The organism is Lysobacter sp. P5_B12, from assembly GCF_056400425.1.
Map to the genome: position 1 here is coordinate 1 of NZ_JBFULG010000005.1, position 114,157 is coordinate 114,157.

A 114,157-nucleotide genomic window follows, 5' to 3' on the forward strand; every position below is an offset into this window, starting at 1 on the left:
GTCGGTCGAACTCAGCAGCGGCCCGATGCGGATGAACTGACGCGCGTGCGCGTCAGACGGCCCTGCCCTCAAACAACCATCATCTCGAAATCGTCCTTCGTGACGCCGCAATCCGGGCACGTCCACGTATCGGGCACATCTTCCCAACGCGTGCCCGGCGCGATGCCTTCTTCGGGCAGCCCCTTCGCTTCGTCGTAGATGAAGCCGCAGACGACGCACATCCAGGTGCGGTAGGCGGTGGCGACGGCGTCGGTCATCGGAGTCCGTAGAATGCTGTTCTGTCGAAGCCGCCATTGTCCCACCGACGGGCCGGCTTCGGAAGCGCACGCCAGGGAAACCGCATGCAAGCCGGCCTGTATCTGATCACGCCCGACGAGGCGGACACCGAACGCCTCGTGGCGCGCGTGAAGCCGCTGCTGGCATTCGCCGAACTCCTCCAATACCGCAACAAGACGGCCGATCCGGCGTTGCGCGCCGCGCAGGCCGCCGCGCTCGCGCCGTTGTGCCGCGCCGCCGGCGTCCCGTTCATCGTGAACGACGATGCGCGCCTCGCAGCCGAGGTGAAGGCCAGCGGCGTGCACCTGGGCGAGCACGACGGCACCGTCGCTGCGGCACGCGCGATCGTCGGACAAAACGCGATCATCGGCGTCTCCTGCTACGACGACCTGCAACGCGCACGCGCGGCCGCCGACGCCGATGCCGACTACATCGCCTTCGGCGCCTTTTTCCCGTCGTCGACCAAACCCAACGCGCGTCGCGCGACGCCCGCGTTGCTCGCCTCGGCAGGTGCGCTCGGGCTGCCGATGGTGGCGATCGGCGGCATCACGCCCGACAATGCGCCTCCCCTGTTGGCCGCGGGCGCGGACCTGCTGGCGGTGGTCGGCGGCGTGTTCGATGCGCCCGATCCACTCGCCGCCGCGCGCGAATTCCGGTCGCTCTTCACCGCTTCGAGGCCCTGATGGACACCCGCCGATCGCAAGACCTTTTCGCCCGCGCGCAGCAACTGATGCCCGGCGGCGTGAATTCCCCCGTGCGCGCGTTCAAGTCCGTCGGTGGCGAACCGTTCTTCGTGCAGGGTGCGACAGGCGCGTGGCTGGTGGATGTCGACGGCAATCGCTACATCGACTACGTCGGTTCCTGGGGCCCGATGATCGTGGGCCACAACCATCCCGACGTCCTCGCCGCGGTGATCGAGTCGGCGCGCAACGGCCTGAGCTTCGGCACACCGAATCCGCTCGAAGTGACGATGGCCGAAACCATCGCGCGCCTGGTGCCGAGCTGCGAAATGGTGCGCATGGTGAACTCGGGCACCGAAGCGACGCTGTCCGCGATCCGCCTGGCACGCGGCGCCACGGGCCGCGCGCGCATCGTGAAATTCGAAGGCTGCTACCACGGCCACGGCGACAGTTTCCTCGTGAAAGCCGGCAGCGGCGCGCTCACCTTCGGCGTGCCGACATCGCCCGGCGTTCCGAAGGCGCTCGCCGACCTCACGCTCACGCTGCCGTACAACGATTTCGACGCAGCGACCGCGCTGTTCGACGAAACCGGCGACGACATCGCGGGCCTGATCATCGAACCGGTCGTCGGCAACGCCAATTGCCTTCCGCCGCGCGAAGGGTATCTGCAGCACCTGCGCGCCCTGTGCTCGCGCCATGGCGCGCTGCTGATCTTCGACGAAGTGATGACCGGTTTCCGCGTGGCGCTCGGCGGCGCACAACAACGTTACGGCGTGGCGCCCGACCTGAGCACATTCGGCAAGATCATCGGCGGCGGCATGCCTGTCGGCGCCTACGGTGGCCGCGCGGAATTGATGCGGCAAATCGCACCCGCCGGTCCGATCTACCAGGCGGGCACGCTGAGCGGCAATCCGGTCGCGATGGCCGCGGGCCTGAAGATGCTGGAACTGATCCAGGCACCGGGCTTCCACGCTGTGCTTGAAGCCAAGACCAACGCACTGTGCGACGGATTGGAAGACGCGGCGCGCGACGCCGGCGTGCCTTTCACCACGCAACGCGTCGGCGCGATGTTCGGCTTGTTCTTTACCAAAGAGAAAGTCGACACATACGCACAAGCCATCGCCTGCGATACCGCCGCATTCAATCGCTTCTTCCACGCAATGCTGGAGCGCGGCGTCTACCTGGCGCCCTCGGCATTCGAAGCGGGCTTCATGTCGAGCGCGCACGACGACGCCATCATCGACGTCACCATCAAAGCCGCGCGCGCGGCCTTCAAGACCTTGTGATCGCCGCCCCGCCGTCGCTGGTGCTGTTCGACCTCGACGGCGTGCTCGTGTCCTACTCGCACAAGATCCGCGTCGAAACACTTGGCGCCGCGATCCGCCGCGCGCCGGACGTCGTGTTCTCCGCGTTGTTCGACACCGGAATCGAACCGCAATACGACGCGGGCCTGATCGACGACGCAACTTATCTGGCCGCGTTGTCCGACGCTTTAGGCTGCACGGTCGCGCTGCCGCAGTGGATCGCGGCGCGCAGCGCGTCGATGCAATGCGAACGCGCGACCTGCACGCGCATCGCCGCGCTCGCCGGCCGCGCGGAGGTCGCCGTTCTCACGAACAACGGCCCGCTGGTGCTCGATTCGTTGCCGGGGCATTTGACCGACGTCATCCCGCGCGAACGCATCTTCTGCAGCAACGTCCTGGGCGTCGCGAAACCCGCGCCGATCGCTTTCCTGCGCGTCGTCGAAACACTCGGCCATGCGCCGAATGCGACCTTGTTCCTGGACGACAACTTCGCGAACGTCCAAGGCGCACGCAGCGCCGGCCTGCAATCCGAGCAGGTCCACGCACCCGGCGAAATCGCCGGCATCCTGCGCGATTACGGGCTGGACTGACTTACCAGGCGCCGGTGTTGGGCATTGACGCCCATGGTTCGGCCGGCGGCAGATGCCCGTCCTGCAATAGCTCGATGGAAACCTTGTCCGGCGATCTCACGAACGCCATGTGCCCATCGCGCGGCGGGCGGTGGATGGTGTAGCCCATCGCCTGCAGGCGTTTGCACGTCGCGTAGATGTCGGGCACGCGGAAGGCGAGATGTCCGAAATTGCGCGCGCTCCCGTAATCCTCGTCCGAGCCCCAGTTGTACGTGAGTTCGATTTCGGCGTTCGGGGTTTCATCGGCGGCCAGGAACACCAGCGTGTACTTGCCCGCTTCGTTCTCCATGCGGCGCGTTTCACGCAGGCCGAGGCCTTCGACGAAGAAGCGCAGCGTCGCGTCGAGGTCGTGGACGCGGATCATCGTGTGCAGGTATTTCACAGGAACAAATCCGGCAACGGGGTTTGTGAAGGATCGACGGCGTAACGCGAGAAGTCGGTGACGCCGGCTTCGCGCAGCACGTCTTCGTCGAGCAAGAAGCGGCCGTGGAAACCGCGCGCCTCGCGCACGAGCACCGCATGCGCCGCGTCGGCGACGATTTCCGGCGTGCGGCAACGCGCCACGTCGATGCCCGGGATCATGTTGAGCGCATCGGTGCCGATGATCGTCCGCGGCCACAGCGCGTTGACGGCGACGCCCTGCGGGCCGAACTCCGCGGCCAGCCCGATCGTCACGAAGCTCATGCCCATCTTCGCCAGCGTGTAACCGGTGTGYGGGCCCCACCATTTCGGATCCAGGCTCGGCGGTGGCGCGAGGGTGAGGATGTGCGGGTTGGCGGACTTCGCAAGGTGCGGCAGGCAAGCCTGCGCGCACAGGAAGGTGCCGCGCGCGTTGACTTGCTGCATCAGGTCGAAGCGCTTCATCGGCGTATCGAGCGTGCCGCGCAACCAGATCGCGCTCGCGTTGTTCACGAGGATGTCGATGCCGCCGAAGGCCTCCACCGTCGCGGCGACGGCCGCGTGCACCTGGTCTTCTTCGCGAATGTCGCAACGCAGGGCCAGGCCCTTGCCGCCCAGCGCGTCGATTTCCGCCGCGGCGGTGTGGATCGTGCCCGGCAACTTCGGATTGGGGACGGTGGACTTCGCGGCGATCGCGACGTTCGCCCCGTCGGCCGCCGCGCGGCGCGCGATGGCAAGCCCGATTCCGCGCGAAGCGCCGGTGATGAAGAGCGTCTTTCCTGCGAGCGTGCCCATGTCGTCACTGCTGCGTTCTGGAACCGTCATTGTGCTCCCTATAATCGGCCCATGCCCACCCACTGGCTCGACGCCACCATCGCCTGGATCACCGCGCACCCGCGCGCGGCAGGGCTGTTGATTTTCGCGATCGCCTTCTGCGACGCGCTGGCGGTCATCGGCATCGTGGTGCCGGCCTCGCCCTTGCTGTTCGCGGTGGGCACCATGGTCGGGCTGGGACATATCGACGGCATCTATGCGATCACGTGCGCCTCGGCCGGCGCATTCGCCGGCGATGCGCTGAGCTTCTGGATCGGGCATCGCTACGGCCCGCAGATGCGCGGGCTGTGGTTGTTCCGGCGCTATCCGCAATTGCTCGACCGCGGCGAGCGCGTGTTCCGCCGCCACGGCAGCAAGGGCATCGTGATCGCACGTTTCGTCGGCGCGGTGCGGCCCTTCGTGCCGGCGATCGCGGGCATGCTGCACATGCCCTTGCGCCGCTACGTGCCGATGAGCGTGCTCGCGGCGGTGTTGTGGGCGCTCGCGTATCTCGCGCCGGGCTGGATCTTCGGCAAGTCCTACGAAGCCGTGGCGGCGGTCGCCGACCGGCTCGCACTCGTGGTGCTCGCACTCATCGCCGCGCTGCTGCTCGTCTGGGCCGTCGTGTTGTACACGTGGCGCTGGTTTTCGCGCCACGCCGATCGCCTGCTCGCGCGCGCGTTGAAGTGGACGAGCGCGCATCCGCACCTGGGCCGTTATGCAGGCGCGTTGATCAACCCCAATCGGCCCGAATCGGCGTCGCTGCTGATCCTCGCCGTGTGGCTGTTCGCGATCGCCTGGGCGTGGGGCGCGTTGCTCACGCTGCTCTGGGCGCGCGGCGGGCCGCTGCTGCTCGACCACAGCGTGCGCGAGGCGATGGCCGCGCTGCGCAATCCGCTGGCCGACCGCATGATGGCCGCGCTCGACACGCTCGGCGATGCGATCGTGCTCGGGCCCGCCGCCATCGCGGCGTTGTTGTGGTTGCTGTTCCGCAGGCGCTGGATCGCGGCGGCGCACTGGGTGGCGGCGCTCGCATTCGGTTTCGCGCTCACCGCGGGCCTGGCGTGGCTGTTGCCGGCCGATGCGCAGGGCGCCGCGTTCGGCGTGCCTTCGGTCGAAGTCACGATGGCGACGATCACCTTCGGTTTCCTCGCCGTGCTGATCGCGCGCGAATTGCCGGGCCGCGATCGCCAGTGGCCTTACATGATCGGCGGTGCGATCACCACGCTGCTCGGCTTCGCCGAGTTGTACCTCGGTGCGCATTGGCTGAGCGACGTCATTGGCGGGATGTTGTTCGGCATCGTCTGGGTGTTGGTGCTGGGCATCGCCTATCGGCGCCACGTCGCGCGTTCGTTCTGGATGCGGCCGCTCGCTCTGGCCTTCTACGGCGTGTTCGCGATCGCGGCGCTGTGGCACGCGCCGCGTAGCATCGAGGCGACGCTCGCCGAACACGCGCCCGCGCCGCCACCGCGCACGCTCGCGCTCGAAACGTGGTGGACGTCGGCCTGGTCGCAGTTGCCTGCGCAGCGCACCGAAACCGATCCGCTGCGACGTTGGGCGCTGGATCTCCAGTACGCCGGTTCGGCGGGCGCCTTGCAGCGGCGTCTGGAATCGCGCGGCTGGCGCGTGCAACCGCAGGCGGGCTGGATCGCGACGCTCGGCCTGCTCGATGACGACAAGTCGCCCGCGCATCAACCGGTGCTGCCCGCGACGCTCGACGGACGCCCCGAAGCCTTGCTGCTGCGTCGCGCACTCGGCCCGAACGATGCGCTCGTGCTGCGCCTGTGGCTGGCGCCGGAACAACTGCAGGGCGCGACGCCGTTGTGGATCGGCGCGACGCAGCAACTGCATTATTCGCGGCCGCTCAAGTTCTTCGGGCTGTGGCGCCCCGTCGCCGATGGCGGCGCGTCGCACGCGCAGCTGGTGCAGGATCTTGCCGGTTTCCCGCAGCAATCCTCGCTTCACCCGGGAAGCGACCTGCCCGTGTTGCGCGTGCGCGAACGCTGATCAGCGGATCAACTGATCCAGCGCAACATCCAGTCCAGGCGCGCGTGCGGGTCGTCCATCTGCAACAACGCCTGGCGCTGCGATTCCTGCAACGGAAGCAATTCGGCGAGGCGCCAGCCGACCCACGAGGCTTCGTCCATGCGCGCCGGCGGCGGGTTGGCGTATTCGCCGCCGACCTGTTCGAGGATGCGTTCGAGGATCAGGCCCATCGTCGCGTGCTCGGGGTGCAGCTCGTCGTCGGGATCGAACTCGCACCACTCCACGTCGGCGAGCAGCAAACCGTTGTCGCGCACGTGCGTGGTGCCGACGCGGAACCGCCGCCCGCCACGAATGCGCAAATGCAGCAGGCCGTCGTCGCCCGTGCTGAAATCCTCGATGCGCGCCTGCGTGCCGAACTTCGCCGGCGTCGCCGGTGCGCCGACTTCATCGCCGATCAGGATCAGGCAGACGCCGAAGCCGCGCGATTCGCGCGTGCATTCGCGCACGAGATCCAGATAGCGACGTTCGAAGACGCGCAGCGAGAGCGACGCGCCCGGCAACAGCACGCTATGCAGCGGGAACAGTCCGAGCGTCGGCGAGTTGCGCACGACGCGCGTCTCAACTGCCCGCGAGCGCGGCGAGGAAACGCCGCGGCGCGCCGTCGAATCCCCCGTTCGACATGAACACCACGTGGTCGCCGGCGCGCACGTGCGTGCGCAATGCCGCGATCAGCGTGTCGACGTCGGGCGCCGTGACGCCCTCGCCCTTCAGGCCGGCGACCACCTTGCCGGCATCCCATTGCAGTTCCGGGCGATGCAGGAAAACCACGACATTCGCGCCGTCCAGCGACGGTGCGAGCGCATCGGCATGCGCACCCAGGCGCATCGAATTGCTGCGCGGCTCCATCGCCACCACGATGCGCGCGTCCCCGACGCGTGCCCGCAGGCCCGCGAGCGTGGTCGCGATCGCGGTCGGATGGTGCGCGAAATCGTCGTACACAGTGATATCGCGTGCATCGCCGATGACTTCCATCCGGCGCTTCACGCTGCGGAAGCGCGCGAGCGAAGCGAGGACCGTCGATACATCGATGCCGACCGCATTCACCGCCGCCAGTGCGGCCAGCGCGTTCATCACGTTGTGGCGGCCGAGCAAGGGCCATTGCACGTCGCCGATCTCGCGACCGTTGTGCACGACGGTGAAGTGGCTGCCGTCGTCGGCGCGCAACTTCGCGCTCCAGTCGAATGCATCGCCGTCCAGGCCGAAGGTTTCCACCGGCGTCCAGCAGCCCATTTCCAGCACTTGCGTGAGGTGCTTGTCTTCGCCGTTGACGATCAGGCGTCCGCGACGCGGCACCGTGCGCACGAGATGGTGGAACTGGCGCTGGATGGCCGCGACATCGGGAAAGATGTCCGCGTGGTCGAATTCGAGATTGTTGAGGATCGCGACCGTCGGCTTGTAGTGCACGAACTTCGAACGCTTGTCGAAAAACGCCGTGTCGTATTCGTCGGCTTCGACCACGAATTCGCGGCCCGTTCCCACGCGCGCGGACACCCCGAAATCCTCCGCCACGCCGCCAATCAGGAAGCCCGGTGCGCGGCCCGCGTTTTCGAGCAGCCAGGTGAGGATGGTGGTCGTGGTCGTCTTGCCGTGCGTGCCGGCCACGGCGAGCGTTTCGCGGCCGGGCAACACGCGTTCGCTCAACCACTGCGCGCCGGAGATGTAGCGGCGGCCTTCGTCGAGCACCTGCTCGACCGCGGGATTCCCGCGCGAAAGCGCATTGCCGACGATGATCTCGTCGCAATCGTCGGAAATGTGTTCGGGCGCATACCCCTGGCGCAACGCGATGCCGAGTTGCTCGAGCTGCGTGGACATCGGCGGATACACCGCCTGGTCGCTGCCTTCGACCTCATGGCCGAGCTCGCGCGCGAGCGCGGCCACGCCGCCCATGAACGTACCGGCGATGCCGAGGATATGTATTTTCAAGGGCAAGGAACTTCCAAAACGACTCCCGTGCGGGGCTCAGCCCACTTCCTTGACCGGCGCGATCGCCTCGAGGATGCGGGTGAACACCGCGTCCAGCGAACCCACGCCGTCGACGACGGTGAGCTGCCCGTGCTGGCGGTAGTAGTCGATCACCGGTGCGGTGGAGGCGGTGTAGACCTCCAGGCGCTTGCGCACCGCCTCGGGGCTGTCGTCGGCGCGGCCTTCGGCCTTCGCGCGGCCGGCGATGCGCTCGACCAGCATTTCGGTCGGGCATTCCAGCTGCACCGCGTAATCGAAGGGCGCCTTCAGGCGGCCGAGCAAGGCATCGAGCGCGTCGGCCTGCGCAAGGTTGCGCGGATAGCCGTCGAGGATGAAACCGTTGCGCGTGTCGGGCCGCGAGAAGCGGTCCTCGAGCATGCCGAGCAGGATCGCGTCGGAGACCAACTCGCCGCGCGCCATCACTTCCTTCGCTTCCAGGCCGAGCGGACTGCCGGCCGCCACTTCGGCGCGCAACAGGTCGCCGGTCGAAATATGCGGCACCTGCAGGTGCTCTTTCAGGCGGGTCGCCTGCGTGCCCTTGCCCGAACCGGGCGCGCCCAACAAGACCAATCGCATCCAGGACTCCCGAGAAAGCCATTCCATGTCGGCCGCGACGCGTTGACAGGGGGCGGCGCTACACTCGCCCGCCCACTCCCACGCATGCCGCCGTTTCGTCGGGCACTTTACCCCAACCCGACCCCGGCCCACGACCTCACATGGCCAACGGAACCCTGCTGTACGCCCAGTCGGGCGGCGTCACCGCCGTCATCAACGCCACCGCGTCGGCCGTCATCACGGCCGCCCGCGCCCGCAAGGTGAAGGTGCTGGCCGCGCGCAACGGCATCCTCGGCGCATTGCGCGAGGACCTGATCGACACCTCGAAGGAGCCGCTGTCGGCCATTCGCGCCCTCGCCCACACGCCCGGCGGCGCGTTCGGCTCCTGCCGCGTGAAGCTCAAATCGCTGGAAGCCGACCGTGCGCGCTATGCGCGCTTGCTGGAGGTCTTCAAGGCGCACGACGTGCGCTGGTTCCTCTACAACGGCGGCAACGATTCGGCGGACACCGCGCTGAAGGTCTCGCGGCTCGCCGAGGAATTCGGATATCCGCTGACCTGTATCGGCGTGCCCAAGACGATCGACAACGACCTGGCGGTCACCGATTGCTGCCCGGGCTTCGGTTCGGCCGCCAAGTACACGGCCGTTTCGATCCGCGAATGCGCGCTGGATGTCGCCGCCATGGCCGACACCTCCACGAAGGTCTTCGTGTACGAAGCGATGGGCCGCCACGCCGGCTGGCTCGCCGCCGCCGCGGGCCTGGCCGGCCAGGGGCCGAACGAAGCGCCGCACATCATCCTGTTCCCCGAGCGCCCGTTCGAGGAAGCCGCCTTCTTCGCGCAAGTGAAGAAGACCGTCGAACGCGTCGGCTACTGCGTCGTCGTGGCGAGCGAAGGCATCCGCACGGCCGACGGCACGTTCGTTGCCGACGCGGGCGGTGGCAAGGATGCGTTCGGCCATACGCAGTTGGGTGGCGTCGCCTCTCACCTGGCTGCGCGAGTGAAAGACACGCTCGGCTACAAGGTGCATTGGACGTTGCCGGATTACCTGCAGCGCTCTGCGCGCCATGTCGCGTCGAAGACCGACCTCGACCAGGCGCAGGCCGTCGGCAAGGCCGCCGTCGAATACGCGCTGAAAGGCATGAACGCGATGATGCCGGTGATCCAGCGCATGGCGCAGACGCCGTATCGCTGGAAGGTCGTGCCGGCGAAGCTGGAAGACATCGCCAACCACGAAAAGACGATGCCCGCCGATTTCCTGCGCAAGGATGGCTACGGCATCACGACAGCCGCGCGTCGTTACCTCGAACCGCTGATCCGCGGCGAAGCGCCGCCGCCGTATGGGCGCGATGGTTTGCCGAAGTACGTCGTGCTGAAGAACGTCGCGGTGAAGAAGCAGTTGCCGGCGTTCGAAGGCTGACTGGCGGCACAACGCGGGGCGTGCATCGGACCACGTTCGGTGCGGTCCCCGACGGCGTTCACACGGCACCATGAATGCGCGGGGTTAGGCTCGCCACTTCCCCCGTTGACCAGGAGTCGCCCCATGTCCCATCGCATCACCAAATGCGTCATCGCCCTCGTCTTTGCGATGGTCGCGCTGCCGGCCCTCGCGCAGAAGGTCAAGATCGAGAACCAGGGCCAGGCCGCGGTGGACGTCGCCGCGCACGAGCTCAACGAACAGGCCGTCGAGCAGGATGTCGGCAAGGCGCCGGCAGGCAAGGCGCAGGTGATCTTCTTCCGTTCGGCCAGTTCGCCCGGCGATCCGATCGGCGTGCGCGACGCCGCGGGCGGCGTGTCGCTGATCGACCTGGAACCGGGCATGTACTTCATTTCCACCCAGTCGCCGGGCACGCGTGCCTATGCGACCGCCGACACCGGCCCGTTCTCGATGGACCTGGATGCCGGGCGCACGTACTACGTGCAGGTGATCCGCAAGCGCGGCGGTGCGGCGCAGTTGATTCGATCGAGCGCGGAGAAGTTCATGCGCGCGGGGAATGCGAACAAGTCGAGCGACGTCGCGCACTGAGGCAACCCCTCCCCGGCCCTCCCCTGCCTTCGCAGGGGAGGGAGTTGAATCACTTGCTGCAAGCTTTTCCTTCGACCGCCATCGCCACCGCGAACATCGGCACCGACGGCGTCTTCGCGCGCGCCTTGTCCGTCGCGTCCTTCAGGTAGATCCGCGAGCGCCCCTGCGCATCGAGGTCCGGCGGCGCTGCGTCCGCCGGTTTGCGCCACACGCGCACGACCGCTTCCTGCGCCGGGCACGACGCGCTCGGCACGCGGATGACGTCGTTGAAGATCCATCCGTCCTTCGTCGAAGGCTTCACCTTCGCCGCATCCACCAGGCGCGCACGCGGCTGGCAGTTGGCGCTGGTGCGCGCGAGCGTGAACTTGTACGGGTCCGCCGCCTGGCCGGTGAACAGGCCTTCGATGCGTGCGCATGCTTCGGGAATCGTGCGCAGCGTGTGCGCCTTTCCATCCGCTTGCGGCGTGGAGGCCTCGCGTTTGATTTCGGGTTTCGGGTCCTGCCCCGCGGACGCCAGGCACGGCGCGAGGGCAAGCAACAACAGGCAGGCAGGGGCGAGGCGCATCGTGGCTCCGGGAGCGTGATTCCAAGGGCGGCAGGCTGGCATGCGCGGTCTGAACACCGGCTCACGGCAACGGGCCGCGAAGCTGTGCGATAGTCGGGCCGTTGCCGCCAATTTTTACGGTTTTTGCCGCGGCGCAACAATTCCAACGCGTTCATCCGTCATCCCATTGTCGCCCCGGGGAGGGTTCATGCTGGAGCAGTACGGTTTGATCCTGGCGCTGTCTTGCGCCGTCGTCGCCATCCTGTACGGACTGTGGTCCGCTTCATGGATCAACTCTCGCCCCGCCGGCAATGAGCGCATGCAGGAGATCGCCGGCGCGATCCAGGAAGGCGCACGCGCTTACCTCAATCGGCAGTACATGACGATCGCGATGGCGGGCGTCGTGCTCTTCGTCCTCATCGGTTTCTTCCTCGGCTGGCATACCGCGATCGGCTTCCTGATTGGCGCGGTGCTGTCGGGTGCGGCGGGCTACATCGGCATGAACGTGTCGGTGCGCGCCAACGTCCGCACCGCCGAAGCCGCACGCAGCGGCATCGGCCCGGCGATGGACGTCGCGTTCCGCGGCGGTGCGATCACCGGCATGCTCGTCGTCGGCCTCGGCCTGCTCGGCGTCGCTGGTTACTACATGATCCTGCTGCAGATGGGCCTGCCGGAAGAACGCGCGCTGCATGCGCTCGTCGGCCTGGCCTTCGGCGCTTCGCTGATCTCGATCTTCGCGCGCCTCGGCGGCGGCATCTTCACCAAGGGCGCGGATGTCGGCGCCGACCTGGTGGGCAAGGTCGAAGCGGGCATTCCCGAAGACGACCCGCGCAACCCGGCGGTCATCGCCGACAACGTCGGCGACAACGTCGGCGACTGCGCGGGCATGGCGGCCGACCTGTTCGAAACCTACGCGGTCACCATCATCGCGACGATGCTCCTCGGCGGCCTGATGGCCGCCGGCGCCGGCAAGCACGCGGTGCTGTATCCGCTGGTGCTCGGTGGCGTGTCGATCCTCGCGTCGATCATCGGCGCGTTCTTCGTCAAGGTGAAGGCCGGCGGTTCGATCATGGGCGCGCTGTATCGCGGCGTGATCGTCTCGGCCGTGCTCGCGGCCATCGCGTTCTACCCGATCACGCAGCGGCTGATGGTCGATTTCCCGCAGGGTTCGATGAACCTGTACTTCTGCGCGCTCATCGGCCTGGTACTCACCGGCGCGATCGTGTGGATCACCGAGTACTACACCGGCACGCAGTACAAGCCGGTGCGCCACGTCGCGCAAGCCTCGACCACCGGCCACGGCACCAACATCATCGCGGGCCTGGGCGTGTCGATGAAGTCGACCGCCATGCCGGTCATCGCGGTGTGCGCGGCGATCTGGCTGGCATTCCACTTCGGTGGCCTGTACGGCATCGCGATCGCCGCGACGTCGATGTTGTCGATGGCGGGCATGATCGTCGCGCTCGACGCCTACGGCCCGATCACCGACAACGCCGGCGGCATCGCCGAGATGGCCGAGCTTCCGCCGGAAGTGCGCGCGGTGACCGATCCGCTCGACGCGGTGGGCAACACGACCAAGGCCGTGACGAAGGGTTATGCGATCGGTTCGGCCGCGCTCGCCGCGCTCGTGCTGTTCGCCGACTACACGCACAACCTCAACATCGTCGGTGCCGCGAAGGCCGCGGCGGCGGGCGTGACGACGCCGTTCGAGGGCATCCGCTTCGACCTGTCCGACCACGAGGTGGTCATCGGCCTGCTGATCGGTGGCCTGATCCCCTACCTGTTCGGCGCGATGGCGATGGAAGCCGTCGGCCGTGCGGCCGGTGCAGTGGTGGAGGAAGTGCGCCGCCAGTTCCGCGACATCCCCGGTATCATGCAGGGCACGGGCAAGCCGCAGTACGACAAGGCGGTGGACATGCTGACGAAGTCGGCGATCAAGGAAATGATCGTGCCTTCGCTGCTGCCCGTCGCGGTGCCCGTCGTCGTGGGCCTGCTGCTCGGCCCGAAGGCGCTGGGCGGCGTGTTGATCGGCACGATCGTCACCGGCCTGTTCGTCGCCATCTCGATGACCACCGGCGGCGGCGCGTGGGACAACGCGAAGAAGTACATCGAGGACGGCCACTTCGGTGGCAAGGGCTCCGAGGCGCACAAGGCCGCGGTGACCGGCGACACCGTCGGCGATCCCTACAAGGACACCGCCGGCCCGGCCGTCAATCCGCTGATCAAGATCATCAACATCGTCGCGCTGCTGCTGGTGCCGTTGCTCCACTGACGGCAAGCACGCGTGCGACACGGAACGGCGGCCCCAGGGCCGCCGTTTTGTTTTGCGCGATCAGTTCTTCGCGGCCATCAGGTCGATCTTGTCGATCGTCGGCGGCTTTGCGAGCAGGCGATCGGCGTTGTCCATCAACGCCTTCGCGATCTGGCCCTGCAGGTGCGCTTCGCGCCCGTGTTCGTCTTCGAAGGTATCGAAGATGCCGAACGAAGTCGGCCCCGAGCGGAACGCATACCACGTGCGCGTTTCATGTTCGCCCTGCGCGATCGGCAACGCCCCCGCGAGCAAGGTCGCCACCTCGCGTTCCATGCCGGGCTTGGCCTCGAGCTTGGCGAGCAAACCGTACTTCAGCATGGTCGGAACTCCGGCGTTGGGAGTTCCGACGCTAGCAGGCGATGCGTTCGTTCCGTGTCGAACGTCAGATCACCGCACTCAGCAGCACGAGGAAACCGACGAGAGCCAGGCCCGCATGCAGGAGGACGACGCCCTTGGGCGGGATCGCCTTCTTCAGGTGCAGCGAGGCGAGGTAGAAGCCGCCAAGCGCGGCGACGACGAGCAGCCCCAGTGCGCCGACGATGCGCCCGCCCGCCGAGCCCTGCACGACCTGCAGGATCAACAGCACCAAGCCGGAGGCGCCGAGCAACGCATGCAAGACCGAGAGCGACCAGGGCGCCAGATGTCCGCGGAGGACGTTGGCGGCAAGAATGAGACCACCGAGCGCGCCGATGGCGAAGACGATGAGAGCGTAGGTCGTGAGCATTGGTATTCCCCTTGGTTGAAAAAAGTCAGTCGCGCAGGCGCGCGCCGATCCGTTCGAGTACGCCGTTGGTCATGCGGTCGCAACGCGCGCCGAGGAACGGGAACGCATCGGTCATCGTCGTGGCGAGCCGGTCGTGCAGCGCGGTGCGCAGCATCCTGCGCGCCCGGTGCAGGCGCGTCTTCACCGTTTCGGGCTTGAGGCCCAGGCTGGTCGCGGTGTCCTCGACGCTGCATTCCTCGATCTCGCGCATCACGAACACCAGGCGGAACGGCTCGGGCAACTCGTCCACCGCCTGTTCGAGCAGGCGGCGGATTTCGCTGCGCGCCGCGCTCGCCGCGGGGTCTTCGCTTCCGAAACGCGAGGGGAATGCGATCACGCGCCCTCCTTGCTGCAGTGCTTCGACGGTGTCGAACTCGACCGTGGGCTTGCGCGCGCGCAAGCGGCCGTTGGCTTCGTTGAGGACGATGCGGGTGAGCCAGGTGGCCAGGGACGACTCCCCGCGAAAGTTGCCCAGGTGTTCGAAAGCGGCGACATAGGCGGCCTGGACCACGTCCTCGGCTTCGGCGTCCTCGTGCACCACGCCGCGCGCGATCCGGAACAGCCGCCGGTTGCAGCGCTGCATGATCTCGCGGAACGCCTCGCGCCGGCCTGCGCGCGCCAACGCCACCAGGGTGGCGTCGTCGAGCTTGCCGAAATCGACCAGGGGGCCGTGATCCTGCGGAACCATGTGGTTTCTCCCGTCCTTTCCCATCCGATGCGCCGGAAGGCGGGAGGTTCCCGCCTATAATCCGCGCGGTTTTCCCCTCCCCCTTCCCCTCCCTTCCCCCCAGCCGGCCCCGCACGGGCCGCGCCAGCACGTCGGAGCAACATAGCAATGGGCCTGGACCTCGTCCCCACCGGCAAGAACCCGCCGGACGAAATCAACGTCATCATCGAGATCCCGAAGGACGCCGAACCGGTGAAGTACGAGGTCGACAAGGCCTCCGGCGCCATCTTCGTCGATCGCGTGCTGTCCACGCCGATGCGCTATCCCTGCAATTACGGCTACGTCCCCCACACCCTGTGCGGCGACGGCGACCCGGCCGACGTGCTGGTGTTGATGCCCCTGCAGCTGATCCCCGGTTCGGTCATCCGCGTGCGCCCGGTCGGCGTGCTGCGCATGCAGGACGAAGCCGGCAACGACGAGAAGATCCTCGCCGTCCCGGTCACCAAGGTGTATCCGGGTTACGCCCACATCGAAGGCCTGGACGACGTGCCGCAGCACTGGCGCGACCGCATCGCGTACTTCTTCGAGCACTACAAGGACCTGGAACAGGGCAAGTGGGTGAAGCTCGAGGGCTGGGGCGACACGGCCGAAGCCAAGCAGATCATCGTCGAGGCGATCGCGCGCTACAACGAAAGCGAAGAGAAGCCGAATTTTTAAGCGAAGACGAAGGGCGCCCCGGCGCCCTTCTTCATTTTTGCTGCTGGATGATCGTCAAACCGATCAGGCGCGAGACCACCGTCGCGATGTAACCCACGCCTGCGATCTGCTCGAGCATCGTCAACACGCGCGCCGGTGCCGTAACTGGAAGCACGTCGCCCAGGCCCGTCGCCGACAGATTGCTGATGCTGAAGAACAGCAACTCCAGCCACGTGCGTTCGCGATCGGGTTCGATGCCGGTGAAGCTGCCCGGATACCACGCCTGGCAGACGAAGTACGCGTAGGCGAATCCCCACGCGATCAAGGTGAAGGTCGCGCCCGCGGCGAACAATTCGTCCGAGGACACGCGCGTGTCGCGCATCATGTAGAGGATCAGGCCGCCCGCCGCGTAGAAATACAGCAGGGCTTCGAGCGACGCGGCCAGTGGCAGCAGGTGCATGTCGTCGAACCAGCAGATCCAGAGGGTCAGCAGCAACGAGGGCACCGCCAACAACCACGCCAGGATGTTGAGCGCGGGGCCCCGGCTCACGGTCCACACCGCGAGCGGGACGATGACCACCGCCACGCCCCCGAACAGCATGCGCCCCTCGTTGCTGTTGTCCATCAGGGGATACAGCAACAGGCTCAGCAACTGCGCCGCCAGCAGGAAGGCGGACGGGTGGCGGCGCGCGAGCATGCGCCAGAGCGAAAAGCGGAGGACCTCGTGCATCGGGCGATCTTAGCGGCTCGCGTGAACGCCGCGTATTGCCCGAAGGGTCATTCGGGCCGGTAGACCTGCGCGCCTTGCGCGAGGAATTCTCCCGCCTTCTCCGCCATGCCCGCCTCGATGGCCTGCGCTTCGTCCACGCCGTGTTCGGCGGCGTAGTCGCGCACGTCCTGCGTGATCTTCATCGAGCAGAAGTGCGGGCCGCACATCGAACAGAAATGCGCGAGCTTGTGCGCGTCCTTCGGCAGCGTTTCGTCGTGGAAGGCCTTCGCTTTTTCCGGATCCAATCCGAGATGGAACTGGTCTTCCCAGCGAAACTCGAAGCGCGCCTTCGACAACGCGTTGTCGCGCACCTGCGCACCCGGATGCCCCTTGGCGAGGTCGGCTGCATGCGCGGCGATCTTGTACGCCATGATGCCGTCGCGCACGTCGTCGCGATCGGGCAGTCCCAGGTGTTCCTTGGGCGTGACGTAGCAGAGCATCGCCGTGCCGAACCAACCGATCATCGCCGCGCCGATCGCGCTGGTGATGTGGTCGTAGCCCGGCGCGATGTCGGTCGTCAGCGGGCCGAGCGTATAGAACGGCGCTTCGCCGCATTCGGCGAGCTGCTTGTCCATGTTCTCCTTGATCAACTGCATCGGCACGTGGCCGGGGCCTTCGATCATGGTCTGCACGTCGTGCTTCCACGCGATCTTGGTCAGCTCGCCGAGCGCTTCGAGTTCGCCGAACTGCGCGGCGTCGTTCGCATCGGCGATGCAACCCGGGCGCAGGCCATCGCCCAACGAGAAGGCGACGTCGTAGGCCTTCATGATTTCGCAGATGTCTTCGAAGTGCGTGTAGAGGAAGTTCTCGCGATGGTGCGCAAGGCACCACTTGGCCATGATCGAACCACCGCGCGAGACGATGCCCGTCACGCGCTTGGCCGTCAGCGGCACGTGGCGCAGCAGCACGCCGGCGTGGATGGTGAAGTAATCCACGCCCTGTTCGGCCTGCTCGATGAGCGTGTCGCGGAACATTTCCCACGTGAGCTCTTCGGCGCGGCCGTCGACTTTCTCCAGCGCCTGGTAGATCGGCACCGTGCCGATCGGCACCGGCGAGTTGCGCACGATCCATTCGCGCGTCTCGTGGATGTGCTTGCCGGTGGACAGGTCCATCACCGTGTCGCCGCCCCAGCGGATCGCCCACACGAGCTTCTCGACTTCTTCGGCGATGCCCGAGGACACCGCGCTGTTGCCGATGTTGGCGTTGATCTTGGTGAGGAAGTTGCGGCCGATGATCATCGGCTCGCTTTCGGGGTGGTTGATGTTGTTGGGCAGGATCGCGCGGCCGCGCGCGATTTCATCGCGCACGAATTCCGGCGTGATGCGCGCCTGGATCGACGCGCCGAAGGCCTGGCCCTTGTGCTGCGCGAGCAGGCCGGCGTCGCGCATCATCTCCAGGCGCTGGTTTTCGCGGATGGCGACGAACTCCATTTCCGGCGTGACGATGCCGCGGCGCGCGTAATGCATCTGCGTGACGTTGGCGCCGGCGCGCGCGCGGCGCGGCAGGATGCGGCCCGGGAAGCGCACTGCCGACAGACGCGGATCGTGTTCGCGCGTGCGGCCGAATTCCGACGACAGCCCCGCGAGCGTTTCGGTGTCGTTGCGTCCTTCGATCCAGCGCGCGCGCAACGCGGGCAGGCCCGCGGACAAGTCGATGGCGGCTGCAGGGTCGGTGTACGGGCCCGAGGTGTCGTAGACGGTGATCGGCGGGTTGTCCTCGCCGCCGAACAGGGTCGGCGTGCGCTGCTGCGCGATCTCGCGCATCGGCACGCGCAGGTCGGCGCGCGAGCCCTCGACGAAGATCTTGCGTGAACCGGGGATCGGGCGAACGACTTCTTCGGACAACGCCTGGGCGTCGCGGATCAGATCGGAAGGCACAGCGTTCATGGGCATCGTCCAAGGGGGATTCACGGGACGAAGCGGGCGACGGACCCAGGGTCCGGCGAAGGCTCCCTACGGCGGTTTCAACCGCGTCAGGTTCGAAGGGTCTGTCTCAACCGGCATGCCGGTACCCCCGCTTCGGGGCGTATTGCACCACGACCCGCCCCGCGGGGCCACCTTCGCGTCGATAATGGCCGCTTCCCGTCTTCACACGCCGCCATGCGCGCCACTGCCACAGCTTCCGCTCCCGCCGGCGTCGGCAACATCGGCGTCGGGTTCGACCTGCTGGGCCACGCGATCGCGGGCCTGGCCGATCGCGCGACCGTGCGGCGGATCGAAGCGCGCGAAGTCCGCGTGGTCGCGGTGCGCGGCGCAGGCGATGTGTCGGCCATCCCGCTGGATACCGAGCGCAACACGGCCGGCCGCGGCGTGCGTGCGCTGCATGAAGGGCTGGCACTGCCATTCGGCTTCGAAATCGAACTCGACAAGGGCATTCCGATCGGCGCGGGCCTGGGGGGTTCGGCGGCCTCGTGCGTCGCGGCACTCATCGCCGCGAATGCCTTGCTCGACGAACCGCTGACACGCGAAGGCCTGTATCGCTTCGCGATGGAAGGCGAGTACGCCTCCAGCCGCAGCCACCAGGGCGACAACGTCGGACCGATGTTGATCGGCGGCATCGCGCTGGCGACCGCGACGCGCTTGCTGCCCTTGCATGCGCCGGATTGGTTGCATGCGGTGGTCGTGCATCCCGACCAGGTGTTGGAAACGAAGCGTTCGCGCGAAGTGCTCGTCGATCCCTTCCCGCTGTCGACCGTCGTGGCGCACGGCGCGCGCCTCGCGCAATTCCTCCTGGGGCTGGAACGCGGCGACGTCGATCTGATCCGCGATGGTTTGCAGGATGTGCTCGTCGAACCGCGACGCGCGCCGTTGGTGCCCGGCTTCGCGCAGGTGAAGGGCGCCGCGATGGCGCACGGCGCGCTGGGCTCGAGCCTCTCGGGTGCGGGGCCGAGCGTATTCGCGTGGTTCGCGTCCGAAGGCGAAGCACGCAGCGCGGCGCCGGCGATGCAGAAGGCATTCGCCGACGCCGGATTCGCGTCGCGCGCATATGTCTCTCCGGTTGCAGGACCTCGGGCCGAGGTCCTCTGACGCAACCGTTCGCGACGCGCTAGGAAACGGCCTCTTCGCGCTTCACCTTGAACCATGCCGCGTACAACGCCGGCAGGAACAACAGCGTCAACACCGTCGCCACGATCAAGCCGCCCATGATCGCCACCGCCATCGGCCCGAAGAACGCCGAACGCGTGAGCGGAATCATCGCGAGTACCGCGGCGAGCGCCGTGAGCACGATCGGGCGGAAGCGCCGCACCGTCGCTTCGATGATGGCGTGCCAGCGATCGTTGCCGTGTGCGATGTCCTGTTCGATCTGGTCGACGAGGATCACCGAGTTGCGCATGATCATCCCCGCCAGTGCGATCGTGCCGAGCATCGCCACGAAGCCGAAGGGCACGCGGAAGACCAGCAGGAACAAGGTCACGCCGATCAGGCCCAAGGGCGCCGTGAGCATCACCATCGCCGTGCGCGAGAAGCTGCGCAACTGCACCATCAGCAGGGTCACCACGACGAACAGGAACAAGGGCAGGCCCGCGTTGATCGAGTTCTGCCCGCGCGCCGAATCCTCCACGGTGCCGCCGGTTTCGAGCAGATAGCCTTCCGGCAGGTCCGCGCGGATGCCCTCCAGCGTCGGCAGGATCTGCGCGACCACCGTCGGCGGCGTCAGCGTGTTGCGGATGTCCGCGCGCACGGTGACTGTCGGCAGGCGATTGCGATGCCAGATGATGCCGTCCTCGAAGACGTACTTCAGCGTCGCGATCTGCGAGAGCGGCACGACCGTGCCGTTCTGCGTCGGCACCGCGAGGCTTCCGAGCAGATCCAGGCGCGTGCGCTCATCGTCGGCGCCGCGCAGCAACATCTCGATCAACTCGTTGCCTTCGCGATACGTGCTGACGTGCAGGCCCGACAAGGAACCGGACAGGAACTTCGACAACCCCGCCGTGCTCACGCCGAGCGCACGCGCGCGTTCMTGGTCGATCTCCAGTCGCACGACCTTGCTGGGTTCGTCCCAATCCAGGTTGACGTTGGCGACATTCGGATTGGCGCGCACCTTCGCTCCGACCTGTTTGGCGTAGGCGCGCACGCGATCGGTGTGTTCGCCCGAGACGCGGAATTGCAGCGGGTACCCGACCGGCGGGCCGTTCTCCAGCCGCGTCACGCGCAACTGCAAGGCCGGGAATTGCGGCGCGACCTCCTCGATCAACCATTTGCGGACGTCTTCGCGCGCCTTCGAATCATGCGTGCGCACGACGAACTGCGAGAAGTTCGCGGCGGGCAGTTGTTGATCGAGCGGAAGATAGAAGCGCGGCGAACCGGTGCCGACGTACGCGACGTAATTGTCGACGCCCTCGCGCTTGCGCAGCAGCGCTTCCAGGCGTTTGGCCTGCGATTCGGTCGCCTTCAGCGACGAGCCTTCGGCCAGTTCCATGTCGACCATCAATTCCGGCCGCGTGGAGTCGGGGAAGAATTGTTGCGGCACGAAGCGGAACAGCAGGATCGACGCGACGAACGCCGCCGCCGTCATCGCGATGACGGTCTTGCGATGTTCCAGGCACCAGCCGAGCAACCCGCGAAAGCGCTGGTAGAAGCGCGTGGCGTGCGGATCGTGCGCCTCCTGGTGCTTCTTGTGCAGGTCCGGCAGCAGGCGATCGCCAAGATAGGGAATGAACAACACCGCCGCGACCCAGGACACGACCAACGCGATGGTCACGACCTGGAACAGCGAGCGCGTGTACTCGCCCGTGCTCGAGGCCGCGGTCGCGATCGGCAGGAAGCCGGCCGCGGTCACCAGCGTGCCGGTGAGCATCGGGAAGGCCGTGGTGTCCCAGGCGTAGCTCGCCGCCTTCAGGCGCGAGAAGCCCTGCTCCATCTTGATGGCCATCATCTCCACCGCAATGATCGCGTCGTCCACGAGCAGGCCGAGGGCGAGCACCAACGCGCCGAGCGAAATCTTGTGCAGGCCGATGCCGAAGTAGTGCATGACCGCGAAGGTCATCGCGAGCACGAGCGGGATCGACACCGCCACGACGAGTCCCGTGCGGAAGCCCAACGAGAAGAAGCTCACGACCAGCACGATCGCGACGGCCTCGGCGAGCACCTTCACGAACTCGCCCACCGATTCACTCACCGCATGCGGCTGGTCGGACACCTTGCGCAGTTCCATGCCCGCCGGCAGCGAGCCCTGCAGGCGCGCGAACTCGCGCTCCAGGGTCTTGCCCAGGCGCAGGATGTCGCCGCCGTCCTTCATCGCGACCGCGATGCCGATGGCGTCCTGGCCCATGAAGCGCATGCGCGGCGAAGCCGGATCGGCGAAGCCCCGTTCGATCGTCGCGATGTCGCCGACGCGGAAGGTGCGATCGCCCACGTGCACCGGGAAATCGCGGATCTCGTCGACTGAACGCAACGCACCGGTCACGCGGATCTGGATGCGGTCGCTGCCGGTTTCGAAAAAGCCCGCGGGCACGACGGCATTTTGTTCGGACAGCGCCGTTTGCACCGCACTGAGCGGAATGCCGAGCGTGGCGAGCTTCGTATTCGACAACTCGATCCAGATCTTTTCGTCCTGCAGGCCGACCAGTTCGACCTTGCCGACGTCGGGGATGCGTTGCAGTTCGAGTTCGACGCGTTCGGCGTAATCCTTCATCACCGCGTAGTCGAAGCCTTCGCCGGTGAGCGCGTAGATGTTGCCGAAGGTGTCGCCGAATTCATCGTTGAAGAACGGACCGACCGTACCTTCGGGCAGCGTCGGCTTGATGTCGCCGACTTTCTTGCGCACCTGGTACCACAGCTCCGGCACGTCCTTCGACGGCAGCGCATCGCGCGCCATCATGATCACCTGCGACTCGCCGGGCCGCGAGTAAGCACGGATGAATTCGTACTTGCCCGTGGTCATCAGCGCTTTCTCGATGCGGTCGGTGACCTGCTGCGAGACTTCGTCGGCCGTCGCGCCCGGCCACACCGTGCGCACGACCATCGCCTTGAAGGTGAACGGCGGATCTTCCGATTGCCCCAGGCTGCGATAGCTCATGAAGCCGAGCACCGCGAGCACGAGCATCGCGTAGACGATGAGCGTGCGGTTGCGCAGCGCCCATTCGGAGGCGTTGAAGGACGGCATGTCAGCGCGCCTTCGGCAGCGGGCGGTTCTCGCGATCCACCGGCGCGACGACCTGGCCTTCGCGCAACAGGTGTCCGCCGGCGGCGACGACACGGTCGCCCGCGCGCACGCCCGTAAGCACCGGCACCGATTCCGCGCCGAAGGGCCCCACGCGCACGGGCACGCGCTTCAACGCATTCGTGCGCGGATCGACGACCCACACCGACATCTCGCCCTTGTCGCCGCGTTGGAGCGCGGACAGCGGCAGGCGCAGCGCGATCGTCGTCGCGGTGGGTTTCGCGGCGGCGATGTAGACGCGCGCGCTCTGTCCGAGTTCGACGGCCTTCGAAGCGTTCGGGTCGAGTGCGATGCGCGTGGCGTAGGTGCGCGCCTGGCGATCGGCGGCGGCGCTGATTTCGCGGATGCGGCCGGGCAGGCGTTCGCCGGGCTGGCTCCACAATTCCACGAGCACGGGTTGGCCGACGGCGAATTCGCGGATGCGCGATTCGGGCAGCGAGATCGCGACTTCGCGGCCGGTATCGCCGGCGAGCGTGTAGATCGCCTGGCCCGAAGTGACCGTTTGACCCGCTTCGGCTTCGCGCGTGGCGATCACACCGTCGCGCGGCGCGCGCAGTTGCGTGTACGCCGATTGGTTGCGCGCGACATCGCGCTGCGCTCGCGCCGCGCGTGCGTTGCCCGCGGCGGCGGCATAGGCCGCATTTTGTGCATCAAGCGTCGAGCGGCTCACGAGTTGTTCGTTCGCCAATCGTTCGTAACGTTGCTTGTCCGATGCAGCGCGCGCGAGTTCGCCTTCGGCCGCGGTCACCTGCGCTTGCGCGGCTTGCGCCTGTGCGCGCAGGTCTTTCGGATCGAGTTCGGCGAGCACGTCGCCGCGATGCACGCGATCGCCCGCATCGACCAGGCGACGCACGATCTGCCCACCCACGCGGAAGGAGAGCGGGCTTTCTTCGCGTGCACGCACTTCGCCTGCGAAGGCGAGCGGCTCCGCGTCCGGGCCCTGGCCCGGCGTGACGACGAGCACGGGCCGCGGCGCTTCGACCGCAGCCTCATCCTTGCCGCAGGCGCCTACTGCGACCGCGATGCATGCGGCCGTCACGATTGATCGAAAAAATAGGCGATCGGTGGGGGGATGCCGGTGCATCCTGCGCTGCATGGCCATGCGGATCTCGTCGGGGGCGCTTATTGAACTGGCCGGTAGACTATAAATAGCGAACCCAACAGTCCAGTATTTCGTTATAGTAACGAGCATGTCGCAGCGATCGAAAGCCAAATCCGCGGTTGCCGCAGGCCCCCTTCCGCCTGAGAAGCGGCAGGCCGGTCCCGGTCGCCCCAAGGACCTCGGCAAGCGGGCCGCGATCCTCGAAGCCGCCAAGCGGCTGTTCGTCGCGCAAGGCTTCGCCGGCGTGAGCATGGATCAGATCGCGGCCGACGCCGGCGTCTCCAAGCTCACCGTGTACAGCCATTTCGGCGACAAGGACGCGTTGTTCGCCGCCGCGGTGCAGGCGCATTTCGAGCAGCAGCTGCCCGAATCCCTCTTCGCCGCGGCCGATGCCGCGCCGCTGCACGAGGGCCTGATGCAGATCGCGCGCGCGTTCTTCGCGATGATCATGGATCCCGACGCGCTGGCCGGGCATCGGATCATGTGCACGCCGCAGGTGGTCGAGACCGGCATGACGCAGCAAGCGTGGGCCGTCGGCCCGCAGCGCGCGATCGACCGGGTGGCCGATGTCCTGCAGCACCACGTGGAAACCGGGGAACTGGAGATCGCCGATATCCCCCGCGCGGCCTCCCAGTTCCTGTGCCTGGCCAAGGGCGACCTGCACCAGAAGGTGATCTTCGGGTGCGGCCCCATGCCGGACGCGCGGGAGGCGACAGCCCAGCTGGAAGGCGCCGTGGACATGTTCCTGCGGGCCTACGCCACCCGGAAATGACGGTCGGGTGGGCCCCGCATGACCAAGGACCCGCTGACTTCCGGCACTGAGTTGGAGTGTGCTACCACAGCGATGCTGTGCCTGCCGGGCGTAAAATGCCCGGCTTTCTTTGCGAGACGAACGAGATGACGATGGACTACGCCAAGGCCCGCGAACTGATGGTCGAACAACAGGTTCGCCCGTGGGACGTGCTCGACCCGCGCGTGCTGGATGCGCTCGTGTCGATTCCGCGCGACGCGTTCGTCGACCAGGAGAACCGCGGCCTCTCCTACGCCGACGTGGCGCTCCCGCTGGGCCACGGCGAATTCATGATGAAGCCCGTCGTCGAGGGCCGCGTGCTGCAGTCCATCGCCGCGCAGGAAGGCGAGGACGTGCTCGAGATCGGCACCGGCAGCGGGTTCCTCACCGCGTGCCTGGGCCGCCTGGCGCGCGAGGTGCACAGCATCGAGCTGCACGCCGACCTCGCCGATGCCGCGCGCGCCCGCCTGGATGCACTGGGCCTGGGCGCGAACGTGCGCATCGACGCCGCAGATGCCTTCGCCTTCGATACCGAACGCCGCTTCGACGCCATCGTCGTGACCGGCGCCGTCGACACCCTGCCCGCCCGTTTCCTGCAATGGCTGCGCCCGGAGGGCCGCCTGTTCGCGGTCCGCGGCGCCTCGCCGGCGATGGAAGCGGTGGTGGTGCGCAACGGCGTCAACGGTCCGCGTATCGAATCGTTGTTCGAAACCGACCTGCCTTACCTCGTCGGCGCCGCACCCGCGCCGCGATTTGATTTCTGACGCCCGATTTCTGACCTCCCCCCATTTGTCATTTTTGATCCGGAAGGAACCCGCATGAGCCGTCGTCCCCTCGTCATGGCCCTCGCCTTCGCCTTGCTGCCCTGCGTCGTGCATGCCGAAGACCTGCTGCAGACCTACGAGCTGGCACGCGCCGGCGATCCGCAGTTCTCGGCCGCCGAGTCCAACCGCCTCGTGGTCAAGGAAGGCCGCGTGCAGGCGCGCGCGCTGCTGTTGCCGCAACTCAACGGCCAGGCCAGCTATTCCAAGTCGAACGAAGACGCCAGCGGCCAGCAGGTCTTCGCCGGCACGCCGCTGGGCACCAACGATTCCACCAGCGACACCACCACCCGCCGCTACGGCCTCACGCTGGACCAGATGGTCTTCGACGGCTCCCGTATCTCGCGCCTGCGCAGCGCCAATGCGCTGAGCGAAGCCAGCGACTTCAACCTGGAATCGGCGGGCGACCAGCTGATCACGCGCACGTCTGCTGCTTATTTCAACGTACTCGTGCAGCTCGAGAACCTCGCCGCCGCCGAGTCGTCGGAAACCGCGCTGAAGAAGCAATTCGACTTCGCGAGCAAGCGCCTGGAAGTCGGCCTTGCGCCGATCACCGACGTGCACGAAGCGCGTGCCCAGTACGACACCGCGCGCGCCAACACCATCACCGCGCAGAACCAGGTCGCCGATGCCTACCAGGCGCTGGCCGAAATCACCGGCCGCCCGGTGGCCAACCTCAAGGGCCTGCCGGAAGACTTCCAGCCGCAACTGCCCGAACACGCCGACGAAGACGCGTGGGTGAAGACCGCCTTCGAAAACAACCCGGCCCTGCGCGCGAAGGAACTGCAGGTGAAGTCGGCCGAGCAGGATGTCTCCACCGCGCGCGCCGGCCACCTGCCGACGCTGTACTTCGGCGGCGACTACGGCAACACGCACTCCGACGGCGACACGACCAACAACCTCACCGGCGCGGAAACCGCGTTCGACAACGAGAGCCGCGCGCGCTCCTTCGGCCTGACGCTCAACGTGCCGATCTTCGCCGGCGGCGCCACGCAGTCGGGCGTGCGCGAAGCGCTCGCCACGCGCGACATCCGCCAGGACGAACTGGAACAGGACAAGCGCTCGCTGGAGCGCGCCACGCGCAACGCCTACCAGGTGGTCGTCGCGGGCGTGAGCGAAGTCGAAGCGCGCCGCCTCGCGGTGGTCTCGGCGAAGGCCGCGTACGAAGCCTCGCAGGTCGGCCTGGAAGTCGGCACGCGCACCGTGCTCGACGTGCTGGTCAACCAGCGCAACCTGTTCCAGGCGCAGCAGGCCTTCGCGCTGGCGCGTTACAACTTCCTGCAGAGCGTGCTGAACCTCGAACAGGCCGCGGGCACGCTGGACGTCGAGGACGTGCAGCGCGTCAACCGCTTCCTGACGGTCAACGTCTCGGCCGCGGTGCAGCAGCCGACGCAGTAAGCGATTCGTTCGTTGCGATCCAACGAAGCCCGCCGCAAGGCGGGCTTCGTCGTTTCAGCGCGCGCCGCCCGGCAACACCGGCGCGATCATCGCCAGGCTGCGCGCGAGCGCGCCGCGCCCTTCGTGCACCAGGTGCAGGCCGGCGTCGACCATCTGCTTGCGCGCGGCTTCATCGGCGAGCAGCGCGTCGACATTTGCGAACACGCCTTCGACGTCCTGCGCGATGCGCACCGCGTGCGCTTGTTCGAGACGCCGCGCGATGTCGGTGAAGTTGTGCAGGTGCGGCCCGGTCACGATCGCCGTGCCGACCGCTGCCGGTTCCAGCAGATTGTGTCCACCGATCGGTTGCAGGCTGCCGCCCACGAACGCCACCTGCGCGCACGCATAGAACGCCATCAACTCGCCGAGCGTATCGACGACGAAGACATCGTCGGCCGCACCCGGCCATCGCGTGAGGCGGCGCGTGGCGACGTTCCACCCGGCCGCGTGCGCATGGTCGACCGCGGCACGGAAGCGCTCGGGATGCCGCGGCGCCCACAGCAGCAACAGGCCCGGATGTTTCTCGCGCAGGCGACGGTGCAGGTCGATGACATCGGCTTCCTCGCCCTCGTGCGTGCTCGCGGCGATCCACGCCAGGCGATGGCCCGCGTGCGCGTGGAATTGCGCGAGGAAATCGTCGAGCCCTTCGGGCGCCTGCGTGTCGAATTTCAGATTGCCCAGGTCGACGACCTGCTCCGGCTTCGCACCCAGTTCGACGAAGCGCTGCGCATCGTCCGCCGATTGCGCACCGACGCGACGCACCGTGCGCAACGCGCGGCCGACGATCGGCGCAAGCACGCGATAGCCCTTCAGCGAACGCGCCGACAGCCGCGCATTGAGGATGTAGGTCGGCACACCGTGGTCGCGGGCGCCGAACAACAGATTCGGCCACAGCTCGGTTTCGAGGATCAGCCCCGCGCGCGGGCGGAAATGTTCGAAGAATCGCCGCACGGCGCCCGGGATGTCGTAGGGCAGATAGACGTGCTGCACCGATTCGCCCCACAGCGCCCGCACGCGCGCCGACCCGGTCGGCGTGATGGTCGTGACGAGCAGCGGCAGGTGCGGATGCAGCTTGCGCAGGGCGTTGACGACGGGGGCAGCCGCGTTCACTTCCCCGACGGAGACGGCGTGGACCCAGAGCGTGTCGCGCGGAGCGTCGTCGTCCTGCAGGCCGCGGTAGGCCGCGTAGCGTTCGTTCCAGCGCCGGAAGTAGGCGCGTTGGCGGAAGCCGCGCCAGATCAAGTGGTAGGCGGTGACCGGCAACAGCACATACAGCGCGACCGAATACAGGCCGCGCAGCAAGCGCTCGATGGGGTCCTTCCGCATCGTCGCAGGATACGGGGGAGGTCTTGTCGGCGGAAGGGCAAGACACTGTTCGTGCACACCCGCCCTTAGAATCCCCCAATGACGCAAGACCCCAACACCGACCGCCCGCCCCTGGGCCCGAGGCACTGGCCGACCTGGATCGGCATTGGTTTGATGGCCGCGTTCGCGCGCCTGCCCTGGCCGCTGCAACGCGGGCTGGGCCGCGCGATCGGCGCCTTGCTGCGCGTGGCGATGCCCGCGCGACGTCGCATCGCCGAGCGCAATCTCGAATTGTGTTTCCCCGAACAGAGTGCCGCCGCGCGCGATGTGTTGCTGCGCGATCACTTCGCTTCCCTCGGCATCGGCCTGTTCGAATTCGCACGCGCCTGGTGGGGATCGGTCGATCCGATGCGCAAAGGCCTGGTCGTCGAAGGCCTCGAACATGTGCAGGCCGCGCGCGCCGGTGGACGCGGCGTCATCGTCGTCTCCGGTCACTTCACCACGCTGGAAATCTGCGGCCGCCTGATGTGCGACCACGTACCGCTCGCCGGCATGTACCGCCCGCACGCGGAGCCGGCGATGGAATGGGCCGTGAAGCACGGCCGGCTGCGCTACGCAGCGGCGATGTTCACCAAACTCGAGCTGCGCCCCGCGGTGAAGCACCTCAAGCAGGGCGGCTTCCTCTGGTACGCGCCCGACCAGGATCCGAGCCGCGGCGACACCGTCTTCGTCCCCTTCTTCGACCAGCCCGCGAACAGCCTCTCGTCGACGCACCAACTCGCGCGCCTGTCGGGCGCGGCCGTGGTCGCGTTCCAACACATGCGCCGCGCCGATGGTGGCTACACGCTGCGCATCGTGCCGGGGCTCGAGGGCATTCCGTCGAAAGACGCGACGGCCGATACCGCGCAGGTCATGGCCGCGATCGAAGCGATGGCGCGCGCGGCGCCCGACCAATATCTGTGGATCCATCGCCGCTTCAAGCGGCAACCCGACGGCACTTCGCCCTACGCCTGATCCTTGCGGCGCTGCGTTTCCAGCACCTTGGCGTACTTCAGGAAGGTGTAGAACCCCTGCGTGCGCGCGGCGAGATAACCGGCCCAACCGTCGAGGAAATAGCGCTTGCCGATGTAGAGCTTGAGGAAGGCGATCGTGGGCTGGAACAGGATGCGCGCACCGAGCCCGCGGATGCCGCGGCGATGTTTGTGCACGACCATGCCGCTGGAATAGCGGTTCACCTTGTCGACGCGATCGGCCAGGCGCGGCTCGCCGTAATGGCGGAAGGGCGCGCGCAGATCGCGGCGCACGCCGTCGACGACGGGCGCGGCATGCACGGGCACATCGTTCATGCGACCGCGCGATTTGCGGAACAGGCGCAGCTGCCAGTTCGCACGCGTTCCCAGGTGCGCCCATTTCCAGAACAACCATTCCTGCCGCGGCAGGCGGTAACCGTCGGCGCGCGGCGCATGCAGTTCGCGTTCGATCTTCTCCTGCCCTGCCTCAGTAAGGTGTTCGTCGGCGTCGAGCAGCAGGATCCAGTCGTGCCGCGCCATGTCGATCGCGCGCTGTTTCTGCGGGCCGTAGCCTGCGAAGGGATGTTCGGCGATGCGCGCGCCGTGGCGTTTCGCGATTTCGACCGTCGCATCCGTCGAACCCGAATCCAGCACGATGCGCTCGTCGCAGAAGGCGAGGCTGTCCAGGCACGCATCGAGCGTGGCGGCGTTGTTGAACGTGGTGACCACGCCGGAGATCGGCGCGCGCATGCTCACGCGCGGGGTTCCACAGGCTCGGCGTCGCGCGCAAGCAGGCTGCCGGCGTAGAGCGCGGCGAGCATCAATACGAGCCCGCCCCAGAACGTCGAATACGAGGCCAGGTGCGTGTTGAACGGGAACAGCGTGACCACCAGCGCGAGCATCGCCGGCCGCGCGTGTTCCCGCGCGATCGGATCGGCGTAACGCCACGCACGCCAGCCGAGCGCGAGGCCCGCGAGCCACATCAACAGGCCGAAGGTGCCGGTTTCGCTGGCCACTTCGAGGATCCACTGATGCGCGTGCAAAGCCGGGCCTTCGCCCCAGGCTGCGAGACTGCCCTTGCCCGGATCGCATTCTGCGAAGGCATCGCGGAACCCGCGCGCGCCCACGCCGTTGAACCAGTGCGTGCGATACATGCACGTCGCCGCCGACCAGATGCGCGTGCGGCCGGACAGCGCGGTGTCGACGTTGGCTTCGTTCGTCGAGGCCAGTTGCGTGGTGCGCTCGATGCGTTGCGCGACCTGCGGCACGAAGGTGCCGAGCACGACGAGCGTGATCGCACCGACGGCGAACACCATCAGCAGGCGCTTGAACCCCAGCACGCGCCAGCCCGACCACAGCAGCACCAGCGCATAGACGATCCACGCCGCGCGCGCACCGGCGAGCAGCACCACCGTGCCGATACCGAGCGCTGCCACGCACCAGCCCGTGACGCCAAAGCGCTTGGCCGCGTAATACAGGCCGAAGGGCGAGAGGCTCGCGAGCATCGGACCGAACTTCAGGTTGCACGGCCCGAGTATGCCGCTGAGGCGGTCGAGCGTCTGCTCGGCCTCGACGCTGCACATGCCATGTCCGCTCATCGCGTGCTTGATCGAATCGATCGCGAAGAACAAGGGGCTCGTGCCGAGGACGGCCTGCAGCAGCGCGTCGATCGTCCAGATGCCGACGATGATCGCCAGCCCGCCGAAGGTGATGCGCCGGCCGCGTGCGTCGGCCACCGCGGCCGCGACGAGCCACAGGAACGGAAGGTAGCGCAGGTCGACGGCCGCCTCGCGGAACGCGCGCGCCGGGTCCACCGCATCGAAGGCCGACACCGCTTCGGGCAGCCAGTACGCGAAGAACAACACGCTGGTGAGCGCCCATGCAGGCGCGCTCAGCAGCTGCGCACCGCCGCGGAAGCGGACGAGGAGCAGCTTGAAGATCGCCGCGAGCGCGCCGAGGACGAGCACGCCTTCGGCATAGCCGGGCGCGGGCCACAACGCGACGAAGGCCAGCACCCAGGCCGGAGCCCAGCGCCAGCCCACGGGCGTTTGCGCAATGTCAGTGCCGTTCGAGTTCCGCATAGACCGCGAGCGTCGCCTCCTGCATCGCACGCAAGGTATGGGGCATCGTAACCGGACGCGGCGGCGATGCGTCGAGCAGCGCGTTCGCCGTGCGCTCGAGCAGCGTCCCGTCGAAGGGCGGCACGGCCCCGCGGGGATCGAAGCGGTGCAGCAACTCGCCGACGCCGCCGTGGTCCCAGCCGACCACGCTGCGCCCGGTCACGATGGCTTCGAGCACGGTGCGGCCGAAGGCCTCGGGCCTGCGCGAGAGTTGCAGCACCAGGTCGCTCGCCGCGTAGGCATCGGCGATCGCATTGGTCGGCGGGGTGAAGGCGACGAAGTCGGTGATGCCCAGTTGCGCGGCCAGTGCGTGCAATTCGCCGAGATAACGGGCGCGGTCGTCCTCGCGGCTGCCGGGCGACCACAGGCGCGCATCGCGCCCGCCCGCACGCAGCGCCGCCAGCAACGTCAATGCATCCGAATGGCCCTTCAGGCGCGTGCCGCGGCCTGGCAACAACAACAACGGACCATCGCCTCCGAGTGCGGGATGCAAGGTGGCCGCGCGACGGCGCGCATCGCGATCGGGCCAGGGACGATGTGGGAATGCCTGCACATCGACGCCGCGCAGGATCACGCGCAGCTTGTCCGGATTCGTGCGCGGGTAATGCAGCATCACGAAATCGCGCACCGTCTGCGACACGCAGATCACGCGTTCGCCGCTGGTCATGATCGCGCTGTAGCGCGACGGCGAATTCAGTCCGTGCACGCTGGTCACCCAACGCGGCGCGTCGGCGCCCATGCCGCGGATCGCGCGCCAGCCGATCCATGCGGGCAGACGCGAGCGCGCATGCACCAGGTCGACGCGTTCGCGTTCGAACAAGCGCCGCAAGGCCGGCACGTGGCGCAAGGTGAGCGGCGACTTGCGGCCGATGTCGAGGGTGACGTGTTCGGCGCCGACCGCGGTCAGCCGCGGCACCAGGCGCCCACCGGCGGACACGACGATCGCGCGATGGCCCGCGCGCACCAGGGCGTCGGCGATTTCCAGGGTGGAACGTTCGACGCCGCCCGCATCGAGTGCGGGCAGCAATTGGACGATCGTCCGGCGTGTGCCAGGCATCGCCCAGCGATCTTCAGTCGACCAGCACGAAGTGCGCGCCGCAGTACGGGCACTGGCTTTCCCCGCCCTCCGCCTCGATGGGCAGGTAGACGCGCGGGTGCGAATTCCACAACGCCATCTCGGGCAGCGGGCAGCTCAGCGGCAGGTCGGCGCGACGCACGTCGTAGCGCATCTTCGCGTTGGCCGGGGCACCGGCGACGGACGGATGGGAGTGCGGATGTTCGGCCATGGCGCGGGGACTTCGGCTGGAAATGGTGCGGGCCGAAAGTCTAGCAGCCGGCCCGTTAGCTTATGCGGGCAGGTCGAAGAACAGCACGTCGGCCGGATCGCTGCCGCGGCCTTCCAGCCGATGCGTGCCGCTTTCCTGCGCGAAGCCCAGCGCATCGCCGGCCGTGAGCTTGCGACCGTTCCAGGCGACATCGCCGGTGGCGACGTGCAGCCAGTACTTGCGCGCCGGATCGAGGACGACGTCGACCGATTGCCCCACCGACAGGCGCACCGCGCGCAGCCACGCTTGCTGGCGAATCGGCAACCCGCCTTCGGCGCCCTCGGGCGCGGCCAGCGTCTGCCAGCGCCCTTCGCGCGCGGCCGCATCGAATGCACGCTGCTCGTAGGCCGGTTGCGCATTGAGCCGATCGGGCTGGACCCAGATCTGCAGGAAATGCACCGGCGCATCCTTCGCGCCATTGAACTCGCTGTGCTCCACCCCGTGCCCGGCGCTCATCCATTGCACTTCGCCGGGGCGCAGCACGCCTTCGCCGCCGGCGTTGTCCTGGTGCGCGAGCGCACCGGACAGCACGACGCTCAGGATTTCCATGTTCGCGTGCCGGTGCGGCGGAAACCCGCCGCCCGGCGCCACGATGTCTTCGTTGATCACGCGCAGCGGCCCGAACCCCATCCACTGCGGGTCGTGATAGTGGCCGAACGAGAAGGTATGGCGGCTGTGCAACCAGCCGGCCGACACTTCGCCGCGCGCCGCCGCGGGCCGCTCGATGATCATTTTTTCGCATCCTCGGGCTGGGGCACGGTGGCCTCGGTGGTGATGCGCAGTTGGATCTCGTCGCTGACGTTGGGGATGAACTTGGCCACGCCGAATTCGCTGCGCTTGATCGTGGTGGTCGCGCCGAACCCGACCTTCGCCTCGCCGTTGCGGCCCTGGCCGGTCTTGTTGAGCGTGACGTCGAGCACGACCGGCTTGGTGACGTCGCGGATGGTCAGATCGCCGGTCACCTTGAGCTTGTCGCCCGCGCCCTTCTCGACCTTGGTGCTCTTGAACGTGGCGGTGGGCCACTTCGCGGCGTCGAAGAAATCGGCGCTCTGGATGTGCTTGGTCAGGTCGGGCACCAGCGCATCCAGGCCCGACAGCGGCAGCGTGACATTCACGCTGGAGGCTTCGACCTTGTCCGCGTCGTACACCAGCGTGCCGTCGACGTTGCCGAAATTCGCGATCGGGTTGGAGTAACCGAAGTGGTTCCAGCTCGCGATGACCTGCGTGTGGTTCGGATCGAGCTTGTAGGTGGCGGGCGCAGCCTGCGCCAGGCCGGCAGCCAACAACAGTGAGGCGAAAAGCAACTTGCAGCGCATCGTGCGATTCCTTTGCATGGGGGTGGAATGACAGGTACGGATCGAAGGGCTCAATCGATGCGGCAGGCTTCGTCGAAATTCAGGCGCGGCGAGCGCGGGAAGATCGACGCCGGGTCGCCCTTGCCGAGGTTGACGAGGAAGTTCGAGCGCCACGTGGTGCCCGGGAAGAACGCCGCATCGACCTTCGCGTTGTCGAAGCCCGACATCGGCCCGCAATCCAGGCCGATCGCACGCGCGGCGAGCAACAGGTACGCACCCTGCAGGCTGCCGTTGCGCAAGGCGATGGTGCGCAGGTCGGCCTCGGGCTTCGTGTCGAACCAGCCGCGCGCATCCGTATGCGGGAACAACACCGGGACCTTTTCGAAGAACGCCATGTCGTAGGCGACGATCGCCGTGCACGGCGCGGCCATCGTCTTCTTGTAATTGCCTTCGTCGAGCGCGGGGCCGAGCTTGGCCTTCGCTTCGGGCGAACGCACGAACACGTAGCGGGCCGGGCAACTGTTGGAGGTGGTCGGGCCCCACTTCAGCAGGTCGTAGAGCCGGTGCAGCGTCGCGTCGTCCACCTCACCGGTGAACCGGTTGTAGGTGCGGGCCTGCCGGAACAACTGGTCGAGCGAGGCGTCGGGCAGCGTCGGCTTGAAGGCGTTCTGATCTTGCATCGCGGGTGCGGTCCGTGCCATGGCGCGCAGTTCGCGCCGAGACACGCAGTGTAGAGTGTCGCGCGTCAAGCGGCCCAGACACGGCCGCAACGCACCCATCCGACCGATGGAACACGCCTCGATGCCGCAATCCCCAGTCGCTTGCTGGACGCTCACCGACGGCCGCGCGGGCAACGTGCGGCAGGCGCGTGCGCTGGCGGCCGCGATGGGCTTCGCCGATGCGCGGGACGTCGCGCTGCGGCCGCGCGCACCGTGGCGCTGGGGCGCGCCCCGTGCCCTGCCCGGCAGCGACCACGCGTTCACGGGCTTCGCCCCGCTGCTCGATGCGCCGCCGGCGATCGCGATCGGCTGCGGCCGCCAGGCGGCGCTCGCCACGCGCCGCTTGCGCGAACGCGGCGCGCGCACCGTGCAGATCCTCGACCCGCGCCTGCCGCCGGCCTTGTGGGACCTGGTGGTGGCGCCCGAACACGATGCGCTGGCGGGCGACAACGTCGTCACGCTGGTCGGCAGCCTGCACCCCGTCGACGATCTGTGGCTCGCGCAGGCGCGCAGCGACTATTCGATCCTCGCGCCGCTCGCTTCGCCGCGCACGGCCTTGTTGCTCGGCGGGCCGAGCGATCACGCCACGTACGACGCCGACGCGCTGTCGCGCGATCTGCAACGCCTGGCAGTGCGCATGCGCGTGGAAGGCGGCAGCCTGCTGGCGACCACGTCGCGCCGAACGCCGCCGGAGTGGGCAGCGGCGCTGCGCGCGCAGTGCGGCGACATTCCCGGCCTGCGCTGGTTCGCACCTTCGACCGCGGGCGGCGACGACAGCGACAACCCCTATCCCGGTTTGCTCGCGTGGGCCGACCGCATCGTGTGCACGGGCGATTCGGTGAACATGCTCAGCGAAGCCTGCGCGACGCGCGCGCCGGTGTTCGTCCTCGGCGGCGATGCGGTGCGCGGGCGCATCCAGGCGTTCCATGCATCGCTCGATCGCCTGGGTCGCGTGCGGCCCTTCGACGACACGCTCGCGCCCTACGAAGTCGAACCCTTGCGCGAAACCGCACGCGTGGCCGCGGAAGTGCGCACCCGCCTGGGCCTATAGCGGCAATCCGCAACGCGCGGTCGCCTCGCCGATCACCACGCGCGCCTGCGCGATCGCATCGGTCTCCGCCATGATCCGCGGCCGCCGATCCAGCGTGCAGCGCAAGCCCGCTTCCAGCAACGCCGCGTGCGCCGCGATCAACGCATCGCAACGCGCGCCCTCCATCCATGCGTCCTCGCAGGCAACGCGCAACAGACCGGGCGTATCGCGTGGCACCAGCCACCGCGCATCGTCGTCCGCGCGATCCAGCACGCGCCATTGCAACAGGAATTCCAGGTCGACCAAGCCGCCCTGCCCTTGCTTGAGGTCGAACCGCGCCGCATCGCTGCGATCGAGTTCGGCGCGCATGCGTTGGCGCATCTGCACGACTTCGTCGCGCAAGGTCGCCGAATCGCGCGCACGCGCCAGGGTCTGCGCACGCACCTGTTCGAAATCGGAGAGCAACGATGCATCGCCCGCGACACCGCGCGCACGCACGAGGGCCTGGTGCTCCCACGTCCATGCGCGCTCGCGCTGGTATTCGGCGTAGCTGGCCAGGCTCGAAACCAGCAATCCCTTCGCACCATCGGGCCGCAAACGCACGTCCACCTCGTAGAGCCGACCCGCGCCCGTGACCGTGCCCAGCAGCGCCACCAGCTTCTGCGCGAGCCGCGCGAACCAACGCGACGCATCCAGCGCACGCGCGCCATCGGAGTGCGCGTCGGACGGCGCGTCGTAGAGGAATACGAGATCGAGGTCGGAACCGAAGCCCAGCTCCTCTCCGCCGAGGCTGCCATAACCGACCACGGCAAAACGTGCACCGGGGACGCGACCATGCGCCTGTTCGACTTCGCGCCTGGCCAGTTCCAACACGACGACGACCACGGCATCGGCGAGCCAGGCGAGTTGGCGTGCGCTGTCCTGCGCGGACTGGCGCGCGTCGAGCGTCGCCATCGCGATGCGGAAACTCAGCGCCTGGCGGACCTCGTTCAGCGCCATCAGTGCCGCTTCGGTGTCCTCCTCGCGCAGCGCCTGGTTGCAGGCGTCGGCGAGTGCGTCGCGATCCGGCAGGGTTTCCGCGCTGCGACGATCCAGGAGTTCGTCGAGCAACAGCGGATGCGCGGCGATGCGTTCGGCCAGCAACGCACTGCCGGAAACGACATCGACGAGCCGCGCGAGCGCCGCCGGTTGTTCGTCGAGCAAGGCCAGGTAACTCGCGCGGCGCAGCAAGGTGTGCAGCAACGGCAGCACGCGACGCAAGGCCGCATCGGGTTGCGAGGAGCGAGCAGCCGATGCAAGCAGCGCAGGCAACACGCGATCCAGCCGCGCGCGCGTCGCATCGGACAAGGTGCGGACGCCCGGGGCGCGCGCGAAGTCGCGCAGGCTTCCGTCGAGTGTTTCGGTATCGCGGAAGCCGGCGTCGATGAGCGCCTGCGCGTCGCCGGCGTCGGGTAACGCGCGCCAGTAAGTCGCCAGTTCGCTCGGCGCCACCGCGCGACCACGCGGCGCGAGCAGGGCTTCGAATTCGTTGGCCACGCGGGCGCGGTGCACATCGAGCGCGGTGCGCAACGCCGCCCAATCCTCGAAATCCAATCCGCGCGCGATGCGGTGTCGGTCGAGTTCGTTCGACGGCAACGCGTGCGTCTGCGCATCGCGCAACATCTGCAGGCGGTTTTCCAACCGGCGGTGGAAACGATACGCAGCGGCCAGCGCGCGGCCCGTTTCGGGTGCGACTTGTCCAGCCTGCACGAGGGCCTCGAGCGCCGGCAACAATCGGCGCTCGCGCAAGACCGGCTCGCGCCCGCCGCGGATCAGTTGCAGCGCCTGCACCAGGAATTCGATTTCGCGAATGCCGCCGGGGCCGCGCTTGATATCGTCCGCCAGTTCCTTGCGCGCGACTTCCGCGGCGATCGCCGCCTTCATTTCGCGCAGGCCGTCGAGCGCGCCGTAATCCAGGTAACGCCGGTAGACGAAGGGACGCAGCGTTTCCAGGAAGCGCAGGCCCGCGCCGATGTCGCCCGCCACCGGCCGCGCCTTCTGCCAGGCATAGCGTTCCCAGTCGCGGCCTTCGCGCTGGAAGTACTGCTCCATCGCCGCGAAGGGCAAAGCCACGCGCCCGGCGTTGCCGAAGGGACGCAGGCGCAGGTCGACGCGATGCGAAAACCCGTCGGCGGTGGTTTCGTCGAGCAACTTGGCGAGCTGTTGTCCCAAGCGCGCGAAGTGATCCTCCGCCGCGAGGGCGCGCACCCCGGCGCTCTGTCCGTCCTTTTCGTAGGCATAGACCAGATCGACGTCGGAGGAGAAGTTCAGTTCGCCGCCGCCAAGTTTCCCGAGCCCGAAGACGACGAGCCGTTGCACGCTGCCGTCGGCCGCACGCACGTGCCCGAAGCGTTCGGCGAATTCGCCTTCCAGCGCCTCGAGCGCGGATTGCAGGCAGGTTTCGGCCAGGCGGGTGGTGCCGGCGAGCGTCGCATCGACGTCATCCAGGCCCGCGACATCCCGCCAGATCAGCCGCGTGGACTCGGCGGTGCGATGGCGGCGCAGCATCGCAGGCCATTCGCTGCGCGCCTCGCGTGCGAGCACGAGCGGCGGCGTGGGCGCGTTCGATGCGAATGCATCGACGAGCGCGGGCTGCTTCAGCAGGGTTTCGATCGCGAAATCGCTCGCGCGCGCGAGTGCGAACAGGTTCGCTTCGATCTCGGGTGCCCAGGGCGTGGGCACGGTGGCGCGCAGGCGTTCGAGTTGGCGCGCGGCGTATGCGTCGGCGGGGTCCGTCATCGCTCCATGATCGCATCGCAAAAGAAAAAGCCCGCCCCGGACGAACCGGTTGCGGGCCTGCTCCCTCCCCCACGTCGGGATGCGTGCCGAGAGTGAAGGAATCGTTAGATGGTTTGCACGCTGCACTGCAAAAAAGGACTCGCGGGTACAGAAAATCCTAGGCCACGACCTGTGCCAGCACTGCTTCTGCGGCGATTTGCCCGGATTCGCAACCGCCCTCCATGAAGCCCTGGGTCTCGAGCGCGCAGTGCTCGCCGGCGAAGAACAGCGGGCCGACGGGCTCGCCCATCACGCCGCGCAGGGTCGACCAGTCGTTGGGGCGGAAGCAGGCGTAACTGCCCAGCGTCCAGGGATGGGTGGGCCAATGGAAACGCGCCTCGCGCGGATGCGTGCGGGCGGCGGCGAGCCCGGGCCACACGCGATCGAGCGCGGCCGTCGCCGCATCCGCCTGCGCGCGCGGGGTGCCCTGGCCCAATTCCACGCCATGCCGGCCACCGGTGAAGTTGGTCAGCACCCCCGCCGGGCCGATCTGCTTGCGCGTGGTGTCCCACGTGGTCTGGTAGGACAGGTCCGACATCGATGCGCCGTTTGCACCCTGCGTCCGCCAGGGCCGACGGTCGTAGCCGATCATCAACTTGGCGTTCGTGCCGTAGGCCAGGCGATCGATCGCGTTCCGCTTGCGTTGGGGCAGCGGGTAATCGATCCGCACGTTGCGCAGCAGCGTGAACGGCAGGGCGAGGATCGCCTGGCCCGCGTGCACGTCGATGCTCGCCCCATCGCGGCGGAAGGTCAGGCGCACGCCATCGCCGTCCTTGCGCACGGCCTCGAGCACGTGCCCGGTTTCGATCGACTCGCCCATGCGCGCGGCAAGGATGCGCGGGATCTGGTCGTTGCCGCCGCGCACGTGGAAGCGTTCGTCGCTTTCCCCGAAGACCTTGAACGCGTTGGCGTCTTCGGTGCCGATGAAGGTCAGGAAATTCAGCGCGCTTTGCTGGTCGATCTCCAGCCCCATCTCCGTGGTGTAGGCGACGTCGATCAACTTGCGCAGCCAGCCGGACACGCCGTGTTTGTCGAGCCATTGCGCGATCGACAGCGCGTCGAGCGCGCGGAATGCGGGATTGGTATCGCGGTAATCCAGCGCACCCTCGCCGAGGGCGGCGACGTCGGCGTCGATCGCAGGCACGAGCGGGACGAAGGCGCGCACGATCTCCGCCTCGTCGATGCGGCGCCCGTCGAACCACCAGGTATCGGCGTCCGTTTCCTCCTTCAGCAGATCGTCGAGCTCGAGCCCCATTTGTTGCGCGAGCTTGCGAATGCGCACATGACCGGTGTCGATCAGTTCGCCGCCCAGCTCGATGACCTGCCCGTTCGGGAAATGGTTGCGCAGGCTGAGCATGCGGCCGCCGACGCGCGATTGCGCTTCATAGATGCGCGAGGACACGCCGGCCTCGCGCAGGCGCCACGCGGCACTCAGGCCCGCGATGCCCGCGCCGACGATGACGACGTCGGCCGCGCGCGGCTTGTGCGCGACCGGCGCGCACGCGGTGAGCGCGAGCCCCGCGGCCGCGCCCTGCAGCAGGCGGCGACGCGTCGCATCCACGCGCATTTCGTTTCCGCGCCCGTGGAATTCATCGAGCGGCATGTCCACGGTCGCGGCGTTGCGCGCGATCCGCGCGGCGCGTTGCAGCAGGGCGAACAACGGCGTGCGTGCCATGGCGAACCTTGTGTGTGCGTCGATGCTGGAAAACGGGAGGGGCGCGTCCGGGGGGCCACTACCAGCGATGCACGCAGCCGAGCACCCAGCCCGCGCGATCGCGCGGATCGAAGGGGGCGGCATACGCCCCGGCATCGTTGCCGTCGACATGCTGCCAGGTCAATTGCACATCGCACACGCGCGTCGTGAGCGCGAACCCGGTTCGGACATCGACGTGCGTGCGGTCCTCGTGCGCCGGGTCCGGTGCGTAGGCGGCGTGTTGCGCGCGGTAGCCCGCGCTCGAGTACGACGGCGGCACATACGCCGGCTCGTTCGCATCGCCACTGGAATCGCCACTGCGCGACACGCCGGCGTGCCAAAGCCACCGCACGCGTTCGCCCAAGGGCAGGCTGCCGTCGACTTCGAAATACCAGTTGGACACCTGCCCGAAGTAGTCGGGCGCGTAATGCAGGCGCAGGGCGGCGTGGCGCAAGGCGAGCCCGACATGCGCTTCGGCGTAGTCGGCTTGCGAATCCGCGGTGAAGTGCGTGTAGCGCAGGCCCACGTCCCAACTGCGGCCTTGCGCGTCGCGCCGCGCGTAGCCCACGTAGGGAATGGCCTGCACGCCCGAATCGCCGGCGTATTGCGTGCTCGATGCGAACACGCCTGCGTAGGCGCCGCTCGCCCAGTCGTATGACAAGCTCGCCTGCAACGCGGGATCGCCGTCGCTCAGGGAATAACCGCGATAGCGATAGTCGGAGACCACGCCGACACTGCCCGACATCTGCGCCTGCGCCGACCACGCGCAGCACAGCGCCCATGCGGCGAACACGCATCGCAGTCGTCGGGTCTTCCGTTCCCTCGCCTCGCGCACCACCATCCCTCAGTGGCGCGGCGTCTCCTGTGCGTCGGCGAGCCTGCAGCCGCAGGCACATCCGGGGCCCGCGCGCGCGAAGGCGGCACAGGCGTCGATCGGCAGGGGTCGCGCCGCCGCCGAGCCTAGCGCAGGTACGCCCGCAAGAGCGTCACGCACGCGATTGCCGCGCAGATTGGGCGCGGCATCGCGCAACAGGGCGATCAGCCCGCTCACCTGCGCGGCGGCGAACGACGTGCCGTTGACCAGGCCCCATCCGCCATCGACGGTCGTGGTGGGCAAGGCGTCGGCGGGGGCGAGGAATGCGCGGAGCGGCAGCGCACGCGATGGATCACCGGCCACGGCGATCACGCCCGGCTGCGACGCAGGGAATCCCCCGTCCGGCGCATGCGGATCGACGGCGGCGACGACCGATGCGCCGCGTGTCAGCGCGACAGCGAGCAAACGCCCCAGCAACACGTCCCGCGGACCGCCGAGGCTGAGGTTGATGACCTGCGCGCGCTGGTCGATCGCGAACTGCAACGCCTTGGCGAGGGTGAAACTGCTGCAGCGCGCGCGCGGGTTTCCATCGGACTGCGAGCAGGCGCGCAGCGCGAGCAGGCGCGCCTGCGGTGCGACGCCGGCGATGCCGAGCGCGTTGTCCGCGCGAGCGGCGATGAGGCCTGCGACTTCGGTGCCGTGCGTTTCGGGCACCACGCGCGCGGTGTCGTCGTCGACGAAATCCCGCGACGCGGCGACCTGGCCGCGCAAGTCGGCGTGCATCGCCGCGACGCCGCTGTCGATCACGGCGACGGTGACGCCGCGGCCGGTCGCGTGCCGGTGCACTTCATCGAGGTTCCAGAGTTTCTGCGCAGGCTGCGCCGGCGAGAGGGGATCGTCGCTCAAGACTTCGAACTGTTGCATCGCCTGCACCGATTCGACGCGCGGATCGCGTGCCAGCGCTTCGACCGCCGCAACGACGGCGCTTTCATCGCGCGCCTGCAGCACGTAGCAATCCACGCCGAGCGCGGGCATCGCCCAATCGTTGCGCACCGTCAGTCCGTTCGCGTCGGCGAGCTTGCGCGCGATGCGCGCGCGCGCCGCACGTCCGGGCGCATTGCGATAGTCGCCGACGTAGCCGGCTTCGGGCGTGTCGTGCACGGCCGGTGCGCGCAGCATGACGAGCAATTCGCGCGCCTGGTCTTGCGGCGTGTCCTTCGGCATCGCGAACGCGCCACCGGAGAAGACAGCGAGCAGCAGGAGGAGCAACCCGCGCACGCGCGTCACTCCGGCGGCGCGAGGCGTTCGGCCATCGCCACGCCCGGCGATGCGCGCAATGCGTTGCGCACGAGTTCGGCCTGGCCCGGCGGCACGGCCACGAGGAAGGCGCCCGCCGCGTTCGGCCCATCGACGATGCGCGCGCGGCTCGCGCCGAGCAACTCCCGCAGCTGCGCATCGGTGGTACGCGGGTCGAACACGACGAGCAGGGTGTCGCGCGAAGCGTGCGGTGCGGGCGTTGCGGAGAGTGTCGTGTAGGTTTGCGGCGCCGGTTGCGGATCGCCGAGCAGGAACATCGCCAGCACCGCGATGAAGGCGAACTGCGCCGCGATCCCCACGCGCAACCACGCGGGCGTGCCGGACCAACCGGCGCGCACGCGGCGCCAATCGAATCGCGCACCCGGCGTGCGACGCGCGGCGTGCAGGCGTTGGTGCATGCGCGCCCAACCGCGATCGGTTTCGCGCGGATCCATCGCCGGCGGCGGGAGGTCGATCACGCCGCGCAGGCCGGACAGTTCGGCGCGACAGGCCGCGCATTCGAGCAGGTGCGCGCGCACGCGCGCTTCCTCGTCCGCATCGAGCGTCGCATTGGCGTACCACGGCAGCAGGCGCTCGACGTCGCGATGCGCGTGGCCTTCGAAGGGGAGCACGTGTCCGCTCACAGCGCTTGCACTCCTTCGTCGCCGAGCAAGGTCTTCATGTGGCGGCGCGCATAGAACATGCGCGTCTTCACCGTCGCTACCGGGCAACCGACGACGTCGGCGATCTCCTTGCAACTGTAGCCGTGGAAGTAGGTCATCTCGATCACGGCGCGGTGTTCGGGGGAGAGTTGGGCCATGACCGCGTCCAGGCGTTCGCGCAGTTGCGCGTGGGCGAGTTCGCGATCGGGCTCGCCTTCGCGCGGCGCGGCCGCCTCGTCGATCGGATCGGGCATCGACCAGTCCAGGCGGCGCAGCGCCTTCAGGGCCTGCCGATACGCGATGGCGAACAGCCAGGTCGACACGCGTGAAGTCGCATCGAAGGTATGCGCCTTGCGCCAAGCGACCATCATCGTGTCGTCCAACACTTCGTCCACCATCGTCGACTGACGCAACATGCCGCGCAGGAAACGGCGGAGCCTGGGGTGGTAGGCGCGGTAAAGCGCTTCGAACGCGCGCATGTCCTCCATCGCCACGAGGCCGACCAGGTCGGCTTCGTCCATCGCGATGGATCTGTCGGTCCCGTTCGGCATCCCGCCGTCGGGCCCTTGGTTGGGGTGCGCCATCCGACCCTCCTGTCGCCCGTCAGTACCGTGCCGGGGGCGGCCGGTTCAAACGATACGCCCGAACGTGAGGGCAAAAGAAAAGGCCCGCTTGCGCGGGCCTTTCCGGGGTACATCGGTAGAGCGGGATTCCCGACTTCGTCAGAAATCCATACCGCCCATTCCGCCCATGCCGCCGCCCGGCATGGCCGGTTCGTCCTTCTTCGGCTGCTCGGCCACCATCGCTTCGGTGGTGATCATCAGGCCGGCGATGGACGCTGCGTTCTGCAGCGCGGTGCGGGTGACCTTGGTCGGGTCCAGGATGCCCATCGCGACCATGTCGCCGAACTCGCCGGTCTGCGCGTTGTAACCGAAGTTACCCGAGCCTTCCTTGACCTTGTTCAGCACGACCGACGGCTCTTCGCCGGCGTTGGTGACGATTTCGCGCAGCGGCGCTTCCATCGCGCGCAGCGCGATCTGGACGCCGTGGTTCTGGTCTTCGTTGGCGCCGGTGATCTTGCCCACCGAAGCCAGCGCGCGGATCAGCGCAACGCCGCCGCCCGGGACCACGCCTTCTTCCACCGCCGCACGCGTGGCGTGCAGGGCGTCTTCGACGCGCGCCTTCTTTTCCTTCATCTCGATCTCGGTCGAGGCACCGACCTTGATCACCGCAACGCCGCCGGCGAGCTTGGCGACGCGCTCCTGCAGCTTCTCGCGGTCGTAGTCCGACGAGGTCTCTTCGATCTGCGCCTTGATCTGCTTGATGCGCGCTTCGATGGCCGTGCTGTCGCCGGCGCCGTCGATGATCGTCGAGTTTTCCTTGGTGACCTGGATCTTCTTGGCGCGGCCCAGATCCTTGATCGTCGCCTTCTCGAGCGAGAGGCCGACTTCCTCGGAGATCACGGTGCCGCCGGTGAGGACGGCCATGTCTTCCAGCATCGCCTTGCGACGATCGCCGAAGCCCGGGGCCTTGACGGCGCAGACCTTCACGATGCCGCGGATGGTGTTGACCACCAGCGTTGCCAGCGCTTCGCCTTCGACTTCCTCGGCGACGATGAGCAGCGGCTTGCCGGCCTTCGCCACGCCTTCCAGCACGGGCAGCAGGTCGCGCACGTTGGAGATCTTCTTGTCGTGCAGCAGGATGAAGGGATCATCCAGCTCGGCCGACATCGACTGCTGGTTGTTGATGAAGTACGGCGAGAGGTAGCCGCGGTCGAACTGCATGCCTTCGACGACGTCGAGCTCGTTTTCCAGGCCCGAACCTTCTTCGACCGTGATGACGCCTTCCTTGCCGACCTTCTTCATCGCTTCGGCGATGATGTTGCCGATCGACTCGTCCGAGTTGGCCGAGATCGTGCCGACCTGCGCGATCGCCTTGTCGTCGGCGGTCGGCTTGCTGATGTTCTTCAGCTCGGCGACGGCCGCGGTCACGGCCTTGTCGATGCCGCGCTTGAGGTCCATCGGGTTCATGCCGGCGGCGACCGCCTTCATGCCTTCACGGATCAGCGCCTGCGCGAGCACGGTCGCGGTGGTGGTGCCGTCGCCGGCGTTGTCGGACGTCCTGGACGCGACTTCCTTCACCATCTGCGCGCCCATGTTCTCGAACTTGTCGGACAGCTCGATCTCCTTGGCGACGGACACGCCGTCCTTGGTGATCGTGGGGGCGCCGAAGCTCTTCTCGAGCACGACGTTGCGGCCCTTCGGGCCCAGGGTGGCCTTGACGGCATTGGCGAGCACGTTGACGCCGCGCACCATCTTGGCGCGCGCGTCCTCACCGAAACGAATTTCCTTGGCAGCCATTGCGGATTACCTCAGTAGAAAGTTGCTTGTGTACGTTTGGATGCGAAGGGCGAGACTCAGCCGAGGACGGCGAGGATGTCGTCTTCCTTCACCACGAGGTATTCGGTGCCATCGAGCTTCACTTCGGTGCCGCTGTACTTGCCGAAGAGCACCTTGTCGCCGGCCTTGACCTTCGGGCTGCGCACCGAACCGTTGTCCAGGACCTTGCCTTCGCCGACGGCGACGACTTCGCCCTTGATCGGCTTCTCGGTGGCCGAATCCGGGATCACGATCCCGCCGGCCGACAGCTTTTCTTCTTCCATGCGCTTGATGACCACGCGGTCGTACAGCGGCTTGATGTTCATTGACAACCCTCGCAAGTGCTTGATGCGGTTGGTGAAAGGCCGCAAATTCTAGCAGTCGCTGGAAACGAGTGCCAAGAATTCGCGCAAATGAAGCCCGCGGTGCGGGTCGGCGACTCTAATCGGGGTGCGGCCCCGGGCTTTCAAGGGCGCGTGCGTATTCGAATGAAGGAACCCCTCCCCCGCTTGGCGCAGGGGGGAAGGGCGGAGGAGGGGTTCCGCGGAGACGTGGCCCGGAAAAAAGGGCGCGCACGTGGCCGTGCGCGCCCTGGGGTCGGGAGTTGCCGAGTCCGTGGCGGGCGATCCCTCGCCGTCCTCCACCCCCAGTCCGTTGCCTGATCGAAAAGTTCCTTTCGACGGAGTGGAGAATTGCGGACTTCGTCGCCGTTGTGAAGGGTGGTGGCGGCCGTGAAACGGTGCTTGTTGGTAGCTAAAACCAGTATTTACAGCCTGTGTTCCAGTGCCCGGCTCACTCCCGCTACCAAAAGTAGACAGGTTGCTGCCATTATCATTCACGGGGTGAACAGCGGTAACATTGTCGCTTCATACCGGCAGTTGCCGTGTGTAACGTGCGGACACGCCTTCACTTGGCACGGATTTTTCTACGTAGCCCATCATGACTTCCCAGCAACGCATCCGGCTAGCGCGCCGCCACGCCGCCATGTCGCAAACCCAACTCGCGCAGGCGGTGGGCGTGCAACGTAGCGCCGTGAGTCACTGGGAAGCGCCGCAAGGCAAGAATCCGAGCGTCAAGCACCTGCGCGAAATCGCGATGGTGACCGGCGTGCAGTTCGAATGGCTGGCCACGGGCCGCGGCCAGATGGCGCCCTCGCGCGAAACGGTGCTCGACTCGGTGGCGGCGGTCGATGCCCTGCTCGTCGACGACTCGCTCGAACAACGCCTGCTCGTGGCCTTCCGCGAAGCCCCGGTGCGCGCGCGCCTGGCGCTGGTCGAACTGATGGAAGAACTCGCCAGCCAGCGCACGGGCCGCCCGCGTGCGAAATCGCTGATGACCAGCGACGCGTATTACGACAGCCTGGACTGACGTCGGCACTTAGCCCGGCCGCGGGACGCGAGTACGCTATGGCGCCCCCGTTTCGGCGCCCGTCGTGAACGCTCTGCTCTGCATCACCACCTGTCCGGATCTCGACACTGCGCAACGCATCGCCGATGCGTTGGTCGAAGAGCGCTTGGCCGCGTGCGTGAATCTCCTGCCGGGCATGCAATCCACGTATCGCTGGCAGGGCAAGGTCGAACACGCCGCCGAAGTGCTGCTCCTGGCCAAGACCACGCGCGTGCGCATGCCCGCGCTGCAGGAACGCATCGTTGCGCTGCACCCCTACGAACTCCCGGAAGTGCTGGCGGTCGAAGCCGGCGGCCTGCCCGCGTACCTGCAATGGATCGCGCGCGAAACCGATCCTTCCGTCCCAGCCTGACGACCACACTTCATGACGATGTTCTTCCGACGCGCCGCGACGGCTTTGCTTGCCCTGCTCATGGGAACGGTGTCGCTGGCGGCGAATGCCGTCGATGAGAGAGACCTGCTGCCGGTCGACCAGGCCTTCGCGTTCGACGCCAAGGCGGCCTCGCGCGATTCCATCGCACTGACCTGGAAGATCGCGCCGGGTTACTACCTCTATCGCCATCGCACGTCGGTGGAATCGGCCGACTTCGCAGGCGCGTCGTTGCAGATGCCGCCCGGCAAGCACAAGCACGACGAATTCTTCGGCGATGTCGAAACCTATCGCACCTTGCTGGAGGCGAAGGTCGTCGGCACGCCGTCCGCCGATGCGCGATCGGTGACGTTGAAGGTGAAGTACCAGGGTTGCGCCGATGCCGGCGTGTGTTATCCGCCGCAGATGCGCACCGTGCAGGTGGCGCTGCCTTCGCAAGCCGGCAGCCTGCTCGATGCGCCCGCGACCGGTGGATTGCTGCCGTTGCGCGGCGACAAGGGCGAACCGTTGCCGGAACAACAGGCTTTCCAGATCGAGGCGATCGCTAATGGCGGCAACGCACTGCTCGTGCGCTTCGCGCCGGCGCCGGGCTATTACCTGTATCGCGACAAGACGCAACTGAAGTTCGACGGCGACGGCATCACGCTGCGCGCGCCGCAATGGCCGCCGGGCAAACAACATCGCGATGAGCACTTCGGCGAAGTCGTGGTGTTCTTCGATCCGGTCGACGTCAACGTCCCGGTGCAGCGCGCGCATGCACGCGCGGTCGATGGCACTTTGCAGGTCACCTTCCAGGGCTGCCAGGACGGCGGCATCTGTTATCCGGTGATGACGCGCAGCCTGCCGGTGTCCCTGCCGGCCGGCGATGTTTCGAAGGCGACGGTCGACGACAGCGGTTCGCTCGCCGAAGACCAGCGTCTCGCGCAAAGTCTCGGCGGACAGCATCGCGCGTGGGCGCTGGTGTTGTTCTTCGCCTACGGGCTCGGCCTGGCGTTCACGCCCTGCGTGTTGCCGATGGTGCCGATTCTTTCGGGCCTCATCGCCGGTCGCGGCGAACGCGTCGGTGCATGGCGCGGGTTCTCGCTCTCGACGGTCTACGTGCTCGCCAGCGCGGTGGTGTTCACCATCGCGGGCATCCTCGCCGGCTTGCTGGGCGCCGCGGCCAACCTGCAGGCGGCGATGCAGAACGCGTGGGTGCTCGGCGCGTTCGCGTTGTTGTTCGTCGTGCTGTCGCTGTCGATGTTCGGCCTGTACGAATTGCAATTGCCGGCGGGGTTGCGATCTCGCCTGGGCGCGGCGAGCGATCGCCAGCGCGGTGGCTCGTGGATCGGCGTTGCCGCGATGGGCGCGTTGTCGGCGCTGATCGTCGGGCCTTGCGTCGCGCCGCCGCTGATGGGCGCGGTGCTCTACATCGCGCAGGCGCGGGATCCGGTGTTCGGTGGCGCGGCGTTGTTCCTGCTCGCGCTCGGCATGGGCGCGCCGTTGGTCGCCTTCGGCATCGCCGCGGGGCGCGGGATGCCGACCAGCGGCCCGTGGATGATCGCGGTGCAGCGCGTGTTCGGCTTCGTGTTCCTCGGCTTGGCGATCTGGATGTTGTCGCGCGTGCTGCCGGCGGCGTGGACGCTTGGCTTGTGGGGCCTGCTCGCGCTCGGCGCGGCGACGTGGGCGTTCACCCTCGGCAGCAAGCCGGGTTCGAAGATGGCCGCGCGTTTCGCAGGGCTCGTGCTCGCGGTCGTGGGTGCGGCGCAGTTGCTCGGCGCTTTCGCCGGTTCGCACGATCCCTTGCGCCCGCTCGCCGGGTTGCATGCCGTGCAGGAAGAAGCGATCGCGTTCAAGCGCATCAAGTCGGTCGAAGACCTCGATCGCGAAATCGCCGCCGCGCGCGACGCAGGCAAGCCGGTGATGCTCGACTTCTATGCCGACTGGTGCGTGAGCTGCAAGGAGATGGAGAAGTACGTCTTCACCCAGCCGCAGGTGCACCAGGCCCTGCGCGATTACGTGCTGTTGCAGGCCGACGTCACCGCGAACGATGCACAGGACCAGGCCCTGATGCAGCACTTCGGCGTCATCGGTCCGCCGATGTCGCTGTTCTTCCGCGACGGGCAGGAACGTCGCGGGCTGCGGCTGACGGGTTTCGAAGAGACCGACAAGTTCGTCGAACGCGCACATCGCGGGGCGGCGCCTTGAATGCTTCGGCGAAGGTCGTGCTCGTCGCGGTCGCGGCGGGAACGCTCGGCGTCGTCGCCAGCTTGCTGACCTCCGGCCCGGGGCCGGTGTGGAAGACCGAAGTCGGCCAGCGCGCGTTGAATTCCGCGATGCAGGCCACCGCGCCGCCGGTGCCGAAGGGCGTCGCGGTCGCCAAACGCGGCGAACGCGTCCCGAACTTCACCCTGCCGGCCATCGACGGCACGCGCATCGACCTCCCGACCCATTACGCCGGCCGCCCCGTGCTCATCAACGTCTGGGCCAGCTGGTGCGGCCCATGCGTGAAGGAGATGCCGGCGCTGCAATCCTTCGCCGGGGAACAGGGCGCCAACGGCGTGCAAGTCGTCGGAATCGCCTTGGATGACGTGGCCGCGGTGCGGGCCTTCGTCGCCAGGACCGGCGTGACCTACCCGATCCTCGTGGACACCCCCGGCCCCGCCGACGCCGGGGTCCGCCTGGGCAATCCCAAGGGCGTTCTCCCGTATTCGGTGCTGATCTCTCCCGAGGGGCAGCTGTTGAAACAACGCATCGGCCCCTTCGAGGAAGGGGAAATCGCAGGCTGGGCAAGGGATTAGAGGTCTTACTCAAAGGTCGGCATAAGTCCTGCGAACTTCGTCGATACGGTAGAGAACTGCGGGCTGGGTTCTGGACACCCGGGGTCGGTTCGGCCAGACTGCGCGTCCGCAACCCCGGCCCCATCGATGGCGAAGCTGTTGGTCCTGCATGGCCCCAACCTCAACCTGCTCGGCACCCGCGAGCCGGAGGTCTATGGCCGCACGACCCTCGCCGAAATCGACGCCGACCTCGCACGTCGCGCGCAGGCCGCCGGCCACCAGCTCGAAAGCCTGCAGTCCAACGCCGAGCACGTGCTGGTCGATCGCATCCAGGCCGCGCGCGATGACGGCACCGCCTTCGCGCTCGTGAACCCCGCCGGGTTCACCCACACCTCGGTGGCGCTCCGCGACGCCCTTGCCGCGGTCGCGCTGCCCTTCATCGAAGTCCACCTGTCCAACCCGCACGCACGGGAACCGTTCCGCCGCACCAGCTACTTCAGCGATCTCGCCGTCGGCGTGGTCGCGGGGTTCGGCGCGGCGAGCTACCGGCTCGCGCTCGACGCCGCCTTGCAGCGGCTTTCCACCGACACAGCACCCTGAGGCCCGCCATGGACCTGCGCAAAATCAAGAAACTCATCGATCTCCTCGAAGAATCCAACCTGGCCGAGATCGAGATCAAGGAAGGCGAAGAGTCCGTCCGCCTGGCGCGCGTGCCGCGCGGCGGCGTGGCCGTCGCCGCTCCGCAGGTCATGCCGATGCACGTCGAATCGCGCCCCGCGCCGGTGATGCCGATGGCGGGCCCGACCGAAGGCGTCAGCGGCGGCAGCGCCAAGTCCGCCGACCTGCCGGAAGGCCACGTCGTCCGCGCGCCGATGGTGGGCACGTTCTATGCCTCGCCTTCGCCCGACAAGCCCGCGTTCGTCACCGTCGGCCAGGCGGTCAAGGCCGGCGAGACGCTCGGCATCATCGAGGCGATGAAGATGTTCAACCCCATCGAAGCCGACGTGTCGGGCACGGTGCTGAAGGTCCTCGTGGAAAGCGGTCAGCCGATCGAATTCGACGAACCGCTCTTCGTGATCGGCTGAGGTCGCGCAGATGCTGGACAAAGTCGTCATCGCCAACCGCGGCGAAATCGCACTGCGCATCCTGCGCGCGTGCCACGCGCTCGGCATTCGCACGGTCGCGGTGCATTCCACCGTCGACCGCAACCTCAAGCACGTCGCCATGGCCGACGAATCGGTGTGCATCGGCCCCGCGCCGTCCACCGACAGTTACTTGAACATGGCCTCGATCATCGCCGCGGCCGAAGTCACCGACGCGCAGGCGATCCACCCCGGCTACGGCTTCCTCAGCGAGAACGCCGACTTCGCCGAACGCGTCGAGAATTCCGGCTTCGTCTTCATCGGCCCGAAGGCCGACACGATCCGCCTGATGGGCGACAAGGTCGAAGCGATCCGCGCGATGAAGGCCGCCGGCGTGCCGTGCGTGCCCGGCAGCGGCGGCCCGCTCGGCGACGATCCGGCGACCAACGTCAAGATCGCGCGCGAAATCGGCTATCCGGTGATCGTGAAGGCCGCCGGCGGCGGCGGCGGCCGCGGCATGCGCGTGGTGCATACCGAAGCGCACCTGCACAACGCGATCCAGACCACGAAGACCGAGGCGAAGGCCGCGTTCTCCAACGACATGGTCTACATGGAGAAATTCCTGGAAAACCCGCGCCACGTGGAGATCCAGGTGCTCGCCGACGGCCAGGGCAACGCGATCCACCTGGGCGAACGCGACTGCTCGATGCAGCGCCGCCACCAGAAGGTCGTCGAAGAAGCGCCGGCGCCGGGCATCACGCCCGAGCAGCGCGCGGAGATCGGCCGCGTGTGCGTGGAAGCGTGCATCCGCATCGGCTATCGCGGCGCAGGCACGTTCGAATTCCTCTACGAAAACGGGCGCTTCTATTTCATCGAAATGAACACCCGCATCCAGGTCGAACATCCGGTGACCGAAATGGTCACGGGCATCGACCTGGTGCGCGAGCAGTTGATGATCGCCGCCGGCCACAAGCTGTCGATCCGGCAGGAAGACATCGTTCTCAACGGGCACGCGATCGAATGCCGCATCAACGCCGAGGACCCGGATACCTTCATGCCCTGCCCCGGCCTGATCCAGCACTTCCATGCACCGGGCGGCCCGGGCGTGCGCGTGGATTCGCACATCTACGAGAGCTACCGCGTCCCGTCGAACTACGACTCGATGATCGGCAAGCTCATCGTGCACGGCCCCGACCGCGCAACCGCCATCGCGCGCATGCGCGTGGCGCTGAGCGAAATGGTCGTCGACGGCATCAAGACGAACATCCCGTTGCAGCAGCGCATCCTCGCCGATGGTGGGTTCCAGCAAGGCGGGCAGAACATCCACTATCTGGAAAAGCGGCTCGCGGAACGGAAAGAGAAGTCGCTGTCGATCGTTTGACCCACGCACCCCCGCTTCGGCGGGGGTGTCGCGTTTCAAGGAGGCGTCGATGCCCGACTTCCGCCGCGAAGCCAAGACCGAACTCGACAAGACCGTCGTCGGCATCGAACTGACGCTGATCTCGATCATCCAGGGCCTCGCACTCGCGGTGTTGGCCACCGCGGCGGTGCCCGCGCTGCTGCAACTGCAATACACGACGTGGCCCTACATCGCGACGGGCCTGCTCGTGATCCTGATCTTCTGGTCGCGCTCGCTCATCCATACCCTGAGTTTCATCGGGTGGCCGCTGGAGTTCGGGCACACCTTCGGTTACTTCGGCGCGACCTTGATCGAAGCCGCGGCGCTCACGCAGGTGGCCGATCCGCGCGCGTGGTTCGCGCTCAATGCGTGTTACGCCGCCGCGGTGTGGGGCCTGTATGCGTGGGACCTGCGTGTGGTGCAACTGCAGTCGCATGACTTCGCGACCGAAGCCGAACGCCTGCTCTACGAAGACATCGTGCGCGACCAGCGCGCGAACATCCTGGTGCTGATGCCGGCCGCGGTCGCCTTCCAGGGATTCGCGTGGTGGCTCGTGCATCGCTTCCCCGATGCGATGCTGCGCGGCCATTGGCATCTTTTGCTGATCGGCCTGACGATTCTCTTCAGCCTGTATTACCTGCACGAAGGCGTGCGCATGTTGCGGCGCAGGCGCGACTGGATCCTGGCGCGCCAGGCGCAGGAGCGGCGCGAAGGCTGAACGAACCCCGACCCCGGCCGGCCCCCGCCATGGCCGGTTCGCCCGCGAACGCGCGTTCCCTTGATCACACCCGCCAGCCTGCGGGTGTTTTCGTTCCCGGTCCATTCGAGGTCGTTCGCATGTCCCGCTCTTCGATCTTCCGCAACACCAAACGCGCATTGCTCGCCACGGCCCTCGTCGGCGCGCTCATCACGCTGCCCGCGGCCAGCCAGTCGGGCAAGTTGCCGAAGACGCAACTGTGGATGGACGTGGCCACGCACACGATGTCGGGCATCCCCGGCATGTCGGAAACCGGCGGCGGCATGGGCGGATTCGCCATGCGCATGATGGGCGGCGATGCGGCGCAGAACCATTACGGCGCCGCGCAGACACCGGGCATGCCCGGGCGCTATCTCGATGTCGCGCTGCTCAATCAATTGAACCCCGGCGCCGAGGCCGAGGATCTGATTCCCACCGGCATGCAGCTCGGCAAGACCCTGCCGCTCGTGCCGCCGAAGGCGCAGGCGCCCTCGCAGCCCGGCGGCCGGGCGACGCCCGGCATGAACGACGGCAACGCGAAGGCGCGCATCCTCATCTATTGGGGCTGCGGCACCGAAGTGCGCGCCGGCCAGCCGCGCGAAATCAAGTTCGAGATGAAGAACGGCAAGGTCACGACCAGCGGCACGCAATACGCGAGCGCGATGTCCGGCCGTTACGCCCCCAACCGCGATGCGAAGGTCGATCCGCGTTACGCGCTGTGGCCGAACGAGAAGATGCGCAAGATGGTGCCGGCCGGCGCCTCGCTCGTCGGCAACCACGACATCGAGGGCGCGAAGATCCCCGAGTCGATGAAGTTCGACCTCACGCAACAGCAGGATTTCATGCCGGCGATCGCGCTGAGCAGCAGCGGTTCGCTGGCGACGGGCCAGACCTGGAACTGGAAGCCGGTGGATCGCGCGAAGGGTTATTTCCTCGCGGCCTTCGGCACGCAGGACGATGCGATGGTGTTGTGGAGCAGCTCCGAAGTGCCGGACGCGGGCATGCAGGTCATCGATTACGTCGCGCCGAACACCGTCGAGAAGTGGATCAAGGAAAAGGTGGTCCTCGCGCCGACGGTGACCTCGTGCGCGATGCCGAAGGGCATCTTCGCGGGCAAGGAAGGACAACCCGGCGGCGGCATGATGTCGATGATCGCCTACGGCCCGGAAACCAACATCGTCTATCCGCCGAAGCCGGCCGATCCCAAGGTCGCCTGGAATCCGGAATGGAACGTGCGCGTGCGCAACAAGTCGACGACGATGGCGATGCTCGGCATGTCGATCGACGCCAGCCAGACAACGCAACAGGACGGCCAGCAGCAACAGCCGCAGGAATCGAAGGGCAAGCGTTTCCTGAAGGGCTTGCTGGGCCACTGATCGGACGGGGGCGTTAAACTGCCCCCATGCCCTGGCTCGAACTCACGCTGCGCTGCCGCGAAGACGATCAACCGCGTTACGAACGCGCGCTCGAGGATGTCGGCGCGCTCGCCGTCACGCTGCTCGACGCGGATGTCGATACGCCCAACGAACACGCGATCCTCGAACCCGGTGTCGGTGAGACGCCTTTGTGGGGCGAGATCGCGCTGTCGGCCCTGTTCGACGCGGACACCGATGCGCTTGCGTTGCTCGCCGCGCTCGAAGTCTTCGATCCGGAACTGGATTGGTCGACCGCCGGCTTCCGCAAGGTCGAAGACCAGGATTGGGAACGCGCGTGGATGGATCAATACGTGCCGCTCGCCTTCGGCGCGCACACGTGGATCGTGCCGTGGAATCAAGACTTGCCGGTCGAGGCGCAGGCGCATGGCGCGGCGGTCGTGCGCCTGGATCCCGGGCTGGCGTTCGGGTCGGGCACGCATCCGACGACTTCGCTGTGCCTGCAGTGGCTCGACGCGCTCGCCGATGCGGGACAACTGGAAGGCTTGACGGTGCTCGACTTCGGCTGCGGTTCGGGGATCCTCGCGCTCGCGGCCCTGAAGTTGGGCGCGGCGCGCGCGGTGGGCGTCGACAACGATCCGCAGGCCTTGCTCGCCACGGCCGACAACGCGCTGCGCAACGGCGTCGACGAGCGCATGAACGTGTTCCTCCCCGACGATGAACCCGTGGCGCAGTACCCGGTCGTCGTCGCCAACATCCTCGCTTCGGCATTGGATGCACTCGCCGAAACGCTGGCCTCGCGCGTGGCGCCCGGCGGGCGGATCGCGCTGTCGGGCATCCTGTCGGGCCAGGAGGACGCGCTGCTCAATCGCTACGGCGAATGGTTCGACGCCCTGGCCGTCGCGCAGGAAGGTGACTGGGTTCGCATCGACGGCGTGCGTGCGGCCTGAGCCCGGCGCGTCGCGGCGTGCTTGAATAGCCGCATGTTCGTCCTTTGTCCCCATTGCCAGTTCCTGGTGACGGTCGATCCGCGCAGCGGCCGGCCGCCCGCGGTGTGCCCGAGTTGCGGCAAGGCGTTGGAAGGACAGGCGCAGGAGGACGTCGGCGACGCCAAGGACGCGCCGACGGAGACAGCGCCACCGGAACGGGCGTCACCCGCGGAACCCGAAGCACCGCCGCCGGAACCCGAACCCGAACTCGCGCTCCCACCCGCAGCCGAACCCGAACCCGAACCCGCACCACGGCAAGACCAACTCAACGCCGATGCCGTCATCGCCCTGATGGCGCAAAAGCCGCCACGTCGTGGCCGCGCATCGCAGGCGGTGGAGAAAGCGGAGAAAGCTGCGGAGAAACCCGCGAAGCGCAAGCGCGAAAAGACACCCGCGCCGGCGCCCGTTGCGAAACCCCCGCCGCCGCCGAAGCCGAAGCCGCCCGCCGGTCCGACGATGTCCGTGCGCCTGGCGGCGTGGTGGGCGACGTTCAAACCCAAGGCCAAGCCCGCCAAGCCCGCCGGCGAAACGCAGCCCGCGATGCAGGATGCGAAGAAGAAAGCCACCGTAAAGCCCGTGCCATCGCTGCGCGAACGCGCGGCGAAGCGCGCGGCGGATGCGCTGGCTGCCGAAGCGCCTGCGGTCGAAACGCCTGCCGTCGACACGCCCGTCGTCGAAACACCGACCGAACTCCCGCGCGTCGAAACCCCGCCGATCGAATTCATTCCGCTCGCGCAAACACCGGTCGAAGCCGCACTCGCAGTCGAAGCCTTGCGCGCGACCGCGACGCCGGAGACCGCGCCAACACCTGCGCCCGAACCCGCGCCCGTCGCGGCCGAACCCGTCGCGCCGTCACCCGAACCCGCGTTACCGCCCGTCGTCCCTCAGCCACCCGCGCTCTCCCCGCCACCGAAACCGCGCGCAGCACTTAACGCGCCCAGTTTCGCGCGCACGCGCGCAGGGCTGCGTGGCGCGATGCCGACGCGTTGGACGTCGTTCGCGACCATCGGCGCGTTGTCGGTGCTGCTCGTGCTGCAATTGCTGCTCGCGCAACGCGACGCGCTCGCCGCGAATGCGCGCTGGCGTCCGTCGATTTCGGCGCTATGCGGCGTGTTGCGATGCACAGTGCCCGCGTGGCGCGACCCGGAAGCCTTCACGATGCTCAGCCGCGACGTCCGCCCGCATCCCGACGCGGCGGGAACGCTGCAGATCGACGCGAGTTTCCGCAACGATGCGCGCTGGGCGCAGGCCTGGCCGCGCCTGGTGGTGAACCTGTCGGACATCGACGGACGCGTGCTTGGTTCGCGCGCGTTCACTGCGCGCGAATATCTCGGCGATGTTTCCGGTACGCAATCGACGCTCGGTCCCGGCCAGACCGCGGCGATCAGCCTGGCGGTCGTCGAGCCCGCGCCGGGTGTCGTCGCTTTCAGTTTCGAATTCCGCTGAGCGGTCGTCGCCGATGGTGCACGTGCCCCACTGCCGCGCTAGACTCGCCCTCCCGTTCGGATCGAGCGGGCGCGCCATCGCCGCAGGGGAAGTCGTTTGAACGCCGCCGCCGACCGACAAGACAACCGCGCCGGCCCGCGTCCGCCGCTGCGCGAGCACGTCGCCAATTCCGTTCGCCGCTACCTGCGCGACCTGGACGGATGCGAAACCGAAGACCTGTACAACATCGCGCTGCGCGAGCTCGAGATCCCGCTGTTCGCCGAAGTGCTGAACCACTGCGACGGCAACCAGAGCCGCGCGGCCACGATGCTCGGCATCCACCGCGCCACGCTGCGCAAGAAACTGCGGGATTACGGGCTCGGCTGAGCCGTGCGGCGGGCCGTGCGCCCGCGCCGCTATAATTCGCGGCCCCACATCCCGGTTATCCACGATGTCCGCCGATCGACTGCCCGTTCGCCGGGCGCTGCTGTCCGTTTCCGACAAGACCGGCCTGGTCGAACTGGCGCGCGCCCTGTCCGCGCTGGGCGTCGAACTGGTCTCCACCGGCGGCACGTCCAAGGCCCTGCGCGATGCGGGCCTGGCGGTGCGCGATGTCAGCGAACTGACGCAATTCCCCGAAATGATGGACGGCCGCGTCAAGACCCTGCATCCGCTGGTGCATGGCGGTTTGCTGGGCCGAAGCGGCACGGATGATGCGGTGATGGCGCAGCACGGCATCGCGCCGATCGACCTGCTGGTGCTGAACCTGTATCCGTTCGAAAAAGTGTCGATGGACCCCAACAGCACGATGGAAGACATCGTCGAAAACATCGACATCGGCGGCCCGGCGATGCTGCGTTCGGCGGCGAAGAACTTCGCGCGCGTGGCGGTGGCGACCGATCCGATGCAATACGCCGGCCTGGTCGAGGAATTGACGGCCCACGGCGGCACCCTGTCGGCGCGCACGCGCTTCACGATGTCGGTGGCCGCGTTCAATCGCGTCGCGCAGTACGACGCATTCATCAGCGACTATCTGTCCTCGATCAACGAAGACGGCACGCGCGCGCATTTCCCCGCGCAGCAGAACAGCAACTTCGTGAAAGTGATGGACCTGCGCTACGGCGAAAACCCGCACCAGCAGGCCGCGTTCTACCGCGATCTGTGGCCGGTGCCGGGCACGCTGGCGACGTTCACGCAGTTGCAGGGCAAGGAACTGTCGTTCAACAACCTCGCCGACGCCGATGCGGCCTGGGAATGCGTGCGCCAGTTCGAACAGCCGGCCTGCGTGATCGTCAAGCACGCCAATCCGTGCGGCGTGTCCGAAGCGGCCGATGTCGGCCACGCGTACGAAATGGCCTACGCCACCGATCCGACGTCGGCCTTCGGCGGCATCATCGCGTTCAATCGCGCGCTCGATGGCGCCACGGCGAAGGCGATCCTCGACCGCCAGTTCGTCGAGGTGCTGATCGCGCCGGAATTCGACGCCGCCGCGCTCGACTACGCGAAGAAGAAAGCGAACGTGCGCGTGCTGCGCATCCCGCACGGCGAAGGCCGCAACAACGCCGACGTCAAGCGCGTGGGCTCGGGCCTGCTGATGCAGACCAGCGACATCCGCGAAGTGACGCGCGAGGAACTCAAGGTCGTCACCAAGCGCGCGCCGACGCCGCAGGAACTGGAAGACCTGCTGTTCGCCTGGCGCGTGGCGAAGTACGTGAAGTCCAACGCGATCGTCTATGCGCGCGAACACCACACCATCGGCATCGGTGCGGGCCAGATGAGCCGCGTGGTGTCGGCGAAGATCGCCGCGCTCAAGGCCGAGGAAGCCGGACTCACGGTGCCGGGTTCGGCGATGGCTTCCGATGCGTTCTTCCCCTTCCGCGATGGCATCGATGCCGCGGCCGTCGCGGGCATCCGCGCCGTGATCCAGCCCGGCGGCTCGATGCGCGACAACGAAGTGATCGCCGCCGCGGACGAACACGACATCGCGATGGTGTTCACCGGCATTCGCCACTTCCGCCATTGATCCGTTCCGGGAGCCACGCATGAAGATCCTCGTCATCGGTTCGGGCGGACGCGAACACGCGCTGGCGTGGAAGCTGGCGCAATCCCCGCGAGCGACCGAAATCCTGGTCGCACCGGGCAACGCGGGCACGGCGCGGGAGGAGAAGTGCCGCAATGTCGGCGTCGATGCGAAGGACATCGATGGATTGCTGGCGCTGGTGGAACGCGAAGGCGTCGCGCTGACCGTCGTCGGGCCCGAGCAACCGCTCGTGGCGGGCGTCGTCGATCGTTTCCGCGCTGCCGGCCATCGCGTCTTCGGCCCGACCGCGGCCGCGGCGCAGCTCGAAGGCAGCAAGGCGTTCGCGAAGGATTTCCTCGCACGCCACGGCATTCCCACCGCGCATTACGCAGTGCACACCAACATCGACGAGGCCCTTGCCTACGTGCGTTCGAAAGGCGCACCGATCGTGGTGAAGGCCGACGGCCTGGCCGCGGGCAAAGGCGTGATCGTCGCGATGACGCTGGCCGAAGCCGAACACGCGATCGAAGACATGCTCTCGGGCGAAGCCTTCGGCGCCGCCGGCGCGCGCGTGGTGATCGAGGAATTCCTCGACGGCGAAGAAGCCAGCTTCATCTCGATGGTCGACGGCACGCACGCGTTGCCGATGGCGACCTCGCAGGATCACAAGCGCGCGCACGATGGCGACACCGGCCCGAACACCGGCGGCATGGGCGCGTATTCGCCCGCACCCGTCGTGACGCCGGAAGTGCATGCACGCGTGATGCGCGAAGTGGTCGAACCCACCGTGCGCGGCATGATCGCCGACGGCGCGCCGTTCACGGGCTTCCTCTATGCCGGCTTGATGATCGACAAATCCGGCGCACCCAAAGTCATCGAGTACAACGTGCGCTTCGGCGACCCGGAGACGCAACCGGTGATGCTGCGGCTGCGATCGGACTTGGTGGACCTCATCGAAGCGGCGATCGACGGCAAACTGTCGACGACGCAAGCCGACTGGGACGCGCGCAAATCGCTGGGCGTCGTGATGGCCGCCGAACACTACCCGGCCACACCGCGCCTGGGCGACACGATCAATTCCTTCGACACCCCCGACGTCGAAGACACGAAAGTCTTCCACGCCGGCACGCGTATCGAAGGCGAACACGTCGTCACCTCCGGCGGCCGCGTGCTGTGCGTGTGCGCGTTGGGCGATACGGTGGCGCAGGCGCAACAACGCGCTTACGCGGAGATCGCGGGGATTTCGTGGCGGGGGGAGTTCCATCGCCACGACATCGGGTGGCGGGCGATTGCGCGGGAGCGTGGGGAGGGCTGACCGCCTCCCCCCCCTGCGTCATTGGCGCGCCGCCCGAACGTTGTGAGTTCCAAATTTTTTTGGGAAAAAAATTTGAAACTCACAACGCTGGGGCATCACCTTTCGAGCGTTGGCTCTCGATCGGGGGCTTCGCCCGAGCATTTGTCTTGCCGGTGCGAAGCAAGCTTCGCACTGACCCGATCGTTGTCGGAAAAGCACAGCCGAAGAGGCAGCCCACCCCGTTGAGGTGAGCCTCGCCGCGTGGCGAGGAGTCGGTCCAAAGCGGCGCTTAAGCCGCGTCCCCTCTCAGCTCCCGCACCTTCGCTTCCAGCAACTCCGCAGTCGCGATCTGCCCTTCGATCTGCGGCCCGGCCACGACTTCGACGTGCGCGCGAAAACGCCGCGGCACCCGCATGCGTTTCAGGCGGCCGTCGCGCCGACTCCACATGCTCGTCCACATGCCGCGCAAGGCCATCGGGATGACGGGGACTTCGCGGCGTTCGAGGACTTTCTCCACGCCCGATTTGAACGCGCTCATCTCGCCGTCTTTCGTCAACGCGCCTTCCGGGAAAATCCCGACGATCTCGCCTTCGGCAAGCGCGGCGTCGATCTCGTCGAACGCGCGTCGCATCAGTTCCGGATTCTCGCGCGCACCGGCGATCGGGATCGCCTTCGCGGTGCGGAAGATCCAACGCATCACCGGGATGTTGAAGATCTTGTAATACATGACGAAACGCACCGGGCGCGGGATGGTCGCGGCCAAGATCAGTGCGTCCATGTAGCTGACGTGGTTGCAGACCAGCAGCGCGGGACCTTCGTCGGGCACGTTTTCCTCGATGCCTTGGGCGCGCAACCGATACAGCGTGCGCACCAGCACCCAGCTGAGGAAGCGCATCAGGAATTCGGGGACGACGGTGAAGATCCACAGCGCGACGAGCGTATTCGCGACCGCCAGGGCGAGGAACAACTGCGGGATCGACAGGTGCGCGTACTGCAGACCGACGATGCCCAGCACCGCGGCGAGCACGATGAAGCCGGCGTTCTGGATGTTCATGCCCGCGATCACACGCGAGAGCTCGCCCTTGGGCGTGCGGCTCTGGATCAGCGCGAACAAGGGCACGACGTAGAAACCGGCGAACAGGCCGATCCCGCTCAGCGCGACGATCGTGTGCACCATGCCATGCGTATACGTCGCGCCGGCTTCCGGCAGCCACAGCGCCAGCACGAAGAGGAACACGCTCATGCCGAACGCGCCAAGCGGCACCAGGCCGATTTCCACCGTGCGCGCGGAGAGTTTTTCGCACAAGACCGAACCGATGCCGGTCGCGATCGAGAACACCGCGAGCAGCACCGTGTAAGTGGAGACATCGCCGCCGAGATTCTCGTCGCCATAGGTGGGCAACTGCGCGGTGAGCATCGTGCCGACGAACCAGAACCAGGACACGCCGAGCACCGAGTTGCGCACAGCGGGTTGCTTGCGCACCAGCGCGAGCACGCGCATGGATTCGGGAATCGGATTCCAGCCGACCCTGAGGTCCGGCGCTGCGGCCTCGGTGGGCGGGATCGCACGACTGACGAGGTTGCCCGCGACGGCGAACAAGATGACCGACGCTGCGGCGACGACTGGCCCGTTCGCGCCTGCCACCTGGAAAATCATGCCGCCGAGCAGCATGCCGACGAGGATCGACACCGACGTACCCATCTCGACCAGGCCGTTGCCGCCGGTGAGTTCCTCGGGGCGGAGCACGGACGGCAGGATCGAATACTTCACCGGCCCGAACAACGCCGACTGCACACCCGTAGAGAACAACGCGATCAGCAGCAGCACCATGTTCTGCATCACGAAGCCGACCGCGGCCGCCGACATGATGAAGATCTCCATCATCGTCGTGATGCGGATCAACCGCGACTTCTCCAGCTTCTCCGCGATCTGCCCGGCCGTGGCGGAAAACAGGAAATACGGGAGGATGAAGATCGCCGGCGCGAGGTTGGTATAGAAGCTGCGCTCGTCGCTCGCCACGCCCATGTAGAACAGCAGGCCGATGATGGCTTGCCGGAAGACGTTGTCGTTGAAGGCGCCGAGCGATTGGGTCGCGAAGAACGGCAGGAAGCGCCGTTGGCGGAGGAGTTCGAACTGGTTGTGCGCCATTCGGTGCAACCGCCAACGGGGATGGCGCGGAGCCTAGCAGAGCGCCTCGACCTGCGCGCTGCCCGGCGCGCGCGCGGGGACGGCATGCGCGTGCGCAGGCCCGGTGGCGTCGTTGGCATGGACGACGAACAGCAGCTCGCTCGCGCGGCCGGCTGCATCGAGCGCACGGATGCAGACGCGGCGCGGCGCGGGCTGCCACGGCAGGCGCAGTCGGACGGTGCGAATCCCCGCGTGCGCATCGCGCAAGGCATGCCACGCGCCCTGGAAAACGACACCGTCATAGGCGGGATCGACGGCCCAATCCACGGGCGCCTCGCCGCGCGTTTCGCCCAGTTGCACGACGAGCCATTCGACGCCGGGCGTGCCGCGCGAGCGTTCGCGATCGACCCACGCCTGGGCCAATCCGCCGACGGCCGTAAACCCGCGTGGATCGATGCGCAGCGATGCCCCGCGTTCGCCGCGCGGATGGCAGCCGATGGCGAGCACGTCGATGCCTGCATCGCAACGCATCGCAAGGTGTTGCGACAGGGTGGGTGCGAAATGCCAGCCCAACACCAGGACGCGCGAATACAGGCCATGTTCGCGGCGGGTGATCGCGCGACTCAGCGTGGATTGCCCGGTGCGACGATCGGGGGCGTCCACCCACACCAGCGTGCGTTCGCCGTCGCGCACGAGTTCACCCAGCAGGACATCGCCGCCTGCGCGACGGCGGCCCGCCGGCGTCGTGCATACCGCCGGCAACGGAAGCGCTTTCGCACCGAAGGCCGTGAGCGCGGCGCGCATCGCCTTGACCGGTTGCGCGGCGGCGTGCCGGCGCGTCCACTCGGCAGGGGTGGCGCCGACGTCGTCGATGCGGAAGGTCGTGTCGCCACGCAGCAAGAGCGTGCGGCGCAACGCTGCGCACCCGGCGGCATCGCGGGCGCAGGCGACCCATGCCGTGTGCGCAGGCGCGAGATCGGCCAGGCGCGATGCGTCGTCGGCGAGCAGCAGCGCCGTCGCGTCGCGCACGGTTGCGTTGCGGCTGGATTCGGGCCAACCGAAGGCATCGAGCACGAGTTGCACGGGCGCGTTCTCGTTCGGTGGAAGATCGACGGACAGCGCCGCCCGCGGCGCGAGCGTGCGCAACAATGCGAAACACGGCGTCCATCGCGTCAGGCGCGCGGCGAGCGTGTCGTCGTCGCCTGCAGGATGCAGGTCGAGCACGATGCGTCCCGGCGGCGCACCGATGCCCTGGCGGTGTTCGGCGATCAACGCGGCGACGCACAATGCCGGCGCACCGCACAGCACGCGGCGCACCGGCGCGCGATGCTGTTGCACCGGATCGTCGGGTGCGTGCACGCGTTCGACGGGAACCGCGCGTTCGCGATTCCGTCCGGTGGAAGATTCCATCAGTCGTTGTGCTTGCCGGCGCCCGTGTGCGACCAGGCGCGGCAGCCGTTCCAGAAGCGAGGTGGCCATCGCGAATTACCTGCCATGAACCCGATTGGTTCAATGAGGATAACGCGATAATTGCAAGGCGTTCGCGCGCCAGCCCCTAACGTCGGCGCCATGAAACGCGAACAGGCCCTGTTCGGCGAGCGCCTACGAAGTGCCTTGAAAGCCGCTGGTTATCGGCAGAGCGCGTCGGAGATCGCTTACCTCATTGTCCGGCATGGCGGTGATCCCACCACGCCGCAAGCGGTTTCGCGTTGGTTGAACGGAAAGAGCATCCCGCGCCAGCGCAATCTCATCGTGTTGGCGCACCTGCTCCGTATCGAACCTACCGCGTTGCAGTACGGAACGGAGGCGACTTCCCGCGTTCGCGAGACGCGCGTCGAATTTCGCATTCCGGCGATGGATCAACATGCGATCGACGCGTTCATCGCGTTGCCGCCGAAGGCGCGCAAGGTGGTCCGGGAATTGATCGAGACGCTGCGCGAGAACGAGCAGAAGCGGAAGCGCTGAGCGCGTCGGCGAATCAGGCCACCCAGCCGCCGATCACGAACAAGGCCAGCACCGCCAGCCACAACAGCAGGATGCGCCACACCAGGCTCATCGCATCGCGCAGCTCGGGCAGGCCCGGCACGCCGCGCGAAACGGCCACGCCGCCGTCGGCGACATATTCGGTATCGATGTCGTCCAGGGCTTCGTCCGCCAGTTCGCTGCGCACGCTGGCGCGCGCGGCGGCGCCGAGGAAGCGCGTGTCGCCCGAATAACCCGCGCCGCCCGCGGTCTTCCAGGCCTGGAAGACGCTGTCGAAATTGCCGACCAGCGCCAGCGACAGCGTCATCAACTGCGCGACGGGCCAATCCAGGAAGGCGAGCAGCGTGCGCGCGGCCTGCGACGCACCTTCGGGCAAACGCCTGCGCGCTTCGCCCTGGGCGCACAACGACACCAGGCGATACAGCAACGCGCCGAACGCGCCGACGAGCAGGAACCAGAACAACACGCCGAACCAGCGCCAAAGCGCACAGCGGAACACCGCTTCGACCAGCGAGCCGCCGTCGAGCACCGGATCCACCTGGTCCGGGAACAGGCGCGCGGCCGCATCGCGGCGAGCGACCGGATCGGCGGCGTTGACCACCGCTTCGACATCGTGGTCCAGGTCGCGTGGCCCCCACGCGTAGAACAGCGCGACCAGGGCGAAGACGAATGCCGGGAAACCGTAGAAGTCCCCGCGCAAGGCGATCTGCAACAACGCGATCAGCAACAGCGGCGGGCCGATCGCGAACAACAGCCCGCCCGCGCCGCGCCACGATGCGTTGTCGCCAAGTTGCGCGGCGAGCCATTCGAGCCAGCGGATGAACCAGTCGTAGCGGCGCAACGCCACCAACGCCGGCATCGAGTGACCGACGATCAGCGCGATGACGACGGCGATCAACGTAATGGACATCGACGACCTCGGGCGAGCGGATCCGCGACATCGGACCCGTCAGCGGCATGATACGGAATCATCCCATGCGCATTCAGCGCGTGACGGATGCCAACCACGACTGGATCAACCAACGTGCGATGGAAATCGGCGCGGACAACGCGATGCCGCCTTCCTCTTCCTCCGGTCCCACGGCCCAGTCGCGCGCCAATCCGGCTTCGATGGTTTCGGCATCGAACCAGCGCGCGTCGTCGAGCTCGTCCCCCACCACGGGGACATCGGGTCCCGCTTCGGCTAGGAAACCGAGCATCAGCGAGCCGGGAAACGGCCAGGGCTGCGATGCGAGGTAACGACACGAGCGCACGCGCACGCCGGTTTCCTCGAGCACTTCGCGGGCGACGGTCTGTTCGAGCGATTCGCCGGGTTCGACGAAACCGGCGATCACCGACCAGCGCCGCGGCGGCCAGTTGCGCTGGCGCCCGAGCAGCAGTCGCTTGCCGTCGGTGACCGCGGCGATGATCGCCTGGTCGGTGCGTGGGTACTGTTCGGTGCCGCAGCGCGTGCACTGGCCGAGCCAGCCGGCGCGCACGAATCCGAGTTCGCCGCCGCACACGCCGCAGAAGCGGTGGCGCGCATGCCAATGCAGCATCGCGCGGGCCTGCGCGAAGACGGTGGCGTCGAAGGCCGGCCATTGCGTGGCCGCGGTGCGCAGCTCGATGCGCCCCGGTGCGTCGAAGCCCACGACCTTCGCCGACTGGGCAAACCACGCCTGGCCTTCGCGCAAGCCGAGGAAAATCGCGGTGCCGGGCCCGCCACCGAGCGTCCAGCCCTCCGGCGCGAGCAAGGCATCGTCGCTGTCGGCGAATGCGCGGCCGTCTTCTTCCAGCACGACGATGCGTGCCTGCGGCCAGAGCGTTGCGAGGGTTTCGGCGTCGTCGCGCAGGTGGTCGGCGCGATCCAGCGCGCCGTCGACGAACGCGAAAGGCGACGCGTGCGTCACACCGTGAAGCTGCTGCCGCAGCCGCACGTGGTCTTCGCGTTGGGGTTGCGGATGACGAACTGCGCGCCCTGCAGGCTCTCGCTGTAATCCACTTCCGCACCCATCAGGTATTGCAGGCTGAGCGGATCGACGAGCAGCGTCACGCCGTCGGTTTCCACCGCCACGTCGTCATCGCCGCGCGATTCGTCGAATTCGAACCCGTACTGGAAGCCCGAACACCCGCCGCCCTGGATGTAGACGCGCAGCTTGAGCTCGGCGTTGCCTTCCTCGGCGATGAGTTCGCGGACCTTGGCCGCCGCGGCCGGCGAAAACTGCACGGGGGCGTCCAGCTGCTGCCAGGTGGGGAAATCGATCAGTTCCATGCGCCACAAGATGCGGGCCTCAGGCGCCGCAATCAAGCGGCGCGCGCCCAAACGCTGCGAATCGGAGAAACGACGCCCTCAGGCGACGGCGGCGAGCGCCGGAAGCTCGGGCACGGCGGCCGGGGTGGCGTCGGCGTGGACGAGCAACCCGGTGAGCTGGGCGCCGGCGTGCATTTCGACCACGCGGTAGTGCACGTTGCCCTGCACGCGGGCCTTGGCGGCCAGTTCGATGCGCTCGGAGGCATGGACATCGCCCTCCATGCGGCCGTCGATCATCACGACCGGTGCGCGCACTTCCCCCTGGATGCAGCCGTGTTCGGACAGCATCAGCACGGCCTGCGCCCCCTCGGTGGCGGTGACGCGGCCGATGATGCGGCCTTCGACATAGAGCCCGCCGCTGAACTCGATATCCCCGCGGACCACGACCTGCGGGCCGATGAGCGTGTCGACGGCCTGGCCGTCGCGCGCGGAGGGTTTGCCTTGCGAACTCTTGAACATCCCGTTACTCCCCAGGAGACGACATCGTTGTCCACGCGAGCGCCGTGTCGACGTTCGCGCCCTTGCCGCGCAGCGCCACCTTGACGCGCTGCGGCGTGAAACCGGCGGGCAACACAATGCTGCCGCCGAGCCGCTGGAAATAGCGGAATTCGTATTGTTGCCCCGCAGCCGCGGGCTTTTGTTGCATCTCGTCCCACTTCACCGTCGTCAGGCGTCCGTCCCTCACCCCTTCGACGTCGAACTTCATTTCGCCCTGGCTCACCGCGCCGCGATTGAGGCTTTGCGTGAGCACCACCTGGTAGCGCCAACTGCCGCCGGCCTCGCGCTCGAATTCGGCCGAATGCACCGAGAGGCCCTTGCGCTCGCCGCCGCTTCCCACGAAGCGTTCATAGAACGCCACGTCGGCACGCAGGCTCGCGATCTGCTCGTCCTTGTCGGCCAGCATCGCCTGCACGTCGCGGTTGGCGTCGCGGGTGATCTGGTCCGAACGCGTCAGGGTGCTGACGCGTTGTTCCAGCTCGGAGACCTGGGACTGCGTGGCTTTCAGCTGGTGCTGGCTTTGGGCGATGCGGGCTTCGGGCGACCCGACCGCCGGCTTGCCCAGCCACCACGCCAGTCCACCCCCCACCAGCAGCCCCAGCACGAGCGCCGCCACGAGCCAGCCCCAGGCCGGCAGGCGGCCCCGGCCTTCACGCGGGACGATCTCGAATTGCGGGCTGGGCCTGGTCGGCTCCATCGGGGCGAGCTCCACGGGACGACACGGGGACCGTGCCTATACTCGGGGCGGCGAGTGTACGGCCTTTGCCCGCCGGCCGATGGAGGAAGCTGCCATGTCCGAAGCGCATCTTTTCGCGATCGGGATTCTGCTGGCCTGGCTTGCGGGAATCCGCGTGTACCTGACGGTGTTCGGCATCGGCCTGGCCGGCGCCCTGGGCTGGCTCGACCTCCCCACGGCCCTGGAGCCGACGACCTCGCCGTGGGTGCTCGGCACCTCGGGCCTGCTGGCGGCGGTGGAGTTCTTCGCCGACAAGATCCCGGGCGTCGACTCGGGCTGGGACCTGTTGCACACGGTGCTGCGCGTGCCCGTCGGTGCGTTCCTCGCGGCCGCCACGCTCTCGCCCGACGGCCACCTGGGCGCCGGCATGCTGGCCACCGGCGCGGGCGTGGCCCTGACCAGCCATGTGCTGAAGGCCGGCAGCCGCGCGCTACTGAATACCTCCCCCGAACCGGTGAGCAACTGGACCGCCTCGGTGACCGAGGACGCGGCCGTGGTCGGCGGCCTGGCGCTGGCCTTCGCGCACCCGTGGATCGCATTGGCGATCGTCATCGCGATCAGCGTGCTGATGGCCACCGCGGTCTGGTGGGTGTGGCAGCGCGTGCGGCGCGCGCTTTTCGGGCCCCGCACGGTGCAGGCGACCACGAATGTGCCGCATTGAGAATCGCGTCACGGCTTGCAAGCGGCTGGCCGAAGGCGTATCCAGTTTTCGTGCTCTTCCCTTGATGGGGAGCAAGGGATAATGGCGGCACACGCCGGGGGAGCCGATGCCCGCCACCAAAAAACGCCAACAGGCGTCGTCTGATCCGCTGTCGCAGTTCCGCGACGGCGTCGATGGCCTTGCGCAGCATTTGCGCAGCCGCCGCGCGATGGGCTGGGATCCCGGCTCGTTCGAACAGATCGCGCACGAAATCGACCGTCTCCACGGGCAGGCTGTCCGCCTCGACCCGCGCTGGGCCGGCATGCTCGCGCAGTTGCATTCGCAGATGTCGGCCGCGCGCGTCGCGCAACACATGCCGGATGCCGCTTCGACCGCGCAGCTGATTTCGGTCGCCGAAAACCTGATGTTGCAGTTGCCGTCCGCCGCGCAGGTGGCCGAAGACGAGACCGCCGCGCGCGCGGAAACGCCGCCGCAGGCGTACTGGCGCCGCTGGAGCGAAGACGCACCGCCCGCCGATGCCGCCGAAGATGTCACCTCGGGCGAATTGGCAGAGTCCTCCGCTTCGTCCTCGAGCGAACCGCATTCGAGCACCGCCCCCGAAGACGTCGCCCTGCCCCCGCTGGGCACGGGCGAAGAACCGCCGTATCGCGTGCTGATCGTCGAAGACGACCGCGCGCAGGCCATGTTCGCCGAGGGCGTGTTGAACGGCGCCGGCATCGAAGCGGTCGTCGCCGCCGAATCGCGCGACGTGCTCGACACGATGCAGCGCATCAAGCCCGACCTGGTGCTGATGGACCTGCACATGCCCGGCATGTCGGGCACCGAACTGACGACGATGATCCGCGCGCACGAATCGTTCCTGCACACGCCGATCGTCTTCCTCACCGGCGATCCGGATCCGGAAAAGCAATACGAAGTGCTCGAAGTCGGCGCCGATGATTTCCTGCAGAAGCCCATTCGCCCGCGCCACCTCATCGCCGCCATCGAAAGCCGCGTCAAGCGCGCGCGCATCCTCGGCAAGCAGCGCATGACCGAAGCCAGCCGCCATCCGGCGACCGGCCTGATGGCGCGCCCGGTGTTGCTGCAGCAATTGAGCACCGCGTTGCCGGCGAGCGCGGGCGGCATCTACTTCCTCGAGATCGAAGGCACGTCCACGCTGCGCGAACGCTTCGGCTACGCCGCGCTGGAACGCCTGATGACCGAAGCCGGCCGGCGCCTGGGCGCGCTCGCCGGCGTGCATCCGGCCACGCGCCTGAACGACCACTCCTTCCTGGTCTACACGCCGAACCTGGAAGACCTCGCGCTGGATCGCCAGGCGCGCGTGTGGCGCGACGGGTTGTCGCAGAAGCCCTTCGATGTCGACGGGCACACGATCAAGTTGCGCGTCACGGTCGGTTACACGGCTTTGCGCCACGGCTTCACCGATGCGGGCGGCGCGCTCGAAGCCGCCGAACAGGCCTCGCGCCACGCACGGTCGCAGGCGCTGGGCATCTTCGCGTTCGAACCGCCGGACCACGGCCAGACGAGCGACCTGTCCGATTACCTGCGCGACGCGCTCGCGGACGATCGTTTCGAATTGATCTACCAGCCGATCGTCGCCGTCGCCGGCGGCGACGAGGCGCAATACCAGACGCTGCTGCGCATGCAGGCCTCCGACGGCACGATGCACAACGCCGCCGAGATCGTGCCCGCCGCCGAACAGGCCGGCATGATCCACGACATCGATCGCTGGGTGCTGGAACGCGCACTCGACGTGTTGCAGCAGCGACGCGCGCAGAGCCGGCCGGTGCGCCTGTTCGTGCCCCAGTCCTCGCGCACGCTCGCACGCGATGCGTATGCCGAATGGCTCGCCTCGGCGATCACCGTGCGCGGCCTGGAAGGCCCGTCGCTGGTCATCGACATCCGCCTGGCCGATGCCCTGATCCATGCGGTCACGCTGAAAACCTTCTGCGACCAACTCGTACCGGTGGGCGTGCAGTTCTGCCTGAGCCAGTACGAGCATTCGCCGGATGCCGATGCGCTCCTCTCGCAGTTGCCGCTCGGTTACATCCGCCTGTCCGCGCGCTATGCGCATGCCGACGGCGGCGCGCTGCGCGATGCGATGCGCACCTCCATCGATCGCGCGCATCGCCAAGGTCTGCAGGTGATCGGCCATAGCGTCGAGGATCCGCAAGCCGCGGCGACGCTGTGGATGAGCGGCATCGACTTCATCCAGGGCAACCTCGTGCAACAGGCGGCGAGCGAGCTCGACTTCGACTTCAAGAACGCGGTGCTCTGATGCCCGAACGCCAGGCCACGAGCCGCTGGCTCACGATGCGGTGGCTGGCGCTCGGCGCCGCCGCCGGTGCTGCGGTTTCCCTTGCGCTGGAAGCCGGGGGGATCGAAGGTCCCTGGCAATTCGCCGCGCTGCTCTTCGTGCTGACGGCGCTCATCGCGCTGATGGCCGTGGTGTATGTGCTCCATCGCCGCGACCAGCAAATGGCGGCGATGGAAGACAAGGCCGAGCGGGGGCAGTTCCAGGTCGACCAGTTGCAGCGCGAGATCCAGCGCCACCACGAACTCGAACAGCAATTGACCAAGGCCAAGCAGGCGGCCGAATCCGCGGTCCTGGCCAAGGGCGAATTCCTCGCCACGATGAGCCACGAAATCCGCACGCCGCTCAACGGCATCGTGCCGATGCTCGACCTGCTGCTGCACGCGCGCCTGCTGCCCGACCAGCACGAGCTGGTGCGCACTGCGTACACCTCGTCGCAGCAGTTGCTGCGCATCGTCGACGACATCCTCGACTACTCCAAGCTCGAAGCGAACAAGCTCGAACTGGAAACGACAACCTTCAATTTGCGCGACCTGCTCGAAGCGGTCATGCAATTGATGGAACGCCCCGCCGAATCCAAGGGGCTGCGCCTGCACCTGCACCTGGATCCGGGCGTGCGCCTGCCCGTGCGCGGCGATCCGGTGCGCCTGCGCCAGGTGCTGACGAACCTGATCAGCAACGCGGTGAAGTTCACCGAACGCGGATCGATTTCGATCGGCGTGCGCCGCGTCGGCGAAACCACGGCGCAGCATCAGCTTCGCTTCGAAGTGCGCGACACCGGCATCGGCATCGCGACCGATGCGCAGTCGCGCCTGTTCCATGCGTTCACGCAGGCCGATGCGTCGACGACGCGTTTGTACGGCGGCACGGGCCTGGGCCTGGCGATCTGCCATCGCATCGTGGACCTGATGGGCGGCCGCATCGGCGTGCAGTCCGAACCCGGCCACGGCGCGACCTTCCATTTCGAGATTCCGCTGCTGAAGGTGCTCGGCGACATGCCGACGCGCGAAGCCGACCTCAGCGGGCAACGCTTGCTGCTGCTGACGTCCGATGCGCGCCTGCGCACGCGCCTGAGCATGTTGGTGCCGAACTGGGGATTGCGCGTCACGGCGGTGGAAACGACGCAGGAAGCGCTCGATCGACTGCGCGCGGCCGCGACGCAGGGCCCGCCGTGGACCTACGGCGTGGTGCTCGCGGACCTGGCGAGCATGCGCAATACGGCGATCGCCTTGCATCGCAACGTCGGCCGCCATGCGAGTTTCGGCGACGTGCGCCTGGTGTACCTGTATTCCGACGAAGAAGTGCCGCAGGAATTGCACACCGGCGCAACGCTGCTGCCGCGCCAGGCGCCGGATGCGGAATTGCGCGCAGCACTCGCGCAACGCGCCCCGCGCGGCGAGACGACGGAAGAACGCAAGGCCAGCGACAGCGACAAACCCGCCCGGCATTGGCAGGCGCGCGTGCTGCTCGTCGAGGACAACCCGGTCAACCTGCTCGTCGCGCAACGCCTGCTGAGCGTGCTCGGACTCGAGTGCGACACCGCCACCAACGGCGAAGCGGCGCTGATGCGCATGCGCGACGGCAACTACGACTTGGTGTTGATGGATTGCCAGATGCCGGTGCTCGATGGGTACAGCGCCGCACAGAAGTGGCGCGAGATCGAAGCCGCCGATCCGACGGGCCCGCACCTTCCGATCGTCGCGATGACGGCCAACGCGATGGCCGGCGACCGCCAGCGCTGCCTCGACGCGGGGATGGACGATTACCTCGCCAAGCCGGTGACGCGCGGCCAACTCGAACATTGCCTGCGCCGCTGGCTGCAGGAAGCGCCGCGTGCGCGTGCGCCGTCGGCGGCTGCATTCGCGAACGCGAACGCCGGCAATGCGATGCCGGCGCAGAAGGCCGCGCCGGCCGCGTCGCCGACGCCGCGTCCGCCTTCCTTCGCGATGCCGACCGTGGAGACCACCGACATGCCCGTGCCACCGCCGCAGCCGCCTGCCGCGCCGCTTGAAGTGCCGCCGTCGGAAATGGTCTCGGCGCCGGTCGATCCGATCATCGACGACGGTGCGCTCGACGAGCTCTACGCCGTCATCGGCGCCGATGCCTCGCGCATCGTGCAAGTGTTCCTGGAAGATGCGCCGCACCTGCTCGCGCAGCTGGAACGTGCCGCGCTGGCGCCGGACTTCAATGCGCTGCGCGAAGCGGCCCATTCCCTGAAGTCCTCGAGCGCGAACCTGGGCGCGATGGCCCTGTCCGCCGCGGCCAAGCGCATCGAACTCGGCGCGCGGATGGAAACGCTGGATCGGCCCGCGGTCGCGGTGACGATGTTGACGGACGAATTCGAACGCGCGCGTGCGGCGCTGCAGCTTCGGCTGCGGAAACGCCGCACGGCAGAAGCCTGACGCTTACTCTTCGATCTTCGTGAGCAGGTAGTTCGCTTCGCCCAGGCGATCGATCAACGCCAACTGCGTTTCGATCCAGTCGATGTGTTCTTCCTCGGAATCGAGGATGTCGGTGAACAGGCGGCGGCTCACCGAGTCGCGGATGCTTTCGCAGTACGCGATCGCATCGCGCAAGGTCGGCAGGGCTTCGAGTTCGAGCGCGAGGTCGGCCTGCAGCACTTCGCGCGGGTTCTCGCCGATGCGCAGCTTGCCCAGCGCCTGGAAGTTCGGCAGGCCTTCGAGGAACAGGATGCGCTCGGCCAGGCGATCGGCGTGCTTCATCTCGTCGATCGATTCCTTGTACTCGTGCTCGGCCAATTCCTTCAGGCCCCAGTTCTTCAGCATCTTGGCGTGCAGGAAGTACTGGTTGATCGCGGTGAGCTCGTTGTAGAGCGCCCGATTGAGATGTTCGATGACCTTGGGGTCGCCCTTCATGTCCGTGCTCCGTGCTTCGAATGCGCGGATGCTAGCGCCATCACGCGCACGGCGACGAAACGCGATGCGTTTGCATCAACGCTCGCGAACTTTCGGACGAAACAACGAGCCGCGTCAGGCGGCTTGCAGCACCGGGAGCTCGGCGAAGCCCGGCTCTGCCGGCGCGTGGCGGGCGAGCAGGTCGGCCGCCATGTCCATGCAGCTGCCGCAGGAGGAACCGGCGCCGGTGCGCATCGTCAGCTCGGACACGCTCGTGACGCCGTTTTCCGCGGCTTCGCGAATCGTGGTGTCGGTGATGCCGTGGCAGATGCAGACGAACATGGGGGAGGAACCGCAGGCCGGGGAGGACGGCGCCATTTCCCCATAAATGCGAATCATTGTCAATTCGCTTCGGGTGCGGATCCCCCGCCGCGTTCACCTGCGACCACCCGGCGGCGCGGCCGCTGGCGGCCGTGGGCGCCCAAGTCCGGGCGCAGGTCTTTGCTCGGATGAGGGATCGCAGTCGGACCGGCCACCTGCCGCGCAAACGGGGCCAGATGCCCTAGGGCGCTGGCATAGACGCTGCGCTTGAAGTTCACCACGTGCTCGACCGGGTACCAGAAGTCCACCCAGCGCCAATGGTCGAATTCAGGTTTCTCGGTACTGTCCAGGCACAGGTGGCATTCCTCGCCCGTGAACTGCAGCAGGTACCACACCTGCTTCTGCCCGATGCAGACCAGCTTGTCGTTGCGGCGGATGGCCCGTTGCGGCAGGCGATAGCGCAGCCAGCCGGGCGTGACGCCCAGGACCGCCACGTGGTCCGGCAGCAGGCCGGTTTCCTCGCGCAGCTCGCGATACATCGCCTCGAGCGGCGTCTCGTCGGTATTCATCCCGCCTTGCGGGAACTGCCAGCCGTCGCGGTGGACACGGCGCGCCCAGAACACCCGTCCATCCGGGTGCATGAGCACGATGCCCACGTTGGGCCGGTAACCGTCCGGATCGATCACGATGCGGACTCCTCAATGCACTGCGACCGACTCTGCCACGCCCCCGCCGCCCCCACAAGCGAACTTTGGTGAAGCATCGCGAGCATTGACGCGGCAGCCCCCTGCCGTGAATAATTCGCGGCTCTCCGCGTGGCTATGTAGCTCAGCCGGTTAGAGCACAGCACTCATAATGCTGGGGTCGGTGGTTCGAGTCCACCCATAGCCACCACACGTCGAAGGCCGGCCTTGCGCCGGCCTTTTGCGTTTTTCAGCCCTTCACCGGCATCGGTTCCGGGAATTTCCACGACCCGTCGAGGACCGCCTTGCGCGGCCGATACAGCCGCACGAGGTAATTCCAGCCGGGCGTGACGGGCAGGCAGTTGGGCACCTTGCCCTCGCAGCCGCCGAACTGGATCGCGATCGAACCATCCGGCGATTTCTGCGCCGTGATGTTGTTGAACGAGTACGCGTTCTGCGGATTGACCTGGAAGAATCCTTTCGCGTCGTACACCGTCACCGACCAGAACCCATCCACCGGCACGTCCTTCACGACGAGACGATAAATCGTGCTGCCGTCGTTCTGCTCGGGCGTGAAGTTGAGATACGTCGCTTCCTTCTCCGGATTGCCGCCCCACGCCGTGGCCACGCCGATCAGGCGGCGCACGGGTTCGACGTCGGCCTTCATGCCGAACATGCGGTTCTTGTCGGGCAAGGTATCGCCGAGCACGGTCAAGGCATCGGTCAGCTTCTTGTAGTCGCCCATGTTCCATTTGGGAATTTCGAACTTGCCGGGGCCGCCGGGTTGTTCGAGCTTCACTTCATCCTGCTTCGCGTGCACGGCCTCCATGTCGGCCGGCTTGCCCGGGTCGACCAACATGCGCAGTGCGGCGAGCGCATAACGCGTGCCGATCTCCTTGCGCGTGATCACGTAGCGCCCGGGCTTGTAGGTGACCAAGTGCGTGTACTGGTCTTCGTCGAAGACTTGCATCGACATGAAGCGTTCGCCGACATCGGGCAAGGTCACCGTCACCGGTCCCGCATCCAGGTCGAGCACCGCGGCCGAATACAAGGTGTCGCGGTTCTGGCGAACAACCTGTTGTTTGTCGAGCGGCGTGAGTTCGCGGTTGTGGTGGAAACTGCCGATGCCCCCGTCCTTCACGACGTTGGCGAAGGCAAGGTCGGTGGCCGCGCGACCGTAATTGTCCGCGGTGACGGGCACCGAGCCAGGCTCGGGCGGCGGCGCCCCCGTCGCGGGTGCTTCGGCGATCGGCGCCGCGGGTTGCGTGGCGGTCGACGCGGGCGCAACCGGCGCCTGCGAGCGCTGGCACCCCGCAAAGACAAGAACGATGGACGTCACCAGGACCAGGCGCATGGGCGGACTCCTTCGGGCACCGATCCGCAGGATCGCCGCGCTCGCCGGCGCGCGCCTCAGTAGTTCTACGCAACGACGACCCGCTGTTTTTCGGAGCCGGCAAGCCGTAACAGGCGCGGAAGACTAGAATTGCGCCATGGACATCTTCAAATCCTTCACCCTGGAAGCCGCGCACCGGCTCCCGAACGTTCCGCCGGGCCACAAGTGCGCGCGCCTGCACGGGCATTCGTTCCGCGTGGAGATCCACGTTTCGGGCGAACCCGGGGCCGACACGGGCTGGGTGATGGATTTCGCCGACATCAAGACGGCATTCCGCCCGCTGTACGACCAACTCGACCACCACTATCTCAACGACATCGACGGTCTAGAAAACCCGACCAGCGAAGTGCTCGCGAAGTGGATCTTCACGCGCCTGAAACCGGCGCTGCCGCAGCTGTCGGAAATCGTCGTCAACGAAACCTGCACGTCCGGTTGCCGCTACCGCGGCGACTGAAAGCGCGTCAGATCCGCAAGCGCGGATCGAGCTTGAGCGGCGTCAGTTGATCCAGGTGCAGCTTCGCGAAGTCGGGATGCTGCGGGTTCAGCAGGATGTTGCATTCGCCTTCGCACACCGCGCTCGGCACGCGTAGCGCGAGCGAATCCTGCGCCTTCGCCCACCGGTCGCCGATCTGGCGCACGGTGTCGCGATAAGGACGCTCTTTCCAGTCGCTCGGAAGATCCAGTTGCGCGAGCACGCTGCCCATCGGGACCGTCGCCCGTGCGAGCAGCAATTCATCGGGTGTCTCGCCTTCCACGTGCACGAGGTATTCGAGCATCGCCGAGGCCGGCGACAAGGATGCGTACACCCCCGGCGTGCGCGGCGAGGTCCAGCGTCCACCCGAATCGGCGCCCGAACCCGAGAACGGCTCGGCTGCCTTGCGGGGTTCGATCACCCGATACACATGCAACTGATCGCCCGTCAGCCCCAGCTCGTGCAGCGGCATCTGCGATTGCGTCGGCGTGGCGGTCACCGGTTGCGACTGCGACGAGGGATCGCTGGCGGGGAAGGAATCGGCGATCGACTTGTCCAGGGCCAGTTCTGCGGACTTGCTTGTGCTCATCTCGCTAGCCTCGTTCTCCGCCCGTTGCGCACGCGTGAATACGCTTTCGACAGGCGGCTGTTACAACGCGCGCATGCAACCCCAACCGACATCGGAGACGGAACGTCGGCCCTCCGTGCGCGCCCTGCTGTTCGATGCGAACGGCGAGGACCGCCCGGTCGAAGATCCGCGCGCGCTCGACCTGGACGGCCTCACCGACGAAGAGTTGGCGTGGATCGACATCGTCTCCGACGGACAGGAGGCGACCGAAGCGCTCATGCGCGAAGTGGGCCTGCAACCCGATCTCATCGCCCCGCTGTTCGACGCGCACAGCGATCCGCTGGTCATGCGCAAGGGCTGGTACGCCGTGCGCGCCATCGCCCCGCGCTGGGTGGAAAAGGACGAATCCATCCACGGAACGCCGTGGCTGCTCGTGGTGGGGCCCAATGTCGTCTTTACCGCGCATCGCGATCCGATCCCGTTCCTCGATGCGGTCGTCGCGCAACACGACCCGGCCTCGCACATCGGCGACCTGGACGCGGACACCTTCGCCATTGCCTTGCTCGATCGCATGCTGACTGCGTATTACGCGGCGCTGGATCAATTCGAGGCGCGCGTGGACCACATGGAAGTCGCGATGCTGCATGGTCACGTCCGCGATGGATTCGCGCAGGAACTCGGCGGACTACGGCGCGCCGTGGCGCGCTTTCGCCGCCTGCTCGGTTCGCATCGCGATCTGTTCGACGCATTGCGCCGCCCGGACTTCCGACCGGAACAGGATGCGCTCGTGCAGAAGCGCTTCCGCGCGGTCAGCGACCGCTACGAACGCGTGATGGATGCGGTGGAGAATGCGCGCGACCTGGTGGTCGGCAGTTTCGAATTGCTGGATACGCGGCTGTCACATCGCACCAACGAAACGATGCGGCTGCTGACGTTCGTGACCGTGCTGCTCGGCACGCTGGCCGTGGTGGCGGGCATGCTAGGCATGAATTTCCATGCGAGCCTCTTCGACAGCGGCACGCGGGGATTCTGGTGGGCCGTGGGCGCGATGCTCGCCCTGCCGGTGTTCGCGTTGGTGCTCGCGCGCTGGCGCGGCTGGTGGAAGTAGAAAACGGGGGCGGCGACGCGGGGTCGCCGCCCGCCCCATCAGAGATGACCACCCTTCGGCAGTTCATCCGACATCGTGTGCATCGGGCTGGCCGCAGGCTGCTGGATGTCGCGATCGGCGTTCGCGAGGCTGGCCGCGCGCGATGCGGCGCTCCTGCTGCTGCGTGCCTGGCCGCCCTTGCGTCCGGCGGCGCGCGCTTCTTCCGAATCGAACTCGTGGGCCACGCCTTGCGCGTGGGCGGCACGCCCGCCTTGCGCGGCGATGGTGCGTTGCTTCTCGGGATCCATCGATGCGAACCCGCGATTGCTGGTTCCTGTTCCTCGTGTAGCCATTGACGTTCTCCTTCACGCGCCCGGGGGATGGAGCGGCTCTTCAGTGACGCACGAACCGGGCCATTCATGCGCGCGATCCGGAAGGCGAGGTTCGTGCGGGAATTTCATTCCGCTGCCGTCGCCCCTTCCACGGCGGCCAGGTGGCTCTTCAGCTTCGGCAACGCGTCGCTCGCGAGCTGGCGCACCGACTCGCTGAGCGTCCGGTCGGTGCTCGCTTGCGTGAACAACCCGATCGCCTTCTGGTGTTGGTCGCGGAAGGTCGCGATCAGTTGGCCGTCGAATGCTTCACCTTGCAGGTCGGACAACGCCTTCGGTGCCTCGACCGTGGGCGGCGTGCCGAGCGTCGGTGCGAGCGCCGTGATCTCATCGCGCAAGGCGACGTGGTCGCCGTTCAACATGCGCGAAAGCTCCTTGTTTTTGGCACTGCCGCGCGACATGCCGAGTTCGGTGGTCGCGATCTCTTCTTCATTCGCGCGCGCTGCGGTCGAGAGGAACGACAAGTCGCCCGGATTGAGCTGCGCAGTTCCCGGTGTCGCCGCGCCCGGCGCCGCGGGTGCGATCGTCGACGCGGTGGCGATCGTGGAAGCGGACGGAGGGCTGCGTGTGCCGGGTGCAGGGCTCGCGTCCTGGTTCGGTTCGTGTCGTTTGCAGCCGTTCGTCGCGGCGAGCAAGACCAGCAACAGCCACGGGGATTTGTGAGGGATGTTAAGACGCATGGGCGTGACTCCTGCTTTTTCGGAAGATGCCTTCACGTCGCAATCGCCGTGCCTGCAGGCTGAATGCGCCGGAAAACATTTCCGGTTGCGGAAAAAGTAGCTCGGCCTTCACCTCGGGATCGCTTACTGCGGAGTAAACCGCAACGCGTCCCCCGCCCCGAGCCCGACATGGAACCCTCCCGGTCGTCCGACAGGACGACGAGCGAACCCACCGCGATCAGCGCGCCGACATTGCTCATCGTCGACGACGATGTCGGCTTCGTGCACGCGACGGCGGAGGTCGCGCGGCTGGAAGGATACGAAATCACAATCGCGAGCGAACTGAACCAGGCGCTGCAGCGCATGCGCCAGCGCGACTACGATCTTGCACTCGTCGACCTTGATCTGCCCGACGGCAACGGACTGCAATTGCTCGACGATATCGACGCACGACGCACGCGCGCCGTGATCGTCACCGGCCGGCCCTCGGTCGAGTCGGTGCTGCATTCGCTGCGCAGTTCCGTCGTCGATTACCTGGTCAAGCCCATCAGTCCCGAGCGTTTGCGCGAACTGCTGCAAGCGGCCGCGACCGATCGCCGCATCGCGCCGCCGATCGCGCCGGCGCCGAATCACGGCATGGTCGGTGCATCGCGCGGTTTCCAGTCGGTGTGCCGGATGATCGAAAAGGTCGCGCCCACCGACGCGGCCGTACTCGTGCACGGCGAAAGCGGCGTCGGCAAGGAACTGATCGCGCGTGCGATCCACGAAGCGAGCGGCTGCAGCGGCCCCTTCGTCGCGGTCAATTGCGGCGCGGTCGCCGGCGAACTGCTCGCGAGCCAATTGTTCGGCCACGAAAAAGGCAGCTTCACCGGTGCGTTCGCGCGGCACATGGGGTTCCTGGAACAAGCCGCGCACGGCACGCTCTTCCTCGACGAGATCACCGAGATGGCGCCGGTGCTGCAGACGCACTTGTTGCGCGTGCTGGACTTCGGTTGCTACCGCCGCGTGGGTGGACATACCGACCTTCCGGTGGAAGTGCGCATCGTCTCTGCGACCAATCGCGATCCGCGCGAAGCCGTCGCCAGCGGCCGCTTGCGCGAAGACTTGTATTACCGGCTCAGCGGATTCGACATCGCGGTTCCGCCCTTGCGCGAACGCGAAGGCGATTCGGTGCGCCTGGCCAATGCCTTCCTCGCCGAACTCAACGCACGCGGTGGAACGCGCCATGCGTTCTCGCCCGACACGATCGATGCGATCGCGCACGCGGCGTGGCCGGGCAACGTGCGCGAATTGCGCAACGCAGTGCAACGCAGCTACATCCTCGCCGAGGACGGCGTGGTGCGCATGTCGCCGCAGTCGTTCCCGAAACCGGCGGAAGAGTCCTCGCATACGATCACCTTCACCATCGGCACCTCGTTCGAGGAGATGGAGCGGCGGATCCTGCGCAAGACGCTGCAGCACTACGGCAACAACCGCCGGCGCGCGGCGGCGGCCCTGGGGATCACGGCGCGAACGATCCGGAATCGGCTCGCGCGCGAGCGTTCCGGTGCGGCGACGGAGGATGAGGAGGGCTAGTCGCCCTCCCCACCATTCACGCTCAGTGACGCTTGTTTTCGTCCAGCGTCTTGCCGGTTGACGGCGCCGGCTGACCCTGTGCGCGGGTCTGTTCCTGCGATTGCACGCGTAACTGGTTGTTGATGTTCGCCACGCCGCCGATGCGCTCGACGAGGTCTTCTGCCGCGTAACGCATGCGACGTTCGTTGACGGTGCCCGTCAGCGTGACGTTGCCTTCGTTGACATCGACCATGATGCCGCGCGCGTCGATGACGTGACTGTCGGTCAGTCGTTCGTAGATGTCGTCGCGGATGCGTTCGTCGGAGCGCTTGTAGTTGGCCGGCCCCATGCCGCGGAACGAGGGCGTCGAACCCGGACCGAAGTCGCGCTGCTGCGTCCCGAGGTCCCAGCCGCCGCGGCTGCCATGGGCCGACGAGGAGCGGTAGCTCGTGCCGAACTCAGGCTCGCGCGCGAACTCGCTGCCGCTGGAGGAACCCAGGCCCATGCCGGTGCCGACGTGGAAGGGCGCGTAATTGCGCTGGCTGCCGGTGTCCAGATCGTCGTCCCAACCGGCGGTTTCGAAACTGGAGTAGCGCTGCTGGTCGTCGCGTTCTTCGCGGATGCGCGATTGATCGCGTTGCCCGTAATCGCGCCCGCCGAAATCGCGGTTGGTGCCGGCGCCCTGGCGGCCGTAGCCCTGCGACGCGCCGTAGCCCTGCGAGCCGTAGCCCTGCCTGCCGTAACCCTGCGTGTTCGTGTTCTCGCCCCACTCGCGCCCGCTGCCGGCGTAACTGCCGCGCGAAGTGCCGGCGTATCCGTATTCGCTGCCGCCGTACTGGCTGCCGCCGATGCCGGATTCGAACTGCTGGTCGTCGCGCTGTTCACGATCCTGACGCAGCCATTGCGGCTCGGGGGTGTAGGTGTCGCGCACTCCGCGCGCGTAACGCTGCTCGTCCTGTTGCGAGCGCGCTTGATCGTTGCGTTGGCGCTCCATGTCGCGGCCGTGACGGCCCAGGTGAAGCTGTTCTCGATCTCGATCTCGATGGTTCATGCAAATCTCCTGCTGGCGTTGCCTGGACTCCGCGTGCCAAAAATACGAGCGGTGCGGTTATGCGCCGATGAGGCCCCGCCTCACGCCGGTTCCACACGCCGTTGGCGAAAGTGCACAGCTTCGCGAGACGCGCTCTCCACTGAGGGAAAGCCGTGACGCAACCCCCCGATGACCACGACGCCGCACCGCATTCCCTGCGCGATGGCGTACACGACTTGCGCAACGTCCTGAATGCCGTCCAGATGAATGCCTACGCCGCGCGCCAACTCGTCGACGAGCCCGCACGCACCCTCGCCTGCCTGACGCGCATCGAGGCGGCGGTCGAACGAGGCAACGGCGTGCTCGCGCACCTGCCCGCCGAGGAAACGCTGTCGACGGCCGCGCTGATCCTGCGCGAGCGCCTGCATGGCGACATCGACGTGGCCTGCGACGGCGACGAATCGGCGCCCGTGCCCGGCCTGCTGCGCCAGGCCCTGTGCGTGGTCGCGGTCGAAAGCCAGGCGCTCGGCGCCAGCGCATTCCGCCTGCGCGCGGGTGAGGGCGCCAGCGGCGAACTCGCCTGCCATGCCCATGGCCTGGTGGCGCCCGGCCCGATCGCGACGGCGTTGGCCGGGTCGAAGGTTGCGGAGTTGCGGGTCACCGCCGAGCGGGCCGAAGGCGGATGGATTTTTCGATGGGCGGTCCCGCCCTTACAGTGAAGAGGGTCTTCACATGGCCCCTACCTGCGTGTCGATAGCGTCCGCGTCTGTTTGCCCGTGGGGACGGGTACCGGAGGTTCAGTGAACAACGAAAGCCAGCCCGCCCGGCGTACACGTCGCGGCGCCAGCATCGCAACGCCGGCCGAAACCGTCGTCGCATCCGCACCGAGCATCGTCGACGCCAGCGTCGCCGAGCAACTGCAACAACTCCTGATGGCGATGAACTCGGTCCGCGAAGGCGACTTCTCGGTCCAGTTGCCGCCGCATTGGGAAGGGTTGTCGGGCAAGCTCGCCGATGCGTTCAACGACATCGTCAACCAGAACAAGCGCCTGGCGAACGACCTGGCGCGCGTCGCGCAACGCGTCGGCGGCGAAGGCCGCACGCGCCAGCGCATGCCCGCTGCGAATCGCCAGGGCGCATGGTCGGACATGGAGTCGTCGGTCAACGGGTTGATCCGCGACCTCGCGCGCCCGATCGAAACGATGACCGAAGCGATGGCGGCGGTGGCGAAAGGCGATCTGTCGCGCACCGTGCCGATGGACAACGATGGCCGGCCGCTGCAGGGCGAGTTCCTGCGCGCCGCCAACATCGTGAACCGCATGCTCGAGCAGATGTCCGAGTTCTCCTCGGAAGTCACGCGCGTGGCGCTCGAAGTGGGTACCGCGGGCCGCCTCGGCGGCCAGGCGAAGGTGAAGGGTGTGTCGGGTGTGTGGAAGGACCTCACCGACTCGGTGAACCAGATGGCCTCCAACCTCACCGCGCAGGTCCGCAACATTTCCGAAGTGACCATCGCCGTGGCCAACGGCGACCTTTCGCGCAAGATCACCGTGGACGTGCGCGGCGAAATCCTGCAGCTGAAGGAAGCCATCAACACGATGGTGGACCAGTTGCGCGGCTTCGCATCGGAAGTGACGCGCGTGGCGCGCGAAGTGGGTACCGAAGGCAAGCTCGGCGGCCAGGCGATCGTGCCGGGCGTCGCGGGCACCTGGAAGGACTTGACCGACTCGGTCAACGCGATGGCATCGAACCTGACCTCGCAGGTCCGCAACATCGCCGAAGTCACCACCGCCGTGGCGAAGGGCGACCTCTCGCGCAAGATCACGGTGGACGTGCGCGGCGAAATCCTGGAACTGAAGAACACCATCAACACGATGGTCGACCAGCTCAACGGCTTCGCGGCGGAAGTGACGCGCGTGGCGCGCGAAGTGGGTTCCGAAGGCCGCCTCGGCGGCCAGGCGCAGGTGCCCGACGTCGCCGGTACGTGGAAGGACCTCACCGACTCGGTGAACTCCATGGCCTCCAACCTCACCTCGCAGGTGCGCAACATCGCCGAGGTGACCACCGCGGTGGCGAAGGGCGACCTCTCGCGCAAGATCACCGTGGACGTGCGCGGCGAAATCCTCGAGCTGAAGGACACCATGAACACGATGGTGGACCAGCTCAACGGCTTCGCCGCGGAAGTGACGCGCGTTGCGCGCGAAGTGGGTACCGAAGGCAAGCTCGGTGGCCAGGCGCAGGTGCCGGGTGTCGCGGGTACGTGGGCCGACTTGACCGACTCGGTCAACGCGATGGCGTCCAACCTGACCTCGCAGGTGCGCAACATCGCCGAAGTCACCACCGCCGTGGCGAAGGGCGACCTTTCGCGCAAGATCACGGTGGACGTGCGCGGCGAAATCCTCGAGCTGAAGAACACCATCAACGTCATGGTGGACCAGCTCAACGGCTTCGCGGCCGAAGTGACGCGCGTGGCGCGCGAAGTGGGCACCGAAGGCAAGCTCGGTGGCCAGGCGCAGGTGCCGGGCGTCGCGGGCACGTGGAAAGACTTGACCGACAACGTCAACTCGATGGCGTCCAACCTCACCGCGCAGGTGCGCAACATCGCCGAAGTGACGACCGCGGTGGCGAAGGGCGACCTTTCGCGCAAGATCGCGGTGGACGTGCGCGGCGAGATCCTGCAGCTGAAGGAAACCATCAACACGATGGTCGACCAGCTCAATGGTTTCGCGGCGGAAGTCACGCGCGTGGCGCGCGAAGTCGGCACCGAAGGCAAGCTCGGCGGCCAGGCGCAGGTGCCGGGTGTCGCGGGCACGTGGAAGGACTTGACCGACAACGTGAACTCGATGGCGTCCAACCTCACCACGCAGGTGCGCAACATCGCAGAAGTCGCGACCGCGGTGGCGAAGGGCGACCTCTCGCGCAAGATCGCGGTCGACGCGCAGGGCGAAATCCTGCAGCTGAAGTCGACGATCAACGTGATGGTCGACCAGCTCAACGGCTTCGCGGCCGAAGTGACGCGCGTGGCGCGCGAAGTGGGTACCGAAGGCAAGCTCGGTGGCCAGGCGCAGGTGCCGGGCGTCGCCGGTACGTGGAAAGACTTGACCGACAACGTCAACTCGATGGGCGCCAACCTCACCACGCAGGTGCGCGGCATCGCGAAGGTGGTGACCGCGGTCGCCAACGGCGACCTGCACCAGAAGCTGACGGTGGAAGCGAAGGGCGAAATCGCCGAACTCGCCGACACCATCAACTCGATGACCGAAACGCTGGAAATCTTCGCCGACCAGGTGACGACGGTGGCGCGCGAAGTCGGCGTCGAAGGACGGCTGGGCGGCCAGGCGAACGTGCCGGGCACCGCGGGCATCTGGAAGGACCTGACCGCGAACGTCAACCAGCTCGCGGCCAACCTCACCACGCAGGTGCGCGCGATCGCCGAGGTGGCCACTTCGGTGACGCAGGGCGATCTGACGCGTTCGATCCAGGTGGACGTGCGCGGCGAGCTTGCCGACCTGAAGGACAATATCAACGCGATGATCGGCACGTTGCGCGCGACGACCGAATCCAACCGCGAGCAGGACTGGTTGAAGACCAACCTGGCGAAGTTCTCCGGCATGATGCAGGGCCAGCGCGACATGATCACGCTGGGCCACATGCTGCTGTCGGAACTCGCGCCGCTGGTCTACGCGCAACAGGGCGTGTTGTACGTCATCGAAACCGACGAACGCCGCGGCCGCAATCGCCTGCGCCAACTGGCGGGTTACGCCGATGCCAGTTCGAACGACGACGAGCCGCGTTACGTCGAATTCGGCCAGGGCCTGATCGGGCAATGCGCCGCGCAAGCCGAGATGATCGTGATCAACGACGTGCCGGCCGGCACCGTACAGATCGAATCCGGGCTCATCAGCGCCGTGCCGCGCAGTGTCGTGGTGCTGCCGGTGTTGTTCGAAGACCAGGTCAAGGCGGTCATCGAACTGGCTTCGCTCACCGAGTTCACGCCCTCGCAGCGCGCGTTCCTCGAACAGTTGTCGGGCTCGATCGGCATCGTGCTCAACACCATCGAAGCGACGATGCGCACCGAGCGCCTGCTCTCGCAGTCCCAGCAGCTCGCCGGCGAATTGCAGTCGCAGCAGAAGGAACTGCAGCAGACCAACGAGGACATCGCGCTCAAGGCCACGCTGCTGGCCGAGCAGAAGACCGAGGTGGAACGCAAGAACCAGGAAATCGAACAGGCCCGTCGCGCACTCGAGGAAAAGGCGGCCGAACTGGCGCTCACCTCGCGCTACAAGTCCGAATTCCTCGCCAACATGTCGCACGAGCTGCGCACGCCGCTCAATTCGATCCTGATCCTCGGCCAGCAGTTGGCGGAAAACCCGGACGAAAACCTCAGCGACCGCCAGGTCGAATTCGCCAAGACGATCCACGCGGCAGGTTCCGACCTGTTGCACCTGATCTCCGACATCCTCGATCTGTCGAAGATCGAATCGGGCACGGTCACCGTCGACAGCGAAGAAATCGCGTTCTCGCATCTGCGCGAAAACCTCGAGCGCGGTTTCCGCCACGAGGCCGAACGCCGCCGCCTGGATTTCTCCGTCGACTTCCCGACCGAAATCGGCCGCGTGTTCCATTCCGACCCCAAGCGCCTGCAGCAGATCCTCAAGAACCTGCTGTCCAATGCGCTGAAGTTCACCGAGCGCGGCAGCGTGCGCCTTGCCGCGCGCGTGGCGACGCACGGATGGTCCGAAGGGCATCCGGTGCTCGACAGCGCGCCGACGGTGATCGCCTTCGACGTCACCGACACGGGCATCGGCATTTCCACCGAGAAGCAGCGCATCGTGTTCGAAGCGTTCCAGCAAGCCGACGCCGGCACCTCGCGCAAGTACGGCGGCACGGGCCTGGGCCTGGCGATCTCGCGTGAAATCGCGGGCCTGCTTGGCGGCGAATTGCGCCTGCAGTCGGCACCGGGCAAGGGCTCGACGTTCACGCTGTACCTGCCGCTGGATTACGTGGGCTCCGGCGAACCGGTGCGCAACGTGCTCGGGCAGCAGACGCAAGCGGTCACCGCCGACCAAAGCTTCCCCGAACTGGTGGAAGTGCCCGACGACCGCGAGCACCTGCATCCGGACAAACCGATCCTGCTGGTGGTGGAGGACGACGCGAGTTACGCGGCGATCCTGCGCGACCTGGCGCGTTCGCGTGGCTTCCAGGTCCTCACCGCCAATCGCGGCGCCGAAGCCTTGCGCCTGGTGCGCGATTACGCGGTCAACGCGATCACGCTCGACATTTTCCTGCCCGACATGCTCGGCTGGACGGTGCTCGCGCGCCTGAAGCAGGACTCCACCACGCGCCACATCCCGGTGCAGATCGTCACCATCGAGGAAGAGCGGCACCATTCGATCGAGCGCGGTGCGTTCTCCTACCTGGCCAAGCCGTCCAACGCCGAGTCGATCCAGCAGGCGCTGGAGCGCATTCGCGAATACACGCTGCCGCGCACAAAACGGCTGCTGATCGTGGAGGACGATGATCGCGAACGGATGAGCATCGAAGAACTCTTGCGCCACGACGACATCTCCATCGACACCGCGCAGACCGGCGAGCAGGCGCTGCGATCGCTGGCCGACAACGACTACGATTGCGTCGTGCTCGACCTGCGCCTGCCCGACATGACCGGCCTGGACCTGCTGGACCGCGTGCAGGAGCAGCCGAAGCTGCACGAGTTGCCGATCGTGGTGTTCACCGGCAAGGAACTCACCGCCGCCGAAGACGCGTATTTGCGCAAGGCCGCGCGCAGCGTGGTGATCAAGGGCGTGGAATCGCCCGAGCGCCTGCTCGACGAAACCGCGCTATTCCTGCACCGCGTGATCGCCGACCTGCCGCCGCAGAAGCAACGCATGGTGCAGCGCCTGCACGAAACCGACGATGCGCTCAAGTCCAAGCGCGTGCTGGTGGTCGACGACGACGTGCGCAACATCTTCGCGCTGTCCAGCGTGCTCGAACGCCACGGCATGAGCGTCATCACCGCCGGCACGGGCCACGAAGCGATCGAAAAGGTCGCCGAGGATCCCGACATCGACCTGGTGTTGATGGACATCATGATGCCCGGCATGGACGGCTACGACACGATGCGGGCGATCCGCGGCATGCCCGACGCACGCGCGTTGCCGATCGTCGCGCTCACCGCCAAGGCGATGAAGGGCGACCGTGAGAAGTGCCTGGAAGCGGGCGCGTCCGACTATCTCGCCAAGCCCGTGGTGACCGACCAGTTGCTCGGAGTGCTGCGTCAATGGCTGCACCGTTGAGCAACCTCCCCTCCGGGCCGGGCCACGTGCCGGTCAACATCCTGCTGGTCGACGACCAGCCGGGACGCTTGCTGACGTACCGCGCGATCCTCGAACCGCTCGGCGAGCGGCTCGTGGACGCGAGCAGCGGCCCGGAAGCGCTGCAGAAGCTGATGCAGGACGAGTTCGCGGTGATCCTGCTCGACGTCAACATGCCCGGCATGGACGGCTTCGAGACCGCGAGCCTGATCCACCAGCATCCGCGTTTCGAACGCACGCCGATCATCTTCGTCACCGCCGTCAACGTTTCCGACCTGGACCGCATGCGCGGTTACAAGCTCGGTGCGGTGGACTACGTGATGGTGCCGGTGATCCCGGAGATCCTGCGCTCGAAGGTGGTCGTGCTGGCGGAGTTGTTCCGCAAGCGCCGCGAACTGCAACTCGCCAACGAACGCCTCGCCGCCGCGAACGAAGCCCTGCGCACCGAGAAGGCGCGCGAGCTGGAAATGCTCAACGAATCGCTGCGCCTGGCGAACGTCGAGCTCGCCCAGCGCAACGTCGACCTCCAATCGGAGATCGGCGAACGCACGCGCGCCGAGGCGCAGTTGCGCGAACTGGATCGCCGCAAGGATGAATTCCTGGCAACGCTCGCGCACGAGTTGCGCAATCCGCTCGCGCCGCTGCGCAACGCGGTCAGCATCCGCAAGCTCACCGGCAGCGACGATCCCTTCCAGGCGATGATGGAACGCCAGCTCGGTTTGCTGGTGCGCCTGATCGACGACCTGCTGGACGTCGCGCGCATCAGCCGCGGCAAGCTCGTGCTCAAGCCCGAACCCACGACGCTGCAGCAGATCCTGCAGGCGGCGATCGAAACCGCCTCACCCGTGCTCGAAGCGGGCGCGCACCCCTTGCAACTGGCGTTGCCGGAAGTGCCCTTGCCGATGCTCGCCGACGGCGAGCGGCTGTCGCAGGTGTTTTCCAACCTGCTCAGCAACGCGGCGAAGTATTCCGACGCCGGGCGGACGATCGAAGTCGTCGCGCAGCGCGAGGGCCCGTTCGTCACCGTCAGCGTGCACGACCGCGGCATCGGCCTGACGCGGCAGCAGATCGAGGAAGTATTCGAATTGTTCGCGCAGGTCGACACGTCGGTCGAACGTGCGCGCGGCGGCCTGGGCATCGGCCTGACGCTGGTCAAGCAACTGGTCGAGATGCACGGTGGCGCGATCCGCTGCGAAAGCCCGGGCCTCGGCCACGGCAGCGTGTTCATCGTCACCCTGCCCCTGCGCGAAGTCGCGATCGAAACTTCGCACGCACCGGTGCACGCGGTGCCTGCCGCGCCCACGCGCACCCTGCGTGCGCGCTCGCGCCGCATCCTCGTGCTCGACGACAACCGCGACGCCGCCGACACGCTGGCGATGATGCTGGAGATCCTCGGGCACGAAGTGACGCGGCTCTACGACCCGCACCAGGCGGCCGCGGAAGTCGAACGCTTCGATCCCGACCTGGTGTTCCTCGACATCGGCATGCCGAGCCTCAGCGGCTACGAACTGGCGCGCCAGTTGCGCGCGCAACCGGGCGGCTCTCGCCGCGTGCTGGTGGCGGTCACCGGTTGGGGCCAGCCCGACGATCGCCGTCGCACGGCCGAAGCCGGCTTCGACCACCACCTGGTCAAGCCGCCGGACCTGGATATCGTGCGCAGCATCTGCGACGAAGTCGAAACCCGGACGGTGTGATGGCGCACGACGACGCTCGCGGCGGCAACCCGTGGTTCAACCGGCTCGCGCACGATCTGCGCAGCCCGCTGTCGTCGCTGCAGACGGCGGCGTACCTGTTGCGCACCGATCCCGGCGGCGCCACCGCGAAGGAACTATCGGACATCGTCGTGCGGCAGTCGCAACGCATGGCGCGGATGATCGACGAACTCGATGATTGGTCGCGCGCGCAGCAACAACGGCTGGTGGATCTGCATGACCGCGTGGAGCTCGGCGGCATTCTCGACATGGCGGTCGGTTCGCTGCACGGCAGCGTCGATCCGCATTATCGGAACGGTTCGGCGGACGCGGTCGTCCTCGCCGATTCCGCGCGCCTGGCCCAGATGTTCCGCACCTTGCTGGAACAGACCCTCGCGCGCGATGCGCAGGGCGCCCGCGTCGACGTGACTTCGAACGGTGGAACCGTGGAGATCGTCTTCGCCGACAACGGGCCTGCGGTGGACGAGGCCGTGCGTGCGAAGTTGCTGGAAGCACCGCAGATTCCGCCGCCCGACGAGGGCCTGGGCCTGCGGTTGTTGATCGCCAAGGCGATCATCGAGGGACATGCGGGCACCCTTTCGATCGAAGGGCCCGGCGACGGCGCGACGCAACGCATCCGTTGCGTGCTTCCGGTGGCGGCGTAACGCGCTTCAGAGTTTCGGCAGTTTCTGGTCCTTCGCGGTGGCCAGGTCCCAGATCGGCGCATCGACGCGCTTGATCGCATCCTTCAGTTTGAAACGATYCGGCGCGCGCACCGATGCGAACTCGTCCCACGTCACCGGCATCGCCACCGGCGCGCCGGGGCGTGCGCGGAGCGAGAAGCTCGACACCGCGGTCGCGCCGCGCCCGTTGCGCAACCAATCGATGAAGGTGCGCCCTTCGCGCTTGGCCTTGCTCATCGTCGCGACGTAACGCTGCGGTGCGCGTTCTTCCATCGCATGCGCGAAGCGGTCGCAAAAGTCCCGCGACTGGTCCCAGGAATAACGCTTGGCGATCGGAACGACGAGATGCACGCCCTTGCCGCCACTCAGGCGCGGGAACGAGGTGAGCCCGAGTGCCTGGAGTGCGTCGCGCAACTCGCGGGCCGCCGCCTTGATCTTCGGCCAGCCGATCCCGGGATCCGGATCGAGATCGAAGATCAGGCGATCGGGCTTCTCGAGCGATTTGACCTTCGAGGCCCAGGGATGGAACTCGATGACATTCATTTGCGCGAGCGACAACACGCCGGCCAGATCATCCAGCCACGCATATTCCGCGTGCTTGCCGTCGTTCTCGGCGATCTCGATGCGATGCAGCGCCTTGCCGAACGCGGGCCCCAGGTGCTTCTGGAAAAAGCGTTCGCCCTCGATGCCGTCGGGACAACGCACGACGGACATCAGGCGTTCGCCCGAGTCTTCCAGCAGGCGCTCGGCGACGGCTTCGTAGTATTCGAACACCTGCCGCTTGGTGATGCCGACATCGGGATAAACGACGCGGTCGGGCGAGGACAGCGTCGGCAGCGCCGGCTTGCGTGCGGCCACGCGTCAGGCGCTCTTCTTGCTCTTGCTCGTGGACTTGGCGGGCGCCTTCTTGGTCGCGGGCTTCTTGGAGGCCTTGCGCGCAGTCGCCTTCGCGGGTGCCTCGCCCTTCTTCTCCAGGCTCTTCTTGAGCAGGGACATGAAATCGACCACGTTGGTCGTCGCTTCCGGGGCCGCCGTTTCTTCCTCGACGGTCGTCGTCGCACCTTTCTGCTTCAGGCGCTTCTTGATGGCCGCGGTCAGGCGTTCCTTGAATTCGTCCTTGTAGTCGTCCGGGTTGAAGTCGCTGGCCATGGATTCGAGCAGCGTCGTCGCCATTTCCATTTCCTTCGGCGTGACGTGCCACTTGGTCGCGTTGCCCTCGGGGATGTTGTATTCCTCGAGCGAGACGACCTCTTCCGGGAAGCGCAGCAGCATCAACATCAGCGCGTCGTCCTGCGGCAGCACCATCGAGAGGTACTCCTTGGTGCGGATCACCACGCGGCCGATGCCGACCTTGCCGGTCTTCTTCAGCACTTCGCGCAGCAGCACGTAGCCCTTCTCGGCCTTCTTGCCGGGGACGAGCACGTAAGGCTTCTCGATGTAGGCCGGGCTGATCTGTTCGCGGTCGACGAAGGCTTCGATGTCGATCACCTCGCGGTTCTCGCTCGCCGCGTTCGCGAGGTCCTCGGGTTCGAGTACCACGTAGTTGCCCTTGGAGTATTCGAAGGCCTTGACGATCTCCTTCCAGGGCACCTCTTCGCCCGTCTCGGCATTCACGCGCTCGTACTTCACCGGCGCCTTGTTGCGCGCATCCATCATCCGGAAATGCAGCTCGGTGCGTTTTTCGCCCGTCATCAGCTGGATTGGGATGTTGAGGAGGCCGAACGAGAGGGTGCCGTTCCAGATCGGGCGGGCTGCCATGACCGCGAACTCCAACGGGTGGGCCCTGCAGACTCGCGCTCGACAGGTGGGGGCGGCGTGAACGTGGCGTGGACGTAACACGCTGATTTCACGCGGATTACCGTTCCCGAAACGAAGCGACGAACGGTTGTTGCACCGCAACATGGACGGGGCTATGCTGCGCCGCACCATTCGGCAATTCCGCCGACTGGCCCCCACCGTGGAGTCCACCTGCCATGTACCAGCAGATCAACGACCAGTTCGCCGCCGCCTCGCGCCAGTTCGCGGACACCGCGGCCCAGATCAACCGCCTCGCCCTCGACAACGCCACCCAGGTCTTCGGCCTGCAGATGGCCGCCCTCGAAGCCGGCACCAATGCGGCGTTCGCGTTCCTCGGCGAAGTCGCCGAAGCCCGCAACCCCGAGCAGCTCAAGGCCGTGTGGCCGAAGGGCCTGCAGGTCGCCCGTGAGAACGTCGAGCGTTCGATCGCCACCGGCCAGGACGTCATCGGCCGCACCGTGAAGACCCAGGAAGCCATCGGCCAGATCGCCAAGTCGCAGTTCGAAGCGCAGGCGAAGCAGGCGACGGACCAGGTCGCGCAGGCCACCAAGGCCAAGTAAGCCTCGGTCTCGCCCCACGAGAGCCCGACGAAAAGCCTCCCCCGAAAAGGGGAGGTTTTTTTGTATTGACGTACTGTGTGCCGCAATGTAGTGTGCGCCGCACGTCACAAGGCGAAGCACCGTGGATACCCGAGAGACCACCGCGCCCGAGAGCAGCGCCGCACCGAAGCTGGAAGGCGAACTGCGCCGCGGCGCCCTCGTGCTCGCCGTGCTCTCGCAACTGCGCGAGGTGCAATACGGCTATTCGCTGCGCCAGGCATTGGCCCAGCGGGGCATGCCGATCGAGGAAGGCACGCTCTACCCGCTGCTGCGCAGGCTCGAGGCGCAGGGCGTGCTCGCGTCGGAATGGCGGATCGAGGATGGCCCGCCCCGCCGCTACTACCGTTTGAACGACGCAGGCGAGGCGTTGCTCGCCGAACTGACCGGTACCTGGAATGCCCTGGTGCACACCATGGCCGGCCTGATTGGGAGCGGGAAATGAACCCGAACGAGGTCATCGAATCCTACGTGGCCGACGTGATCCGCCGCGTGCCGCTGAAGGAGCGCAACGACATCGGATTCGAGCTGCGCGCGTTGCTCACCGAGATGCTCGACGACCGCGCGCAATCCGAAGGCAGGCCTGCGGACGATGCGATGGTGCTCGCGATGCTGCGGGAGTTCGGCCTGCCCGCCGACATCGCCGCGCGGTATCGCGCGCCCGGTTTCGTCATCTTGCCGGCCGAACGCACGCGTTCCTTCGCCTGGTTGTCGCTCGGCGGCATCGCCTTGCAATGGGCGCTCACCCTGCCGCGCGTCGCCGAAGGCGAGTCGATCGGCACGTGGTGGTTGACCTGGGGCTTGGGCGCCTTCTGGTGGCCGGGCTTCATGTCGATGATGGCGCTGTTCGGCGCGTGGATCCGCCAATGGCGCACGACGCCGCCGGCGTGGACGCCGCGTGAGATCGATCGCGACCGCGTGCATCGCGGCGCGTTCGCCTTCGGGCTGACGTGGTTCGCGATCGGCGTGTCGCTGATGCTCGCGCTGCCATGGATCACGGCGCAATTGCCCGAACCCTTCCCGCGCATCTTCGCGTTCGATCCGGACTTCCTGCGCACGCGCGCATGGGTCGTGATCGTGTTGTGGCTCGTAAGCTTCGCGCTGCTGGTGTCGGTGCTGGCGAAGGGACGCTGGACGCCTGCGACGCGCAAGCTCGAACTCATCGGCAGCGTCGCGTGGCTCGTGCTCCTGGGTTGGCTGATCGCCTCGGGCCACATTTTCCAGTCGCAGGCGACGACCGAGGGCGCGCAATTCGGCCTGGGCATCGTGTTCCTGATCGTGCTGGTCGACGTTGGTGCCAAGCTGTATCGCATGCGGCCGGGCCTGCACGCACCCAAGGTCGCCACGCGGCACTGACAAAAAAACCCCGGCGTTCGCCGGGGTTTTTCGTTGCGTCAAACGTCGTCGAGGTGCTGCGTGATCTTCGGCGGCTCGTCCATCTTGTCGCCCAGCGCGCGCCGCACGATCGCGTAGAACACCGGGATGAAGAGCAGGCCGAGGAAGGTGGCCGCGAGCATGCCGCCGATGACGCCGGTGCCGATCGCGTGCCGCGCGTTCGCACCCGCGCCGGTGGAGATGGCCAGCGGCAACACGCCCATGATGAACGCCAGCGACGTCATCAGGATCGGGCGCAGTCGCAACTTCGCCGCCTCGACTACCGCGATGCCGAGCGGCTTGCCTTCGTTGCGTTCCTGGATCGCGAACTCGACGATCAGGATCGCGTTCTTCGCGGCCAGGCCGATGACCGTGATCAGGCCGATCTTGAAATAGATGTCGTTCGGCAGGCCGCGCATCATCGACAGCGCCACCGCGCCGAGCACGCCGACCGGCACGACCAGCAACACCGACACCGGCACCGACCAGCTTTCGTACAACGCGGCCAGGCACAGGAAGACCACGACGATCGACAGGATCATCAACATCGTGGTCTGGCTGCCGGACAGGATTTCCTGGTGCGACTGGCCTGCCCAGTCGTAACCGAAACCCGCGGGCAATTGCGTGTCGACGATCTTCTGCATCGAACTCATCGCTTCGCCGGAACTGTGGCCCGGCGACTGCGAACCGACGATTTCCACTGCCGCGAACCCGTTGTAACGCGTGAGCGTCGGCTCGGCGACTTCCCACTTCGCCTGCACCAGGTTCGAAAGCGGAATCATCGTCGGCAGGCCGTTGGCCTGCTTGTCCGGCGAAGGCGTGTAGAAATGCGACAGCGACTCCGGGCCCGTGCGATACGCCGCATCGGCCTGCATGTGCACGCGCTTGACGCGGCCGCCCTGCACGAAGTCGTTGACGTACACGGGGGCGAGCATCAACTGGATCGCGCTGTAGATGTCGCCGACCGACAGGCCCATCGCTTCGGCCTGCACGCGGTCGACGTCGAGCTTCAATTGCGGCGAAGGCGCCAGCGAATTCGGGCGCACGCCGACCAGCGCCTTGTCCTCGCCGGCCTTCTGCAACAGCGTGCCCATCGCCGCGTTGAGCGCATCGCGACCCTGGCCCGCGCGATCCTGCAGGTACATGTCGAAGCCGCCGAACTGGCCCAGGCCGTTCACCGTCGGCAGGTTCATCACGAAGATCTGCGCATCGCGGATCGGATACAGCGCGCCATTGGCCTTCGCGATGAACTCCGTCGCGGTGATCTTGCGCTGGTCCCACGGCTTGAGCTTGATGAACGCCATGCCGACGTTCTCGCCCTGGCCGATGAAGCTGAAACCCGACACCTGCATCATGCCGTCGAAGCCTTCCAGCTTCGAGACCGCCGGACGCATCTGGTCGAACACTTCGTTCGTGCGGCGCAGCGTCGAACCCGGCGGCAGCTGCACGATCGCGAACGCGTAGCCCTGGTCTTCCTCGGGCAGGAAGCTGCCCGGCATGCGCCAGAACAGGAATCCGCAGAGGATCGCCAGGCCCAGGAACGCCACCATCCATCGCGGCGCGTGCCGCACCGCGCTGCCGATGTGGCGCACGTAGGTGGTGCCCATCTTCCCGTAGTACTTGTTGAACAGGCGGAAGATCGGATTGCGGCTTTCGTGGTGCGTGCTCGGCTTGAGCAGGCTCGCGCACAGCGCCGGCGTGAAGCCCAGTGCGAGGAAGGCGGAGAACATCATCGCCATCGCGATGGTGAGCGCGAACTGCTTGTACACCGCACCCGCCGAACCGGTCTGCAGCGCGCTGGGAATGAACACCGCCGCCAGCACGATCGTGATCGCGATGACTGCACCGGTGATCTGGTGCATCGCCTTGCGCGTGGCGGCCTTCGGCGAGAGGCCTTCCTCGGTCATGATGCGTTCGACGTTCTCGATCACCACGATCGCGTCGTCGACCACGATGCCGATCGCCAGCACCATGCCGAACAGACTCAGCTGGTTGATCGTGAAGCCGAGGATGTACATGCCCAGGAACGTGCCGAGCAGCGCGACCGGGATCACCAGCGTCGGGATCAGCGTGGCGCGCAGGTTCTGCAGGAACAGCAGCATCACCAGGAACACCAGGACCATCGCTTCGGCGAGCGTCTTGATCACCTCGTCCACCGAGATGCGCACGAAGTCCGAGGTGTCGTAGGGCGAGAACCACTCCACGCCCTTCGGGAAGCTCGGCTGCAGCTGCGCCATGCGCGCCTTCACGGCGGCCGCCACGGCGAGCGCGTTTTCGCCCGGGCCCAGCAGCACCGCGAACGCGGCGGTCGGCTGGTCGTTCCACTTCAGGTCGAAGCCGTGCGCTTCGCCGGAGATCTCGATGCGCGCGACGTCCTTCAGGCGCACGGCGGCACCGCTGGGCGTGGTGCGCAGCAGGATCTGTTCGAACTCTTCGGGATGCGAGAAGCGCCCTTCCGCCGATACCGGCGCGGTAAACATCTGCGTTTCCGGCGAGGGCTCGCCACCGACCTGGCCGGCGGAGAACTGCACATTCTGCCCGCGCACCGCGTCCAGCACGTCGGTGGCCGACAAGCCGTAAGCGTTGAGCTTGTCCGGGTTGAGCCAGATGTTCATCGCGTACTGGCCGCCGAACAACTGCGTGCTGCCCACGCCCGGCACGCGCGCAACCTGGTCGAGCACGTTGGAGGCGATCAGGTCGGACAGCTCGTCGCGGTTGATGTGCGGGTCGTTGGACTTCAGCGCGATGACGAGCAGGAAGCCGCTGTTGGACTTCGACACGGTGACGCCTTGCTGCACCACGTCCTCAGGCAAGCGCGGCGTGGCCTGCGAGACCTTGTTCTGCACCTGCATCTGCGCAGTGTCGGGATTGGTGCCGGGCTTGAAGGTCAGGTTGAGCGATGCGCTGCCGTCGGAACCGGACGAGGCGCTGAAGTAATCCAGGTTGTCGATGCCGGTGAGCTGTTGCTCGATGATCTGCGTCACCGCGCGTTCGACGGTCTCCGCGCTCGCGCCCGGATAGAACGCGTTCACGCCCACCTGCGGCGGCGCGATGTTCGGATACGACTCCACGCCCAGGCCGCGGATCGAGAGCACGCCGGCGATCACGATCATGATCGCGATCACCCAGGCGAAGACCGGATGGTTGATGAAATAACGGGACATGGTCGGTCAGCCCTGCGGTTGCGCGGCGGGGGCGGCGTTGTCGGCCGCCTGCTTGGCCGGCGTCCACGGCACGGCCTTCGCGGGCGCGCCGGGCTGCACGCGTTGCAGGCCCGAAACGATCACCTGGTCCCCCGGCGCAACGCCGGAACCGACGACCCAGTCCGCGCCTTCCTGGCGTTGCGTCGCGACATTCTTGCGCGCGACGTTGCCGTCCTTGCCCACCACCATCACGTAAGAGCCCTGCACATCGCGCTGCACGGCGATCGCGGGCACGCGATAGGCGTTGTTCTGCATGCCGAGCGTGGCGCGCACGGTGACGAAGGTGCCCGGCAACAAGAGGTGTTCCGGATTCGGCACGCGCGCACGCAGCGCGACCGCGCCGGTCGAGGGATCGACCGTATCGGCGCTGAAATCCAGCGCGCCGTCGTGCTTGTACGGCGAACCGTCGGGCAACAGCACCTGCACCTTGCGCGTGCCGGTCGTGTTGGCCTGGCGCACCTGCGTGAGTTCATCCACGCTCATCGAGAAGTCGACGTACATCTGGTCGATCTGGTCGACGGTGGTCAGCAACGTCGCATCGGCCTGGCCGACGAGCGCGCCTTCGGTCACCTGCTGCTTGCCGGCGCGGCCGTTGATCGGCGAACGCACGGAGGCATAGCCCAGGTTGATGCGCGCGGCGGCGACGGACGCCTTCGACGACTGCAACGCGGCGGAGGCCGAGCGTTCGGCCGCGAGCGCATTGTCGAGATCGGATTGCGAAATGAATTTCTGCGGCGCGAGATTGCGCGCGCGCGTGGCGGCGGCGCGTGCATTGGCGTAGTTGGCTTCGGCGGAGGCCTGCGATGCGACGGCCTGGCCGAGCGCGGCCTGCAGGGGCGCCGGATCGATGACGAACAGCAGCTGGCCTTCCTTCACGTCGCTGCCTTCTTCGTACACGCGACGCTGCAGCACGCCGGGCACGCGCGCGCGCACGTCGGCGCTGCGATACGCGGCCAGGCGACCGACGAGATCCTTCACCAGCGGCACGGAGGCCGGACGCACGGTGACCACGCCGACTTCCGGCGGAGGCATGTTGCCGCCCGCTGCATTCGCGTCGTCCTTGCCGCACGCGGCGACCAGGATCGTGAGTGCGAGCACGCCCGCGATGCGAGCGTTCGTGGCGTTGCTTCCAAGCTTGCGGGCCATGCGCGGTGCCTCTTCTTCCGTTTTCTGTACGCGAGAGTTTACCTTGCGCGCCGGGGCGCGGAACCCCTGTCGTTCGTCACCCGTCCGCGCGGAACAATCGAAATTGGTTGCGGATGCAACCGCGTGGCGGCCTTCAACGCGCGATCGGCGGCCACTGCAGGTGCCGCGACATGCGGGCGGGCACGGGCACCGTCACATGCGGCAGCACGCCCCAGCACGGCGCGGGCAGGCGCGCGGCGAGCAGCGCGAGATTGTCCTGCGCGCGTGCCATGTCGGGGTCGATCGCGGTCCCGATCCATCCCGCGAGGCGGCCGCCATCGGCGACGATGGCACGCGCGGTGAGGTAGGCATGGTTCAGGCAACCCAGCCGCAGTCCGACGACGAGTACGACGGGAACATCGAGCGCGCGCACGAGATCGGCCTGCATCAGGTCGGTGGCGAGCGGCGCCATCCAACCGCCGACGCCTTCGACGACGACGCAGTCGGCTTGCGCGCGCAAACGTTCGTGCGCATCGAGGATCGGTTGCAGCGTGACGGTGATGCCCGCATCGCGCGCGGCGAGTTCGGGCGCGAGCGGATGTTCGAGCGCGAAGGGATTGATGTCTTCGTAAGGCACCGCGAACGCGCTCGCGTGTTGCAACGCCAGTGCGTCTTCGTTGCGCCATGCACCGTCGATGCGTTCGCAGCCGCTCGCCAGCGGCTTCATTCCGACCGCGCGCACGCCCGCATCGCGCATCGCGTGCAGCAATGCGGTGCTGGCGAGCGTTTTGCCAACGCCGGTATCGGTGCCGGTGACGAATACGCCGTTCACATGCGGGCCCCTTCGTCGCGACGCAGCGTCGCGGCCACGGCGCCATGGTAACGCCGTCGCGCTGGTAGACTCCGGGGATGTTCACTGCCTCCACGCTGTCCGGCAGCAAGCCGGAGCAATACGCCCAGCTCGCCGAACAGGCGCGCGCCCTGCTCCACGGCGAGCCCGACCGCATCGCGAATGCGGCCAATCTCTCGGCGCTGGTCTACCACGCGCTGCCGCAGCTGAACTGGGCCGGTTTCTATTTCTTCGACGGCACCGAACTGGTCGTCGGCCCCTTCCAGGGCCTGCCCGCGTGCGTGCGCATCCCGCTCGACAAGGGCGTGTGCGGCGCGGCGGCGAGCACGCGCACGACCCAACTCGTCGAAGACGTGCATGCATTCCCCGGCCACATCGCCTGCGATGCGGCCTCGCGTTCGGAACTGGTGGTGCCGCTGGTCCGCAACGGTACGCTCGTCGGCGTTTTGGACCTCGATAGTCCGGTTCCCGCGCGCTTCGACGTTGAAGATCAACAGGGGATCGAAGCGATTGCCCGCCTGTTCGAGGAATCTTTGGCTTGAGCACCGCCAAGCTGCGCAACATCGGTCCGAAATCCGCTGCCTGGCTGCGCCAGGTGGGCCTGCGCTCGCGCGAGGATCTTGAAGCGGTGGGCGCGGTCGATGCGTTCATGCGCGTCAAGCGCGCCGGCTTCCGGCCGAGCCTCAACCTGCTCTACGCACTGGAAGGCGCGTTGCTCGATTGCCACTGGCAGGAAGTGCCTGAAGCGCGTCGCAGCGAACTGGTGAATGCCGCCGAGGCCGCCACGGCCCTGCTTCCGCCGCCGCGCAACCGCCCGGCCGCATCGCCCGTCACCACCACGCAGATGGCCGATACCGAAGACGCCGCGCCGGCCTTCAATCTGTTCGACGAGCCCGCCGGGCACGAAGCGGACTGACGCGCGGTCCTTCCGCGCCCGAAGCACCACGGTTACACTCCCCGCCGCTTGAGGTGACCCGCGGACGCATCGTCCAAGGGTTGAAACGGGAAGCCGGTGCCCGATCGCATTGCGCGATCGCATTCCGGCGCTGCCCCCGCAACGGTAAGCACGCAAGGCCAACGCATCCGCCACTGTGCACGCGCACGGGAAGGCGCCGCGGCCCGGATCGCCTTCTCACGAGACGACCAGCGCGCAAGCCCGGAGACCGGCCTTAATGCAGACCTGGTTGCGATGCGGAGGGCATCGCGGCGGCAGCGCCGTCGCACGCGCCTCCGCTGTGTTTCCCCCCGCCATGACGCGACTCCTTGTGAACCCAAGGCGCGCGGGCGTGCGCGCCGGAGACTCCAATCCATGTCACGCAACACCCTCGCCGCCGCCGTCGCGGTGGCTCTGCTGTCCCTGCCTGCCTTCGCGCTTGCGCAATCGCAGGAGGCCGAACAACTCGACACGGTGCTCGTCACCGGCACGCGCACCGCGGTGACCGTCGATGATTCGCTGTCCGCCGTCGAAGTCATCGATCGGGCCGAAATCGAACGCACGCAGGCGCAATCCGTGCAGGACCTGCTGCGCGGCCGCGCGGGCATCAACCTCGTCAACCAGGGCGGCGCGGGCAAACTCACGACGCTGTTCCTGCGCGGCACCGAATCGGACCAGACGCTGTTCCTGATCGACGGCGTGCGCGTGGGCTCCTCCACCTCGGGCCTCACCGCGTTGCAGGACCTGCCGGTCGAACTGATCGAGCGCATCGAAATCGTGCGCGGCCCGCGTTCGAGCCTGTATGGCTCCGACGCGATCGGCGGCGTCATCCAGATCTTCACGCGTCAACCGAAGAACGGCGGCGTGCGTCCGCGCTTCAAGCTCGGCGCCGGCAGCAACGATCTGCGCGAATTGAGCGCGGGCCTCGACATCGGATTCGACCGCGCGTGGTTCGGTGCGGACTACAGCCACCAGTCGACGGAAGGCCACAACTCCTGCACCGGTGCGACGACGCCGGAGTTCGCCGGGTGCTTCATGGATACGCCCGATCCGGACGACGACGGTTACGAAAGCAACGCGGTGTCGGTGCGCGCGGGCGTACGGCCCGTCGATGGCCTGACCATCGACATGCATGCCCTGCGCAACGAAGGCCGCAACGAAATCGACGCCGACCCGATGTTCGGGTTGGGCGATGTGTCGAACACCACGCAGCAGGTGGTCGGCGGCAAGGCGCGTTGGGAAGTCGGCCCCGCGACGCTCACGCTGACCGGCGGCAGCAACCTGGATCGTTCGCTGCAGACACGCGACGACGCGTTCACCGATTTCTTCGAAAGCCGTCGCGACAGCGCGTCGTTCCAGGCGGACTTCAAGGTGGCCGACAAGCAGTTGGCGACGGTCGGTTACGACTGGCAGCGCGACAAGGCCTTCGCGAACGATCTGTTCGGCACGCTGGTGTCGTCGCAGGACGGCGCGCTGCGCCAGAACCGCGCGGTGTTCGCGCAATACCAGGGCGCCTTCGGTGCGCACGACGTGCAGGCAAGCGTGCGTCGCGACGACAACGAACAATTCGGCGGCCACACGACGGGCAGCCTAGCGTGGGGCATGGACCTCGGTGCGGGCTTCCGCCTCACCGCCAATGCGGGCAGCGCATTCAAGGCGCCGACGTTCAACGAACTGTATTTCCCGTTCTACGGCAATCCGGATTTGTTGCCGGAGACCTCCGACACGTTCGAGATCGGCGTCGGCCAGCGCCGCGCGACCTGGCATTGGGACGTGCACGCGTACCAGACGCGCGTCGACGACCTGATCGTCTACGACTCCAGCATCTTCGTCGCGAACAACCTGGAACAGGCCCGCATCCGCGGCGGCGAGTTGACCGGCGGATTCTCGCTCGATGCCTGGAACTTCAGCGGCGCGGCGAGCTACGTCGATCCGCGCAACCGCAGCAACGGCGACAACTTCGACAAGGTGTTGCCGCGTCGCGCGCGTTCGAGCGGGCGCGTGGATGTCGATCGCGCGTTCGGCGATTTCTCGGTGGGCGCCACGTGGATGGCCGAGGGGCGCCGCTTCGAGAACGTCGCCAATTCGCTGGAGCTTGGCGGGTATTCGACCTTCGACCTGCGCGCGCAGTGGGCGCTTTCGGATACGTGGACGTTGCAGGCGCGCGCCAGCAACGTGTTCGACCACGACTACGAGACGGCGGCGTATTACCCGCAGGCCGGGCGCGAGTTCGGGCTGACCGTGCGGTATTCGGCGAAGTAAGCGGTTCGTCGGGAGTACCCGGAAAACCAGGGCGCGTCGACCTCCGATCGACGCGCCCTTTTCATTTACTCCAGCGTTGCACGCAACTGCAGGGCGCTGAATGCCTTCGCGGCATGCACGGCGACGTAGTAATCACCCGGCGCCGGTGCATCGAGGATGACGATGCCGTTGTTGCCCGGGCGCACGGAACTCGCGTCGTGCGCGGCGGGCGTCGCATGGCTGCCGTTGCGCACGTACAGGTCCGCATCGCCCGTGCCGCCGTAGCTGCGCAGGGTCAGGTGCGTCTTGCCCTGGGGCACGTTGACGACGTAGTGCCGCGATTGCGCCTGGTTCGCGTAGATGTGCATCGCCGGCGCGGACAGGCTCAGCGCGATCGGCGTCGGAAACGGCACCTCGCCCAGGATCGCCGCCTGGACAGCCATACCCGCATCGACGATGCCGCGGCCGATCGGCCTGTCGACGGGCGCGGGGAACATGCGCGTCGAATCGGCGAGCAGGCTTGCGATCTTCGCCGGCGAATGCGGCGACGGTGCCACGGACTGCATCATCGCGACGATCGCGGCGACGTGCGGAGCGGCCATCGACGTACCTGCGTTGGCCGCGATCGCCGGCGCTTCCGGACCTTCCATGCCGAAGTTGAACGTGGACCAGATGAACCCACCCGGCACCCACTGCTGGCCGCTCGCGTTGTCCTTGGTGTAGACGCCGCCGCCGGGCGCGGCCACGCTCACGCCGCTTCCGAAATTGGAATAGTAGGCGCGCTTGCCGGTGAGCCCGTTCGCGCCCACGACGATCACGTTCCTGCAGCTTGCAGGCGTGAAGTTCGCAACGTCCATGGTGTTGTTGCCCGCGGCCACGACCACCGTCGTCCCGCGCGCGACCGCGCCGTCGATCGCGTCCTGCATGAACGCCTCGCACTGCGCGTGCCCGCCGAGGCTGAGGTTGATCACTTCCGCCGGCGTCGCGTTGTCCGGCACGCCTGCGACACTGCCGCCCGACGCCCAGGTGATCGCATCGGCGATGTCGGACGAATATCCGCCGCAATGGCCGAGGACGCGCATCGGCAACAGCTTCGCGCGATGCGCCACGCCGGCGACACCGTCGGCGTTGTTCGCGACCGCTGCGACCGTCCCCGCCACGTGCGTGCCGTGCCAGCTGCTGGGACTGGGCGGGCATTGGCCCGCGTACGGCGGTGTGTGCGTCCAGTCGCCGGGGTCCCAACCGCCGGGCGTGCGCGTACTGTCCGGGCGGCCTGAAACGAACGTGTCCGTGATGAAGTCGTAGCCTGCGCCTGGGACGATGTTCGCATCCAGATCCGGATGCGCGGTGATGCCCGTATCGAGTACGGCGACGACAACACCCTCGCCCGTTGCGCCGAGTGCCCATGCGGCGGGGGCAGCGATGCCGCCGATCGCGTTGTACAGATTCGCCTGGAAGTGCGTGTAGGTAATGCCGTTGAGTTCGATGGGGCCTTCGTACCAGGGATCGTCGACGACGGCGGTGTGTTGCAACAACCGATCGTGAACGGCGTATTGCACGGCGGGATTCGCGGACAGGCGCGCGATCAGCGCGTCGGCGCCGCCGGATTCCGTACGCAGCACATGCGCGCCGTTGGCGAGGCGAAGGACGGGTTGTGCGTCGGGTGCGAGCGTGCGCAGTGCGACTGCGGCCTGCGCCTGCGTCTGGGCTTGGTCATGGAGTTTCACGACGACGCGACCCGCGGGATCGAAGGCGAACGCAGCGTCTGTCGCGAACAGGCAGGAGAGCGCGAGCGCGAAACGCAATTGGATCTGCATGTGTTGTCTCCTCAAAGGTCGATGCCGAAACCGACGCCCGCCGATTGGTCGTCGCTGCTGAAGGCCCCGCCGAGGCTGAAGGACACGCGATCGGAAATGTTCCGCGCATAGCCGACGGACAGGGCGCTCTCCCCGTTCTGCCAACCCGCGGCCGCGGCGAGCCGGCCGCGATCGCTCCGGCCCTGCGCTGCGTTGATGGCCATGCTCGACATCGCGGCGGACATCGCGCCGATGCGGTCGATGCGGTCGTCCTGCCGGTCGACGCGCTCGCTGAGGTCGACGAATTGATCGGACAAGACCTGCATGCGCTGGTCGGTGTACGCGCGTGCTTCGTTGAGCGTAGCCGCCTGCGCGGATTGCATCTGCCGCATGTTCACCGCATCGGTATCGGCGACCGCATCGGCGACGTGCACGACGCGACGTTCCGACCCACCCGAACCGACGGAGACGGTGCCGGCTTCGTGCGCGATCGATCCCTGCCCCAATGCCGCGGAATTATCGACCGCACTGCTGCCCGTGCCCACGGCCGTGCCCGCGCCCGTTCCCGCGCCGGGCACCGACGGCGGCGCCTTCGGCAATTCGCCGAAGGCCGCTTCCAACGCGTCGAGGCGCGATTGCACGCCGCCGAGCCCGGAACCGAGCGAGCCATCCAGCCCCGCGATCGCTTCGTCGAGCTGCGCCTTGATCACGACATCGTTGGCCTGCGTGCCTGCGGCCACGTTGACGATCTGCCGGAAGATCGGCGCGTGCTCATCGCCATTTTCGTCCCACCACCGCACCGACGCGCCCACGGATATGGTGTTCTCACGCAAGGACTGCGACCCATGGCCGATCGCGACGCTGCCGTCCGCGCGTGCATCGGAGAACGCGCCCAGTGCCGTGCTGCGCGCGTTGATCGCGCGCGAATACGCGCCGAACGCCGACGACTCGACTTCCCAACCCAGCGCATGACTGCCGAAGGCCGATGCACGATCGGCGATCGACCAGGCTTCCGCGCCGACGGTCGTTGCCTGGAAGGCCGCGCGTGCGTTGGCGCCGATCGCGATCGCCGCGATGTCCGCGACGCTGCGGATCCCGAGTGCGACCGCAAGATCGCCGGCACGCGCGTAGGTGCCGAGCGCGGTGCCGTCGAACTTCGCGTAGGTGGCGTAACCGACCGCCGTCGTGTTGAACCCGTCCGCGAGGGCACCCGCGCCGATGGCCGTCGCGCCGCCGCCGGTGCCCTTGCTCAGGGTTCCGATCGACGTGACGTACATGCCCTCGGCCACGGTGTCCGTGCCGATGGCGATGCTCGCGAAGCCGAGGTTGTTCGCGGCACGGCCGATGGAAATGCTGAAGGGCTCCAGCGCGTACGCCCTGTGGCCGATCGCGACACCCGCTTCGCCGAGCGCCTGCGCCTGGTAACCCAACGCAACCGCGGCGTTGCCTGCAGCGACGCTGCTCTGCCCGAAGGCCATCGCATACAGGCCGAGCGCGGCGCTGTCGGTGCCGAAGGCGAGCGCGCCTTCGACGTCCGCCATGGCGTTGTAACCGAGCGCGATGCTTCCCATCCCGCCCGCGCGGCTCCATTCGCCGATGGCGATGCCGTGGTCGCCGGAGGCTTCGCTGTCGTCGCCGATCTCGATCGCACCCGCGCCGGGCGTGGCCGATTGCACGACGACCTCATGTGCATCGACCTCATGCGCGTCGACGTCATGCGCAACGGCGTCTTCAACCTCGACCGGCGTGGTCGCGCCCGCGGTTCCCGCCCACAACAGCGCGCACAACGCGCCGATCCATACGGCCCACTTCGCTTGCATGGCAGCCCCTTCCACGGCGCCGGATGCCGACGATCGGCATCACGAACGACGCACGCTCTGGACCATGCTGGGCGCAATACGCCGCGCGGCGTAAGCAGCGCGGAGCGCGATTTGCGTGGGGAATTTGCCTTCGAACGACGCGACGCCGCAGACGCGGCGCGCGCGATTATTCGACGGTGACCGACTTCGCCAGATTGCGCGGCTTGTCGACGTCCGTGCCGCGTGCGAGCGCTGCGTGGTAGGCCAGCAACTGCACGGGGATGGCATGCACGATCGGCGACAACACGCCGACATGGCGCGGCGTGCGGATGACGTGCACGGCTTCGGACTCGCCGAACTGGCTGTCGGCGTCGGCGAAGACGAACATCTCGCCGCCGCGCGCGCGCACTTCCTGGATGTTCGACTTCACCTTCTCCAGCAGGCTGTCGTTCGGCGCGATCACCACCACTGGCATCGCGCTGTCGACCAGCGCGAGCGGGCCGTGCTTGAGTTCGCCCGCCGGGTAGGCCTCGGCGTGGATGTACGAGATTTCCTTGAGCTTGAGCGCGCCTTCGAGCGCGATCGGGTAGTGCATGCCGCGCCCCAGGAACAACGCGTGCTGCTTGCCGGCGAACTTCTCCGCCCACGCCACGATCTGCGGCTCCAGGTTCAGCGCGTGCTGCACGCTGCCGGGCAACTGGCGCAGGGCATCCAGGTGCGACTGCTCGCGTTCGGCGTCGAGCTTGCCGCGCAACTTGGCGAGCGTGCAGGTCAGCGTGAACAGGGCGACGAGTTGCGTGGTGAACGCCTTCGTCGAGGCCACGCCGATTTCCGCGCCGGCGCGCGTGTAGTAAACCAGCTTGCTGGCGCGCGGGATCGCGCTTTCGGGCACGTTGCAGATCGACAGCGTGCGTTCGTGGCCGAGGTTCTTGGCGTATTTGAGCGCTTCCATCGTGTCGAGCGTTTCGCCCGACTGGGAGATGGTGACGACCAGTTGCTTCGGATTGGCGACCACTTCGCGATAGCGATATTCGCTGGCGATGTCGACAGCGCACGGGATGCCGACGATCGATTCGATCCAGTAACGCGCGACCAGGCCGGCGTAATAGCTGGTGCCGCACGCGAGGATCTGCACGGCCTCGATGTCGCGCATGACATCTTCGGCCTGCGCGCCGAACAGGGACGCGGAGAAGCCGTTGTTGTCGATCACCGCTTCAATGGTGTCGGCCACCGCACGCGGCTGCTCGTGGATTTCCTTCTGCATGAAGTGGCGATACGGGCCGAGCTCCAGCGAAGCGAGCGACACGTCGGAAACATGCACGTCGCGCTCGATCGGCGCACCGGTGGCGTCGAAGACCTTCACGCTTTCGCGCGTGAGCTCGGCGGTGTCGCCTTCTTCCAGGAAGATCACGCGGCGCGTGGAGGAGACGATCGCCGAGACGTCGGAGGCCACGAAGTTCTCGCCTTCGCCCAGGCCCACCAGCAGCGGGCAGCCCATGCGCGCGGCGACCATGATGTCGGGATCGCGCTTGTCGATCACGGCGATCGCGTAGGCGCCATGCAGTTCCTTCACCGCCTTCTGCAGCGCGTGCAGCAGCGATTCGCCCTGCGCGCGGTAGTGATGGACCAGGTGCGCGATGACTTCGGTGTCGGTCTGCGATTCGAACTGGTAACCGAGCTTGCGCAGGCGTTCGCGCTGCTGCTCGTGGTTCTCGATGATGCCGTTGTGCACCAGCGCCAGTTCGCCGTGGCTCACGTGCGGATGCGCGTTGCCTTCGGTGACGCCGCCGTGCGTGGCCCAGCGCGTGTGGCCGATGCCCAGGCGCGAGGAGAAATGTTCGGCCTGCGCGGCCGCTTCCATCTCCGACACGCGCCCGGTGCGGCGCACGCGGCGCACGTCGCCGGCTTTCGCGTCGACCACCGCGATGCCCGCCGAGTCGTAACCGCGATATTCCAGCCGCTTGAGGCCTTCGATGAGGACCGGAACCACATCGCGATCCGCGATCGCGCCGACGATGCCGCACATAGAGGTGTTCGACTCCTGCAGAAGGTCCACAGTCTAGTGGACGCGTGAAGATGTGGCCCGAACGCTGCCGCAACGGATGAGCTGCGGACACTGTCCGCCGGACGGTGTCGTGTCCGCGTGGACACCCGGACAGTGGGGACCGAATCCATTCAAATCAATGGCTTGGCGTTGGCATGTTTCGTGCGACTAAGCACGCAGTCACCTTGCGAGCCCTCCCGCCACCATGGCCATCCGCGATACCTCCGGACAGGATCGTCCGCTCTCCCCTCCCCCCGCCCACGTCGCCGCCGGCGGTTCATCGTCGCGCCGCCTGCCGAAGATCAAGCGGTCCTGGCTGATCGCCGGTGGCGCGGGTCTGAGCTTGTTGCTGCTTGCCGGTTGGGTGGCTTCGGGATGGAGCGCGGGCAATCGTTCGGTCGACGCTTCGCGCGTTCGCATCGCGCAAGTCACGCGCGGCGACCTGGTGCGCGACATCTCGGCCGACGGCCGCGTCATCGCCGCCAACAGCCCGGTGCTCTATGCGATCGCCGGCGGCACGGTCACGCTCAAGGTCGTCGCCGGCGACCAGGTGAAGAAGGGCCAGGCGCTCGCCGAAATCGACAGCCCCGAATTGCGCAGCAAGCTCGCGCAGGAAGAAGCCACCCTCGCCAGCCTGGAAGCCGAAGCCGGCCGCGCCGCGCTCGATGCGCAACTCTCGCGTGCCAACGCGCGCAAGGCGCTCGACGAAGCACAAATCGTGCGCCAGGCCGCGGTGCGCGACCTGGAGCGTTACCAGCGCGCATTCGAAGGCGGCGCCGTCGCGCAGGTCGACGTTGCGAAGGCGCAGGACACGCTGAAGAGCGCCGACATCGGCCTGTCGCACGCCAAGGGCGACGTGGGCCTGTCGGGCAAGGGCGCCACGCTCGACACGCAGAACAAGCGCTTGCTCGCCGATCGCCAGCGCGCGGTCGTCGTGGAAATGCAGCGCCAGGTCGCCGCGCTCACGCTGCGCGCGCCCTTCGATGGCCAGGTCGGCCAGGTGCAGGTGGCGCAGCGCGCGAACGTCGCGCAGAACGCGCCGGTGCTGAGCGTGGTGGACCTCACCGAATTCGAAGTCGAGATCCGCATCCCCGAAAGCTTCGCGCGCGACCTGGGCATCGGCATGCCGGCGGAAATCCGCAGCTCGGGCGGCGCGCCGTTCGATGCGCACGTCGCCGCGGTCTCGCCCGAAGTCGTGAATGGCGAAGTCACCAGCCGCCTGCGCTTCTCCGGCAAGCAACCCCCGGGCCTGCGCCAGAACCAGCGCCTGTCCGCGCGCATCGTGATGGACACGCGCAAGAACGTGCTGCAAGTCGAACGCGGCCCGTTCGTCGACGAAGGCGGCGGCAACAGTGCGTGGGTGATGGACGGCGACACCGCCGTCAAGAAGCCCGTGCGCCTGGGCGCCAGCAGCATCAGCGCGGTGGAAATCATCGACGGCGTCAAGGAAGGCGACCGCATCGTGGTCTCCGGCGCCGACCAGTTCGGCGACGGCGAACGCATCGCCGTCAACTGATTCGCACACCACACGCAACCCTTTTACCTCTCCAAGCATCCACGCACGAACCCAGAGAAGGAACACCCTCATGCTCGACATGCGCCAGGTCACCAAGGTCTACCGCACCGAACTCGTCGAAACCCACGCGCTGCGTTCGCTGGACCTGCACGTGCGCGAGGGCGAATTCGTCGCCGTCACGGGCCCGTCGGGCTCGGGCAAGACGACCTTCCTCAACATCGCGGGCCTGCTGGAAACCTTCACCGGTGGCGAGTACCACCTGGACGGCCACGACGTGCGCGGCATGTCGGACGACCAGCGCAGCAAGCTGCGCAACCAGAAGATCGGCTTCATCTTCCAGTCGTTCAACCTGATCCCCGACCTCAACCTGTTCGACAACGTCGACGTGCCGCTGCGCTATCGCGGCATGACCGCCGCCGACCGCAAGGCGCGCATCGAAGATGCCCTCTCGCGCGTGGGCCTGGGCTCGCGCATGAAGCATTACCCGGCCGAACTCTCGGGCGGCCAGCAGCAGCGTGCCGCCATCGCGCGCGCGCTCGCCGGTTCGCCGCGCCTGCTGCTCGCCGACGAACCGACCGGCAACCTCGACTCGCAGATGGCGCGTGGCGTGCTGGAACTTCTCGAGGAAATCAACGCGGCCGGCACGACCATCGTGATGGTGACGCACGACCCCGAACTGGCCGCGCGCGCGCAGCGCAACGTGCACATCGTCGACGGCATGGCGACGGACCTGTCCGTCGAACCGAGCCTGACCCGCGTCGCCGCCGCCTCGCTCGCCGAAACGCCGTAAGAGGGCCGCAACCATGTTCGCCTATTACTTCGACCTCGCATTGCGCAGTTTCCGGCGCAATCGCGTGCTGACCGCACTGATGGTGCTGGCGATCGCGCTGGGCATCGGCGCGAGCATGACCACGCTCACCGTCTTCCACGTGCTCTCCGGCGATCCGATCCCGCAAAAGAGCGCGATGCTCTTCACCCCGCAGCTCGATCCGCAGAGCATGGACGGTTACACGCCGGGCGAAGAGCCCGACGACCAGCTCACGCGTTACGACGCCGAACAACTCCTGCGCGAAGCCAAGGGCGATCGCCAGACGCTGATGACCGGCGGCGGCGTGGCCGTGCAGCCGGACAAGCAGGGCCTGGCGCCGTTCGGCCTGGACGCGCGTTACGTTTCGGCGGATTTCTTCCCGATGTTCGAGCCGACCTTCATCGCCGGCAACGGCTGGAGCAAGGCGCAGGACGACGGGCATGACCGCGTCACGGTGATCACGCGCAAGCTCGCCGAAAAGCTCTACGGCAACGTGCAGGCGGTCGGCAAGACGCTGCGCATGGACGGCAACGATTTCCGCGTCGTCGGCGTGATGGAAGACTATCGCCCGAAGCCGAAGTTCTACGACCTCAACTCCGATCGCTACGGCGAAGCCGAACAGATCTACCTGCCTTTCTCCACCTCGCGCGACCTGAAGATGGGCCGCAACGGATCGATGAACTGCTGGGACGACCACAAGGACGGCGCCGACGATCCGGAAGGCGAAACCGGCGTCAACTCGCCGTGCACCTGGATGCAGTACTGGGTGCAGCTCGACACGCCGGAAAAGGCGGAAGCCTACAAGCGCTATCTCACCAACTATTCCGACCAGCAGCATGCGGCGGGCCGTTTCCAGCGTCCGACCAACGTTCGCCTGCGCAGCGTCATGGAGTGGCTGGACTATCGCAAGGTCGTTCCGAGCGACGTGCGCCTGCAGGTGTGGCTGGCCTTCGGCTTCCTCGCCGTGTGCCTGCTCAACACCGTCGGCTTGCTGCTCGCCAAGTTCCTGCGTCGTTCCAGCGAAATCGGCGTGCGTCGCGCGCTCGGTGCCTCGCGCCGCGCGATCTTCGCGCAGTGCCTGGTCGAAGCGGGCACGGTCGGCCTCGCCGGCGGCGTGCTCGGCCTGGGTCTTGCGATGCTCGGCCTGTGGGCCGTGCGCCAGCAGCCGGTCGGCTACGCGGATCTCGCGCACCTGGATCCGACGATGTTTCTCGTGACGTTCGCGCTCGCCATCCTCGCCAGCGTGCTCGCAGGGCTCGTGCCCGCGTGGCATGCGTGCCAGGTGACGCCCGCCGTCCAACTCAAGTCGCAGTGAGGGCATGACCATGGAACTTCGTCCCATTCTTTCCACGCTGCGCCGGCACAAGACCGCCGCCTCGCTGATCGTGCTGGAGATCGCGCTGAGCTGCGCCATCATCTGCAACGCGCTGTTCCTGATCAGCGGGCGACTGGAAGCGATCAACCGCGTCAGCGGTTTCGACGAAACGCACATCGTGCGCGTGCAGCTCGGCGGCATCGGCACCGACGACAATGCGGGCTCGTTGACGCAGACCGACCTCGCCGCGTTGCGCACGTTGCCCGGCGTCAAGAACGCGACCGTCACCAACCAGGTGCCGTTCAACAACAGCTCCTGGAACAGCGGCGTCAACCTGACCAAGGAACAGACGCACCAGAACCTCAACGCCACCGTCTACATGGGCGACGTGCAATTCCTCGACACGATGGGCCTGAAGCTCGTCGCCGGCCGCAATTTCACCGCCGACGACATCGTGACCTGGGAGGACATGGACAAGCCCAACAGCAAGGTGCAGCCGCACGCGGCGATCCTCACGCGGCAGACGGCCGAGAAGCTGTGGCCGGGCGAAAACCCGATCGGCAAGCAGTACTACAGCTGGGGCGACGAGCCCACGCGCGTGGTGGGCATCGTCGACCACATGGTGCGCCCGAACAACAACGGTGGCTTCGGTGAGTTCGAATACTCGCAGCTGCTCCCGGTGCGCGTGCCCTACACGATCGGCGGCAACTACATGCTCCGCATCGACGATGCGAACCAGCGCCAGGCGACCCTGGACGCCGCGGAAAAGATGCTGCTGAAGAACGCCAACAACCGCCTGATCGTCGAAAAGAAGACGATGGAAGAGATGCGCCACGACTTCTTCCGCGGAGATCGCGCGATGGCGTGGATGCTCGGCAGCGTGTGCATCGCGTTGCTGATCGTCACCGCGCTCGGCATCGTCGGCCTGGCGAGCTTCTGGGTGCAGCAACGCACGCGCCAGATCGGCGTGCGCCGTGCGCTCGGTGCGACGAAGGGGCAGATCCTGCGGTACTTCCAGACCGAGAACTTCCTGCTCGCCACGCTCGGCATCTGCATCGGCATGGTGATGGCCTTCGGCATCAACCAGTTGTTGATGGGCAAGTACGAGCTGCCGCGCCTGCCGTTGATGTACCTGCCGGTCGGTGCCGTCGTGCTCTGGTTGCTCGGGCAGATCTCGGTGTTCGGTCCCGCGCGGAAGGCCGCCGCGGTGCCGCCGGCGGTGGCCACCCGCTCGGTCTGACCCCGTTCCAATCAGGTTTCCGGCCTCCCACGGGCCATGGGGGCCGCGCCGGATGCGGTGCGGCCCCTTTCTTTCGGTACGCTTGCGCCATGCCCACGATCCTGGTCATCGACGACAACCCCGCAGTGGCGACGGCGCTGGAAACGCTGTTCTCGCTGCACGACATCGACACGCGTTCGGTCACCACGCCCGACGAGGGGTTGAAGTTGCTCGCGCGCGAGCCGATCGACCTGGTGGTGCAGGACATGAACTTCCACGCCGACACCACCTCGGGCGAAGAAGGCGTTGCGTTGTTCGGCGCGATCCGCGAACGCCACCCCGATCTGCCCGTCATCCTGCTCACGGCATGGACGCACCTGGAATCGGCCGTCGATCTGGTGAAGGCCGGCGCCGCCGATTACCTCGCCAAGCCCTGGGACGATCGCAAGCTGCTCGCGACGGTCAACAACCTGCTCGAACTGGCCGCCACGCGCGACGAACTGCAACGCCATCGCAGCGGCGAACGCCGTCGGCGCGATGCGCTGTTGCGCGAGCACGACCTTCGGGGCCTGGTCTTCGCCGACGCTGCGAGCGAAGCGACGCTGATGCTCGCCTGCCAGGTCGCGCGCTCCGACCTTCCGGTGCTCATCACCGGCCCGAATGGCACGGGCAAGGAAAAGTACGCCGAGATCATCCACGCCAATTCGAGCGTGCGGAACGGGCCGTTCGTTGCGGTCAACTGCGGCGCATTGCCCGGCGAATTGATCGAAGCCGAATTGTTCGGCGCCGACGCCGGCGCCTACACGGGCGCGAACAAGGCGCGCGAAGGCAAGTTCGAAGCCGCCGATGGCGGCACCTTGTTCCTCGATGAAATCGGCACGCTGCCGCTGGCCGGGCAGGTGAAGCTGTTGCGCGTGCTGGAAACCGGCCGCTTCCAGCGCCTGGGCAGCAATCGCGAACGCGAAGTCAAAGTGCGCGTGATCAGCGCGACCAATGCCGACCTGGCTTCGCTCATCGTCGCGGCGCAATTCCGCGAAGACCTGTATTACCGCCTCAACGCGATCGAACTGAAGTTGTTGCCACTCGCACAGCGGCCCGACGACATCCTTCCGCTGGCGCGGCACTTCCTCCCCGCCGGCAAGCGCCTGGGCGCCGCCGCCGAACGC

At 67.2% G+C, this 114,157-nt stretch carries 103 protein-coding genes, 1 tRNA gene and 2 riboswitches (1 of these 106 cut by a window edge); of the genes, 51 read left to right on the top strand and 53 right to left on the bottom strand.

The features are described from left to right. Positions 1-68 precede the first annotated feature (68 nt). Positions 69-257 (bottom strand): rubredoxin, encoded by a 189-nt coding sequence (locus AC1DOM_RS09290; RefSeq protein WP_498962516.1) that lies wholly within the window; start codon positions 255-257, stop codon positions 69-71. Between the two features lie 84 nt (positions 258-341). Between AC1DOM_RS09290 and thiE the strand changes: the two genes are divergently transcribed. The 3 genes from thiE to AC1DOM_RS09305 are packed head-to-tail and all read left to right on the top strand — an operon-like array spanning position 342 to position 2,850. Further along, positions 342-959, top strand: coding sequence for a thiamine phosphate synthase (gene thiE / locus AC1DOM_RS09295; protein ID WP_498962518.1), 618 nt, complete (start codon positions 342-344; stop codon positions 957-959). Beyond that, entirely contained in the window at positions 959-2,242 is a 1,284-nt protein-coding gene (gene hemL / locus AC1DOM_RS09300) for a glutamate-1-semialdehyde 2,1-aminomutase (RefSeq protein WP_498962520.1), read from the top strand. The genes thiE and hemL overlap by 1 nt, the downstream gene beginning before the upstream one ends. Then, the gene (locus AC1DOM_RS09305) at positions 2,239-2,850 is read left to right on the top strand and encodes an HAD-IA family hydrolase (protein ID WP_498962522.1); all 612 of its coding nucleotides are present in this window, start codon (positions 2,239-2,241) and stop codon (positions 2,848-2,850) included. Before hemL ends, AC1DOM_RS09305 begins: the two co-directional genes overlap by 4 nt. Before the next feature lies 1 nt (position 2,851). Here the strand turns inward: AC1DOM_RS09305 and AC1DOM_RS09310 are convergent, their stop codons facing one another. Continuing rightward, positions 2,852-3,271, bottom strand: coding sequence for a VOC family protein (locus AC1DOM_RS09310; RefSeq protein WP_498962524.1), 420 nt, complete (start codon positions 3,269-3,271; stop codon positions 2,852-2,854). Then, positions 3,268-4,083 (bottom strand): SDR family oxidoreductase, encoded by an 816-nt coding sequence (locus AC1DOM_RS09315; protein WP_498962526.1) that lies wholly within the window; start codon positions 4,081-4,083, stop codon positions 3,268-3,270. The genes AC1DOM_RS09310 and AC1DOM_RS09315 overlap by 4 nt, the downstream gene beginning before the upstream one ends. Positions 4,084-4,134: 51 nt before the next feature. Here AC1DOM_RS09315 and AC1DOM_RS09320 point away from each other — a divergent pair, with 51 nt between their 5' ends. Next, a complete protein-coding gene (locus AC1DOM_RS09320; RefSeq protein ID WP_498962528.1) occupies positions 4,135-6,108 on the top strand; it encodes a bifunctional DedA family/phosphatase PAP2 family protein in 1,974 nt (657 codons plus the stop codon). 8 nt (positions 6,109-6,116) lie between these two features. Here AC1DOM_RS09320 and AC1DOM_RS09325 read toward each other — a convergent pair whose 3' ends face one another. The 3 genes from AC1DOM_RS09325 to AC1DOM_RS09335 are packed head-to-tail and all read right to left on the bottom strand — an operon-like array spanning position 6,117 to position 8,685. Then, on the bottom strand, positions 6,117-6,695 hold the full coding sequence (locus AC1DOM_RS09325; protein ID WP_498962530.1) for an LON peptidase substrate-binding domain-containing protein: 579 nt from the start codon (positions 6,693-6,695) through the stop codon (positions 6,117-6,119). Positions 6,696-6,705: 10 nt separating this feature from the next. Continuing rightward, positions 6,706-8,076, bottom strand: a complete 1,371-nt coding sequence (mpl, locus tag AC1DOM_RS09330; protein ID WP_498962532.1) for a UDP-N-acetylmuramate:L-alanyl-gamma-D-glutamyl-meso-diaminopimelate ligase — start codon at positions 8,074-8,076, stop codon at positions 6,706-6,708. A gap of 30 nt (positions 8,077-8,106) precedes the next feature. Beyond that, a complete protein-coding gene (locus AC1DOM_RS09335) occupies positions 8,107-8,685 on the bottom strand; it encodes an adenylate kinase (RefSeq protein ID WP_498962534.1) in 579 nt (192 codons plus the stop codon). A 140-nt stretch (positions 8,686-8,825) separates the two neighbouring features. Between AC1DOM_RS09335 and AC1DOM_RS09340 the strand changes: the two genes are divergently transcribed. Continuing rightward, complete coding sequence (locus AC1DOM_RS09340) at positions 8,826-10,082, top strand: 6-phosphofructokinase (protein WP_498962536.1); 1,257 nt, start codon at positions 8,826-8,828, stop codon at positions 10,080-10,082. Between the two features lie 123 nt (positions 10,083-10,205). Continuing rightward, entirely contained in the window at positions 10,206-10,688 is a 483-nt protein-coding gene (locus tag AC1DOM_RS09345; RefSeq protein WP_498963017.1) for a hypothetical protein, read from the top strand. 49 nt (positions 10,689-10,737) lie between these two features. On the opposite strand, the gene AC1DOM_RS09350 is transcribed toward AC1DOM_RS09345, so the two are convergent. Then, on the bottom strand, positions 10,738-11,295 hold the full coding sequence (locus AC1DOM_RS09350) for a hypothetical protein (RefSeq protein ID WP_498962538.1): 558 nt from the start codon (positions 11,293-11,295) through the stop codon (positions 10,738-10,740). Between the two features lie 145 nt (positions 11,296-11,440). Between AC1DOM_RS09350 and AC1DOM_RS09355 the strand changes: the two genes are divergently transcribed. After that, complete coding sequence (locus AC1DOM_RS09355; protein WP_498962540.1) at positions 11,441-13,504, top strand: sodium-translocating pyrophosphatase; 2,064 nt, start codon at positions 11,441-11,443, stop codon at positions 13,502-13,504. A 60-nt stretch (positions 13,505-13,564) separates the two neighbouring features. Here AC1DOM_RS09355 and AC1DOM_RS09360 read toward each other — a convergent pair whose 3' ends face one another. The 3 genes from AC1DOM_RS09360 to AC1DOM_RS09370 all read right to left on the bottom strand — a co-directional run bounded on the left by AC1DOM_RS09360 (position 13,565) and on the right by AC1DOM_RS09370 (position 14,994). Then, a complete protein-coding gene (locus AC1DOM_RS09360) occupies positions 13,565-13,861 on the bottom strand; it encodes a putative quinol monooxygenase (RefSeq protein WP_498962542.1) in 297 nt (98 codons plus the stop codon). 64 nt (positions 13,862-13,925) lie between these two features. Then, positions 13,926-14,267 (bottom strand): hypothetical protein, encoded by a 342-nt coding sequence (locus AC1DOM_RS09365; RefSeq protein ID WP_498962544.1) that lies wholly within the window; start codon positions 14,265-14,267, stop codon positions 13,926-13,928. A 25-nt stretch (positions 14,268-14,292) separates the two neighbouring features. Further along, a complete protein-coding gene (locus tag AC1DOM_RS09370; RefSeq protein WP_498962546.1) occupies positions 14,293-14,994 on the bottom strand; it encodes an RNA polymerase sigma factor in 702 nt (233 codons plus the stop codon). 147 nt (positions 14,995-15,141) lie between these two features. Here AC1DOM_RS09370 and ppa point away from each other — a divergent pair, with 147 nt between their 5' ends. Then, the gene (gene ppa, locus AC1DOM_RS09375) at positions 15,142-15,690 is read left to right on the top strand and encodes an inorganic diphosphatase (protein WP_498962548.1); all 549 of its coding nucleotides are present in this window, start codon (positions 15,142-15,144) and stop codon (positions 15,688-15,690) included. Between the two features lie 31 nt (positions 15,691-15,721). Here the strand turns inward: ppa and AC1DOM_RS09380 are convergent, their stop codons facing one another. Together AC1DOM_RS09380 and thiC are read right to left on the bottom strand one after the other, a co-directional pair. Next, the gene (locus AC1DOM_RS09380) at positions 15,722-16,399 is read right to left on the bottom strand and encodes an ion channel (protein WP_498962550.1); all 678 of its coding nucleotides are present in this window, start codon (positions 16,397-16,399) and stop codon (positions 15,722-15,724) included. 47 nt (positions 16,400-16,446) lie between these two features. After that, positions 16,447-18,324, bottom strand: a complete 1,878-nt coding sequence (thiC, locus tag AC1DOM_RS09385) for a phosphomethylpyrimidine synthase ThiC (protein WP_498962552.1) — start codon at positions 18,322-18,324, stop codon at positions 16,447-16,449. A gap of 46 nt (positions 18,325-18,370) precedes the next feature. Beyond that, positions 18,371-18,463: riboswitch (TPP riboswitch) on the bottom strand. Positions 18,464-18,537: 74 nt separating this feature from the next. Between thiC and AC1DOM_RS09390 the strand changes: the two genes are divergently transcribed. Continuing rightward, positions 18,538-19,464: a homoserine kinase gene (locus tag AC1DOM_RS09390; protein ID WP_498962554.1), complete on the top strand. Its 927-nt coding sequence runs from the start codon at positions 18,538-18,540 to the stop codon at positions 19,462-19,464. Between the two features lie 19 nt (positions 19,465-19,483). On the opposite strand, the gene AC1DOM_RS09395 is transcribed toward AC1DOM_RS09390, so the two are convergent. Both AC1DOM_RS09395 and AC1DOM_RS09400 read right to left on the bottom strand, forming a co-directional pair. After that, positions 19,484-22,543 carry an efflux RND transporter permease subunit gene (locus tag AC1DOM_RS09395; protein WP_498962556.1) on the bottom strand — a complete coding sequence of 1,020 codons (3,060 nt, stop codon included), beginning with the start codon at positions 22,541-22,543 and terminating at the stop codon, positions 19,484-19,486. Between the two features lies 1 nt (position 22,544). Further along, entirely contained in the window at positions 22,545-23,639 is a 1,095-nt protein-coding gene (locus tag AC1DOM_RS09400) for an efflux RND transporter periplasmic adaptor subunit (protein WP_498962558.1), read from the bottom strand. Between the two features lie 151 nt (positions 23,640-23,790). Between AC1DOM_RS09400 and AC1DOM_RS09405 the strand changes: the two genes are divergently transcribed. From AC1DOM_RS09405 to AC1DOM_RS09415, 3 genes are all read left to right on the top strand, one after another. Then, entirely contained in the window at positions 23,791-24,474 is a 684-nt protein-coding gene (locus AC1DOM_RS09405) for a TetR/AcrR family transcriptional regulator (protein WP_498962560.1), read from the top strand. Between the two features lie 125 nt (positions 24,475-24,599). Beyond that, the gene (locus AC1DOM_RS09410; RefSeq protein ID WP_498962562.1) at positions 24,600-25,256 is read left to right on the top strand and encodes a protein-L-isoaspartate O-methyltransferase family protein; all 657 of its coding nucleotides are present in this window, start codon (positions 24,600-24,602) and stop codon (positions 25,254-25,256) included. Between the two features lie 54 nt (positions 25,257-25,310). Beyond that, positions 25,311-26,711 carry a TolC family outer membrane protein gene (locus tag AC1DOM_RS09415; protein WP_498962564.1) on the top strand — a complete coding sequence of 467 codons (1,401 nt, stop codon included), beginning with the start codon at positions 25,311-25,313 and terminating at the stop codon, positions 26,709-26,711. Between the two features lie 54 nt (positions 26,712-26,765). Here AC1DOM_RS09415 and waaA read toward each other — a convergent pair whose 3' ends face one another. Further along, on the bottom strand, positions 26,766-28,076 hold the full coding sequence (gene waaA, locus AC1DOM_RS09420) for a lipid IV(A) 3-deoxy-D-manno-octulosonic acid transferase (RefSeq protein ID WP_498962566.1): 1,311 nt from the start codon (positions 28,074-28,076) through the stop codon (positions 26,766-26,768). A 78-nt stretch (positions 28,077-28,154) separates the two neighbouring features. On the opposite strand from waaA, the gene lpxL reads away from it, so the two are divergent. Further along, positions 28,155-29,069 (top strand): LpxL/LpxP family Kdo(2)-lipid IV(A) lauroyl/palmitoleoyl acyltransferase, encoded by a 915-nt coding sequence (lpxL, locus tag AC1DOM_RS09425; RefSeq protein ID WP_498962568.1) that lies wholly within the window; start codon positions 28,155-28,157, stop codon positions 29,067-29,069. On the opposite strand, the gene AC1DOM_RS09430 is transcribed toward lpxL, so the two are convergent. The 7 genes from AC1DOM_RS09430 to AC1DOM_RS09460 are packed head-to-tail and all read right to left on the bottom strand — an operon-like array spanning position 29,060 to position 34,485. Beyond that, positions 29,060-29,815: a glycosyltransferase family 2 protein gene (locus AC1DOM_RS09430; RefSeq protein WP_498963000.1), complete on the bottom strand. Its 756-nt coding sequence runs from the start codon at positions 29,813-29,815 to the stop codon at positions 29,060-29,062. The two genes, lpxL and AC1DOM_RS09430, sit on opposite strands and share 10 nt — an antisense overlap. A 2-nt stretch (positions 29,816-29,817) precedes the next feature. Beyond that, the gene (locus AC1DOM_RS09435; protein ID WP_498962570.1) at positions 29,818-31,146 is read right to left on the bottom strand and encodes an O-antigen ligase family protein; all 1,329 of its coding nucleotides are present in this window, start codon (positions 31,144-31,146) and stop codon (positions 29,818-29,820) included. Further along, entirely contained in the window at positions 31,124-32,242 is a 1,119-nt protein-coding gene (locus tag AC1DOM_RS09440) for a glycosyltransferase (protein WP_498962573.1), read from the bottom strand. Before AC1DOM_RS09440 ends, AC1DOM_RS09435 begins: the two co-directional genes overlap by 23 nt. A gap of 13 nt (positions 32,243-32,255) precedes the next feature. Continuing rightward, positions 32,256-32,471, bottom strand: coding sequence for a zinc-finger domain-containing protein (locus AC1DOM_RS09445; RefSeq protein WP_498962575.1), 216 nt, complete (start codon positions 32,469-32,471; stop codon positions 32,256-32,258). 60 nt (positions 32,472-32,531) lie between these two features. Then, positions 32,532-33,242 (bottom strand): pirin family protein, encoded by a 711-nt coding sequence (locus AC1DOM_RS09450; protein WP_498962577.1) that lies wholly within the window; start codon positions 33,240-33,242, stop codon positions 32,532-32,534. After that, positions 33,239-33,826, bottom strand: coding sequence for a YceI family protein (locus AC1DOM_RS09455; RefSeq protein WP_498962579.1), 588 nt, complete (start codon positions 33,824-33,826; stop codon positions 33,239-33,241). Before AC1DOM_RS09455 ends, AC1DOM_RS09450 begins: the two co-directional genes overlap by 4 nt. A 50-nt stretch (positions 33,827-33,876) precedes the next feature. After that, entirely contained in the window at positions 33,877-34,485 is a 609-nt protein-coding gene (locus tag AC1DOM_RS09460; RefSeq protein WP_498962581.1) for a malonic semialdehyde reductase, read from the bottom strand. A 106-nt stretch (positions 34,486-34,591) separates the two neighbouring features. Between AC1DOM_RS09460 and AC1DOM_RS09465 the strand changes: the two genes are divergently transcribed. After that, entirely contained in the window at positions 34,592-35,575 is a 984-nt protein-coding gene (locus AC1DOM_RS09465) for a mitochondrial fission ELM1 family protein (RefSeq protein ID WP_498962583.1), read from the top strand. Here the strand turns inward: AC1DOM_RS09465 and glnE are convergent. The 8 genes from glnE to groES all read right to left on the bottom strand — a co-directional run bounded on the left by glnE (position 35,570) and on the right by groES (position 45,540). Next, positions 35,570-38,332 (bottom strand): bifunctional [glutamate--ammonia ligase]-adenylyl-L-tyrosine phosphorylase/[glutamate--ammonia-ligase] adenylyltransferase, encoded by a 2,763-nt coding sequence (gene glnE / locus AC1DOM_RS09470; RefSeq protein ID WP_498962585.1) that lies wholly within the window; start codon positions 38,330-38,332, stop codon positions 35,570-35,572. The genes AC1DOM_RS09465 and glnE overlap by 6 nt on opposite strands. A gap of 157 nt (positions 38,333-38,489) precedes the next feature. Beyond that, positions 38,490-40,046: a flavin monoamine oxidase family protein gene (locus tag AC1DOM_RS09475; protein ID WP_498962587.1), complete on the bottom strand. Its 1,557-nt coding sequence runs from the start codon at positions 40,044-40,046 to the stop codon at positions 38,490-38,492. A 58-nt stretch (positions 40,047-40,104) separates the two neighbouring features. Then, on the bottom strand, positions 40,105-40,857 hold the full coding sequence (locus AC1DOM_RS09480; RefSeq protein ID WP_498962589.1) for a TorF family putative porin: 753 nt from the start codon (positions 40,855-40,857) through the stop codon (positions 40,105-40,107). A 51-nt stretch (positions 40,858-40,908) separates the two neighbouring features. After that, positions 40,909-42,156: a S8 family peptidase gene (locus tag AC1DOM_RS09485; protein WP_498962591.1), complete on the bottom strand. Its 1,248-nt coding sequence runs from the start codon at positions 42,154-42,156 to the stop codon at positions 40,909-40,911. Between the two features lie 5 nt (positions 42,157-42,161). Beyond that, entirely contained in the window at positions 42,162-42,818 is a 657-nt protein-coding gene (locus tag AC1DOM_RS09490; protein ID WP_498962593.1) for a zf-HC2 domain-containing protein, read from the bottom strand. Further along, on the bottom strand, positions 42,815-43,420 hold the full coding sequence (locus tag AC1DOM_RS09495; RefSeq protein WP_498962595.1) for an RNA polymerase sigma factor: 606 nt from the start codon (positions 43,418-43,420) through the stop codon (positions 42,815-42,817). Before AC1DOM_RS09495 ends, AC1DOM_RS09490 begins: the two co-directional genes overlap by 4 nt. 138 nt (positions 43,421-43,558) lie before the next feature. Next, positions 43,559-45,196 (bottom strand): chaperonin GroEL, encoded by a 1,638-nt coding sequence (gene groL, locus AC1DOM_RS09500; protein WP_498962597.1) that lies wholly within the window; start codon positions 45,194-45,196, stop codon positions 43,559-43,561. 56 nt (positions 45,197-45,252) lie between these two features. Next, positions 45,253-45,540 (bottom strand): co-chaperone GroES, encoded by a 288-nt coding sequence (gene groES / locus AC1DOM_RS09505; protein WP_156639549.1) that lies wholly within the window; start codon positions 45,538-45,540, stop codon positions 45,253-45,255. A 613-nt stretch (positions 45,541-46,153) separates the two neighbouring features. Between groES and AC1DOM_RS09510 the strand changes: the two genes are divergently transcribed. From AC1DOM_RS09510 to purD, 14 genes are all read left to right on the top strand, one after another. Continuing rightward, the gene (locus AC1DOM_RS09510) at positions 46,154-46,582 is read left to right on the top strand and encodes a helix-turn-helix transcriptional regulator (protein ID WP_498962599.1); all 429 of its coding nucleotides are present in this window, start codon (positions 46,154-46,156) and stop codon (positions 46,580-46,582) included. Positions 46,583-46,646: 64 nt separating this feature from the next. Then, a complete protein-coding gene (gene cutA / locus AC1DOM_RS09515) occupies positions 46,647-46,973 on the top strand; it encodes a divalent-cation tolerance protein CutA (RefSeq protein WP_498962602.1) in 327 nt (108 codons plus the stop codon). Positions 46,974-46,991: 18 nt separating this feature from the next. After that, on the top strand, positions 46,992-49,178 hold the full coding sequence (locus AC1DOM_RS09520) for a protein-disulfide reductase DsbD (RefSeq protein ID WP_498962604.1): 2,187 nt from the start codon (positions 46,992-46,994) through the stop codon (positions 49,176-49,178). Beyond that, positions 49,175-49,771, top strand: coding sequence for a TlpA disulfide reductase family protein (locus AC1DOM_RS09525; protein ID WP_498962606.1), 597 nt, complete (start codon positions 49,175-49,177; stop codon positions 49,769-49,771). Before AC1DOM_RS09520 ends, AC1DOM_RS09525 begins: the two co-directional genes overlap by 4 nt. Positions 49,772-49,897: 126 nt before the next feature. Continuing rightward, positions 49,898-50,350 (top strand): type II 3-dehydroquinate dehydratase, encoded by a 453-nt coding sequence (gene aroQ / locus AC1DOM_RS09530; protein ID WP_498962608.1) that lies wholly within the window; start codon positions 49,898-49,900, stop codon positions 50,348-50,350. Between the two features lie 8 nt (positions 50,351-50,358). After that, positions 50,359-50,835 (top strand): acetyl-CoA carboxylase biotin carboxyl carrier protein, encoded by a 477-nt coding sequence (accB, locus tag AC1DOM_RS09535; RefSeq protein WP_498962610.1) that lies wholly within the window; start codon positions 50,359-50,361, stop codon positions 50,833-50,835. A gap of 10 nt (positions 50,836-50,845) precedes the next feature. Continuing rightward, positions 50,846-52,213 carry an acetyl-CoA carboxylase biotin carboxylase subunit gene (gene accC / locus AC1DOM_RS09540; RefSeq protein ID WP_156639553.1) on the top strand — a complete coding sequence of 456 codons (1,368 nt, stop codon included), beginning with the start codon at positions 50,846-50,848 and terminating at the stop codon, positions 52,211-52,213. 49 nt (positions 52,214-52,262) lie between these two features. After that, positions 52,263-52,949 carry a hypothetical protein gene (locus tag AC1DOM_RS09545; RefSeq protein ID WP_498962612.1) on the top strand — a complete coding sequence of 229 codons (687 nt, stop codon included), beginning with the start codon at positions 52,263-52,265 and terminating at the stop codon, positions 52,947-52,949. 119 nt (positions 52,950-53,068) lie between these two features. Further along, complete coding sequence (locus tag AC1DOM_RS09550) at positions 53,069-54,343, top strand: hypothetical protein (protein ID WP_498962614.1); 1,275 nt, start codon at positions 53,069-53,071, stop codon at positions 54,341-54,343. A 26-nt stretch (positions 54,344-54,369) separates the two neighbouring features. Next, complete coding sequence (prmA, locus tag AC1DOM_RS09555) at positions 54,370-55,290, top strand: 50S ribosomal protein L11 methyltransferase (protein WP_498962616.1); 921 nt, start codon at positions 54,370-54,372, stop codon at positions 55,288-55,290. Between the two features lie 33 nt (positions 55,291-55,323). Then, a complete protein-coding gene (locus AC1DOM_RS09560; RefSeq protein WP_498962618.1) occupies positions 55,324-56,775 on the top strand; it encodes a DUF3426 domain-containing protein in 1,452 nt (483 codons plus the stop codon). A 96-nt stretch (positions 56,776-56,871) separates the two neighbouring features. Beyond that, positions 56,872-57,141: a DNA-binding transcriptional regulator Fis gene (fis, locus tag AC1DOM_RS09565; protein ID WP_498962620.1), complete on the top strand. Its 270-nt coding sequence runs from the start codon at positions 56,872-56,874 to the stop codon at positions 57,139-57,141. Positions 57,142-57,205: 64 nt separating this feature from the next. Then, entirely contained in the window at positions 57,206-58,777 is a 1,572-nt protein-coding gene (purH, locus tag AC1DOM_RS09570) for a bifunctional phosphoribosylaminoimidazolecarboxamide formyltransferase/IMP cyclohydrolase (protein WP_498962622.1), read from the top strand. 19 nt (positions 58,778-58,796) lie between these two features. Beyond that, complete coding sequence (gene purD, locus AC1DOM_RS09575; RefSeq protein ID WP_498962624.1) at positions 58,797-60,089, top strand: phosphoribosylamine--glycine ligase; 1,293 nt, start codon at positions 58,797-58,799, stop codon at positions 60,087-60,089. A gap of 268 nt (positions 60,090-60,357) precedes the next feature. Here the strand turns inward: purD and AC1DOM_RS09580 are convergent, their stop codons facing one another. Further along, positions 60,358-62,217 carry an MFS transporter gene (locus AC1DOM_RS09580; protein WP_498962626.1) on the bottom strand — a complete coding sequence of 620 codons (1,860 nt, stop codon included), beginning with the start codon at positions 62,215-62,217 and terminating at the stop codon, positions 60,358-60,360. Between the two features lie 33 nt (positions 62,218-62,250). Further along, positions 62,251-63,675: a hypothetical protein gene (locus tag AC1DOM_RS09585; protein WP_498962628.1), complete on the bottom strand. Its 1,425-nt coding sequence runs from the start codon at positions 63,673-63,675 to the stop codon at positions 62,251-62,253. A gap of 51 nt (positions 63,676-63,726) precedes the next feature. On the opposite strand from AC1DOM_RS09585, the gene AC1DOM_RS09590 reads away from it, so the two are divergent. Then, positions 63,727-64,161 carry a helix-turn-helix domain-containing protein gene (locus tag AC1DOM_RS09590; RefSeq protein ID WP_498962630.1) on the top strand — a complete coding sequence of 145 codons (435 nt, stop codon included), beginning with the start codon at positions 63,727-63,729 and terminating at the stop codon, positions 64,159-64,161. Positions 64,162-64,174: 13 nt separating this feature from the next. Here the strand turns inward: AC1DOM_RS09590 and AC1DOM_RS09595 are convergent, their stop codons facing one another. The 5 genes from AC1DOM_RS09595 to AC1DOM_RS09615 all read right to left on the bottom strand — a co-directional run bounded on the left by AC1DOM_RS09595 (position 64,175) and on the right by AC1DOM_RS09615 (position 67,664). Continuing rightward, the gene (locus tag AC1DOM_RS09595; RefSeq protein WP_498962632.1) at positions 64,175-65,089 is read right to left on the bottom strand and encodes a hypothetical protein; all 915 of its coding nucleotides are present in this window, start codon (positions 65,087-65,089) and stop codon (positions 64,175-64,177) included. 73 nt (positions 65,090-65,162) lie between these two features. Beyond that, complete coding sequence (gene nudC / locus AC1DOM_RS09600) at positions 65,163-66,068, bottom strand: NAD(+) diphosphatase (RefSeq protein WP_498962634.1); 906 nt, start codon at positions 66,066-66,068, stop codon at positions 65,163-65,165. After that, the gene (erpA, locus tag AC1DOM_RS09605; protein WP_498962636.1) at positions 66,065-66,430 is read right to left on the bottom strand and encodes an iron-sulfur cluster insertion protein ErpA; all 366 of its coding nucleotides are present in this window, start codon (positions 66,428-66,430) and stop codon (positions 66,065-66,067) included. Before erpA ends, nudC begins: the two co-directional genes overlap by 4 nt. A gap of 78 nt (positions 66,431-66,508) precedes the next feature. Next, entirely contained in the window at positions 66,509-66,928 is a 420-nt protein-coding gene (locus AC1DOM_RS09610) for a bactofilin family protein (RefSeq protein WP_498962638.1), read from the bottom strand. A 4-nt stretch (positions 66,929-66,932) separates the two neighbouring features. Then, the gene (locus AC1DOM_RS09615; protein WP_498963002.1) at positions 66,933-67,664 is read right to left on the bottom strand and encodes a DUF6776 family protein; all 732 of its coding nucleotides are present in this window, start codon (positions 67,662-67,664) and stop codon (positions 66,933-66,935) included. 94 nt (positions 67,665-67,758) lie between these two features. On the opposite strand from AC1DOM_RS09615, the gene AC1DOM_RS09620 reads away from it, so the two are divergent. The 3 genes from AC1DOM_RS09620 (at position 67,759) to AC1DOM_RS09630 (ending at position 73,080) form a co-directional block, all read left to right on the top strand. Continuing rightward, positions 67,759-68,364 (top strand): DUF4126 domain-containing protein, encoded by a 606-nt coding sequence (locus AC1DOM_RS09620; RefSeq protein ID WP_498962640.1) that lies wholly within the window; start codon positions 67,759-67,761, stop codon positions 68,362-68,364. Between the two features lie 106 nt (positions 68,365-68,470). Then, on the top strand, positions 68,471-70,642 hold the full coding sequence (locus AC1DOM_RS09625; RefSeq protein WP_498962641.1) for an EAL domain-containing protein: 2,172 nt from the start codon (positions 68,471-68,473) through the stop codon (positions 70,640-70,642). Continuing rightward, positions 70,642-73,080 carry an ATP-binding protein gene (locus tag AC1DOM_RS09630; protein WP_498962643.1) on the top strand — a complete coding sequence of 813 codons (2,439 nt, stop codon included), beginning with the start codon at positions 70,642-70,644 and terminating at the stop codon, positions 73,078-73,080. Before AC1DOM_RS09625 ends, AC1DOM_RS09630 begins: the two co-directional genes overlap by 1 nt. 3 nt (positions 73,081-73,083) lie before the next feature. Here AC1DOM_RS09630 and bfr read toward each other — a convergent pair whose 3' ends face one another. From bfr to AC1DOM_RS09645, 3 genes are all read right to left on the bottom strand, one after another. Then, complete coding sequence (gene bfr / locus AC1DOM_RS09635; protein WP_498962646.1) at positions 73,084-73,554, bottom strand: bacterioferritin; 471 nt, start codon at positions 73,552-73,554, stop codon at positions 73,084-73,086. A 114-nt stretch (positions 73,555-73,668) separates the two neighbouring features. Continuing rightward, positions 73,669-73,875 carry a (2Fe-2S)-binding protein gene (locus tag AC1DOM_RS09640; protein WP_498963004.1) on the bottom strand — a complete coding sequence of 69 codons (207 nt, stop codon included), beginning with the start codon at positions 73,873-73,875 and terminating at the stop codon, positions 73,669-73,671. 59 nt (positions 73,876-73,934) lie between these two features. Next, a complete protein-coding gene (locus AC1DOM_RS09645) occupies positions 73,935-74,540 on the bottom strand; it encodes an RNA pyrophosphohydrolase (protein WP_498962648.1) in 606 nt (201 codons plus the stop codon). Between the two features lie 131 nt (positions 74,541-74,671). On the opposite strand from AC1DOM_RS09645, the gene AC1DOM_RS09650 reads away from it, so the two are divergent. Then, positions 74,672-74,748, top strand: a tRNA-Met gene (locus AC1DOM_RS09650). Positions 74,749-74,787: 39 nt separating this feature from the next. Here the strand turns inward: AC1DOM_RS09650 and AC1DOM_RS09655 are convergent. Next, positions 74,788-75,891, bottom strand: coding sequence for a DUF1254 domain-containing protein (locus tag AC1DOM_RS09655; RefSeq protein ID WP_498962649.1), 1,104 nt, complete (start codon positions 75,889-75,891; stop codon positions 74,788-74,790). A 136-nt stretch (positions 75,892-76,027) separates the two neighbouring features. On the opposite strand from AC1DOM_RS09655, the gene queD reads away from it, so the two are divergent. Continuing rightward, positions 76,028-76,384 carry a 6-carboxytetrahydropterin synthase QueD gene (queD, locus tag AC1DOM_RS09660; RefSeq protein ID WP_498962651.1) on the top strand — a complete coding sequence of 119 codons (357 nt, stop codon included), beginning with the start codon at positions 76,028-76,030 and terminating at the stop codon, positions 76,382-76,384. A gap of 7 nt (positions 76,385-76,391) precedes the next feature. Here queD and AC1DOM_RS09665 read toward each other — a convergent pair whose 3' ends face one another. Continuing rightward, positions 76,392-76,991 carry an RES family NAD+ phosphorylase gene (locus AC1DOM_RS09665; protein WP_498962653.1) on the bottom strand — a complete coding sequence of 200 codons (600 nt, stop codon included), beginning with the start codon at positions 76,989-76,991 and terminating at the stop codon, positions 76,392-76,394. 73 nt (positions 76,992-77,064) lie between these two features. Between AC1DOM_RS09665 and AC1DOM_RS09670 the strand changes: the two genes are divergently transcribed. Then, positions 77,065-78,078 carry a magnesium transporter CorA family protein gene (locus AC1DOM_RS09670; RefSeq protein ID WP_498962655.1) on the top strand — a complete coding sequence of 338 codons (1,014 nt, stop codon included), beginning with the start codon at positions 77,065-77,067 and terminating at the stop codon, positions 78,076-78,078. Positions 78,079-78,116: 38 nt separating this feature from the next. On the opposite strand, the gene AC1DOM_RS09675 is transcribed toward AC1DOM_RS09670, so the two are convergent. Together AC1DOM_RS09675 and AC1DOM_RS09680 are read right to left on the bottom strand one after the other, a co-directional pair. After that, on the bottom strand, positions 78,117-78,410 hold the full coding sequence (locus tag AC1DOM_RS09675; RefSeq protein ID WP_498962657.1) for a KGG domain-containing protein: 294 nt from the start codon (positions 78,408-78,410) through the stop codon (positions 78,117-78,119). Positions 78,411-78,514: 104 nt separating this feature from the next. Continuing rightward, positions 78,515-79,126, bottom strand: coding sequence for a DUF4142 domain-containing protein (locus tag AC1DOM_RS09680; protein ID WP_498962660.1), 612 nt, complete (start codon positions 79,124-79,126; stop codon positions 78,515-78,517). Positions 79,127-79,294: 168 nt separating this feature from the next. On the opposite strand from AC1DOM_RS09680, the gene AC1DOM_RS09685 reads away from it, so the two are divergent. After that, on the top strand, positions 79,295-80,680 hold the full coding sequence (locus tag AC1DOM_RS09685) for a sigma-54-dependent transcriptional regulator (RefSeq protein WP_498962662.1): 1,386 nt from the start codon (positions 79,295-79,297) through the stop codon (positions 80,678-80,680). A 22-nt stretch (positions 80,681-80,702) separates the two neighbouring features. Here the strand turns inward: AC1DOM_RS09685 and AC1DOM_RS09690 are convergent, their stop codons facing one another. After that, positions 80,703-81,653, bottom strand: a complete 951-nt coding sequence (locus tag AC1DOM_RS09690; RefSeq protein ID WP_498962664.1) for a BON domain-containing protein — start codon at positions 81,651-81,653, stop codon at positions 80,703-80,705. Positions 81,654-81,862: 209 nt separating this feature from the next. Here AC1DOM_RS09690 and AC1DOM_RS09695 point away from each other — a divergent pair, with 209 nt between their 5' ends. The 4 genes from AC1DOM_RS09695 (at position 81,863) to AC1DOM_RS09710 (ending at position 90,356) form a co-directional block, all read left to right on the top strand. Beyond that, positions 81,863-82,408 carry a hypothetical protein gene (locus AC1DOM_RS09695; RefSeq protein WP_498962666.1) on the top strand — a complete coding sequence of 182 codons (546 nt, stop codon included), beginning with the start codon at positions 81,863-81,865 and terminating at the stop codon, positions 82,406-82,408. Between the two features lie 81 nt (positions 82,409-82,489). Continuing rightward, positions 82,490-87,982, top strand: a complete 5,493-nt coding sequence (locus AC1DOM_RS09700; RefSeq protein ID WP_498962668.1) for a HAMP domain-containing protein — start codon at positions 82,490-82,492, stop codon at positions 87,980-87,982. Further along, the gene (locus tag AC1DOM_RS09705) at positions 87,967-89,694 is read left to right on the top strand and encodes a response regulator (protein WP_498962670.1); all 1,728 of its coding nucleotides are present in this window, start codon (positions 87,967-87,969) and stop codon (positions 89,692-89,694) included. Before AC1DOM_RS09700 ends, AC1DOM_RS09705 begins: the two co-directional genes overlap by 16 nt. Next, positions 89,694-90,356, top strand: coding sequence for a sensor histidine kinase (locus tag AC1DOM_RS09710; protein ID WP_498962672.1), 663 nt, complete (start codon positions 89,694-89,696; stop codon positions 90,354-90,356). The genes AC1DOM_RS09705 and AC1DOM_RS09710 overlap by 1 nt, the downstream gene beginning before the upstream one ends. A 6-nt stretch (positions 90,357-90,362) precedes the next feature. Here the strand turns inward: AC1DOM_RS09710 and ligD are convergent, their stop codons facing one another. After that, positions 90,363-91,232, bottom strand: a complete 870-nt coding sequence (ligD, locus tag AC1DOM_RS09715) for a non-homologous end-joining DNA ligase (RefSeq protein WP_498962674.1) — start codon at positions 91,230-91,232, stop codon at positions 90,363-90,365. Between the two features lie 3 nt (positions 91,233-91,235). Then, positions 91,236-92,132: a non-homologous end joining protein Ku gene (gene ku, locus AC1DOM_RS09720; RefSeq protein ID WP_498962676.1), complete on the bottom strand. Its 897-nt coding sequence runs from the start codon at positions 92,130-92,132 to the stop codon at positions 91,236-91,238. Between the two features lie 215 nt (positions 92,133-92,347). On the opposite strand from ku, the gene AC1DOM_RS09725 reads away from it, so the two are divergent. The 3 genes from AC1DOM_RS09725 (at position 92,348) to AC1DOM_RS09735 (ending at position 94,123) form a co-directional block, all read left to right on the top strand. After that, the gene (locus AC1DOM_RS09725; protein ID WP_498962678.1) at positions 92,348-92,731 is read left to right on the top strand and encodes a phasin family protein; all 384 of its coding nucleotides are present in this window, start codon (positions 92,348-92,350) and stop codon (positions 92,729-92,731) included. Between the two features lie 121 nt (positions 92,732-92,852). Next, positions 92,853-93,212, top strand: a complete 360-nt coding sequence (locus AC1DOM_RS09730) for a PadR family transcriptional regulator (RefSeq protein WP_498962680.1) — start codon at positions 92,853-92,855, stop codon at positions 93,210-93,212. Then, positions 93,209-94,123 carry a hypothetical protein gene (locus AC1DOM_RS09735; RefSeq protein WP_498962682.1) on the top strand — a complete coding sequence of 305 codons (915 nt, stop codon included), beginning with the start codon at positions 93,209-93,211 and terminating at the stop codon, positions 94,121-94,123. The genes AC1DOM_RS09730 and AC1DOM_RS09735 overlap by 4 nt, the downstream gene beginning before the upstream one ends. A 38-nt stretch (positions 94,124-94,161) precedes the next feature. Here AC1DOM_RS09735 and AC1DOM_RS09740 read toward each other — a convergent pair whose 3' ends face one another. The 3 genes from AC1DOM_RS09740 to bioD form a co-directional block, all read right to left on the bottom strand. Continuing rightward, positions 94,162-97,305 carry a multidrug efflux RND transporter permease subunit gene (locus AC1DOM_RS09740; protein ID WP_498962684.1) on the bottom strand — a complete coding sequence of 1,048 codons (3,144 nt, stop codon included), beginning with the start codon at positions 97,303-97,305 and terminating at the stop codon, positions 94,162-94,164. Positions 97,306-97,311: 6 nt separating this feature from the next. Next, positions 97,312-98,490 (bottom strand): efflux RND transporter periplasmic adaptor subunit, encoded by a 1,179-nt coding sequence (locus AC1DOM_RS09745; protein WP_498962686.1) that lies wholly within the window; start codon positions 98,488-98,490, stop codon positions 97,312-97,314. Positions 98,491-98,623: 133 nt separating this feature from the next. Then, the gene (gene bioD, locus AC1DOM_RS09750) at positions 98,624-99,301 is read right to left on the bottom strand and encodes a dethiobiotin synthase (protein WP_498962688.1); all 678 of its coding nucleotides are present in this window, start codon (positions 99,299-99,301) and stop codon (positions 98,624-98,626) included. 77 nt (positions 99,302-99,378) lie between these two features. On the opposite strand from bioD, the gene AC1DOM_RS09755 reads away from it, so the two are divergent. The 3 genes from AC1DOM_RS09755 (at position 99,379) to btuB (ending at position 102,515) form a co-directional block, all read left to right on the top strand. Continuing rightward, positions 99,379-99,861, top strand: a complete 483-nt coding sequence (locus tag AC1DOM_RS09755; RefSeq protein ID WP_498962690.1) for a GAF domain-containing protein — start codon at positions 99,379-99,381, stop codon at positions 99,859-99,861. After that, complete coding sequence (locus AC1DOM_RS09760; RefSeq protein WP_498962692.1) at positions 99,858-100,235, top strand: TfoX/Sxy family protein; 378 nt, start codon at positions 99,858-99,860, stop codon at positions 100,233-100,235. The genes AC1DOM_RS09755 and AC1DOM_RS09760 overlap by 4 nt, the downstream gene beginning before the upstream one ends. 34 nt (positions 100,236-100,269) lie before the next feature. After that, positions 100,270-100,505: riboswitch (cobalamin riboswitch) on the top strand. 123 nt (positions 100,506-100,628) lie between these two features. Further along, positions 100,629-102,515 (top strand): TonB-dependent vitamin B12 receptor, encoded by a 1,887-nt coding sequence (btuB, locus tag AC1DOM_RS09765; protein WP_498962694.1) that lies wholly within the window; start codon positions 100,629-100,631, stop codon positions 102,513-102,515. 65 nt (positions 102,516-102,580) lie between these two features. On the opposite strand, the gene AC1DOM_RS09770 is transcribed toward btuB, so the two are convergent. The 3 genes from AC1DOM_RS09770 to glmS all read right to left on the bottom strand — a co-directional run bounded on the left by AC1DOM_RS09770 (position 102,581) and on the right by glmS (position 108,115). After that, a complete protein-coding gene (locus tag AC1DOM_RS09770) occupies positions 102,581-104,311 on the bottom strand; it encodes a S8 family peptidase (protein WP_498962696.1) in 1,731 nt (576 codons plus the stop codon). An 11-nt stretch (positions 104,312-104,322) separates the two neighbouring features. Continuing rightward, entirely contained in the window at positions 104,323-106,110 is a 1,788-nt protein-coding gene (locus AC1DOM_RS09775; RefSeq protein ID WP_498962698.1) for a YadA-like family protein, read from the bottom strand. Between the two features lie 166 nt (positions 106,111-106,276). Beyond that, positions 106,277-108,115 carry a glutamine--fructose-6-phosphate transaminase (isomerizing) gene (gene glmS / locus AC1DOM_RS09780; RefSeq protein WP_498962700.1) on the bottom strand — a complete coding sequence of 613 codons (1,839 nt, stop codon included), beginning with the start codon at positions 108,113-108,115 and terminating at the stop codon, positions 106,277-106,279. 223 nt (positions 108,116-108,338) lie between these two features. On the opposite strand from glmS, the gene AC1DOM_RS09785 reads away from it, so the two are divergent. From AC1DOM_RS09785 to AC1DOM_RS09805, 5 genes are all read left to right on the top strand, one after another. After that, positions 108,339-109,649 carry an efflux RND transporter periplasmic adaptor subunit gene (locus AC1DOM_RS09785; RefSeq protein WP_498962702.1) on the top strand — a complete coding sequence of 437 codons (1,311 nt, stop codon included), beginning with the start codon at positions 108,339-108,341 and terminating at the stop codon, positions 109,647-109,649. A gap of 70 nt (positions 109,650-109,719) precedes the next feature. Beyond that, positions 109,720-110,439 (top strand): ABC transporter ATP-binding protein, encoded by a 720-nt coding sequence (locus tag AC1DOM_RS09790; RefSeq protein WP_498962704.1) that lies wholly within the window; start codon positions 109,720-109,722, stop codon positions 110,437-110,439. Between the two features lie 13 nt (positions 110,440-110,452). Then, on the top strand, positions 110,453-111,772 hold the full coding sequence (locus tag AC1DOM_RS09795) for an ABC transporter permease (protein ID WP_498962706.1): 1,320 nt from the start codon (positions 110,453-110,455) through the stop codon (positions 111,770-111,772). Between the two features lie 10 nt (positions 111,773-111,782). Next, on the top strand, positions 111,783-113,012 hold the full coding sequence (locus AC1DOM_RS09800) for an ABC transporter permease (protein ID WP_498962708.1): 1,230 nt from the start codon (positions 111,783-111,785) through the stop codon (positions 113,010-113,012). Positions 113,013-113,101: 89 nt separating this feature from the next. Further along, on the top strand, positions 113,102-114,157 hold the 5' portion of the coding sequence (locus AC1DOM_RS09805; protein ID WP_498962710.1) for a sigma-54-dependent transcriptional regulator. Its footprint extends 288 nt past the window's final position; the window shows 1,056 of its 1,344 coding nt (coding positions 1-1,056); its start codon is at positions 113,102-113,104; its stop codon lies off the right edge, out of view.

Coding starts and splice junctions, on each gene's coding strand:
- AC1DOM_RS09290 (WP_498962516.1), bottom strand. CDS start 257: ATGACCGACGCCGTCGCCACCGCCTACCGCACCTGGATGTGCGTCGTC.
- thiE (WP_498962518.1), top strand. CDS start 342: ATGCAAGCCGGCCTGTATCTGATCACGCCCGACGAGGCGGACACCGAA.
- hemL (WP_498962520.1), top strand. CDS start 959: ATGGACACCCGCCGATCGCAAGACCTTTTCGCCCGCGCGCAGCAACTG.
- AC1DOM_RS09320 (WP_498962528.1), top strand. CDS start 4,135: ATGCCCACCCACTGGCTCGACGCCACCATCGCCTGGATCACCGCGCAC.
- AC1DOM_RS09335 (WP_498962534.1), bottom strand. CDS start 8,685: ATGCGATTGGTCTTGTTGGGCGCGCCCGGTTCGGGCAAGGGCACGCAG.
- AC1DOM_RS09340 (WP_498962536.1), top strand. CDS start 8,826: ATGGCCAACGGAACCCTGCTGTACGCCCAGTCGGGCGGCGTCACCGCC.
- AC1DOM_RS09345 (WP_498963017.1), top strand. CDS start 10,206: ATGTCCCATCGCATCACCAAATGCGTCATCGCCCTCGTCTTTGCGATG.
- AC1DOM_RS09350 (WP_498962538.1), bottom strand. CDS start 11,295: ATGCCAGCCTGCCGCCCTTGGAATCACGCTCCCGGAGCCACGATGCGC.
- AC1DOM_RS09355 (WP_498962540.1), top strand. CDS start 11,441: ATGCTGGAGCAGTACGGTTTGATCCTGGCGCTGTCTTGCGCCGTCGTC.
- AC1DOM_RS09360 (WP_498962542.1), bottom strand. CDS start 13,861: ATGCTGAAGTACGGTTTGCTCGCCAAGCTCGAGGCCAAGCCCGGCATG.
- AC1DOM_RS09365 (WP_498962544.1), bottom strand. CDS start 14,267: ATGCTCACGACCTACGCTCTCATCGTCTTCGCCATCGGCGCGCTCGGT.
- AC1DOM_RS09370 (WP_498962546.1), bottom strand. CDS start 14,994: ATGGTTCCGCAGGATCACGGCCCCCTGGTCGATTTCGGCAAGCTCGAC.
- ppa (WP_498962548.1), top strand. CDS start 15,142: ATGGGCCTGGACCTCGTCCCCACCGGCAAGAACCCGCCGGACGAAATC.
- AC1DOM_RS09380 (WP_498962550.1), bottom strand. CDS start 16,399: ATGCACGAGGTCCTCCGCTTTTCGCTCTGGCGCATGCTCGCGCGCCGC.
- thiC (WP_498962552.1), bottom strand. CDS start 18,324: ATGAACGCTGTGCCTTCCGATCTGATCCGCGACGCCCAGGCGTTGTCC.
- AC1DOM_RS09390 (WP_498962554.1), top strand. CDS start 18,538: ATGCGCGCCACTGCCACAGCTTCCGCTCCCGCCGGCGTCGGCAACATC.
- AC1DOM_RS09405 (WP_498962560.1), top strand. CDS start 23,791: ATGTCGCAGCGATCGAAAGCCAAATCCGCGGTTGCCGCAGGCCCCCTT.
- AC1DOM_RS09410 (WP_498962562.1), top strand. CDS start 24,600: ATGACGATGGACTACGCCAAGGCCCGCGAACTGATGGTCGAACAACAG.
- AC1DOM_RS09415 (WP_498962564.1), top strand. CDS start 25,311: ATGAGCCGTCGTCCCCTCGTCATGGCCCTCGCCTTCGCCTTGCTGCCC.
- waaA (WP_498962566.1), bottom strand. CDS start 28,076: ATGCGGAAGGACCCCATCGAGCGCTTGCTGCGCGGCCTGTATTCGGTC.
- lpxL (WP_498962568.1), top strand. CDS start 28,155: ATGACGCAAGACCCCAACACCGACCGCCCGCCCCTGGGCCCGAGGCAC.
- AC1DOM_RS09430 (WP_498963000.1), bottom strand. CDS start 29,815: ATGCGCGCGCCGATCTCCGGCGTGGTCACCACGTTCAACAACGCCGCC.
- AC1DOM_RS09435 (WP_498962570.1), bottom strand. CDS start 31,146: ATGCGGAACTCGAACGGCACTGACATTGCGCAAACGCCCGTGGGCTGG.
- AC1DOM_RS09440 (WP_498962573.1), bottom strand. CDS start 32,242: ATGCCTGGCACACGCCGGACGATCGTCCAATTGCTGCCCGCACTCGAT.
- AC1DOM_RS09445 (WP_498962575.1), bottom strand. CDS start 32,471: ATGGCCGAACATCCGCACTCCCATCCGTCCGTCGCCGGTGCCCCGGCC.
- AC1DOM_RS09450 (WP_498962577.1), bottom strand. CDS start 33,242: ATGATCATCGAGCGGCCCGCGGCGGCGCGCGGCGAAGTGTCGGCCGGC.
- AC1DOM_RS09455 (WP_498962579.1), bottom strand. CDS start 33,826: ATGCGCTGCAAGTTGCTTTTCGCCTCACTGTTGTTGGCTGCCGGCCTG.
- AC1DOM_RS09460 (WP_498962581.1), bottom strand. CDS start 34,485: ATGCAAGATCAGAACGCCTTCAAGCCGACGCTGCCCGACGCCTCGCTC.
- AC1DOM_RS09465 (WP_498962583.1), top strand. CDS start 34,592: ATGGAACACGCCTCGATGCCGCAATCCCCAGTCGCTTGCTGGACGCTC.
- glnE (WP_498962585.1), bottom strand. CDS start 38,332: ATGACGGACCCCGCCGACGCATACGCCGCGCGCCAACTCGAACGCCTG.
- AC1DOM_RS09475 (WP_498962587.1), bottom strand. CDS start 40,046: ATGGCACGCACGCCGTTGTTCGCCCTGCTGCAACGCGCCGCGCGGATC.
- AC1DOM_RS09495 (WP_498962595.1), bottom strand. CDS start 43,420: ATGGCGCACCCCAACCAAGGGCCCGACGGCGGGATGCCGAACGGGACC.
- groL (WP_498962597.1), bottom strand. CDS start 45,196: ATGGCTGCCAAGGAAATTCGTTTCGGTGAGGACGCGCGCGCCAAGATG.
- groES (WP_156639549.1), bottom strand. CDS start 45,540: ATGAACATCAAGCCGCTGTACGACCGCGTGGTCATCAAGCGCATGGAA.
- AC1DOM_RS09510 (WP_498962599.1), top strand. CDS start 46,154: ATGACTTCCCAGCAACGCATCCGGCTAGCGCGCCGCCACGCCGCCATG.
- AC1DOM_RS09520 (WP_498962604.1), top strand. CDS start 46,992: ATGTTCTTCCGACGCGCCGCGACGGCTTTGCTTGCCCTGCTCATGGGA.
- aroQ (WP_498962608.1), top strand. CDS start 49,898: ATGGCGAAGCTGTTGGTCCTGCATGGCCCCAACCTCAACCTGCTCGGC.
- accB (WP_498962610.1), top strand. CDS start 50,359: ATGGACCTGCGCAAAATCAAGAAACTCATCGATCTCCTCGAAGAATCC.
- accC (WP_156639553.1), top strand. CDS start 50,846: ATGCTGGACAAAGTCGTCATCGCCAACCGCGGCGAAATCGCACTGCGC.
- AC1DOM_RS09545 (WP_498962612.1), top strand. CDS start 52,263: ATGCCCGACTTCCGCCGCGAAGCCAAGACCGAACTCGACAAGACCGTC.
- AC1DOM_RS09550 (WP_498962614.1), top strand. CDS start 53,069: ATGTCCCGCTCTTCGATCTTCCGCAACACCAAACGCGCATTGCTCGCC.
- prmA (WP_498962616.1), top strand. CDS start 54,370: ATGCCCTGGCTCGAACTCACGCTGCGCTGCCGCGAAGACGATCAACCG.
- AC1DOM_RS09560 (WP_498962618.1), top strand. CDS start 55,324: ATGTTCGTCCTTTGTCCCCATTGCCAGTTCCTGGTGACGGTCGATCCG.
- purH (WP_498962622.1), top strand. CDS start 57,206: ATGTCCGCCGATCGACTGCCCGTTCGCCGGGCGCTGCTGTCCGTTTCC.
- purD (WP_498962624.1), top strand. CDS start 58,797: ATGAAGATCCTCGTCATCGGTTCGGGCGGACGCGAACACGCGCTGGCG.
- AC1DOM_RS09580 (WP_498962626.1), bottom strand. CDS start 62,217: ATGGCGCACAACCAGTTCGAACTCCTCCGCCAACGGCGCTTCCTGCCG.
- AC1DOM_RS09585 (WP_498962628.1), bottom strand. CDS start 63,675: ATGGCCACCTCGCTTCTGGAACGGCTGCCGCGCCTGGTCGCACACGGG.
- AC1DOM_RS09595 (WP_498962632.1), bottom strand. CDS start 65,089: ATGTCCATTACGTTGATCGCCGTCGTCATCGCGCTGATCGTCGGTCAC.
- erpA (WP_498962636.1), bottom strand. CDS start 66,430: ATGGAACTGATCGATTTCCCCACCTGGCAGCAGCTGGACGCCCCCGTG.
- AC1DOM_RS09610 (WP_498962638.1), bottom strand. CDS start 66,928: ATGTTCAAGAGTTCGCAAGGCAAACCCTCCGCGCGCGACGGCCAGGCC.
- AC1DOM_RS09615 (WP_498963002.1), bottom strand. CDS start 67,664: ATGGAGCCGACCAGGCCCAGCCCGCAATTCGAGATCGTCCCGCGTGAA.
- AC1DOM_RS09620 (WP_498962640.1), top strand. CDS start 67,759: ATGTCCGAAGCGCATCTTTTCGCGATCGGGATTCTGCTGGCCTGGCTT.
- AC1DOM_RS09625 (WP_498962641.1), top strand. CDS start 68,471: ATGCCCGCCACCAAAAAACGCCAACAGGCGTCGTCTGATCCGCTGTCG.
- AC1DOM_RS09630 (WP_498962643.1), top strand. CDS start 70,642: ATGCCCGAACGCCAGGCCACGAGCCGCTGGCTCACGATGCGGTGGCTG.
- bfr (WP_498962646.1), bottom strand. CDS start 73,554: ATGAAGGGCGACCCCAAGGTCATCGAACATCTCAATCGGGCGCTCTAC.
- AC1DOM_RS09640 (WP_498963004.1), bottom strand. CDS start 73,875: ATGTTCGTCTGCATCTGCCACGGCATCACCGACACCACGATTCGCGAA.
- AC1DOM_RS09655 (WP_498962649.1), bottom strand. CDS start 75,891: ATGCGCCTGGTCCTGGTGACGTCCATCGTTCTTGTCTTTGCGGGGTGC.
- queD (WP_498962651.1), top strand. CDS start 76,028: ATGGACATCTTCAAATCCTTCACCCTGGAAGCCGCGCACCGGCTCCCG.
- AC1DOM_RS09665 (WP_498962653.1), bottom strand. CDS start 76,991: ATGAGCACAAGCAAGTCCGCAGAACTGGCCCTGGACAAGTCGATCGCC.
- AC1DOM_RS09670 (WP_498962655.1), top strand. CDS start 77,065: ATGCAACCCCAACCGACATCGGAGACGGAACGTCGGCCCTCCGTGCGC.
- AC1DOM_RS09675 (WP_498962657.1), bottom strand. CDS start 78,410: ATGGCTACACGAGGAACAGGAACCAGCAATCGCGGGTTCGCATCGATG.
- AC1DOM_RS09680 (WP_498962660.1), bottom strand. CDS start 79,126: ATGCGTCTTAACATCCCTCACAAATCCCCGTGGCTGTTGCTGGTCTTG.
- AC1DOM_RS09685 (WP_498962662.1), top strand. CDS start 79,295: ATGGAACCCTCCCGGTCGTCCGACAGGACGACGAGCGAACCCACCGCG.
- AC1DOM_RS09690 (WP_498962664.1), bottom strand. CDS start 81,653: ATGGAGCGCCAACGCAACGATCAAGCGCGCTCGCAACAGGACGAGCAG.
- AC1DOM_RS09705 (WP_498962670.1), top strand. CDS start 87,967: ATGGCTGCACCGTTGAGCAACCTCCCCTCCGGGCCGGGCCACGTGCCG.
- AC1DOM_RS09710 (WP_498962672.1), top strand. CDS start 89,694: ATGGCGCACGACGACGCTCGCGGCGGCAACCCGTGGTTCAACCGGCTC.
- ku (WP_498962676.1), bottom strand. CDS start 92,132: ATGGCAGCCCGCCCGATCTGGAACGGCACCCTCTCGTTCGGCCTCCTC.
- AC1DOM_RS09725 (WP_498962678.1), top strand. CDS start 92,348: ATGTACCAGCAGATCAACGACCAGTTCGCCGCCGCCTCGCGCCAGTTC.
- AC1DOM_RS09735 (WP_498962682.1), top strand. CDS start 93,209: ATGAACCCGAACGAGGTCATCGAATCCTACGTGGCCGACGTGATCCGC.
- AC1DOM_RS09740 (WP_498962684.1), bottom strand. CDS start 97,305: ATGTCCCGTTATTTCATCAACCATCCGGTCTTCGCCTGGGTGATCGCG.
- AC1DOM_RS09745 (WP_498962686.1), bottom strand. CDS start 98,490: ATGGCCCGCAAGCTTGGAAGCAACGCCACGAACGCTCGCATCGCGGGC.
- AC1DOM_RS09755 (WP_498962690.1), top strand. CDS start 99,379: ATGTTCACTGCCTCCACGCTGTCCGGCAGCAAGCCGGAGCAATACGCC.
- btuB (WP_498962694.1), top strand. CDS start 100,629: ATGTCACGCAACACCCTCGCCGCCGCCGTCGCGGTGGCTCTGCTGTCC.
- AC1DOM_RS09770 (WP_498962696.1), bottom strand. CDS start 104,311: ATGCAGATCCAATTGCGTTTCGCGCTCGCGCTCTCCTGCCTGTTCGCG.
- AC1DOM_RS09775 (WP_498962698.1), bottom strand. CDS start 106,110: ATGCAAGCGAAGTGGGCCGTATGGATCGGCGCGTTGTGCGCGCTGTTG.
- glmS (WP_498962700.1), bottom strand. CDS start 108,115: ATGTGCGGCATCGTCGGCGCGATCGCGGATCGCGATGTGGTTCCGGTC.
- AC1DOM_RS09785 (WP_498962702.1), top strand. CDS start 108,339: ATGGCCATCCGCGATACCTCCGGACAGGATCGTCCGCTCTCCCCTCCC.
- AC1DOM_RS09790 (WP_498962704.1), top strand. CDS start 109,720: ATGCTCGACATGCGCCAGGTCACCAAGGTCTACCGCACCGAACTCGTC.
- AC1DOM_RS09795 (WP_498962706.1), top strand. CDS start 110,453: ATGTTCGCCTATTACTTCGACCTCGCATTGCGCAGTTTCCGGCGCAAT.
- AC1DOM_RS09800 (WP_498962708.1), top strand. CDS start 111,783: ATGGAACTTCGTCCCATTCTTTCCACGCTGCGCCGGCACAAGACCGCC.